Source organism: Vibrio bathopelagicus, from assembly GCF_014879975.1.
Lineage (GTDB): Bacteria > Pseudomonadota > Gammaproteobacteria > Enterobacterales > Vibrionaceae > Vibrio > Vibrio bathopelagicus.
The window spans coordinates 3,516,870-3,632,212 of sequence record NZ_CP062500.1; the positions used below are offsets into that span (position 1 = coordinate 3,516,870).

104 protein-coding genes, 8 tRNA genes, 9 rRNA genes and 1 riboswitch (1 of these 122 only partly in view) are annotated in these 115,343 nt (G+C 45.9%); of the genes, 43 read left to right on the forward strand and 78 right to left on the reverse strand.

Features of this window, described 5'->3' with window-relative positions:
• Positions 1–240: 240 nt before the first annotated feature.
• The 4 genes from hemC to IHV80_RS15795 are packed head-to-tail and all read left to right on the forward strand — an operon-like array spanning position 241 to position 4,337.
• A complete protein-coding gene (gene hemC / locus IHV80_RS15780; protein WP_192853980.1) occupies positions 241–1,179 on the forward strand; it encodes a hydroxymethylbilane synthase in 939 nt (312 codons plus the stop codon).
• A 2-nt stretch (positions 1,180–1,181) separates the two neighbouring features.
• Positions 1,182–1,910 carry a uroporphyrinogen-III synthase gene (locus tag IHV80_RS15785; RefSeq protein WP_192889600.1) on the forward strand — a complete coding sequence of 243 codons (729 nt, stop codon included), beginning with the start codon at positions 1,182–1,184 and terminating at the stop codon, positions 1,908–1,910.
• Between the two features lie 19 nt (positions 1,911–1,929).
• Entirely contained in the window at positions 1,930–3,156 is a 1,227-nt protein-coding gene (locus tag IHV80_RS15790) for a uroporphyrinogen-III C-methyltransferase (RefSeq protein WP_192889601.1), read from the forward strand.
• Complete coding sequence (locus tag IHV80_RS15795) at positions 3,156–4,337, forward strand: heme biosynthesis protein HemY (RefSeq protein WP_192889602.1); 1,182 nt, start codon at positions 3,156–3,158, stop codon at positions 4,335–4,337. Before IHV80_RS15790 ends, IHV80_RS15795 begins: the two co-directional genes overlap by 1 nt.
• On the opposite strand, the gene IHV80_RS15800 is transcribed toward IHV80_RS15795, so the two are convergent.
• The 16 genes from IHV80_RS15800 to trxA all read right to left on the reverse strand — a co-directional run bounded on the left by IHV80_RS15800 (position 4,334) and on the right by trxA (position 22,574).
• Entirely contained in the window at positions 4,334–4,504 is a 171-nt protein-coding gene (locus IHV80_RS15800; protein ID WP_192889603.1) for a hypothetical protein, read from the reverse strand. The two genes, IHV80_RS15795 and IHV80_RS15800, sit on opposite strands and share 4 nt — an antisense overlap.
• A 909-nt stretch (positions 4,505–5,413) precedes the next feature.
• Positions 5,414–5,490: transfer RNA gene (locus IHV80_RS15805), tRNA-Asp, on the reverse strand.
• A gap of 67 nt (positions 5,491–5,557) precedes the next feature.
• Positions 5,558–5,673: ribosomal RNA gene (gene rrf / locus IHV80_RS15810) — 5S ribosomal RNA — on the reverse strand.
• 92 nt (positions 5,674–5,765) lie between these two features.
• Positions 5,766–8,659: ribosomal RNA gene (locus IHV80_RS15815) — 23S ribosomal RNA — on the reverse strand.
• A 299-nt stretch (positions 8,660–8,958) separates the two neighbouring features.
• Positions 8,959–9,034, reverse strand: a tRNA-Ala gene (locus IHV80_RS15820).
• A gap of 21 nt (positions 9,035–9,055) precedes the next feature.
• Positions 9,056–9,132 (reverse strand) — tRNA-Ile (locus IHV80_RS15825).
• A gap of 67 nt (positions 9,133–9,199) precedes the next feature.
• Positions 9,200–10,754: ribosomal RNA gene (locus IHV80_RS15830) — 16S ribosomal RNA — on the reverse strand.
• Positions 10,755–11,127: 373 nt separating this feature from the next.
• Positions 11,128–11,243 (reverse strand): 5S ribosomal RNA (gene rrf, locus IHV80_RS15835).
• 94 nt (positions 11,244–11,337) lie between these two features.
• Positions 11,338–14,231 (reverse strand): 23S ribosomal RNA (locus IHV80_RS15840).
• Positions 14,232–14,586: 355 nt separating this feature from the next.
• Positions 14,587–16,141: ribosomal RNA gene (locus tag IHV80_RS15845) — 16S ribosomal RNA — on the reverse strand.
• The 16S, 23S and 5S rRNA genes sit together here with 3 tRNA genes alongside, the layout of an rRNA operon.
• A gap of 600 nt (positions 16,142–16,741) precedes the next feature.
• Positions 16,742–17,455 carry an NAD(P)H-flavin reductase gene (gene fre / locus IHV80_RS15850; protein WP_192889604.1) on the reverse strand — a complete coding sequence of 238 codons (714 nt, stop codon included), beginning with the start codon at positions 17,453–17,455 and terminating at the stop codon, positions 16,742–16,744.
• A 20-nt stretch (positions 17,456–17,475) separates the two neighbouring features.
• Positions 17,476–17,745, reverse strand: a complete 270-nt coding sequence (locus IHV80_RS15855) for a 2Fe-2S iron-sulfur cluster-binding protein (RefSeq protein ID WP_102308324.1) — start codon at positions 17,743–17,745, stop codon at positions 17,476–17,478.
• Positions 17,742–19,583, reverse strand: coding sequence for a 4-hydroxy-3-polyprenylbenzoate decarboxylase (ubiD, locus tag IHV80_RS15860; protein ID WP_192889605.1), 1,842 nt, complete (start codon positions 19,581–19,583; stop codon positions 17,742–17,744). The genes IHV80_RS15855 and ubiD overlap by 4 nt, the downstream gene beginning before the upstream one ends.
• Before the next feature lie 98 nt (positions 19,584–19,681).
• On the reverse strand, positions 19,682–20,677 hold the full coding sequence (locus tag IHV80_RS15865) for a hypothetical protein (protein ID WP_192889606.1): 996 nt from the start codon (positions 20,675–20,677) through the stop codon (positions 19,682–19,684).
• 110 nt (positions 20,678–20,787) lie between these two features.
• The gene (rho, locus tag IHV80_RS15870) at positions 20,788–22,047 is read right to left on the reverse strand and encodes a transcription termination factor Rho (RefSeq protein ID WP_010440702.1); all 1,260 of its coding nucleotides are present in this window, start codon (positions 22,045–22,047) and stop codon (positions 20,788–20,790) included.
• A 200-nt stretch (positions 22,048–22,247) separates the two neighbouring features.
• On the reverse strand, positions 22,248–22,574 hold the full coding sequence (gene trxA / locus IHV80_RS15875; protein WP_004736635.1) for a thioredoxin TrxA: 327 nt from the start codon (positions 22,572–22,574) through the stop codon (positions 22,248–22,250).
• 111 nt (positions 22,575–22,685) lie between these two features.
• Between trxA and rhlB the strand changes: the two genes are divergently transcribed.
• The 3 genes from rhlB to IHV80_RS15890 all read left to right on the forward strand — a co-directional run bounded on the left by rhlB (position 22,686) and on the right by IHV80_RS15890 (position 27,228).
• On the forward strand, positions 22,686–23,996 hold the full coding sequence (rhlB, locus tag IHV80_RS15880; RefSeq protein ID WP_009848195.1) for an ATP-dependent RNA helicase RhlB: 1,311 nt from the start codon (positions 22,686–22,688) through the stop codon (positions 23,994–23,996).
• A gap of 6 nt (positions 23,997–24,002) precedes the next feature.
• Complete coding sequence (gppA, locus tag IHV80_RS15885; RefSeq protein ID WP_192889607.1) at positions 24,003–25,496, forward strand: guanosine-5'-triphosphate,3'-diphosphate diphosphatase; 1,494 nt, start codon at positions 24,003–24,005, stop codon at positions 25,494–25,496.
• A 250-nt stretch (positions 25,497–25,746) separates the two neighbouring features.
• Positions 25,747–27,228 (forward strand): winged helix-turn-helix domain-containing protein, encoded by a 1,482-nt coding sequence (locus IHV80_RS15890; protein WP_192889608.1) that lies wholly within the window; start codon positions 25,747–25,749, stop codon positions 27,226–27,228.
• A gap of 6 nt (positions 27,229–27,234) precedes the next feature.
• Here the strand turns inward: IHV80_RS15890 and IHV80_RS15895 are convergent, their stop codons facing one another.
• Positions 27,235–28,002, reverse strand: a complete 768-nt coding sequence (locus IHV80_RS15895) for a TerC family protein (protein ID WP_192889609.1) — start codon at positions 28,000–28,002, stop codon at positions 27,235–27,237.
• 485 nt (positions 28,003–28,487) lie between these two features.
• On the opposite strand from IHV80_RS15895, the gene IHV80_RS15900 reads away from it, so the two are divergent.
• Positions 28,488–29,093: a mechanosensitive ion channel domain-containing protein gene (locus IHV80_RS15900; protein ID WP_192889610.1), complete on the forward strand. Its 606-nt coding sequence runs from the start codon at positions 28,488–28,490 to the stop codon at positions 29,091–29,093.
• An 88-nt stretch (positions 29,094–29,181) separates the two neighbouring features.
• Here the strand turns inward: IHV80_RS15900 and IHV80_RS15905 are convergent, their stop codons facing one another.
• The 3 genes from IHV80_RS15905 to recQ form a co-directional block, all read right to left on the reverse strand.
• Positions 29,182–29,853: a 7-cyano-7-deazaguanine/7-aminomethyl-7-deazaguanine transporter gene (locus tag IHV80_RS15905; protein ID WP_102560944.1), complete on the reverse strand. Its 672-nt coding sequence runs from the start codon at positions 29,851–29,853 to the stop codon at positions 29,182–29,184.
• Between the two features lie 243 nt (positions 29,854–30,096).
• Positions 30,097–30,408: a DUF3630 family protein gene (locus tag IHV80_RS15910; protein ID WP_102448200.1), complete on the reverse strand. Its 312-nt coding sequence runs from the start codon at positions 30,406–30,408 to the stop codon at positions 30,097–30,099.
• A gap of 75 nt (positions 30,409–30,483) precedes the next feature.
• Positions 30,484–32,322 carry an ATP-dependent DNA helicase RecQ gene (gene recQ / locus IHV80_RS15915; protein ID WP_192889611.1) on the reverse strand — a complete coding sequence of 613 codons (1,839 nt, stop codon included), beginning with the start codon at positions 32,320–32,322 and terminating at the stop codon, positions 30,484–30,486.
• Between the two features lie 179 nt (positions 32,323–32,501).
• Between recQ and rarD the strand changes: the two genes are divergently transcribed.
• From rarD to tpx, 5 genes are all read left to right on the forward strand, one after another.
• A complete protein-coding gene (gene rarD / locus IHV80_RS15920) occupies positions 32,502–33,410 on the forward strand; it encodes an EamA family transporter RarD (RefSeq protein ID WP_192889612.1) in 909 nt (302 codons plus the stop codon).
• An 86-nt stretch (positions 33,411–33,496) separates the two neighbouring features.
• Positions 33,497–34,291: a helix-turn-helix transcriptional regulator gene (locus IHV80_RS15925; RefSeq protein WP_192889613.1), complete on the forward strand. Its 795-nt coding sequence runs from the start codon at positions 33,497–33,499 to the stop codon at positions 34,289–34,291.
• A 92-nt stretch (positions 34,292–34,383) separates the two neighbouring features.
• On the forward strand, positions 34,384–35,046 hold the full coding sequence (locus tag IHV80_RS15930; protein ID WP_017107389.1) for a LysE family translocator: 663 nt from the start codon (positions 34,384–34,386) through the stop codon (positions 35,044–35,046).
• Positions 35,047–35,137: 91 nt separating this feature from the next.
• Entirely contained in the window at positions 35,138–36,895 is a 1,758-nt protein-coding gene (gene ggt, locus IHV80_RS15935) for a gamma-glutamyltransferase (RefSeq protein WP_192889614.1), read from the forward strand.
• Between the two features lie 783 nt (positions 36,896–37,678).
• Entirely contained in the window at positions 37,679–38,176 is a 498-nt protein-coding gene (tpx, locus tag IHV80_RS15940) for a thiol peroxidase (protein WP_192889615.1), read from the forward strand.
• Positions 38,177–38,312: 136 nt separating this feature from the next.
• On the opposite strand, the gene uvrD is transcribed toward tpx, so the two are convergent.
• On the reverse strand, positions 38,313–40,487 hold the full coding sequence (gene uvrD, locus IHV80_RS15945) for a DNA helicase II (RefSeq protein ID WP_192889616.1): 2,175 nt from the start codon (positions 40,485–40,487) through the stop codon (positions 38,313–38,315).
• 264 nt (positions 40,488–40,751) lie between these two features.
• Here uvrD and IHV80_RS15950 point away from each other — a divergent pair, with 264 nt between their 5' ends.
• The 4 genes from IHV80_RS15950 to IHV80_RS15965 all read left to right on the forward strand — a co-directional run bounded on the left by IHV80_RS15950 (position 40,752) and on the right by IHV80_RS15965 (position 43,161).
• Positions 40,752–41,012 carry a BufA1 family periplasmic bufferin-type metallophore gene (locus IHV80_RS15950; RefSeq protein ID WP_004736650.1) on the forward strand — a complete coding sequence of 87 codons (261 nt, stop codon included), beginning with the start codon at positions 40,752–40,754 and terminating at the stop codon, positions 41,010–41,012.
• A 64-nt stretch (positions 41,013–41,076) separates the two neighbouring features.
• Positions 41,077–41,937 (forward strand): MNIO family bufferin maturase, encoded by an 861-nt coding sequence (bufB, locus tag IHV80_RS15955; protein WP_192889617.1) that lies wholly within the window; start codon positions 41,077–41,079, stop codon positions 41,935–41,937.
• Complete coding sequence (locus IHV80_RS15960) at positions 41,934–42,701, forward strand: HvfC/BufC N-terminal domain-containing protein (protein WP_192889618.1); 768 nt, start codon at positions 41,934–41,936, stop codon at positions 42,699–42,701. Before bufB ends, IHV80_RS15960 begins: the two co-directional genes overlap by 4 nt.
• Position 42,702: 1 nt before the next feature.
• Positions 42,703–43,161 (forward strand): DoxX family protein, encoded by a 459-nt coding sequence (locus tag IHV80_RS15965; protein WP_102421329.1) that lies wholly within the window; start codon positions 42,703–42,705, stop codon positions 43,159–43,161.
• A gap of 87 nt (positions 43,162–43,248) precedes the next feature.
• Here the strand turns inward: IHV80_RS15965 and tsrA are convergent, their stop codons facing one another.
• Positions 43,249–43,530: an H-NS-like global regulator TsrA gene (gene tsrA, locus IHV80_RS15970; RefSeq protein ID WP_016787602.1), complete on the reverse strand. Its 282-nt coding sequence runs from the start codon at positions 43,528–43,530 to the stop codon at positions 43,249–43,251.
• A gap of 102 nt (positions 43,531–43,632) precedes the next feature.
• The gene (locus IHV80_RS15975; RefSeq protein WP_029222012.1) at positions 43,633–44,832 is read right to left on the reverse strand and encodes a multidrug effflux MFS transporter; all 1,200 of its coding nucleotides are present in this window, start codon (positions 44,830–44,832) and stop codon (positions 43,633–43,635) included.
• A gap of 101 nt (positions 44,833–44,933) precedes the next feature.
• On the opposite strand from IHV80_RS15975, the gene IHV80_RS15980 reads away from it, so the two are divergent.
• Positions 44,934–45,875 (forward strand): LysR family transcriptional regulator, encoded by a 942-nt coding sequence (locus tag IHV80_RS15980; RefSeq protein ID WP_086715421.1) that lies wholly within the window; start codon positions 44,934–44,936, stop codon positions 45,873–45,875.
• A 122-nt stretch (positions 45,876–45,997) separates the two neighbouring features.
• A complete protein-coding gene (locus IHV80_RS15985; RefSeq protein ID WP_192889619.1) occupies positions 45,998–47,788 on the forward strand; it encodes an aminopeptidase P family protein in 1,791 nt (596 codons plus the stop codon).
• A 131-nt stretch (positions 47,789–47,919) separates the two neighbouring features.
• Here IHV80_RS15985 and thiH read toward each other — a convergent pair whose 3' ends face one another.
• The 16 genes from thiH to IHV80_RS16065 form a co-directional block, all read right to left on the reverse strand.
• On the reverse strand, positions 47,920–49,047 hold the full coding sequence (thiH, locus tag IHV80_RS15990; RefSeq protein WP_192889620.1) for a 2-iminoacetate synthase ThiH: 1,128 nt from the start codon (positions 49,045–49,047) through the stop codon (positions 47,920–47,922).
• Positions 49,048–49,054: 7 nt separating this feature from the next.
• Positions 49,055–49,819, reverse strand: coding sequence for a thiazole synthase (locus tag IHV80_RS15995; RefSeq protein ID WP_192889621.1), 765 nt, complete (start codon positions 49,817–49,819; stop codon positions 49,055–49,057).
• Positions 49,820–49,821: 2 nt separating this feature from the next.
• Complete coding sequence (gene thiS, locus IHV80_RS16000; RefSeq protein ID WP_192889622.1) at positions 49,822–50,031, reverse strand: sulfur carrier protein ThiS; 210 nt, start codon at positions 50,029–50,031, stop codon at positions 49,822–49,824.
• Positions 50,028–50,810 carry a HesA/MoeB/ThiF family protein gene (locus tag IHV80_RS16005; protein ID WP_192889623.1) on the reverse strand — a complete coding sequence of 261 codons (783 nt, stop codon included), beginning with the start codon at positions 50,808–50,810 and terminating at the stop codon, positions 50,028–50,030. The genes thiS and IHV80_RS16005 overlap by 4 nt, the downstream gene beginning before the upstream one ends.
• Positions 50,800–52,092: a thiamine phosphate synthase gene (locus IHV80_RS16010; RefSeq protein ID WP_192889624.1), complete on the reverse strand. Its 1,293-nt coding sequence runs from the start codon at positions 52,090–52,092 to the stop codon at positions 50,800–50,802. The genes IHV80_RS16005 and IHV80_RS16010 overlap by 11 nt, the downstream gene beginning before the upstream one ends.
• Complete coding sequence (thiC, locus tag IHV80_RS16015; protein ID WP_192889625.1) at positions 52,092–54,041, reverse strand: phosphomethylpyrimidine synthase ThiC; 1,950 nt, start codon at positions 54,039–54,041, stop codon at positions 52,092–52,094. The genes IHV80_RS16010 and thiC overlap by 1 nt, the downstream gene beginning before the upstream one ends.
• A gap of 129 nt (positions 54,042–54,170) precedes the next feature.
• A riboswitch (TPP riboswitch) is annotated at positions 54,171–54,269 on the reverse strand.
• 62 nt (positions 54,270–54,331) lie between these two features.
• A complete protein-coding gene (gene crcB / locus IHV80_RS16020) occupies positions 54,332–54,715 on the reverse strand; it encodes a fluoride efflux transporter CrcB (RefSeq protein WP_029405270.1) in 384 nt (127 codons plus the stop codon).
• Between the two features lie 100 nt (positions 54,716–54,815).
• Complete coding sequence (locus IHV80_RS16025) at positions 54,816–56,216, reverse strand: multicopper oxidase family protein (protein ID WP_192890782.1); 1,401 nt, start codon at positions 56,214–56,216, stop codon at positions 54,816–54,818.
• Positions 56,217–56,550: 334 nt separating this feature from the next.
• Positions 56,551–56,626 (reverse strand) — tRNA-Trp (locus IHV80_RS16030).
• A gap of 58 nt (positions 56,627–56,684) precedes the next feature.
• Positions 56,685–56,761: transfer RNA gene (locus IHV80_RS16035), tRNA-Asp, on the reverse strand.
• Positions 56,762–56,828: 67 nt separating this feature from the next.
• Positions 56,829–56,944: ribosomal RNA gene (rrf, locus tag IHV80_RS16040) — 5S ribosomal RNA — on the reverse strand.
• Positions 56,945–57,036: 92 nt separating this feature from the next.
• Positions 57,037–59,912, reverse strand: a 23S ribosomal RNA gene (locus tag IHV80_RS16045).
• A gap of 366 nt (positions 59,913–60,278) precedes the next feature.
• A tRNA-Val gene (locus IHV80_RS16050) sits at positions 60,279–60,353 on the reverse strand.
• Between the two features lie 32 nt (positions 60,354–60,385).
• A tRNA-Lys gene (locus IHV80_RS16055) sits at positions 60,386–60,461 on the reverse strand.
• A gap of 2 nt (positions 60,462–60,463) precedes the next feature.
• Positions 60,464–60,538: transfer RNA gene (locus IHV80_RS16060), tRNA-Glu, on the reverse strand.
• Between the two features lie 91 nt (positions 60,539–60,629).
• Positions 60,630–62,175, reverse strand: a 16S ribosomal RNA gene (locus tag IHV80_RS16065).
• Between the two features lie 554 nt (positions 62,176–62,729).
• Here IHV80_RS16065 and IHV80_RS16070 point away from each other — a divergent pair.
• Positions 62,730–63,275, forward strand: coding sequence for a gamma carbonic anhydrase family protein (locus IHV80_RS16070; RefSeq protein ID WP_192889626.1), 546 nt, complete (start codon positions 62,730–62,732; stop codon positions 63,273–63,275).
• On the opposite strand, the gene IHV80_RS16075 is transcribed toward IHV80_RS16070, so the two are convergent.
• From IHV80_RS16075 to IHV80_RS16090, 4 genes are all read right to left on the reverse strand, one after another.
• The gene (locus IHV80_RS16075) at positions 63,272–63,541 is read right to left on the reverse strand and encodes a DUF1488 family protein (RefSeq protein ID WP_192889627.1); all 270 of its coding nucleotides are present in this window, start codon (positions 63,539–63,541) and stop codon (positions 63,272–63,274) included. The two genes, IHV80_RS16070 and IHV80_RS16075, sit on opposite strands and share 4 nt — an antisense overlap.
• A 17-nt stretch (positions 63,542–63,558) precedes the next feature.
• The gene (gene aroE, locus IHV80_RS16080) at positions 63,559–64,389 is read right to left on the reverse strand and encodes a shikimate dehydrogenase (protein ID WP_192889628.1); all 831 of its coding nucleotides are present in this window, start codon (positions 64,387–64,389) and stop codon (positions 63,559–63,561) included.
• 75 nt (positions 64,390–64,464) lie between these two features.
• Positions 64,465–65,382: an oxygen-dependent coproporphyrinogen oxidase gene (hemF, locus tag IHV80_RS16085; RefSeq protein ID WP_192889629.1), complete on the reverse strand. Its 918-nt coding sequence runs from the start codon at positions 65,380–65,382 to the stop codon at positions 64,465–64,467.
• A 19-nt stretch (positions 65,383–65,401) separates the two neighbouring features.
• The gene (locus IHV80_RS16090) at positions 65,402–65,959 is read right to left on the reverse strand and encodes an L-threonylcarbamoyladenylate synthase (RefSeq protein ID WP_192889630.1); all 558 of its coding nucleotides are present in this window, start codon (positions 65,957–65,959) and stop codon (positions 65,402–65,404) included.
• A gap of 195 nt (positions 65,960–66,154) precedes the next feature.
• On the opposite strand from IHV80_RS16090, the gene purE reads away from it, so the two are divergent.
• Complete coding sequence (gene purE / locus IHV80_RS16095) at positions 66,155–66,640, forward strand: 5-(carboxyamino)imidazole ribonucleotide mutase (protein ID WP_192889631.1); 486 nt, start codon at positions 66,155–66,157, stop codon at positions 66,638–66,640.
• A gap of 5 nt (positions 66,641–66,645) precedes the next feature.
• Complete coding sequence (locus IHV80_RS16100) at positions 66,646–67,776, forward strand: 5-(carboxyamino)imidazole ribonucleotide synthase (RefSeq protein WP_192889632.1); 1,131 nt, start codon at positions 66,646–66,648, stop codon at positions 67,774–67,776.
• A gap of 104 nt (positions 67,777–67,880) precedes the next feature.
• Here the strand turns inward: IHV80_RS16100 and IHV80_RS16105 are convergent, their stop codons facing one another.
• Genes IHV80_RS16105 through IHV80_RS16120 form a run of 4 tightly spaced genes read right to left on the reverse strand, consistent with a single transcriptional unit; the run spans position 67,881 to position 71,143 of the window.
• The gene (locus tag IHV80_RS16105) at positions 67,881–68,450 is read right to left on the reverse strand and encodes a DNA topoisomerase family protein (protein ID WP_004735775.1); all 570 of its coding nucleotides are present in this window, start codon (positions 68,448–68,450) and stop codon (positions 67,881–67,883) included.
• 12 nt (positions 68,451–68,462) lie between these two features.
• Entirely contained in the window at positions 68,463–68,939 is a 477-nt protein-coding gene (locus IHV80_RS16110; RefSeq protein ID WP_009848094.1) for a DUF494 family protein, read from the reverse strand.
• Positions 68,940–68,942: 3 nt separating this feature from the next.
• Positions 68,943–70,055, reverse strand: a complete 1,113-nt coding sequence (gene dprA, locus IHV80_RS16115; protein ID WP_192889633.1) for a DNA-processing protein DprA — start codon at positions 70,053–70,055, stop codon at positions 68,943–68,945.
• A complete protein-coding gene (locus IHV80_RS16120; RefSeq protein ID WP_192889634.1) occupies positions 70,052–71,143 on the reverse strand; it encodes a LysM peptidoglycan-binding domain-containing protein in 1,092 nt (363 codons plus the stop codon). The genes dprA and IHV80_RS16120 overlap by 4 nt, the downstream gene beginning before the upstream one ends.
• Before the next feature lie 140 nt (positions 71,144–71,283).
• Here IHV80_RS16120 and def point away from each other — a divergent pair, with 140 nt between their 5' ends.
• The 6 genes from def (at position 71,284) to IHV80_RS16150 (ending at position 77,779) form a co-directional block, all read left to right on the forward strand.
• On the forward strand, positions 71,284–71,796 hold the full coding sequence (gene def, locus IHV80_RS16125; protein WP_004735769.1) for a peptide deformylase: 513 nt from the start codon (positions 71,284–71,286) through the stop codon (positions 71,794–71,796).
• A gap of 38 nt (positions 71,797–71,834) precedes the next feature.
• A complete protein-coding gene (gene fmt, locus IHV80_RS16130) occupies positions 71,835–72,800 on the forward strand; it encodes a methionyl-tRNA formyltransferase (RefSeq protein ID WP_192889635.1) in 966 nt (321 codons plus the stop codon).
• Between the two features lie 119 nt (positions 72,801–72,919).
• Entirely contained in the window at positions 72,920–74,200 is a 1,281-nt protein-coding gene (gene rsmB / locus IHV80_RS16135; protein ID WP_017099685.1) for a 16S rRNA (cytosine(967)-C(5))-methyltransferase RsmB, read from the forward strand.
• Positions 74,201–74,310: 110 nt separating this feature from the next.
• Positions 74,311–75,687 (forward strand): Trk system potassium transporter TrkA, encoded by a 1,377-nt coding sequence (trkA, locus tag IHV80_RS16140; RefSeq protein WP_004735766.1) that lies wholly within the window; start codon positions 74,311–74,313, stop codon positions 75,685–75,687.
• An 80-nt stretch (positions 75,688–75,767) separates the two neighbouring features.
• Complete coding sequence (locus tag IHV80_RS16145) at positions 75,768–77,213, forward strand: TrkH family potassium uptake protein (RefSeq protein ID WP_192889636.1); 1,446 nt, start codon at positions 75,768–75,770, stop codon at positions 77,211–77,213.
• A 26-nt stretch (positions 77,214–77,239) separates the two neighbouring features.
• Complete coding sequence (locus IHV80_RS16150; RefSeq protein ID WP_192889637.1) at positions 77,240–77,779, forward strand: DUF3157 family protein; 540 nt, start codon at positions 77,240–77,242, stop codon at positions 77,777–77,779.
• Between the two features lie 21 nt (positions 77,780–77,800).
• On the opposite strand, the gene trhA is transcribed toward IHV80_RS16150, so the two are convergent.
• Together trhA and IHV80_RS16160 are read right to left on the reverse strand one after the other, a co-directional pair.
• On the reverse strand, positions 77,801–78,454 hold the full coding sequence (trhA, locus tag IHV80_RS16155; RefSeq protein WP_192889638.1) for a PAQR family membrane homeostasis protein TrhA: 654 nt from the start codon (positions 78,452–78,454) through the stop codon (positions 77,801–77,803).
• Between the two features lie 144 nt (positions 78,455–78,598).
• The gene (locus tag IHV80_RS16160) at positions 78,599–79,390 is read right to left on the reverse strand and encodes a sporulation protein (protein WP_192889639.1); all 792 of its coding nucleotides are present in this window, start codon (positions 79,388–79,390) and stop codon (positions 78,599–78,601) included.
• Positions 79,391–79,673: 283 nt separating this feature from the next.
• Between IHV80_RS16160 and IHV80_RS16165 the strand changes: the two genes are divergently transcribed.
• The 3 genes from IHV80_RS16165 (at position 79,674) to ccoG (ending at position 81,955) form a co-directional block, all read left to right on the forward strand.
• Entirely contained in the window at positions 79,674–79,841 is a 168-nt protein-coding gene (locus IHV80_RS16165; RefSeq protein WP_004735761.1) for a hypothetical protein, read from the forward strand.
• 131 nt (positions 79,842–79,972) lie between these two features.
• Positions 79,973–80,236 (forward strand): YihD family protein, encoded by a 264-nt coding sequence (locus tag IHV80_RS16170; RefSeq protein ID WP_017109664.1) that lies wholly within the window; start codon positions 79,973–79,975, stop codon positions 80,234–80,236.
• 300 nt (positions 80,237–80,536) lie between these two features.
• The gene (gene ccoG, locus IHV80_RS16175) at positions 80,537–81,955 is read left to right on the forward strand and encodes a cytochrome c oxidase accessory protein CcoG (RefSeq protein ID WP_192889640.1); all 1,419 of its coding nucleotides are present in this window, start codon (positions 80,537–80,539) and stop codon (positions 81,953–81,955) included.
• A gap of 150 nt (positions 81,956–82,105) precedes the next feature.
• Here the strand turns inward: ccoG and IHV80_RS16180 are convergent, their stop codons facing one another.
• The 22 genes from IHV80_RS16180 to IHV80_RS16280 form a co-directional block, all read right to left on the reverse strand.
• Positions 82,106–82,807 (reverse strand): hypothetical protein, encoded by a 702-nt coding sequence (locus IHV80_RS16180; protein ID WP_192889641.1) that lies wholly within the window; start codon positions 82,805–82,807, stop codon positions 82,106–82,108.
• A 199-nt stretch (positions 82,808–83,006) separates the two neighbouring features.
• Positions 83,007–83,426: a hypothetical protein gene (locus tag IHV80_RS16185; protein ID WP_192889642.1), complete on the reverse strand. Its 420-nt coding sequence runs from the start codon at positions 83,424–83,426 to the stop codon at positions 83,007–83,009.
• 94 nt (positions 83,427–83,520) lie between these two features.
• Positions 83,521–83,937, reverse strand: a complete 417-nt coding sequence (locus IHV80_RS16190) for a M15 family metallopeptidase (RefSeq protein WP_102983409.1) — start codon at positions 83,935–83,937, stop codon at positions 83,521–83,523.
• A gap of 20 nt (positions 83,938–83,957) precedes the next feature.
• On the reverse strand, positions 83,958–84,209 hold the full coding sequence (locus IHV80_RS16195) for a phage tail assembly chaperone (protein WP_192889643.1): 252 nt from the start codon (positions 84,207–84,209) through the stop codon (positions 83,958–83,960).
• A gap of 2 nt (positions 84,210–84,211) precedes the next feature.
• Positions 84,212–85,036 carry a hypothetical protein gene (locus tag IHV80_RS16200; protein WP_192890788.1) on the reverse strand — a complete coding sequence of 275 codons (825 nt, stop codon included), beginning with the start codon at positions 85,034–85,036 and terminating at the stop codon, positions 84,212–84,214.
• Positions 85,029–85,301: a hypothetical protein gene (locus IHV80_RS16205; protein WP_192889644.1), complete on the reverse strand. Its 273-nt coding sequence runs from the start codon at positions 85,299–85,301 to the stop codon at positions 85,029–85,031. The genes IHV80_RS16200 and IHV80_RS16205 overlap by 8 nt, the downstream gene beginning before the upstream one ends.
• Positions 85,298–85,903, reverse strand: coding sequence for a hypothetical protein (locus tag IHV80_RS16210; RefSeq protein ID WP_192889645.1), 606 nt, complete (start codon positions 85,901–85,903; stop codon positions 85,298–85,300). Before IHV80_RS16210 ends, IHV80_RS16205 begins: the two co-directional genes overlap by 4 nt.
• On the reverse strand, positions 85,900–86,508 hold the full coding sequence (locus tag IHV80_RS16215; RefSeq protein ID WP_192889646.1) for a hypothetical protein: 609 nt from the start codon (positions 86,506–86,508) through the stop codon (positions 85,900–85,902). The genes IHV80_RS16210 and IHV80_RS16215 overlap by 4 nt, the downstream gene beginning before the upstream one ends.
• Entirely contained in the window at positions 86,508–86,909 is a 402-nt protein-coding gene (locus tag IHV80_RS16220; RefSeq protein ID WP_192889647.1) for a hypothetical protein, read from the reverse strand. Before IHV80_RS16220 ends, IHV80_RS16215 begins: the two co-directional genes overlap by 1 nt.
• Before the next feature lie 5 nt (positions 86,910–86,914).
• Positions 86,915–87,136 carry a hypothetical protein gene (locus IHV80_RS16225; protein WP_008221301.1) on the reverse strand — a complete coding sequence of 74 codons (222 nt, stop codon included), beginning with the start codon at positions 87,134–87,136 and terminating at the stop codon, positions 86,915–86,917.
• Entirely contained in the window at positions 87,133–87,285 is a 153-nt protein-coding gene (locus IHV80_RS16230; protein ID WP_008221303.1) for a hypothetical protein, read from the reverse strand. The genes IHV80_RS16225 and IHV80_RS16230 overlap by 4 nt, the downstream gene beginning before the upstream one ends.
• 9 nt (positions 87,286–87,294) lie before the next feature.
• Positions 87,295–87,570: a hypothetical protein gene (locus IHV80_RS16235; RefSeq protein ID WP_008221305.1), complete on the reverse strand. Its 276-nt coding sequence runs from the start codon at positions 87,568–87,570 to the stop codon at positions 87,295–87,297.
• Positions 87,571–87,580: 10 nt separating this feature from the next.
• Positions 87,581–88,384 carry a major capsid protein P2 gene (locus IHV80_RS16240; RefSeq protein ID WP_008221307.1) on the reverse strand — a complete coding sequence of 268 codons (804 nt, stop codon included), beginning with the start codon at positions 88,382–88,384 and terminating at the stop codon, positions 87,581–87,583.
• A 252-nt stretch (positions 88,385–88,636) separates the two neighbouring features.
• Positions 88,637–89,296: an ATP-binding protein gene (locus IHV80_RS16245; RefSeq protein WP_008221310.1), complete on the reverse strand. Its 660-nt coding sequence runs from the start codon at positions 89,294–89,296 to the stop codon at positions 88,637–88,639.
• A complete protein-coding gene (locus IHV80_RS16250; RefSeq protein ID WP_192889648.1) occupies positions 89,297–89,767 on the reverse strand; it encodes a hypothetical protein in 471 nt (156 codons plus the stop codon).
• A complete protein-coding gene (locus IHV80_RS16255; protein WP_019820832.1) occupies positions 89,768–90,163 on the reverse strand; it encodes a hypothetical protein in 396 nt (131 codons plus the stop codon). It abuts the gene before it with no gap.
• Entirely contained in the window at positions 90,163–90,342 is a 180-nt protein-coding gene (locus IHV80_RS16260) for a hypothetical protein (protein WP_008221318.1), read from the reverse strand. Before IHV80_RS16260 ends, IHV80_RS16255 begins: the two co-directional genes overlap by 1 nt.
• Entirely contained in the window at positions 90,339–92,267 is a 1,929-nt protein-coding gene (locus IHV80_RS16265; protein ID WP_192889649.1) for a rolling circle replication-associated protein, read from the reverse strand. The genes IHV80_RS16260 and IHV80_RS16265 overlap by 4 nt, the downstream gene beginning before the upstream one ends.
• 18 nt (positions 92,268–92,285) lie before the next feature.
• On the reverse strand, positions 92,286–92,477 hold the full coding sequence (locus IHV80_RS16270) for a hypothetical protein (RefSeq protein ID WP_081324739.1): 192 nt from the start codon (positions 92,475–92,477) through the stop codon (positions 92,286–92,288).
• Positions 92,474–92,608: a hypothetical protein gene (locus tag IHV80_RS25350; RefSeq protein ID WP_264158389.1), complete on the reverse strand. Its 135-nt coding sequence runs from the start codon at positions 92,606–92,608 to the stop codon at positions 92,474–92,476. The genes IHV80_RS16270 and IHV80_RS25350 overlap by 4 nt, the downstream gene beginning before the upstream one ends.
• A complete protein-coding gene (locus IHV80_RS16275) occupies positions 92,608–92,784 on the reverse strand; it encodes a hypothetical protein (RefSeq protein WP_019825512.1) in 177 nt (58 codons plus the stop codon). Before IHV80_RS16275 ends, IHV80_RS25350 begins: the two co-directional genes overlap by 1 nt.
• Before the next feature lie 9 nt (positions 92,785–92,793).
• Positions 92,794–93,048, reverse strand: a complete 255-nt coding sequence (locus tag IHV80_RS16280; protein ID WP_019825514.1) for a hypothetical protein — start codon at positions 93,046–93,048, stop codon at positions 92,794–92,796.
• 108 nt (positions 93,049–93,156) lie between these two features.
• On the opposite strand from IHV80_RS16280, the gene IHV80_RS16285 reads away from it, so the two are divergent.
• The 6 genes from IHV80_RS16285 to IHV80_RS16310 all read left to right on the forward strand — a co-directional run bounded on the left by IHV80_RS16285 (position 93,157) and on the right by IHV80_RS16310 (position 99,159).
• On the forward strand, positions 93,157–93,867 hold the full coding sequence (locus IHV80_RS16285) for a phage repressor protein (RefSeq protein WP_029405664.1): 711 nt from the start codon (positions 93,157–93,159) through the stop codon (positions 93,865–93,867).
• A complete protein-coding gene (locus tag IHV80_RS16290; protein ID WP_192889650.1) occupies positions 93,864–94,892 on the forward strand; it encodes a phage integrase in 1,029 nt (342 codons plus the stop codon). Before IHV80_RS16285 ends, IHV80_RS16290 begins: the two co-directional genes overlap by 4 nt.
• A 96-nt stretch (positions 94,893–94,988) precedes the next feature.
• Positions 94,989–95,975, forward strand: a complete 987-nt coding sequence (locus IHV80_RS16295; protein WP_192890783.1) for a serine/threonine protein kinase — start codon at positions 94,989–94,991, stop codon at positions 95,973–95,975.
• Between the two features lie 55 nt (positions 95,976–96,030).
• Positions 96,031–96,630, forward strand: a complete 600-nt coding sequence (locus tag IHV80_RS16300) for a thiol:disulfide interchange protein DsbA/DsbL (protein WP_192889651.1) — start codon at positions 96,031–96,033, stop codon at positions 96,628–96,630.
• 238 nt (positions 96,631–96,868) lie between these two features.
• A complete protein-coding gene (locus IHV80_RS16305) occupies positions 96,869–97,822 on the forward strand; it encodes a DUF2860 domain-containing protein (protein ID WP_192889652.1) in 954 nt (317 codons plus the stop codon).
• Positions 97,823–97,954: 132 nt separating this feature from the next.
• Positions 97,955–99,159, forward strand: a protein-coding gene (locus IHV80_RS16310) for an IS3 family transposase (protein ID WP_192889004.1) whose coding sequence is annotated in 2 segments (ribosomal slippage) — positions 97,955–98,342 and positions 98,342–99,159 — 1,206 coding nt in all. Because the reading frame shifts where the segments join, the coding sequence is not laid out codon by codon here.
• A gap of 85 nt (positions 99,160–99,244) precedes the next feature.
• On the opposite strand, the gene IHV80_RS16315 is transcribed toward IHV80_RS16310, so the two are convergent.
• Positions 99,245–100,768, reverse strand: coding sequence for a YifB family Mg chelatase-like AAA ATPase (locus IHV80_RS16315; protein ID WP_192889653.1), 1,524 nt, complete (start codon positions 100,766–100,768; stop codon positions 99,245–99,247).
• 471 nt (positions 100,769–101,239) lie between these two features.
• Between IHV80_RS16315 and ilvG the strand changes: the two genes are divergently transcribed.
• Genes ilvG through ilvA form a run of 5 tightly spaced genes read left to right on the forward strand, consistent with a single transcriptional unit; the run spans position 101,240 to position 107,576 of the window.
• The gene (gene ilvG, locus IHV80_RS16320; protein ID WP_192889654.1) at positions 101,240–102,886 is read left to right on the forward strand and encodes an acetolactate synthase 2 catalytic subunit; all 1,647 of its coding nucleotides are present in this window, start codon (positions 101,240–101,242) and stop codon (positions 102,884–102,886) included.
• 1 nt (position 102,887) lies between these two features.
• Complete coding sequence (gene ilvM, locus IHV80_RS16325) at positions 102,888–103,172, forward strand: acetolactate synthase 2 small subunit (RefSeq protein WP_017111739.1); 285 nt, start codon at positions 102,888–102,890, stop codon at positions 103,170–103,172.
• Positions 103,173–103,184: 12 nt separating this feature from the next.
• Entirely contained in the window at positions 103,185–104,153 is a 969-nt protein-coding gene (locus IHV80_RS16330; protein ID WP_192889655.1) for a branched-chain amino acid transaminase, read from the forward strand.
• 33 nt (positions 104,154–104,186) lie between these two features.
• Complete coding sequence (gene ilvD / locus IHV80_RS16335; RefSeq protein ID WP_192889656.1) at positions 104,187–106,028, forward strand: dihydroxy-acid dehydratase; 1,842 nt, start codon at positions 104,187–104,189, stop codon at positions 106,026–106,028.
• A 3-nt stretch (positions 106,029–106,031) separates the two neighbouring features.
• Positions 106,032–107,576, forward strand: a complete 1,545-nt coding sequence (gene ilvA / locus IHV80_RS16340; protein ID WP_192889657.1) for a threonine ammonia-lyase, biosynthetic — start codon at positions 106,032–106,034, stop codon at positions 107,574–107,576.
• 99 nt (positions 107,577–107,675) lie between these two features.
• On the opposite strand, the gene punR is transcribed toward ilvA, so the two are convergent.
• Positions 107,676–108,590: a DNA-binding transcriptional activator PunR gene (gene punR, locus IHV80_RS16345; RefSeq protein WP_192889658.1), complete on the reverse strand. Its 915-nt coding sequence runs from the start codon at positions 108,588–108,590 to the stop codon at positions 107,676–107,678.
• A 163-nt stretch (positions 108,591–108,753) separates the two neighbouring features.
• On the opposite strand from punR, the gene punC reads away from it, so the two are divergent.
• The gene (gene punC / locus IHV80_RS16350) at positions 108,754–109,965 is read left to right on the forward strand and encodes a purine nucleoside transporter PunC (RefSeq protein ID WP_076669272.1); all 1,212 of its coding nucleotides are present in this window, start codon (positions 108,754–108,756) and stop codon (positions 109,963–109,965) included.
• A gap of 85 nt (positions 109,966–110,050) precedes the next feature.
• On the opposite strand, the gene IHV80_RS16355 is transcribed toward punC, so the two are convergent.
• The 5 genes from IHV80_RS16355 to atpG all read right to left on the reverse strand — a co-directional run.
• Positions 110,051–111,655, reverse strand: coding sequence for a diguanylate cyclase (locus tag IHV80_RS16355; protein WP_192890784.1), 1,605 nt, complete (start codon positions 111,653–111,655; stop codon positions 110,051–110,053).
• Between the two features lie 220 nt (positions 111,656–111,875).
• The gene (gene glmU, locus IHV80_RS16360; protein ID WP_192889659.1) at positions 111,876–113,234 is read right to left on the reverse strand and encodes a bifunctional UDP-N-acetylglucosamine diphosphorylase/glucosamine-1-phosphate N-acetyltransferase GlmU; all 1,359 of its coding nucleotides are present in this window, start codon (positions 113,232–113,234) and stop codon (positions 111,876–111,878) included.
• A gap of 184 nt (positions 113,235–113,418) precedes the next feature.
• Positions 113,419–113,841 (reverse strand): F0F1 ATP synthase subunit epsilon, encoded by a 423-nt coding sequence (locus IHV80_RS16365; protein ID WP_017107532.1) that lies wholly within the window; start codon positions 113,839–113,841, stop codon positions 113,419–113,421.
• An 18-nt stretch (positions 113,842–113,859) separates the two neighbouring features.
• A complete protein-coding gene (gene atpD / locus IHV80_RS16370) occupies positions 113,860–115,263 on the reverse strand; it encodes a F0F1 ATP synthase subunit beta (RefSeq protein ID WP_017107531.1) in 1,404 nt (467 codons plus the stop codon).
• A gap of 34 nt (positions 115,264–115,297) precedes the next feature.
• On the reverse strand, positions 115,298–115,343 hold the 3' end of the coding sequence (gene atpG, locus IHV80_RS16375; RefSeq protein ID WP_017107530.1) for a F0F1 ATP synthase subunit gamma. It continues 821 nt past the right edge of the window; the window shows 46 of its 867 coding nt (coding positions 822–867); its start codon lies off the right edge, out of view; its stop codon occupies positions 115,298–115,300.

Below are 115,343 nucleotides of genomic sequence, written 5' to 3' on the forward strand. Positions count from 1 at the left end.
AAGGAAGCCGTCATACTGGCCAATTCATTAATGACAAAAAGTTAAACTCACTGCGCCGTAGTGTCCTCTTTATTGACTATTTCTAATAATAGCCCATGTTTCAAATGAGATACCAATCACACTATTTTGGTGAACTCATGAAAATCTCTCAGCTATCAAAGCATGGAATGATCAAACAGTAAGAATTTCCGCCTCACAATGGTAGGATTAGGCTATTACAGAACCTATATCGGAAACACCATGACAAATTCAACACCAATCCGTATCGCTACCAGAAAAAGCCCTCTTGCCCTTTGGCAGGCATACTTTGTAAGGGATGCACTGCAAGCTGCTCACCCTGGTTTAGAGGTTGAGTTGGTAACTATGGTGACCAAAGGTGACATCATCCTAGACACACCACTTGCTAAAGTTGGTGGTAAAGGACTGTTCGTTAAAGAGCTCGAAGTGGCGATGCTAGAAGGTCGTGCTGACCTTGCGGTTCACTCAATGAAAGATGTACCTGTCGACTTCCCTGAAGGTCTAGGTTTGGTAACAATCTGCGAACGTGAAGATCCTCGTGATGCTTTTGTATCAAACACTTACAACAATATTGATGAGCTACCTCAAGGTGCTGTCGTGGGAACATGTAGCCTACGTCGTCAATGTCAGCTATTGGAATATCGCCCTGATTTAATCATCAAGGAACTACGAGGCAACGTTGGTACTCGTCTAGGTAAACTCGATGACGGCCAATACGATGCTATCGTCCTAGCGGCAGCTGGCCTTAAGCGTCTAGAACTTGAAGAGCGTATCCGTAGCTTTATCGAACCAGAACAGTCTCTACCAGCTGTAGGCCAAGGCGCTGTTGGTATTGAATGTCGTCTTGATGATGAGCGTCTGATTAAGCTTCTTGAACCATTGAACCATAAAGATACAGCTGATCGCGTGCTATGCGAACGTGCAATGAACCTAACTCTGGAAGGTGGCTGTCAGGTTCCTATCGGTAGCTACTCACTATTAGACGGCGACAACATCTGGTTGCGTGCTCTTGTCGGTGAACCAGACGGTTCTAAAATGGTTCGCGGCGAGATCTCTGGCTCTCGTAAAGATGCTGAAGCGCTTGGCGTTACTCTGGCGAATCAACTGTTGGATGACGGTGCGAGAGAAATCTTGACCAAGCTCTACGCTGACCAGGAATAATCATGACAGTGTTGGTGACTCGTCCCGGTTCAGAGGGACAATCGCTTTGCCAACAACTAGCGGATGAAGGGATTCAAGCAATCCATCATCCGCTGATTCGTATCGTTGATAATCCAGACTCAGTGGATTTAAGCACCCAGCTTAATAACAGCGATATCATTATTGCAGTCAGTCACCATGCTGTGACCGCAGCCCAAAACATCCTTTCGAAAACCTCATCTATTTGGCCTACTTCGCCGCTTTATCTTGGCGTTGGTCAAAAAACTGCGCACGTTTTAAGCAAAGTCTGTAAACAAAAAGTAAACTACCCTCAAGTTAGTGATAGTGAACACCTTCTTAAACTTACTGAACTTAATGGCGTAGATAATAAATCCATTTTGATACTGCGTGGCAATGGTGGGCGTGAGCTCATTCGAGATTCTTTACTCAATCAAGGTGCACAAGTCTCTTATTGTGAGACCTATCGTAGAGAATATATTCCCATTAGCGACCACAATACCTATCAAACATGGATAAACAAAAACACGTCCAAAGTTGTCATCACTAGTCAGGAGCAATTGGAGTATCTCTGCTCAATTACCCCTGATGAGTATTTGGCTTGGCTTTCAACAAGACAACTATTTGTCCCAAGCCAACGCATAGCAGAACGAGCACAACAACTTGGCTTCTCTAACGTGACCAATACTCAAAGTGCTACGAACCAAATATTACTGGCTGCTCTCCGGCCTTAGCTAGAAACAGGAAATAAGCATGACAAGCAAAAAAAATAATGAGCATATTGAACCTGAACAGAAACAAGACACTCAGCCAGTAGTTGTTGAAAACGAAAAAGCTGAATCTACAGAGACAAAACAGCCTGAACAAAAACTTGATGCCTCTGCGTCAAATACCGCTCAAAATGAACAGCCTCAAGCTGAACATAAAGAGCAAATAGAGAAAGCAGAAAAGCAAGGTAAGCGCGGAGTCAAACTAGGCGCTATTGCGATCGCTATCTCTATTATTTTCAGCGGCGGCATCGCATTTCAAATGCAGCAAAAGAGCGCCGAGTACTCAGCTCAGATCGCAGCTCTTCAAGCACAACTGCAAAATACTCAATCTGCAGTAAATAAAGACCTACAAACCATCAAGCAAGAGACCATCCAAGAAGCGTCACACGCGGTGGAGAAAACTCAGGTCGTACAATCCCAGCAACAGAAGAGCATTCAAAGCCTTCAGTTAGCCGTTGCTGACGTTAAAGGTCGCCGCCCGAATGACTGGTTACTTGCTGAAGCCGATTACCTTGTGAAACTTGCTGGTCGTAAACTGTTCCTCGAGCATGATGCCGTTAGTGCAACCAAACTAATGGAAAGCGCCGATCAACGTATCGCCGCACTGAATGACCCAAGCTTAGTGTCTCTACGCCAATCCATGACCAATGATATAACTAAGCTTCGCACTATCCCTCTGATCGACCGTGATGGCTTAGTTCTGCGTATCACAAGCCTACAACAACAAGTCGATACTCTGCCGCTTGCCAATGCGATTCTCCCAGAGGCTGCAGTTGTAGAGAAAAAAGCCGTATCGCAAGACATCAATGATTGGCAGAACAACCTGATGACCTCGATGAAAGACTTCTCAGAAAACTTCATCACCTTCCGCAGTCGTGATGGTGAAGTCATTCCTCTACTATCACCAGAGCAGCACTTCTACCTGCGTGAAAATATCAAAGGCAAACTAGAGACAGCCATTCGCGCAGTCTACAAAGAGCAAGGCGATATCTACAGTGCAGCACTGCAAACAGCTAACGAGTGGTCGAAGTCGTACCTAAACCAAGATAACAACTCAGTGATTGAGTTTGAGAAGGCAATTAAGCAGCTGAGTGAGCAAAATATTTCTGTGAAATATCCTGTGAAACTTGAGTCTCAAAATGAGTTGTCTGACGTGATTCGTGAACGCCTACGTCGTGAAGTAACCGTTATGACCACGGAGGAAAAATAATGATTCGTTGGATTTTTCTTTTTCTCGTTCTAGGTGCTGGACTCGTTGTTGGTACCCAGTTCTCAGGTCAGCAAGGTTATGTCCTAATCTCAATTGCGAACAAAACGATTGAGATGAGTGTGACAACTCTAGTTATTTTTGTGATTGCGGTTCTAGCGGCTTTGTTCGGCTTAGAATACCTCTTTAAGAAGCTTATTTACGCAAGTTCAACCACTTGGAACTGGTTCAGTGTTCGTAAACTGAAACGCTCTCGTCGTTATACTAATGAAGGCATCATCAAACTTCTTGAAGGTGACTGGAAAGGCGCAGAGAAGAAGGTAACTCGTTGGGCTGCCCACCACGACATGCCGCTACTTTGTTATTTAGTCGCTTCTCAAGCGGCACACGAACAAGGTAATACAGGTGAGCGTGACAAATACATCGAGCTCGCTAGCAAGCAAGACAACTCATTACTTGCCGTTGAGCTAACCAAAGCTAAACAACAGATCAGTGAATCGAACTACGAGGCTGCTTTCGATACACTTTCAACATTGAAAGGTTCGTACCCGAATAACACCGCTGTACTTGGCCTGCTAAAAGCCACTTACATGCAGCTTAAGCTGTGGCAGCCATTGTTAGAGCTAACGCCTAAGCTGGCTAAGAACAAGCTTCTTACAGCTGAAGAGCAAGTTGAGTTGGAACAGAAAGCACAGTGTGGCTTACTTCACGACGTGGCACAGCAGCAAGGTAGTGAAGGTTTAATCAGCCATTGGAACAAGCTTTCAAGAAAGCAGAAACAAAGCTCTCACCTTGTTTCCTGTTTTGTGAAGCAACTGATCGCTCGTAAAGCTGATTCAGAAGCCTTTACAGTAATTAAAGAGAACATTGCGAAGAGTGGTTCAAATGAGCTCTACATGTTGCTTCCTGAGCTAAACCTAGCCGATCACCACCCAGTAGTTGTGATGCTAGAGCGTGCTATCAGTAAAGATGGTAGTAATGCCGAAGCACATAGCGCATTGGCTCAGTTCTACCTAAGAGAACAGAAATGGGCAGAAGCACAAAGTCATTTTGAAAAAGCACTAGCACTTCGCTCTAATGTTTCAGATTACGGATACCTATCTGATGCACTAGAGAAGCAGAATCTAACCAAGGCAGCTCACGAAGTATCTCGTAAAGCACTCGCTTTAGTTCAGCCAGCTTAATCTAATACATCTAAAATGAAGCCGATGTTAAGCATCGGCTTTTTTATGTCTGCAGTTTGCCCTAGATAACTTCCTAAGAACTGATAAGCCAACACTAGAGGATGAGAACAAGAATCTTCCATCCCCCTTATAAACGTCCAACTTAATAGTGACCAAAACTTACGCATAAACAGTCCATTCTTTATTAAACCTACCTAGCTCTTAACCACCTACAACGAACACATATTACTCATTGGCTTTCACATATTCTGAATGCTCTATAAGTACTTATTTTAAGTCGCAGAGTTAAATCACCATGAAATCACTCACAAGGCATCACAAAAACACCGAAAGGTACTTCAGGTCAATCTGTATACAAGTGTTTAGTCAATTGTGAACAAGCACTGTATAAGCCGTTTGAGTGGGCTGAAACCTATGCATAGGCTCTAAGGAATAAGGAACAGATAACTTAGAAGGATTGTAGCTAAAGAAAAAGAAAAGCGTTTCGCGGTAGTTGTCGCTTGATCGAAGTGGGGTCGATATTACAGTGGACTTAACTATTGTAGTCCACACCCCAGCAATACACCTCAAAGCGATAGATCTTGTACCCCTGCTCAACCTTCGTAGTTAAGCTATTGATTCAAGCCTAAAGAAAGGAGTGTATTGCAGCAGACTTCAAACTCTAGATCAAACCGGTGTTGAGATACAACAAAACCCCGCAGTTTAAAGCGAAGCTTAATCATTACGCAGAGTACGATTAACGTAGGGTTTATTTGGAATAGTCACAATGAGTCTTCAACCTGTAAACACATTTAAGGGCGGGACTACCTAGAAACACAAAAAGTCCTGCTATTCTAAATTCAAGAGCTAGTGGCCATGAATAGCCTTTGTGCGGAAGTCGTCGCCAAGAGTTAAAACTCACACCCCAGAAACGACGAAAGCCTAGTTGTAAGACTAGGCTTTCTAATAAGAGGCAGAATAGTTGAAGTTTATGACTTCAGGTAAACCCTCACGGGACTCGTTCGGCCAAAGAGAGGAATTACTATTATTTAGATGTAAAAAAGCCCTGCTATTTCTAGCAGGGCTTTTTTAATAAGTGGCGGAGTGGACGGGACTCGAACCCGCGACCCCCGGCGTGACAGGCCGGTATTCTAACCAACTGAACTACCACTCCGCAGTGGTCAACTCACTAAGTGAGCGTCCATATCTCCAGGTCGGTCAACCTAAAGATTTAATTTAAAGCCTGGCGATGTCCTACTCTCACATGGGGAAACCCCACACTACCATCGGCGCTATTGTGTTTCACTTCTGAGTTCGGCATGGAATCAGGTGGGTCCACAATGCTATGGTCGCCAAGCAAATTTTAAAATTCGGAAAGCTAATCTAAAAGTGTCTCTTCAAACTCATTCAAGGTCTGTCTTTGAGTCCACAAAACCCCTTGGGTGTTGTATGGTTAAGCCTCACGGGCAATTAGTACAGGTTAGCTCAATGCCTCGCAGCACTTACACACCCTGCCTATCAACGTCGTAGTCTACGACAACCCTTTAGGACGCTTATAGCGTCAGGGAAAACTCATCTCAAGGCTCGCTTCCCGCTTAGATGCTTTCAGCGGTTATCGATTCCGAACTTAGCTACCGGGCAATGCCATTGGCATGACAACCCGAACACCAGAGGTTCGTCCACTCCGGTCCTCTCGTACTAGGAGCAGCCCCTTTCAATTTTCCAACGCCCACGGCAGATAGGGACCGAACTGTCTCACGACGTTCTAAACCCAGCTCGCGTACCACTTTAAATGGCGAACAGCCATACCCTTGGGACCGACTTCAGCCCCAGGATGTGATGAGCCGACATCGAGGTGCCAAACACCGCCGTCGATATGAACTCTTGGGCGGTATCAGCCTGTTATCCCCGGAGTACCTTTTATCCGTTGAGCGATGGCCCTTCCATTCAGAACCACCGGATCACTATGACCTGCTTTCGCACCTGCTCGAATTGTCATTCTCGCAGTCAAGCGGGCTTATGCCATTGCACTAACCACACGATGTCCAACCGTGTTTAGCCCACCTTCGTGCTCCTCCGTTACTCTTTGGGAGGAGACCGCCCCAGTCAAACTACCCACCAGGCACTGTCCGTAACCCCGATTCAGGGGCCAACGTTAGAACATCAAAACTACAAGGGTGGTATTTCAAGGACGACTCCACCACATCTAGCGACGCGGTTTCATAGTCTCCCACCTATCCTACACATGTAGGTTCAATGTTCAGTGCCAAGCTGTAGTAAAGGTTCACGGGGTCTTTCCGTCTAGCCGCGGGTACACTGCATCTTCACAGCGATTTCAATTTCACTGAGTCTCGGGTGGAGACAGCGTGGCCATCATTACGCCATTCGTGCAGGTCGGAACTTACCCGACAAGGAATTTCGCTACCTTAGGACCGTTATAGTTACGGCCGCCGTTTACCGGGGCTTCGATCAAGAGCTTCGACCGAAGTCTAACCCCATCAATTAACCTTCCGGCACCGGGCAGGCGTCACACCGTATACGTCATCTTACGATTTTGCACAGTGCTGTGTTTTTAATAAACAGTTGCAGCCACCTGGTATCTGCGACTCTCGTCTGCTCCATCCGCAAGGGACTTCACTGATAAGAGCGTACCTTCTCCCGAAGTTACGGTACCATTTTGCCTAGTTCCTTCACCCGAGTTCTCTCAAGCGCCTTGGTATTCTCTACCCGACCACCTGTGTCGGTTTGGGGTACGATTCCTTACAATCTGAAGCTTAGAGGCTTTTCCTGGAAGCATGGCATCAATGACTTCACTACCGTAGTAGCTCGACATCGTATCTCAGCGTTAAAGAAAGTCCGGATTTACCTAAACTTTCCGCCTACATACTTGAACCTGGACAACCGTCGCCAGGCCCACCTAGCCTTCTCCGTCCCCCCATCGCAATTGTAAGAAGTACGGGAATATTAACCCGTTTCCCATCGACTACGCCTTTCGGCCTCGCCTTAGGAGTCGACTTACCCTGCCCCGATTAACGTTGGACAGGAACCCTTGGTCTTCCGGCGAGGGAGTTTTTCACTCCCTTTATCGTTACTCATGTCAGCATTCGCACTTCTGATACCTCCAGCAGCCCTTACAGACCACCTTCAACGGCTTACAGAACGCTCCCCTACCCCACATACCCTAAGGTACGTAGCCGCAGCTTCGGTGTATAGCTTAGCCCCGTTACATCTTCCGCGCAGGCCGACTCGACCAGTGAGCTATTACGCTTTCTTTAAATGATGGCTGCTTCTAAGCCAACATCCTGGCTGTCTGAGCCTTCCCACATCGTTTCCCACTTAGCTATACTTTGGGACCTTAGCTGGCGGTCTGGGTTGTTTCCCTCTCCACGACGGACGTTAGCACCCGCCGTGTGTCTCCCGGATAGTACTTACTGGTATTCGGAGTTTGCAAAGGGTTGGTAAGTCGGGATGACCCCCTAGCCTTAACAGTGCTCTACCCCCAGTAGTATTCGTCCGAGGCGCTACCTAAATAGCTTTCGGGGAGAACCAGCTATCTCCAGGTTTGATTGGCCTTTCACCCCTAGCCACAAGTCATCCGCTAATTTTTCAACATTAGTCGGTTCGGTCCTCCAGTTGATGTTACTCAACCTTCAACCTGCCCATGGCTAGATCACCTGGTTTCGGGTCTAATCCTAGCAACTGTACGCCCAGTTAAGACTCGGTTTCCCTACGGCTCCCCTAAACGGTTAACCTTGCTACTAAAATTAAGTCGCTGACCCATTATACAAAAGGTACGCAGTCACACCACGAAGGTGCTCCTACTGCTTGTACGTACACGGTTTCAGGTTCTATTTCACTCCCCTCACAGGGGTTCTTTTCGCCTTTCCCTCACGGTACTGGTTCACTATCGGTCAGTCAGTAGTATTTAGCCTTGGAGGATGGTCCCCCCATATTCAGACAGGATATCACGTGTCCCGCCCTACTCGATTTCACTGATTATGATGTGTCGGTTACGGGGCTATCACCCTTTATTGCGAGACTTTCCAGACTCTTCACCTGCATCATTAAAAGCTTAAGGGCTAATCCAATTTCGCTCGCCGCTACTTTCGGAATCTCGGTTGATTTCTCTTCCTCGGGGTACTTAGATGTTTCAGTTCCCCCGGTTTGCCTCCTGTTGCTATGTATTCACAACAGGATACGTGCTTATGCACGTGGGTTTCCCCATTCAGAAATCCCAGACTCAAAAGGTTATTACTACCTAATCTGGGCTTATCGCAAGTTATTACGTCTTTCATCGCCTCTGACTGCCAAGGCATCCACCGTGTACGCTTAGTCACTTAACCATACAACCCGAAAGGGTCTTAGTGTATGGCAACTAACCAAGGTTTTTGGTTGTCATCAAGAAGGGTTAATTCTTGATAACTGTTTGCCGGACTCAATTGTGAATCAAATAAATTTGATTCGAATACAAGACACTTGAATGTGTTTGTTGTGTTTATCTAATGAAAGATAAACATTGAGAACTTTTAAATTTGATTTGAATTACTCGTAAGTAATCAAATCAGTCAGCTTTCCAAATTGTTAAAGAGCTTGATTCATAAAGAACCATTTTTAAATATTTTCAGATAAAAACACTTAAAGATGGTGGAGCTATGCGGGATCGAACCGCAGACCTCCTGCGTGCAAGGCAGGCGCTCTCCCAGCTGAGCTATAGCCCCATCTTTGTTTCTAGTCGATATTGGTGGGTCTGAGTGGACTCGAACCACCGACCTCCCGCTTATCAGGCGAGCGCTCTAACCAGCTGAGCTACAGACCCAATATCGTCTCTTTTACTTTCTAAACCTAATCAATCTGTGTGGACACTCATCGTAAATATCTTCGTATAAGGAGGTGATCCAGCCCCAGGTTCCCCTAGGGCTACCTTGTTACGACTTCACCCCAGTCATGAACCACAAAGTGGTGAGCGTCCTCCCCGAAAGGTTAAACTACCCACTTCTTTTGCAGCCCACTCCCATGGTGTGACGGGCGGTGTGTACAAGGCCCGGGAACGTATTCACCGTGACATTCTGATTCACGATTACTAGCGATTCCGACTTCATGGAGTCGAGTTGCAGACTCCAATCCGGACTACGACGCACTTTTTGGGATTCGCTCACTATCGCTAGCTTGCTGCCCTCTGTATGCGCCATTGTAGCACGTGTGTAGCCCTACTCGTAAGGGCCATGATGACTTGACGTCGTCCCCACCTTCCTCCGGTTTATCACCGGCAGTCTCCCTGGAGTTCCCGACATTACTCGCTGGCAAACAAGGATAAGGGTTGCGCTCGTTGCGGGACTTAACCCAACATTTCACAACACGAGCTGACGACAGCCATGCAGCACCTGTCTCAGAGCTCCCGAAGGCACACCTGCGTCTCCGCTGGCTTCTCTGGATGTCAAGAGTAGGTAAGGTTCTTCGCGTTGCATCGAATTAAACCACATGCTCCACCGCTTGTGCGGGCCCCCGTCAATTCATTTGAGTTTTAATCTTGCGACCGTACTCCCCAGGCGGTCTACTTAACGCGTTAGCTCCGAAAGCCACGGCTCAAGGCCACAACCTCCAAGTAGACATCGTTTACGGCGTGGACTACCAGGGTATCTAATCCTGTTTGCTCCCCACGCTTTCGCATCTGAGTGTCAGTGTCTGTCCAGGGGGCCGCCTTCGCCACTGGTATTCCTTCAGATCTCTACGCATTTCACCGCTACACCTGAAATTCTACCCCCCTCTACAGCACTCTAGTTCACCAGTTTCAAATGCAGTTCCGAGGTTGAGCCCCGGGCTTTCACATCTGACTTAATGAACCACCTGCATGCGCTTTACGCCCAGTAATTCCGATTAACGCTCGCACCCTCCGTATTACCGCGGCTGCTGGCACGGAGTTAGCCGGTGCTTCTTCTGTTGCTAACGTCAAGAGATAGCGCTATTAACACTACCCCCTTCCTCACAACTGAAAGTACTTTACAACCCGAAGGCCTTCTTCATACACGCGGCATGGCTGCATCAGGCTTTCGCCCATTGTGCAATATTCCCCACTGCTGCCTCCCGTAGGAGTCTGGACCGTGTCTCAGTTCCAGTGTGGCTGATCATCCTCTCAGACCAGCTAGGGATCGTCGCCTTGGTGAGCCATTACCTCACCAACTAGCTAATCCCACCTAGGCATATCTTGACGCGAGAGGTCCGAAGATCCCCCTCTTTGGCCCGTAGGCATTATGCGGTATTAGCCATCGTTTCCAATGGTTATCCCCCACATCAAGGCAATTTCCTAGGCATTACTCACCCGTCCGCCGCTCGACGCCCAACAAATCCTCCGAAGATTCAATGTTGTCGTTTCCGCTCGACTTGCATGTGTTAGGCCTGCCGCCAGCGTTCAATCTGAGCCATGATCAAACTCTTCAATTTAAGATTTTGTGACTCAACGAATACTGACTTCAAAACTACTATGTAATTTTAAAGCTATTACCATTCCAACAGAATGGTAATGAATTGACTGTGCCAAATAACCGAAGTTATTCGTATTGGTCACTCAGTTCATTGAAATCAATTTTGATTCCGAAGAATCTGTTTTATCTAACGATAAAACGTTTTGATATTCATCAACGAGTGCCCACACAGATTGATAGGTTTAAATTGTTAAAGAGCTTTGCTTTCAGTGCCTTAGCACGTAAGCAGGACGCGTATAATACGCTTTCCACTTTGAAAGTCAACATAAAACTCTAAGAAACTTAGAACTCTATGGTGACTTGTCTAGAAACTAGACAAAGTCGAAATTAAAGCCTGGCGATGTCCTACTCTCACATGGGGAAACCCCACACTACCATCGGCGCTATTGTGTTTCACTTCTGAGTTCGGCATGGAATCAGGTGGGTCCACAATGCTATGGTCGCCAAGCAAATTTTAAAATTCGGAAAGCTATAATCTAAAAGTGTCTCTTCAAACTCATTCAAGGTCTGTCTTTGAGTCCACAAAACCCCTTGGGTGTTGTATGGTTAAGCCTCACGGGCAATTAGTACAGGTTAGCTCAATGCCTCGCAGCACTTACACACCCTGCCTATCAACGTCGTAGTCTACGACAACCCTTTAGGACGCTTATAGCGTCAGGGAAAACTCATCTCAAGGCTCGCTTCCCGCTTAGATGCTTTCAGCGGTTATCGATTCCGAACTTAGCTACCGGGCAATGCCATTGGCATGACAACCCGAACACCAGAGGTTCGTCCACTCCGGTCCTCTCGTACTAGGAGCAGCCCCTTTCAATTTTCCAACGCCCACGGCAGATAGGGACCGAACTGTCTCACGACGTTCTAAACCCAGCTCGCGTACCACTTTAAATGGCGAACAGCCATACCCTTGGGACCGACTTCAGCCCCAGGATGTGATGAGCCGACATCGAGGTGCCAAACACCGCCGTCGATATGAACTCTTGGGCGGTATCAGCCTGTTATCCCCGGAGTACCTTTTATCCGTTGAGCGATGGCCCTTCCATTCAGAACCACCGGATCACTATGACCTGCTTTCGCACCTGCTCGAATTGTCATTCTCGCAGTCAAGCGGGCTTATGCCATTGCACTAACCACACGATGTCCAACCGTGTTTAGCCCACCTTCGTGCTCCTCCGTTACTCTTTGGGAGGAGACCGCCCCAGTCAAACTACCCACCAGGCACTGTCCGTAACCCCGATTCAGGGGCCAACGTTAGAACATCAAAACTACAAGGGTGGTATTTCAAGGACGACTCCACCACATCTAGCGACGCGGTTTCATAGTCTCCCACCTATCCTACACATGTAGGTTCAATGTTCAGTGCCAAGCTGTAGTAAAGGTTCACGGGGTCTTTCCGTCTAGCCGCGGGTACACTGCATCTTCACAGCGATTTCAATTTCACTGAGTCTCGGGTGGAGACAGCGTGGCCATCATTACGCCATTCGTGCAGGTCGGAACTTACCCGACAAGGAATTTCGCTACCTTAGGACCGTTATAGTTACGGCCGCCGTTTACCGGGGCTTCGATCAAGAGCTTCGACCGAAGTCTAACCCCATCAATTAACCTTCCGGCACCGGGCAGGCGTCACACCGTATACGTCATCTTACGATTTTGCACAGTGCTGTGTTTTTAATAAACAGTTGCAGCCACCTGGTATCTGCGACTCTCGTCTGCTCCATCCGCAAGGGACTTCACTGATAAGAGCGTACCTTCTCCCGAAGTTACGGTACCATTTTGCCTAGTTCCTTCACCCGAGTTCTCTCAAGCGCCTTGGTATTCTCTACCCGACCACCTGTGTCGGTTTGGGGTACGATTCCTTACAATCTGAAGCTTAGAGGCTTTTCCTGGAAGCATGGCATCAATGACTTCACTACCGTAGTAGCTCGACATCGTATCTCAGCGTTAAAGAAAGTCCGGATTTACCTAAACTTTCCGCCTACATACTTGAACCTGGACAACCGTCGCCAGGCCCACCTAGCCTTCTCCGTCCCCCCATCGCAATTGTAAGAAGTACGGGAATATTAACCCGTTTCCCATCGACTACGCCTTTCGGCCTCGCCTTAGGAGTCGACTTACCCTGCCCCGATTAACGTTGGACAGGAACCCTTGGTCTTCCGGCGAGGGAGTTTTTCACTCCCTTTATCGTTACTCATGTCAGCATTCGCACTTCTGATACCTCCAGCAGCCCTTACAGACCACCTTCAACGGCTTACAGAACGCTCCCCTACCCCACATACCCTAAGGTACGTAGCCGCAGCTTCGGTGTATAGCTTAGCCCCGTTACATCTTCCGCGCAGGCCGACTCGACCAGTGAGCTATTACGCTTTCTTTAAATGATGGCTGCTTCTAAGCCAACATCCTGGCTGTCTGAGCCTTCCCACATCGTTTCCCACTTAGCTATACTTTGGGACCTTAGCTGGCGGTCTGGGTTGTTTCCCTCTCCACGACGGACGTTAGCACCCGCCGTGTGTCTCCCGGATAGTACTTACTGGTATTCGGAGTTTGCAAAGGGTTGGTAAGTCGGGATGACCCCCTAGCCTTAACAGTGCTCTACCCCCAGTAGTATTCGTCCGAGGCGCTACCTAAATAGCTTTCGGGGAGAACCAGCTATCTCCAGGTTTGATTGGCCTTTCACCCCTAGCCACAAGTCATCCGCTAATTTTTCAACATTAGTCGGTTCGGTCCTCCAGTTGATGTTACTCAACCTTCAACCTGCCCATGGCTAGATCACCTGGTTTCGGGTCTAATCCTAGCAACTGTACGCCCAGTTAAGACTCGGTTTCCCTACGGCTCCCCTAAACGGTTAACCTTGCTACTAAAATTAAGTCGCTGACCCATTATACAAAAGGTACGCAGTCACACCACGAAGGTGCTCCTACTGCTTGTACGTACACGGTTTCAGGTTCTATTTCACTCCCCTCACAGGGGTTCTTTTCGCCTTTCCCTCACGGTACTGGTTCACTATCGGTCAGTCAGTAGTATTTAGCCTTGGAGGATGGTCCCCCCATATTCAGACAGGATATCACGTGTCCCGCCCTACTCGATTTCACTGATTATGATGTGTCGGTTACGGGGCTATCACCCTTTATTGCGAGACTTTCCAGACTCTTCACCTGCATCATTAAAAGCTTAAGGGCTAATCCAATTTCGCTCGCCGCTACTTTCGGAATCTCGGTTGATTTCTCTTCCTCGGGGTACTTAGATGTTTCAGTTCCCCCGGTTTGCCTCCTGTTGCTATGTATTCACAACAGGATACGTGCTTATGCACGTGGGTTTCCCCATTCAGAAATCCCAGACTCAAAAGGTTATTACTACCTAATCTGGGCTTATCGCAAGTTATTACGTCTTTCATCGCCTCTGACTGCCAAGGCATCCACCGTGTACGCTTAGTCACTTAACCATACAACCCGAAAGGGTCTTAGTGTATGGCAACTAACCAAGGTTTTTGGTTGTCATCAAGAAGGGTTAATTCTTGATAACTGTTTGCCGGACTCAATTGTGAATCAAATAAATTTGATTCGAATACAAGACACTTGAATGTGTTTGTTGTGTTTATCTAATGAAAGATAAACATTGAGAACTTTTAAATTTGATTTGAATTACTCGTAAGTAATCAAATCAGTCAGCTTTCCAAATTGTTAAAGAGCATAAAGCAAAAAGCTTTAATCAATAACTTACGTTATTAATTAAAGCTCTGGCTTTAACTAAATCTAAACCATCAATCTGTGTGGACACTCATCGTAAGTATCTTCGTATAAGGAGGTGATCCAGCCCCAGGTTCCCCTAGGGCTACCTTGTTACGACTTCACCCCAGTCATGAACCACAAAGTGGTGAGCGTCCTCCCCGAAAGGTTAAACTACCCACTTCTTTTGCAGCCCACTCCCATGGTGTGACGGGCGGTGTGTACAAGGCCCGGGAACGTATTCACCGTGACATTCTGATTCACGATTACTAGCGATTCCGACTTCATGGAGTCGAGTTGCAGACTCCAATCCGGACTACGACGCACTTTTTGGGATTCGCTCACTATCGCTAGCTTGCTGCCCTCTGTATGCGCCATTGTAGCACGTGTGTAGCCCTACTCGTAAGGGCCATGATGACTTGACGTCGTCCCCACCTTCCTCCGGTTTATCACCGGCAGTCTCCCTGGAGTTCCCGACATTACTCGCTGGCAAACAAGGATAAGGGTTGCGCTCGTTGCGGGACTTAACCCAACATTTCACAACACGAGCTGACGACAGCCATGCAGCACCTGTCTCAGAGCTCCCGAAGGCACACCTGCGTCTCCGCTGGCTTCTCTGGATGTCAAGAGTAGGTAAGGTTCTTCGCGTTGCATCGAATTAAACCACATGCTCCACCGCTTGTGCGGGCCCCCGTCAATTCATTTGAGTTTTAATCTTGCGACCGTACTCCCCAGGCGGTCTACTTAACGCGTTAGCTCCGAAAGCCACGGCTCAAGGCCACAACCTCCAAGTAGACATCGTTTACGGCGTGGACTACCAGGGTATCTAATCCTGTTTGCTCCCCACGCTTTCGCATCTGAGTGTCAGTGTCTGTCCAGGGGGCCGCCTTCGCCACTGGTATTCCTTCAGATCTCTACGCATTTCACCGCTACACCTGAAATTCTACCCCCCTCTACAGCACTCTAGTTCACCAGTTTCAAATGCAGTTCCGAGGTTGAGCCCCGGGCTTTCACATCTGACTTAATGAACCACCTGCATGCGCTTTACGCCCAGTAATTCCGATTAACGCTCGCACCCTCCGTATTACCGCGGCTGCTGGCACGGAGTTAGCCGGTGCTTCTTCTGTTGCTAACGTCAAGAGATAGCGCTATTAACACTACCCCCTTCCTCACAACTGAAAGTACTTTACAACCCGAAGGCCTTCTTCATACACGCGGCATGGCTGCATCAGGCTTTCGCCCATTGTGCAATATTCCCCACTGCTGCCTCCCGTAGGAGTCTGGACCGTGTCTCAGTTCCAGTGTGGCTGATCATCCTCTCAGACCAGCTAGGGATCGTCGCCTTGGTGAGCCATTACCTCACCAACTAGCTAATCCCACCTAGGCATATCTTGACGCGAGAGGTCCGAAGATCCCCCTCTTTGGCCCGTAGGCATTATGCGGTATTAGCCATCGTTTCCAATGGTTATCCCCCACATCAAGGCAATTTCCTAGGCATTACTCACCCGTCCGCCGCTCGACGCCCAACAAATCCTCCGAAGATTCAATGTTGTCGTTTCCGCTCGACTTGCATGTGTTAGGCCTGCCGCCAGCGTTCAATCTGAGCCATGATCAAACTCTTCAATTTAAAGTTTTGATTACCTAAATTAATAGGTGTGACTCAACGAATACTGACTTCAAAACTAATATTTACCGCTCTTTCAAAAAAGAACAGAAACATGTAATTCTAAAGCTATTACCATTCCAACAGAATGGTAATGAATTGACTGTGCCGATTAACTACAAGTAGTTAAACGTATTGGTCACTCAGTTCATTGAAATCATTTTGTTACCGAAGTAACTGCTATTACCTAAGTAATAACGTTTTGATATTCATCAACGAGTGCCCACACAGATTGATAGGTTTAAATTGTTAAAGAGCTTCACTTGTTGAGCGTTCCTTTTAAGTAAGGAGCCTCTCGAAGTGGACGGCCATTCTAGCGAATTAACATTCAGTGTCAAACACTTTTTGAAAATTAATTTCTTGTCGCTTTCCGTCTAACTGATTCTTGCTGAAGCCTTATGGCGTCTGCCGTCTCAGTGGTGTCGCATTATAGGGAACCCTCTCAGCTTAGCAACTACTTTTTCATAAAAAATGAATAAATAGAGCTTAAGTGTTTAATAGTTCACCTAAACGGAAAAAAGAGAGCATTTCTGCTCTCTTTTTGCTCTAAATCTAAAAGTATTCTTAGATAAATGCGTAAGCATCTGCGTACATATGGTCACGCTTTGCTTCTTTATTCTGAGTAAATAGGTCTCTTGCAGCACCTGCCATTTCGAAACGACCCGCTATGTAGATATCGAAATCAGCTAATGATTCGAAACTTTGTGTGATTGCTTCAAGTACATTACCTGTTTGACCGTGCCAAACTTCAGGTGCTTTTTCTACTACTGGTACAAAATGTACATTGCTGTGTTTTGCTGCAATGTCGACAAGCTCTTCTTTCGCATATAGCTGGCACTCATCTTTTGCGCCCCAGTATAGATGAATCTCTTTTTTACTGTTCTGCGCGATGCAGTGATCGAGAATAGAGCGCACGTAGCTAAAGCCAGTACCACCAGCAATTAGTAACAGAGGACGATCGCTTTCTTCTTTAACCCACGCGTCACCGTGCGGAGCATCAATAGCTATATCGCCATCTTCAGCTTGCGCTTTCTTCATTGCCTCAACGACTTCTGAAGCGTAAGCATTGTGCTCAGCTGCACCAATATGTAACTCAAGCTCGCCTTCATGGCGACAAGGGCTGCTTGCAATCGAAAATGGACGCTTATCTTTTTCACCCATTTCAACCATCAGGTATTGGCCCGCTTTAAAAGCTACCGGTGTTTCTGGGTGAAGTAGGATTTGGTAAGTGTTACAAGCCAATGGCTCGATAGACTTCACTTTACATTTAATAGTCATGTTCTTCCTCTCACTAACCCTTAATCGGCAAAGGTTAGAACTAAATTACTTTCTGCAAATGCTTGGCAAGCAAAAATCCAACCTTGTAGCTGCTCTTTCTCTGTGAGCATGGGTTCAAGGTGGTAACTCACTTGGCCTTCTAATTTTTTGCACATACACATAGCGCATGCACCAACTTGGCAGCGGTTTGGAAAATTGATATTGCTGTTGAGCGCAGCATCCAAAACCGTTTGCCCTTTTTCTACGGTAAAACTAATATTTTCTGGGTATAAGACTACTTGGAAGCTCATGAGATTCCTAGCTGTTCCCAGATGCTATCAATTTTTTTAACGACGTCTGGGTTCTTAGTGATTGGAACACCCCACTCACGTAGGCATTCACCTTCAAACTTGTTCGTCGCATCTAGACCCATTTTTGAGTGTCCAGTTTGGTTTTTCAGGAAGAACGTATCTCTTGCCGGATCCATTCTTGTAGTCACCGCCCAGATAATGTCATTCCAGTCACTAACGTAAACGTCACTATCACACACGATGACAAACTTGTTCTCATCGAACTGAGACCAAACCGCTTCAATGATTTTCTTACCATTGCCTGCCGCTTGTTTATCGATAGACACAACGACCATGCACGCATTGTCATTCTGTAAGTGAATATCAATAATTTCAGGGAAGGTTTCGGTTAACTCAGCTAGGCAACCTTCAATATGCTGACTATCTACAGGTAAAGATTTAGCATCAGATGATAGTGCCAGCTCCGCATCCCACTTCTTAGTAATGTCTAAACCCATTTTTGAGCCTAAACCTACCACTGGCGATGCAAAGTCTAGTGAATCGATAGGTGTGTTCTCTATCATCAGGCTATCACGAGACGGATCCATATGTTCACACATGGCAGCGGTCACTTGAGACCAATCTCGAGCGTTAACATCCTCATCGCATACCAAGACAAATTTGGTGTACATGAATTGGCGTAGGAAAGACCATACACCCATCATCACTCGCTTAGCGTGACCTGGGTATTGCTTCTTCATGGTCACTACCGCCATTCGGTACGAACAACCTTCAGGTGGTAAGTAGAAGTCTTCTATCTCTGGGAATTGCTTTTGAAGAATAGGAACAAACACTTCATTTAACGCAACACCTAGTACCGCAGGCTCATCAGGTGGACGGCCAGTATAGGTACTGTGATAGATCGGATTTTCGCGCATGGTTACATGAGTAATAGTAAACACATGATGCTTTTCTTTCTCGTTGTAGTAACCAGTATGGTCTCCGTATGGCCCTTCGTCTGCGAACTCATTCGGGTCGATGTAACCTTCCATTACGATTTCAGCACTCGCTGGCACTTCTAGGTTGTTGCTGATTGATTTAACGACCTCAGTTTTACTACCACGCAATAAGCCGGCAAACGCGTATTCCGATAAGGTATCTGGAACTGGTGTAACGGCACCAAGAATCGTGGCAGGATCTGCACCAAACGCTACCGATACAGGGAATGGCTTGCCTGGGTTGGTTTCCATCCAATCACGTAGATCAAGCGCTCCACCACGGTGGGCTAACCAACGCATGATAATCTTATTCTTACCGATCTTTTGTTGGCGATAGATACCTAAGTTTTGGCGTTTCTTATTCGGCCCGCGAGTAACGGTCAAACCCCATGTTAACAATGGTGCGACATCATCAGCCCAGCAACTCATCACCGGAATTTTATCAAGATCGACGTCATCACCCTGCCATACGATTTGCTGACAGGCAGCCTTACGAAGACGCTTAGCTGGCATGTTTAAGACTTGTTTAAACACAGGCAGCTTATCGATAGCGTCTTTAAAACCTTTCGGTGGCTCAGGTTCTTTTAAGTAAGCAAGCAACTTACCCACTTCGCGTAACTCTTTGACCTCTTGACGCCCCATACCAATGGCTACGCGATCAGGAGTACCGAATAGATTGGTCAAAACGGGCATGTCATAGCCTACGGGATTTTCAAATAAAAGAGCCGGGCCACCAGCACGTAGAGTACGGTCGCTAATCTCGGTCATTTCATAGTCTGGGTCGACGGGGTAAGAAATGCGTTTCAACTGACCAATGCTTTCAAGATGGTCGACAAAATCACGTAAATCTTTAAAACTCATAGGGCTTCTACATGCTGATTATTCTGCGCTCAGTATATCAAAAAGGGCGACACTGAGATCCCCCTTTTTAGTAAGGTTATTGAGAGCCAAAATCCACTTTAAGGTAATGCTTGCTCGATCAAAGAACTCTTAACCTGAGGGTTATCATTCACAAGATCTTGCAGCCAGCGAGTGTGACCTTGTTTTGCCAGTTCACGAGCTACCAGTGATGCTTCATCGGCTATCGCCATCCGAGAGACAAGAAACTGTTTCACCTCTTCTGAGAGCGGGTTCACCTTGGTCAATAACATAATGGCTTCATCTTTCAAGCGCGGATTCTTGGTCGCAGCCATAACCTGTTCAAGCGCGAACGCTTGTTTGGTTTCAGCAAGACGTACCAATTCTGCTTGGCTATGGTAGTCGGCCTTCATACGCCATAAAATCTTGTAGACTTCAGGGTCTTCACTGACCTGTGCCAGTCGAACCACCACTTCTGTTGAGGGTAACCAGCTTACAATAGAAGAGTTAGTCAGTTGCTTAGTCAGATAATCAACGGCTTCTGGAGACAAACTATCAAGTTCTCTGATTAACAGTGCTTCTCGAGTTTGAACTTGATGCTCAGGGCCAGATAACCACTCTTTTAAATCGAGTTGTTGCTTCTCAGCATCTAACACAAAGACCAGTGTCTTTTGGTCTTGGCGCCATTGTTTGATTAATCGGTTAGCAATCGAAGGATAATTAAAGGCAGGTACCGTAAACTCATAACCATCGCCACGCTCCAATACTTGGTAAGTTGGCGTAATAGCAAGTTGCTGTTCAATGAAGATAGACATCTTAGGCGTGAGTACGACTTTTTGCTGTTCGAGCTTTTTCAAGAGTTGGTAACGAGCCACCTCTTGTTGAGGAAATGTCAGACGTTCGAGCGCGAAGCGCAGCGAATTGACTTCGTCACGTACGACAAATTCGAGTAATTCAGCAGTTTTCAGTTTTACTTGATCATTCTCAAGCCAAGACTCTACTGTAGTTGGAGACATCTCGGTGGCGTAGCTCATACCGACCGGGGAAAGTAACAGTGAAGTAGACAGGAGTAATGATGACAACAGTCCATGTTGCATTTTAACTTCCTTGTAACACTTTTGGTCATTCTGCAAGCTGTCGCTACAAAATGCAAATAAAAAGCGCCACCCGAAGGCAGCGCTTTTTAATAACTATCAGCTAATCAAGACTACTGACGACGCATTGCATCAAAGAACTCATCGTTCGTTTTAGTCATTGCTAGCTTATCGATAAGGAATTCCATTGCGTCGATTTCGCCCATTGGATGAACAATCTTACGCAGGATCCACATCTTCTGTAGTTCATCGTTCTTGGTAAGAAGCTCTTCACGACGAGTACCAGAGCGGTTGAAGTCAATCGCTGGGAATACACGCTTTTCAGCAATCTTACGGTTAAGGTGCAGTTCCATGTTACCTGTACCTTTGAATTCTTCGTAGATAACTTCATCCATCTTAGAACCAGTATCAACCAGTGCTGTTGCGATGATAGTTAAGCTACCGCCTTCTTCTACGTTACGTGCCGCACCGAAGAAACGCTTTGGACGATGTAGAGCATTCGCATCAACACCACCAGTAAGAACTTTACCTGATGAAGGAATCACAGTGTTGTAAGCACGAGCTAGACGAGTGATTGAGTCCAGTAGGATTACCACGTCTTTCTTGTGTTCAACAAGACGCTTCGCCTTCTCAATTACCATTTCTGCTACTTGTACGTGGCGAGATGCTGGCTCATCGAAAGTCGATGCGATTACTTCACCTTTAACTAGGCGCTGCATTTCTGTTACTTCTTCTGGACGCTCATCGATAAGTAGAACCATTAGTTCACACTCAGGATGGTTGCGTGCAATGCTTTGTGCAATATTTTGCAGAAGCATTGTTTTACCTGCTTTAGGCGGAGCAACAATCAGACCACGCTGACCTTTACCAATTGGTGAAGCAAGGTCAAGAATTCGAGCGGTGATATCTTCAGTCGCGCCGTTACCCGCTTCCATTACCATACGTTCGTTGGCATGAAGAGGAGTCAGGTTTTCAAAAAGGATTTTGTTACGAGCGTTGTCTGGCTTGTCGTAGTTAACCGTGTTTACTTTAAGCAGTGCAAAGTAACGTTCGCCATCTTTAGGTGGACGGATTTTACCGCCAATCGAGTCACCTGTGCGAAGGTTAAAACGACGAATCTGGCTTGGTGATACGTAAATATCATCAGGTCCAGCAAGGTAAGAGCTGTCGCCGCTACGCAGGAAACCAAAACCGTCTTGAAGAATTTCTAGAACACCATCACCAAAGATGTCTTCACCACTTTTTGCATGCGCTTTAAGGATGGAGAAGATAATGTCTTGTTTTCTTAGACGAGCTTGATTTTCAAGACCTAGGCTTTCGCTAAGTTTAACAAGTTCAGACACAGGTCTGTTCTTCAGTTCAGTAAGATTCATAGTGGTGGAAGTTTGTTTAGTCAAAATAGGATCTGTTTTCTTAAGTTAAGAAGGAGTTGGTCACAGGATCGACCAAGAAGAGAAATTCGTTCAATTAACGTGCGATAAATTAGCACTAAAACTAAGACTAGTCCATAGCTTAGAAAAAACAAAACCGCGCATTTGTTAACTGCGCGGTTTCTTTTCAAAGGCTCACCTAATTAAAGGTTAGCGTCTAGGAACTCTTTAAGTTGAGTTTTAGACAATGCACCAACTTTAGTTGCTGCTACGCCACCGTCTTTGAAAAGAAGTAGCGTTGGAATGCCACGAATGCCAAATTTTGGTGGAGTTCCAGCATTCTGGTCAATATTTAATTTACCGATAGTGAGTTTGCCTTCGTACTCGTTTGCGATTTCATCAAGAATCGGCGCAATCATTTTACATGGACCACACCATTCTGCCCAAAAATCAACAAGAACAGGGCCTGCAGCGTTGATTACATCGTTATCAAAACCGTCATCAGTTAGCTGCAAAATCTTATCACTCATCTTCCACTCCAATGTATTTTTTAGAACTGGTTGGATGATAACCAGTAAATAGATGCCCTATTGGAATGTATTTACTTTCGTATTGCAAGCTTAAGCTGATATTCTATAGCAATGAAAAAGACGCATATCACAGAGCAAAAGTTCGCCGACTTGGATTTACTTCCGCAAGTCATTGAAGGATTGGAGAAAAAAGGGTTCGATTATTGCACCCCTATCCAAGCCTTGGCGCTCCCGGTACTGCTCACCGGCCAAGACATTGCAGGCCAGGCCCAAACGGGTACTGGTAAAACGCTTGCGTTTCTAACTGCTACTTTTAACCACCTGCTAAAAACACCTGAGCATGAAGGGCGTAAGCCTAACCAGCCACGTGCGATTATTATGGCACCAACGCGTGAACTCGCGATTCAGATCTACAACGATGCTGACTCTCTGGTTGCAAGTACGGGTATCAAAGCAGCATTAGCTTACGGTGGCGAGAGCTACGACAAGCAGCTAGGTAAGATCGAAGAAGGCGCAGATATCTTAATTGGTACGACTGGCCGCATCATCGATTTCTACAAGCAAAAGGTATTTAACCTTAACCACATTCAAGCTGTTGTTCTTGACGAAGCTGATCGCATGTTCGATCTTGGTTTCATCAAAGACATCCGCTTCTTGTTCCGTCGTATGCCAGAGCCTAAAGATCGCCTGAACATGTTGTTCTCTGCGACGCTGTCTTACCGTGTACAAGAACTTGCATTCGAACACATGCACAACCCAGAGCACGTGGTTGTTGAGCCTGAGCGTAAGACTGGTCACCGTATTCAAGAAGAGCTGTTCTACCCTTCTAACGAACACAAAATGGCTCTTCTACAAACGTTAATCGAAGAAGAGTGGCCAGATCGCGCAATCATCTTCGCTAACACTAAGCACAAATGTGAATCAGTTTGGGGCCACTTGGCTGCCGATGGTCACCGTGTTGGTTTGCTAACGGGTGATGTTCCTCAGAAGAAACGTGAAAAGATTCTTGAGCAATTCACTAAAGGCGATGTTGACCTGCTTGTCGCGACAGATGTTGCAGCACGTGGCCTACACATCCCTCAAGTAACACACGTATTCAACTTTGACCTACCTGACGATTGCGAAGATTACGTTCACCGTATCGGCCGTACCGGTCGCGCTGGTGAAAGCGGTCACTCGATCAGTTTTGCTTGTGAAGATTACGCAATCAACTTGCCACCAATCGAAGAATACATTGAGCACGCTATCCCAATGTCTGACTATGATGCTTCTGCACTACTAGAAGATCTGCCAGCACCGATGCGCTTACGTACACGTAACCCGCAACAACGTCGCTCAAACAACAATGGTCCACGCAACGGTAACCGTAAACCAAACCAGAACCGTCGCCCACGCCAACCGCGTCATAACAAGGAAGCTTAGTCGCTTATGAGTCAAACAGTGTCACCCCCGCTTTACGCTGCAATCGACCTCGGGTCGAACAGTTTTCATATGCTCGTTGTGCGTCATATCGATGGCAGCGTTCAAACCATGGCTAAGATTAAGCGCAAAGTGCGTTTAGCAGCAGGCTTAAATGAAAATAATGCGCTTAGTACAGAAGCTATGCAGCGCGGCTGGGACTGTTTGAGTCTCTTTGCAGAGCGACTTCAAGATATTCCAAAAGAAAATATCCGCATTGTCGGTACCGCGACCCTGCGTACCGCGACTAATGTGGATATCTTTCTAGAGAAAGCGAACCAGATACTCGGTTACGACATCAATGTTATCTCTGGTGAAGAAGAAGCTGCGACTATCTATAAAGGCGTAGCACACACTTCTGGTGGCAGCGGCCGCCGACTAGTGGTTGATATTGGTGGCGCAAGTACCGAGATGATCATCGGTGAAGGTTTCTCTGCCAAAGCCTTAACCAGCCTAAAGATGGGCTGTGTTACTTGGCTTGAGCGCCACTTTAAAGATCGCCAATTAACCGCAACCAACTTTGACAACGCCATTGAAGCGGCTAAGTCTACGTTGGCCCCGATCCTTGATAGCTACACTGATATCGGATGGGATGTGTGTGTGGGTGCAAGTGGTACCGTTCAAGCACTGCAAGAAATAATGTTGGCGCAAGGCATGGATGAGGTAATTACTCATGCCAAACTTAAGCGTCTACAGAAACAAGCGATGATTACAGAGCGCTTAGAAGAGCTAGAGATTGAAGGCTTAACCCTTGAGCGTGCACTAGTGTTCCCAAGTGGTCTTTCTATTCTTATTGCTATTTTTGAGTTGCTTGAAATAGATTCAATGACACTCGCTGGCGGCGCACTGCGTGAAGGTCTCGCCTACGAGATGGTTGACGAACTACGCCAAGAAGATATCCGAGCACGTACCGTGACGAGCGTTCAATCGCGCTACCAAATGGACGTGAACTACGGTGAACAAGTCGCTGTACTAGCACAAACGTTGTTTGAACAAGCAGGAGCCGAAACTTGGGTTTCAGAGCCTCAAGCTAGTATATTGTTGCAAACTGCCGCGAAGCTTCATGAAATCGGTTTAACCATTGATTTCAAAAAAGGCGGTGAGCACAGCGCTTACTTGCTACAGAACTTAGACTTGCCAGGCTTTACCCGAGCTCAAAAACACTACTTGGGTGAGTTAGCACGTCGCTACCGTGAGCAATTAACCTCACTACCAGAGCAACATGCAGTTTCTGGTACGAGCAGTAAACGTATTTTACGTATTCTGCGTTTAGCTATTTTGCTTACCCATCGTCGTACTCCTGAACTAGAACCTAAAGTTCAACTGACGACAGAAGGCGACAACCTGACACTTACGATCTCTAAACAATGGCTGCAAGACAACCCTCTCACAGCCGCAGAGCTAGAAATCGAATCCAACAGACAAACTGATATTGGTTGGCCGCTCATTATCGCGGATCAATAACGCTTCGCTACATAATTAGTCCATAAGATAAGTAGCCCACAAGCATTCAAATCTAAAAAGCTCTCAACTTTGAGAGCTTTTTTACGTCAATAACAAACCAGTGCGACTTCATTTACCGTTTCAAATATTAAACCTGTCACGTACATCTCAAAATCCACTAGATAATTACAACAAATTCATCACATTATGTAATAGAGTTAATAACGTGAATATAGAACGTAAGGATGCTGTTTGAATACAGGAGAAAGGGATGCTTGAGAAGAATTCATGTTTTAGTATTGATGAATGGCTATTCGTTCCAAATGAAGGGCAAATCCTCTTCGCCGAAAGAACGGTCACCATAGATAAGCGGTTAACTAAGCTACTTGAATTTTTGTGCCTCAATCCTGGACAAACTCATACCCGAGACGAACTCATCAATAACGTCTGGAACGGTATGATTCTCAGCGACCAAGTGGTCACACAAGCGGTGTTTGAGTTACGTAAGGTTCTGAAGCAAAACTCTCAACAGCACAACAACTACATCATTACTGTCCCAAAGCGTGGCTATAAGTTTGAAGCGGATGTGATACAAAGCAAAATCGAGACAGACCAAGTTTCTGAACCGGAACCATCAATAGCCCTAGCCTCTACTCCAGATCCGTCACCACCAGCGGATAAACTAGCCCAAACTAATACCAGTAAACAGGCTAAACCCAATAAAAGAAACCTGATAATTGGTTTATTGCTTGGCGCTATCGTTGTTATGGAGTCAGGCTATATCCTCTATTCAGCAACAAGCAACACGGCAGATAAAAAGGCCGTTCCTGTAACGCAACTCAGACATTATGAATTTCGTTATGTCATGTTGGATATCAGCGATGATGTCAAACACGACCCTGTTTTATACGGCACCATCACAAAGTTCATTGAGTACCTGAGCACTTACAGTGGAATACGTATAGTCCACAGTGAGCCATTACAAAAGATTGCTGCGATCAAACTCACCTTTGGTATTAGCCCAAGCCGAGACGGCAAGCGCACTCGCCTCACCATGAGTTATCACAATAACATCTCTGACATATCGCACCTCAACCGTCGCTACCCGACAGAGTTGCCAGAGCTGCACCACACACTCTATCGCATGGTCGATGACATACTAGATGCCCTTTATATCAAGGTGCCGAAAGAAGAACTCACCGAAAGTATTTCCCAACTGCCAATAACGCCCGACGCATTAAAATACACACTCAGCGGCCTCGGTGTGCTGTACAACGAAGCAGAATTACCAATGGTGATGGATTACTTCGCAAAAGCCCAAAAGGCTGACCCTAGTAATGATCTTGTCTTTATCGCCAACTACATAGGCAAAGTGATGAACACCTTCTACGCATCTTCAGGCAGCAAAAAACAAGCTATTGCGCAATTAAACCAAGAAGCTAAGCCAAGGCTAGAGCGCTTACTTGCGGAAGGGAAACTGGCGCGAGCCTATGACGCAAACGCAATCATCGCTCTTTCTGAGGATGACCCAGAAAAAGCGATGAAGATTTTGTTATCAATGCCACCGCGAAACCAATCGATATTGACCTACCTACTGCTCGCCAAAGCGGAGGAGTCTCGAGGTAATGCTGGTGCTGCAAAAGAGCTGTACATCAAAGCAACGCAAGGCAACTCTTCCCTCAAAGCTATACAGATGGCCTCACCACTGTTTTTCGACAGTAACCTAGAGCCTCTGCTTAAGGAGTTAGAGTAATGGCCTTTATAGGACCTCGCTATTTTGTAAGGCTTGCTCTTCTGCTAGGTTATTGTCTAAGTTAGAAGTCCTTTGCGCCTTGTTAAGCTGTCTATCCAATAAGATATGGCAAATTTCGAGCGTCAATCCAAACGCCAAAGCAACGTACAAATAGCTTTTGTCCACATGTAACCCATACCCTTCTACAACCAGTAAGCCACCCAATAGAATCAGGAATAAAAGAGCAAGTAGCTTCAGGCCAGGATAAGCGGTAATGGTTATTTGAATCTTTTCAGCAACGGCCAGCATAATGATCGCGGAAATCACAATCGCGGCAATGATGATCTCTACGTTGTGAACCAAAGCCACAGCAGTGATGACCGAATCAAATGAGAACACTACGTCAATAGCAATAATCTGCAACACAATCATAGTGACACTGGTTTCGAGGGCGTTCTTCTCTTTTTTCCCTTTTACCAGCAACCAATTCAATAGCTCTTTAAAACTCTTCAGTAAAAGAAATCCACCGCCAACAATCAAGATAAGATCTTTACCAGAAAGATCGCGCTCAAAAACACTAACAAAGGGTTCGGTTAGCGACATCAACCAAGTAACAGAGAACACCAAACCAATCCGCGTAACAACCGCTAAGCCAATACCAAGATTACGAATACGGCTTCTTAGCCTCACGGGTAACTTCTCAACCAAGATCGAGATGAAGATAATGTTGTCGACCCCCAGAATCACTTCCAATAGTAAAAGCATGCTAAATGACGCGAGATAATCAACGTACATAGGCACCTCTTACTTTGATGGCATTCAACCTAGCCGCTAAGAAAAGTGGCTCAACCATCAGCCACAGTAGGATCAATTGAGTAATAAATAGAGTCAGCATGGCTATGATGGCTCCACGTTATTACGTGTACAAACATTGTTACGCGCTCCAAAGTAGCCTTGCTTTTTTAGCTTTATAAAGCAAAACACCGTCAGTTTTATGGTAATCAGTATCATCGGTAATCGTACCAAGTTGTGAATGGCCGACCATTCTACGAGTTAGCAAAATGGCTTCATCACCAAAGCGTCACCGATAGATAAAATGGATATAACAGAAATATAAAGGAATACATATAAATAACTTAACCTTAAATATGAGTCGGTAATTGATGATTACATTGATTGAACAAGGCTGAACTAGAAAGGAAAATAAAACCGTAATGGTTTGATGATGCATTGAAAGTGATCGGCCACAATAATGCAGCCTCAACTATTTAGAGGTTACTATGCTTAGCTACATCGACACCATTTTTGCGACATTAAAACAGTACGACTTGTTACTCGCTTTACTATTTATTCTTATCTATTGGGTTCTCAAACACTCTACAGAAAAAGCCATTCGGGCACTCGCGGAAACAAAAACCGTCGACGCCACACGCACCGCTTTTATCAACCGCTGCTTTAGTATCATTTACTTCGGTTTCTTATTCGCAACCTATTTGATTGTCAGTGGCATCGGTTACGGTAACTTTTCGATTTTTATCTCTTCGGTGTTCACCGTCATAGGCGTAGGTTTTATTGCTCAGTGGTCAATTTTAAGCAACATCACCGCCAGTTTTCTTATCTTCTTTGTGTTTCCCTACCGTATTGGTGACTCAATCATCGTAGCGGATGGAGACGGCATTGAAGGCAAGATATTAGACATAAAGATGTTTCATACCCTGATTCGACACCCAGAAGGAAACATCATTACTTACCCAAACTCTCTACTACTGCAGAAAAGCGTGACTAAGGTGACTAGTAAGAATTTGAAATATGCGACATCGACGCACAAGAGAGCGATAAAAGACAAAGGGATGGATATAGAGAGTGTGATTGAAGATAAAGTGTGAAGTGCAAGCGAGAAGGCAGGAGATGAAAGGCAGTTGAAACGCGGTTATCCCTAACAGAAAAGAGAATAACCGCGCATTTCTATAAGAACTAAGCGTTAACGCCCGTTGCTTTGAAGTCAGGGTTCACAGCGGTTAGCTTCTTAACCACGTAATTTAGAAGCACACCGTACATCGGAACAAATAGACCTAAGCTGATGATAAGTTTGAATCCGTAATCAACTAACGCAATTTCAGTCCAGTGTTCAGCCATGAATGGATCTGGGCTTTGGTAGAAAGCAATCGCAAAGAAAGCGATGGTATCAATGGCATTACCGAATAGCGTTGAACATGTTGGGGCTACCCACCACTGTTTCAGCTGACGCAGACGGTTGAAAACATGCACATCTAAGATCTGACCAAGCAGATAAGCCATGAAGCTTGCGGCAGCGATACGTGCAACAAACAAGTTGAACTCACCTAACTGGCTAAAGCCTTGGAATGAACCTTCAAAGAACACCACAGACAATAAATAAGAAACGGCCAATGCAGGCAACATCACTAAGAAAATGATTTTACGGGCAAGCTGCGCGCCAAAAATACGAACTGTCAGGTCGGTCGCTAGGAAGATAAACGGGAAAGTGAAAGCACCCCAAGTGGTGTGCATACCGAAGACGGTAAAAGGGAGCTGAACCAGATAGTTGCTTGACGCAATAATGACCAAATGGAACAAAACTAATAGTGCTAAGGCTTTGCGCTGTTGCGCAGGGGTAAAGTTACTCATGCTGTACCTTTTTAGTTTGGTTTGGGGGTGAGGGAACCCAAATCGAGTCATTTCTTCGAATAAACTAAGAAAGCTCTTACCAATAATGTGAATTAAAAATGTATCTACAAATTGCTCTATTGAGCGGCGGGCGATTATACATTAATCAATATTAGCTGCAACGATGAGAACAGACGCAAACGTTTATTCTCACTTTTTTGGTGAATGACGTCAGAAGCTATGTTTTAGACACCATGCTAAAAGTTAGAAGCCGCGCTTGAAAAGCGTCGCTAGATAATCAAACTCTTCTCGGCTTTCTTCTGCGTTTAACGACTCAAACCAGATTGATTCGCTGTAATGTTCAGACTTTAAAAACATCCGACAATCTTCAAAATCAATCAACCACGAATGCATATCGGCGTCCCACTGCTTTTCAACAATAGAAGCTGATAGTAACGCCACCAGCTTTTCACCTAACACTTCGTAAGAATCAAAATCAAAACTTGGAGACGTAATCAATAAACGCCCTTCTTCAGCCAAATACTCTCTTAAGCCAAACTCTGTTGGTGTTGTCATGTCCCTATCAACCTTATTCTTTTTTATGAGCTATAACTAAACGCTTCTGAAAACGAGCTACTAGCAATCAGCCAATTAGCCGTGTGTGGTGATGTGTTCTTGAATCAAATCCAAGAATGGGTCTGCGTACTTATCGAGTTTACGCTGACCAACACCATTGACTGCCAGCATCTCGCCATAAGATGTGGGTAGGATTTCGGCCATATCAATCAGAGTCGCATCACTGAATACCACATAAGGTGGCAAACCATCTTCATCAGCGATCGACTTACGCAGCTTACGTAGTTTAGCAAACAGCTTCTTATCGTAGTTCTTGCTACTTAGCTTATCGGACTTAGCATTACGAACTGCGGTATCTAAACGAGGCACAGCCAGCTCCAAAGATATCTCACCGCGCAGTAACGGACGTGCTTCTTCGGTTAGCTGTAATGTTGAATTACGAGTGATGTTTTGGAACAACAAGCCTTTATGAATCAACTGACGGAAGATACTGATCCAATAATCATGACTATGATCACGTCCAATACCGTAAGTAGAAAGCTTGTCGTGACCATTATCGCGCACACGGATGTTCTGCATACCACGCATCACTTCAACCACATAGCCCATACCAAACGACTGATTCACACGGTACACACAAGACAATGCCTTCTGCGCCTCTTGGGTCGCATCAAAATGCTTAGGTGGATCTAGGCAGATATCGCAGTTACCACATTGCTTCTCGCGATACTCACCAAAGTAGTTGAGCAGTACCTGACGACGACAGGTTTGCGCTTCGGCAAAGGCACTCATCGCGTTCAGTTTATGCATCTCAACTTGTTTTTGCGGGCCTTCTTCTTTCTCATCCAGCATACGACGTAGCCAACCCATATCAGCGGGGTCAAACAGCATCATCGCTTCAGCAGGCAAGCCATCACGACCCGCACGGCCAGTCTCTTGATAATAAGATTCGATATTTCGTGGAATATCAAAGTGCACCACAAAGCGTACATTGGGTTTATTGATGCCCATACCAAACGCCACTGTCGCCACCACGATCTGAATATCATCACGCTGGAAAGCTTCTTGAACATAAGCCCGTTCGTCGGTGTCCATTCCTGCATGATAACCCGCAGCACGAATACCGTTATTGCACAGCTTCTCGGTCACCATTTCCACTTTCTTACGGCTACCACAATAGATGATGCCGCAATTGCCTTTCTGTGTTTCTAAGTAGCGAACCACCTGAGACACGGGCTTGTGCTTCTCAACTAAGTTGTAGCGAATATTAGGGCGATCAAAGCTGCCTAAGTAAGTATGCGGATCGACAAACTGCAAACGAGAGATAATATCTTTACGAGTCGCATCGTCGGCAGTCGCCGTCAGCGCCATATAAGGCACATTCGGGAAATATTGTTTAAGCTGGCCTAACGAGGCATATTCCGGACGGAAATCGTGTCCCCACTGAGAGATACAGTGCGCCTCATCCACCGCAATCATAGAAAGCGGCAAGCCTTGTAAGCGCTCGATGAAGTCACGCATCAACACACGCTCTGGTGAAGCATAAACCATCTTCAATTGGCCTGAGTTCATACGGTTGAACACGCTCAACAGTTGATCGCGAGGCATCGATGAATTTATACACTCAGCCGCCACACCATTGGCTTTCAGTTGGTCAACTTGGTCTTTCATCAGTGAAATAAGTGGTGAGATAACCAAAGTCAGCCCATCACGCACTAAAGCCGGGATCTGGTAACACAGAGATTTACCACCACCGGTTGGCATAATCACCAAGCTATCTTTGCCTTCAACGGCTAGATCTATGACTTCTTGCTGACCATCACGAAAGCTTTGATAACCAAAGACATCTTGTAAGATATCTTGCGCATCATTCGCGGGAGTTGGTGTTTGCTCAGCAATCAGAGTGGCGGTCATTGTGGTTCCTAATCAAGGTATAAAGTCAGCGTGCAGCATTGGCAAGCAAGGCGCACATTGTAGAGGGGAACGCTGGCGAATTAAACCGCAAATTGTTAGGTGAAAAGGGTTAACGCTCCTATACTGACCAACTCTCTTATAAATCTTATTAATAAGCACTCTGTGCTAGAGAAAGTTACATGACACAAGACGAACAACAACGTACGCGACAGGGAATTTTGCTTGCCGTTGCCGCTTACACCATGTGGGGAATCGCTCCCATATATTTCAAATCTTTAAGTGAAGTATCCCCATTTGAGATTCTTAGCCACCGTGTAGTATGGTCTTTTTTCCTACTCGCTTTTCTACTGCACATGAGTCGTGGCTGGCGTAAGGTTCGAGACACCCTCACCTCCAAGCCAAAAATGCTTTATTTAGTCGCCACTTCGATTTTAGTGGGCGCCAACTGGCTTATTTTCATTTGGGCGGTGAATTCCAATCACATGCTCGATGCCAGCTTAGGCTATTACATCAACCCGCTGATTAACGTCTTGCTCGGGATGTTCTTCCTTGGCGAACGCTTACGCAAGCTTCAATGGTTTGCCGTTAGTCTTGCTGCGATTGGCGTGATAATTCAATTGATCGCGTTTGGCTCTGTGCCGATCGTTGCCATTGCCCTAGCCTTCAGCTTTGGTTTCTATGGCTTGTTACGTAAAAAGGTTAGCTTGGAAGCTCAAACCGGCTTATTCATTGAGACGTTGGTGATGCTGCCTATCGCCGCAACCTACTTGTTGTTTATCGCAGACAGCGCAACCTCAGATTTCTCGATGAACCCGATGCAGCTCAATCTATTACTGGTTGCAGCAGGTGTGATCACCACGGTTCCATTGCTTTGTTTTACTGGCGCAGCAACCCGCTTGAAGCTATCTACACTCGGCTTTTTCCAGTACATCGGCCCAAGCTTGATGTTCTTGCTCGCGGTTCTTATCTACGGCGAAGCGTTTACCAGCGACAAAGCGATTACCTTTGCCTTTATTTGGGGCGCATTGGTGATATTTAGCTTTGACGGTCTGCGTAACAACAAAAAGAACAAACGAGCGAAACAGTAGCACTGATCGTTTTTTACAAGACAATTTCTAGATACGAATATAAGCTTGGTTGAATTGATGATAATTTAACCAAGCTTTTTTATGCCATGGATAAAGTCCACTACTACTCAACACCCAGCCAAGATATCAGCCTGATCCAAGCTCAATACCAAGAGTTTGCCTTTCAGCGCCACTATCATTTGGACTTCCACATCGGTTTAATCACTCAAGGTCAGCAAAAGTTTGTCTATAAAGGGACGAGCTACCACGCTGGCGCAGGACAAGTGGTGATGATGCCACCTGATGAATTGCATGATGGTCACTCAAAGCTAGAATCTGGTTATCAAGTCAGTGTCTTTGCTGTCTCCCCACAATGGCTGGGCGATCTTGCCGATCACGGCAAAAATGGTCACGCTTTAAGCTTTTCTGAGTTGATCCTCTCCGATCAGGCAACTTTTTTACAATTGCGTAACCTGCACGGGCTACTTATCAATCCAGACATCAGTCAACTCGCTCAGGATTGCCTGCCATTCGAAGGTTTTTCGACGATTGTTGATCGTTACGCGCAATTTGGATCGAAAACAGATGTGCAGCTTGGTACCCAGTCTATGTACACGCTCAAAGACTATTTGATGGCAAACCTTGATCAACCCGTACGACTCGAACAATTATCTGAGCTCTGCGATCTCACCACCACTCAATTTCAACGCCACTTTAAGAACAAGATGGGCATTACGCCTTATGCTTGGTTGAGTCGTTTACGAATGGAGCAAGGTATGCGACTGATTAAGTCAGGCGTTGGCGGAACAGAGGTAGCTCATCAAGTTGGGTTTTACGATCAAGCCCATTTCTCGAAGGCATTTAAGACCGCATTTGGCGTTTCTCCCTCGAAAATTAACTAGATGTTGATAATTTACAATTGGCTGATTTGAAATCGCGGTAAGCTGCGCTCAACAACACAATCAAACAGAACAACCGAGTTACTGGAAAAGATATGAATGAAGTCACCATCTTAGTCACCCTTGCCTCTATCCACTTTATCGCCTTGATGAGCCCAGGCCCTGACTTTGCGCTCGTCGTACAAAATGCAACACGTCACGGACGCCAGACCGGCTTGTACATTGCTCTCGGTTTATCTTGCGGGATCTTGTTGCACTCACTGCTCAGCTTGACGGGCATCAGTTACCTCGTCCACCAGCAACCGACTCTATTTGCGATCATGCAGTTGGCAGGCGGCAGCTACTTGTTGTACCTCGGTTTTGGTGCATTAAAAGCCACGTGGCAGATCATCCAACATCATGACGATGACTCAGAGGTCGTTAACTCAAAGGATCTGATTCTCACCAACAAACGTGATGCATTTTCTAAAGGGTTTATGACCAATATTCTCAACCCTAAGGCTTTGGTGTTCTTTGTTAGTTTAATGTCGAGCTTAGTCCCTGCTGATATGTCGCTGTCAGGTAAAGGCTTTGCGCTGATCATTCTATTTGGCCTGTCACTGTTCTGGTTCTCACTGTTGGCGTGGATGCTCTCAACCAAAGCACTGCAGAAAAAACTGCATGAAGCGACCGTGTACATCGATGCTTTGTGTGGCGCGGTATTCACCATTATCGGCTTAAGTATTCTTTGGCAGTCGCTGTCTGGTTTAATCGCTTAAATTCGAATCAAGATTACAATTCGTTAACAACGCACTGGCTATCTTATCTTTCCACTGCCAATCTAGCTCTGCATATTAAAAGGAGAAGATCATGCAGTGGAAAACAAAACTAACAACCCTCGCCACTTCTACCCTACTTTTTGCCTCTCACGTCAGTTGGGCAAATCAAGCTGCCGATTCCGTCGCACCCGAACAAAGTAGTGGTTTAGAAACCAAACAACTCGCTAAAGCCAATGACTGGATGGTCACCGCAGCCAACCCGTTAGCAACACAGGCTGGTGCTGATGTGCTTGCTCGTGGTGGTAACGCAATTGATGCCATGGTTGCCGTGCAGCTTATGCTTGGCTTAGTTGAGCCTCAGTCATCAGGTATTGGTGGTGGTGCGTTCCTTGTTTATTTTGATGGCAAGGACAAGCAACTCAAAACCTACGATGGTCGTGAAACTGCACCACTTGATGCCACACCACGTCTATTCCAGGACGAAAACGGCCAACCGCTTAAGTTTTATGATGCCGTTGTTGGCGGTCGCTCAGTTGCGACACCAGGTACGGTGCAATTACTGTGGGATACTCACCAGAAATACGGCAAGTTAGAGTGGGCATCACTGATCAAGCCAATTGCTCAACTAGCCGAAGAAGGTTTTACCATCAGCCCACGTTTAGCCACCTTGATCGAAAATGACCAAGAACGTCTAAGCCGCTTTGCCTCTACCAAAGCCTACTTCTTCAATGCCGATGGCAGCCCGAAAACCGCTGGTACGCTACTTAAGAACCCAGAATACGCGGCAACGTTAAACGCTATCTCAAAGGACGGCGCTAAAGCTTTCTATCAAGGCGATATTTCTGCTGACATTATCAACACAGTGCAAACTGCCAAAGGTAACCCTGGCGTATTGACGCAGAAAGACTTCGACGCTTATTCAATTAAGCAACGTGAGCCAGTTTGTTCTGCTTATGAGAGCTATCAAGTATGTGGAATGGGGCCACCAAGTTCAGGTGCATTGACGGTTGGACAAATTCTCGCGATGACCGAGCAGTTTGATCTTAAATCATGGGGGCCAAACGACGCAAAATCTTGGCAAGTGTTAGCAGACGCTTCTCGCCTAGCCTTTGCTGACCGTGGCATGTACATGGCAGACCAAGATTACGTGCCAATGCCAACCCAAGGGTTAGTCAATACTGACTACTTGCAGGAACGTGCTCAGTTAATTACCGCAGGTAAGGCATTAGAAAGCGCACCATCGGGCACCCCACCGTGGGATCACGCTATGCTGCGCAGCCAAGATGTTTCAATTGAACTGCCGTCCACCAGCCACTTCAATATTGTCGATAGCGACGGCAATGTCGTCTCTATGACCACCACCATTGAGAACGCATTCGGCTCACGCTTAATGGTGAGAGGATTCCTACTCAACAACGAGCTAACCGACTTCTCATTCAAGACCCACAACAATGGCAAACCTATCGCCAACCGACTTGAACCGGGCAAGCGTCCACGTTCTTCGATGGCACCGACCATCATCATGCAAGACGATAAGCCTTACATGGCGATTGGTTCTCCGGGCGGCAGCCGTATCATAGGTTATGTAGCACAAGCAATCATTGCGCATACCCAATGGGACATGGATATCCAGCAAGCGATCAACCAACCGCACTTCCTAAACCGCTTCGGTACTTTAGATTTGGAAAAGGGAACATCGGCGGAAAACTTTAAACCTGAGCTCGAAAAGATGGGATTTGAAGTCAACATTCGCGATCTTAACTCGGGTTTACACACCATTCGTATCACAAAAGACGGCCTAGAAGGCGCTGCAGACCCTCGTCGTGAAGGTGCCGCTATCGGGCAATAAGGGAAAATAGTCCCTTTTTACTCACTGTCTTGTGCGAGATCTCTCACAAGACAGTGAGTAAATATCGATATTTAACTGCGAAATTAGGCACCAAGATATCGTAAGTAATTGAAAATAAACAACACGTACATTTACCATTCAAATAATTATATAGAAACTCGCTTATGCACCATTGCTGATAAGTAAGGAATCGGTAATATAAATGGTGTCGGAAGGATGCTGACACGGAACAGGAAACGCCAAGGATTTGGTTATCTTCAGGATGAAGATTCGATTACTCAGGATGAATAATCGGCATGGATAGCGAAATGGACATTGAATGGACGCAATAGTAACTAGGATGGTTGCTACTAAGGAAAGACAATGGACACCTCTGGACGAGGAAAGGACTGAACATCAGGATGATGTAAAGGACACCGCTCAAGGAACAAGTGACGCGCGCTAACGAGGATTGTTGGCAGATCAGGATAAGATCAAGGACACCGCTAGGAAGGCGACGAAAGGAATACGCTGAAGGATAACAGCACACTATCATGGATTTGATGCATGGAGCACACTTAGTAGCCGGATTGCTGCGAGTAAGACTATAGACCCCGATGAGCGCAAGCTCTCGGGGTTTTTCTTTATCTGCCGTTTCATTTATTCCCCTCTCAAGCAAACAAACCAAAGACCTTTGATTACAATTCTGACATTTAAAGCATTCACTTCTTAACCACTTCAGAGTAACGTAAGTCGAACTAGGCTCAACTAGTTTCATAACCATAATTAAACTAAGGACAATCCATGTCACACGTTACCTTCAAAGGCGCTGCTGTACCTCTAACGGGCACATTCCCACAAACAGGTGAAAAGTCACCAGGTTTTGCACTGACTGCAGGCGATCTTTCTGAACTGACTCTTGCTTCTCTTGAAGGCAAGAAAGTAGTTCTAAACATCTTCCCAAGCATCGACACAGCAACTTGTGCGACGAGCGTACGTACGTTCAACGCAAAAGCCGCAGAGCTGGAGAACACGGTTGTTGTTTGTATTTCTGCTGACCTACCGTTTGCTGCTGGTCGCTTCTGCGAACTAGAAGGCATTGAAGGCGTTCAACACGCTTCAACGTTCCGTTCTCCTGCGTTCGCATCAGACTACGGCGTAGCGATCGCTGAAGGCCCACTATCTGGCCTAACAACACGTGCAGTTGTCGTTGTTGATGAAAAAGGTGTAGTAACGCACAGCGAGTTGGTTGCAGAGATCACTGAAGAACCAAACTACGAAGCGGCACTTGCAGCACTGTAAGTCTCACTTTGAGGCAGAGATGTCTTCAGCTTGTATTAACCTAAATTAGGTCAGTACAGAGCAATAAAAAAGAGCAGCCATTGGCTGCTCTTTGTTTTTTTAATCATGAATAGTTGTTAGGTTCTAAAGTAGCAGATTAAAGCTGTTCTAAACGAGCGTAAGCCGTTACTAACCACTTGATGCCTTCACCGTTAAACGCAACTTGAACTCGGCTTTGTGGGCCACTTCCCTCGAAGTTGATGATGGTACCTTCACCAAACTTAGGGTGCTTAACGCGAGAACCCAAGCTAAAGCCCGTTTCGTTGAAATTCTCTTTCACGGCGGTTTGGCTAAAGCGGCCACTGCTTGCAGGACGACTCACTTGCGCTTTCATACGAACTTCATCCAGACATGTCTCTGGTAGTTCACGAATAAAGCGTGATGGTTTGTGGTACTTGTCCTGACCGTACAAGCGACGCATCTCAGCGTAAGTGATGTAAAGCTTCTCCATCGCACGGGTCATGCCTACATAGCACAAACGACGTTCTTCTTCTAAACGCCCCGCTTCTTCTGCAGACATCTGGCTTGGGAACATGCCTTCTTCAACGCCAACCATAAATACCATTGGGAACTCTAGGCCTTTGGCACTGTGCAGGGTCATTAACTGAACCGCATCATCAAACTCATCAGCCTGACCTTCACCCGCTTCCAAAGCCGCATGAGTTAAGAACGCCGTTAGCATGCTCATTTCATCTGCTTCTTCTGGTTTTTCAAACTGACGCGTTGCCGTTACCAATTCTTCCAAGTTCTCAATACGTGCCTTCGACTTCTCGCCTTTCTCTTGCTCGTACATCGCAAACAAGCCAGACGATTTAATCACGTGGTCGGTTTGCTCATGAAGTCTCAGCTCTATGGTGTCATCTTCAAGTGCATTGATAAGCTCGATAAAGCGGCTCAATGCACCCGCAGCACGACCGGGTAGCACTTGCTCTTCTATCAAAGCAACACTGGCTTCCCACATGGTTGCCCCACGATCACGCGCCGCAAGACGAATCGTTTCTAAGGTTTTATCCCCTAATCCACGAGTGGGTGTATTGACGACACGTTCAAATGCCGCATCATTGCTGCGGTTACTCATTAAGCGCAGGTAGCTCAAAGCATCTCTGATTTCCTGACGCTCGAAGAATCGCATGCCCCCGTAGATGCGGTAAGGCAGACCACCTTGGATAAGCGCTTCTTCCAGAACACGTGATTGGGCGTTATTGCGATAAAGCATCGCGGTATCTTCTAGCGCACCGCCTTTCTCTTGCCACTCTTTGATTTTGCTGACCGTGAAACGCGCTTCATCTAACTCGTTATAAGCCGAGTAAACAGAGATTGGCTCGCCATCGTTGCCATCGGTCCACAATTCTTTACCCATACGCTCGGTGTTGTTCGAGATAAGCTCGTTCGACGCCTGCAGAATGGTTTTGGTTGAACGGTAATTTTGTTCGAGTCGAACCGTTGACGCTCCTGGGAATTCGTCCAAGAACTTCTGAATATTTTCAATTTTCGCACCACGCCAGCCATAAATAGATTGGTCATCATCACCCACGATCATCACCCGACAATCTGGGCCTGCCATCATACGTAGCCAAGCATATTGGATGTTGTTGGTATCTTGAAATTCGTCGACAAGAATATGCTTAAAGCGAGCTTGGTAATGCTCACGAATGTGTTTCTTATCGCGCAGCAGTTCATGTGATCTTAATAAGATTTCGGCAAAATCGACCAAGCCAGCACGGTCACATGCCTCTTGATAAGCAGAGTAGATCTTTAACCACGTTTGAGTTATTGGATCACGGTAGGCGTCAATGTGACTTGGGCGTAGTCCCTCGTCTTTCTTGCCATTTATCCACCAAGAAGCTTGCTTGGCAGGCCACTGTTTTTCATCAAGGTTTTGCGCCTTGATTAAGCGGCGTAGCAAACGAACCTGATCATCTGAATCAATGATCTGGAAGTCTTCTGGCAGTTTTGCATCTAGGTAGTGAGCACGAAGGATACGGTGACAGATACCGTGGAAGGTACCATTCCACATGCCTGACGAACTGCCCATCATCAACTCTTCAATACGACCACGCATCTCTGCTGCCGCTTTGTTGGTGAAGGTAACCGACATAATAGAGAACGGTGATGCTTGCTCTACACTTTGCAACCAAGCGATACGATGCACCAACACTCGCGTTTTACCACTGCCTGCACCTGCCAGAATAAGTAGGTTTTCTAAAGGTGCCGCGACCGCCTCACGTTGTCTATCGTTTAGGCCATCGAGTAAAAGCGAAGGATCTATCATTGGATATGCTCACTACTGGGTATTTATACATAAAAGTTGATTATAACCTAAACACTAGGCTGCGTTTAGGATAATAAGAAGAAAAAACAATCAAAAAATAACATCATAAATTCAACAAGTTAAACAATAAAACATCATTAATATTAATATTTTTTATAATGCCGTGAAATTATTTCCCGGTTATTCCTATCCTTTTTAGTAAGCAAGTTAACAACTTATTAACCTGCGATATAAAAATACTATTAAGTCCTAGAGGGAATGACTATGAAAAATTCTAATCTTGCTGTTACAGCTGCAATCACAAGTGTACTAGCGTTCGGCGGTGCAGTTCTTACATCAGCACCTGCTGAAGCAGCAGCAAAAGAGAAATGCTACGGCGTTGCAAAAGCTGGCCAAAATGATTGCGCAACCAAAACAAGTTCATGTGCGGGTACAGCCAAAGAAGACAACCAATCCGATGCATTCGTGGTCGTTCCTAAAGGACTGTGTGGCAAATTATCAGGTGGTAACACTCAATCATCATAATTGAGCTACTTAGCATGGTGAGCTGACATTCAGCTCACCTCCACTTCCTATTAGGAGAATCGTTGTGACTCAAACTCTTCATCCCAACGCAGGGGTTGGCCTTAGAACACCGCACTTGGACTTCTTTAGCCAAAACCCAGCTTTAGTGAGTTGGTTAGAGGTGCACAGCGAGAACTACTTTTTAGCTCAATCACCGCAACGTCAACAACTGAGAGAGATTCGTAGCGCACACAACATCAGCTGTCACGGTGTTGGATTGTCGCTAGGTTCTGTTGATCGCATCAATCAACATCATCTCGTACAGTTAAAAGAACTCATTGATGATATCGAACCCTTCTTGGTTTCTGACCATCTCAGCTGGAGTCAGACCGGCGGTCATTACTTCAATGACTTGCTGCCGCTGCCTTATACCGAAGAGGCGTTAGAAGTCTTTTGCTGCAATGTCATCGAGGTGCAAGACATCCTGCAACGCCCTATGCTGATTGAGAACCCATCGAGCTACCTTGCCTTCAAGCATTCAACAATCCCAGAGTGGGAATTTTTGGCCGAGGTACAGAAGCGCACCGAGTGTCGACTATTACTCGATTTCAATAATATTTTTGTCTCATCTTTTAATCATGGCTTCAGCTGTGAAGAATACTTAAGCGGAATTCCTGCGGACAAGGTGGAAGAGATTCACTTGGCAGGTTTTACCAAAAAGAAGCTTGAACAAGGTGAGATCTGGATAGACACCCACAGCAAACCTGTCTGTGATGAAGTGTGGCAACTCTACACTGACTGGATAGCACAACATGGTTTGCGCCATACCTTGATTGAGTGGGATCTAGATATCCCAGAACCACAAGTCTTATTGGCTGAAGCAACCAAAGCCAGTGATGTCTTGTATCAACACGACAAGTTCAACCAAAGGAGTCGCGCATCATGAGCCACTCCCTAGCAGATGTTCAATCAGAGTTTGCGAACGCATTACGCTATCAAAACAATGGTGAGCATTGCGACATAGTGAGCGACCATTTTACTGATGAGCAGCGCATCCAGATTTACCGTAATAACTTTGTGATTAGCTTGAGCGAAGTACTGGCAGCAACCTATCCACTCACTGAAATGCTGGTTGGTGAAGAGTGCTTCCAACAGATGGCTCGTCAACATGTCTTAAGTTATCCATCAACCTCTGGTGATGTCAGCGGTTATGGGGAACATTTTGAACAGACTATCCGAGCCTTTCCTGCCGTTATTGAGGCTGCACCTTATCTCGCTGAAGTGACTTTGTATGAATGGCAAAAAGATAGCTTAGTAAGATGTGTTTCAGAATCACATGTCGACCAACGCTCCCTTTCTTGTTTGGCTGATGTGCCACAAGAACAACAAGGCGCTTTAGTCTTTCACCTCAAAGATTCAATAACGCTAGTCAATTCTAGCTATACAATGATTGCGCTTGAGCAAGCTATCTATCAGCAACAACTCGACGGGCTAGACATTAATCAAGCCGAGTTTGGGGTGTTAATCCGAGCTGAGAATTCACGGGTTGAGAGTCATTGTTTGACAGAAAAATGCCACCAACTATTAACCGAATTGCAATCGGGTCAAGCGCTCGCTGAAATTGACCCTTCACTACTACAACACCTGAATACTGTCATAGCGCTTAACGTCATCTCAGGTTTTTCAATCGATGCCGAATTGGAGACATAATATGGATAACAACACAGTCACGAACATGATGGCTCAATACGACAATTTGATTGAGAAATCACAGGCACTTTTTGTTCCTGTCCTACTTCTGTTTTGCCGCCTATGGGTGGCGTGGGTCTTCTTTAACTCTGGGCTCACCAAGATAGCAACTTGGGATAGCACCCTTTACTTGTTTGAATTGGAATACCAAGTCCCACTGTTACCTTGGGAGTTAGCGGCCTATATGGGTACTGCCGCTGAATTGATTCTACCGGTGTTCTTAGCGCTTGGTCTATTAACAAGACCTATGGCTGCTGTGCTGTTCGTTTTCAATATCATGGCCGTCGTGTCATACCCTGTATTGTGGGCGCAAGGCTTCTACGATCATCAGCTTTGGGGATTAATGATTCTTATCGTCGTTGTATGGGGCGCTGGACCATTTTCATTGGATAGAATCTTGAAAGCGCAGTTCAGAAGCTAAGCCTCTTTTCCACAGAGTCTAAATTTACATAATCCCAAAACGCAAAAAACCACTCAAATGAGTGGTTTCTTTTTAACTGGTAACAAACTACTTGCTTAGAAAAGCTTGTAATTCCTCAGCTGAAATACCTTGCTCTGCCAGCTCTTTTGCTAGTAGCTGAACTTGTTCACCTTTACGAGATTCAACCACGCGTTGAAATTGGTAAATGATATCTCGCAAAGTGTCGATTGGAACTTGTTTTGCCGCACTGCGAATACGCTCTTCACTTTGGTTTCCTAGCTCTTTAAGCAATTTACCAAACATGACCTTTTCAGGTGCATCTTCCATTTGTTCTAAGATGCGCGCCATTTCGTAGGTTGTTAATGACATTACAGTATTTTCCGTTGGGGACTAACGTTTCAATGAGTGACAAATATACCATGTTTTAAGGTTTCGAAAACCGCCATTTGTATATTTTGTCACCCTTGAGATTTACGCCTTGGCAAACGTCGTGTGCCACGACTTACCGGCTTTGCTCGCAAGCACTAACAATGCTGGAACAATCAGGAACATTTGCAGCGCAATCATCACTTGAGACGTTAAATCAAGACGTTGCATGGTACCAACGAGTAACCCTGAACCACTCATTTGGAACAAGCCAAGTAGTGCAGCAGCAGTACCCGCACGGTCACCGAAAGGTTCCAGAGCTTTACCCGCCGCAGCACCAAGAATCCAAGCGAAACCAACTGAAGATAAGAAGATCGGCAACATGAACGCGATAGCGCTTGCATGCTCAGCAAGCACCAGCATAACTACTCCCGCTAAGCCAAGCGTTGAAATACCGACAACCAGTGCTTTGTAAGTACCAAAACGGTCCATGAACTTCGGCGCAGTGAATGCAGCCGTAATGTTGATAACCGCGTTAATACCAAACCAGAAGGTAAATTCGTTCATCGTCAAACCTAGGTTTTCCATCAACACAACAGGTGCAGAGGTAACGTAAGCAAGGATTACTGCCATCGCCATCAAGCACAATGTCGCATGGAAAATGAATGATGGTGTTTTCAGTACAGACCAGTAACGCTCAAGTTTGAACACCGCGACCTTTTCTGTCGCTGGGTTAGACTCTTTCATCTGGAAAAACAAAATGGTGCCAACCACGACAGCAAACACAGCCATAAAGCTGAAGTTCGAGCGCCAGCCAAACTGTTGAGTCAACCAAGCACCAAGAATCGGTGCCAGTGCAGGAATAAAGCAAATAGCACCATTGAGGTAACTGATCATACGGCCACTCTTCTCAGGGCCAAATAGATCGCGAACCGTCGCAAAGGCTGCTACAGAAGTCGCACAAGCTCCTAAGCCTTGTAGCAGCCGAGCTATTAGCATCATATCAATCGATTGAGCTGCCCACGCCAAGCAAGCACTCAATGCATAGATACTAACACCTCCCAATGCAACGGTTCGACGTCCTAACTTATCAGCCAAAGGGCCTGCAAATAATTGCCCGACACCCATGGCGAATAAAAACCAAGTAATCGTATCTTGTGCTAGTGCATGTTCCACGTGAAACGCTGTTGAAATTTGTGGCAGAGCTGGAAGATAAATATCTATAGCCAGAGGGCTAAATAGAACCAGCATTGCCAATAAAGCAACCTGCAGTTTACTAGGGGTTGGAAGCGCGTTAGAAGGCACAAGATTCTCCGAATGAGTTAATTTAGGTGCATAATAACCAACTAAAGATATGAACAAAAATGGCATATACTCATTAGTATTATTCCAAATAGGAAACTCACATGAATATCGAGAAACTATCACGCCTCGACCTCAATCTATTGGTTTGCTTGCAGGTGCTGATGGAAGAGCTGAGTGTCACTCGCACCGCACACCGATTATGCTTGAGCCAATCGGCTGTGAGTAAGTCGCTAGCCAAGCTACGTGAGCAATTTAATGACCCCCTTTTTACGCGAAGTGCTCATGGCCTACGACCAACACCTAAGGCTTTATTTCTAAAGCCTCGATTAGAAACGCTGATCAATCAACTTGATGTGCTTACCCAACCAGAGACGTTCATTCCCAACAACAGCGACCACAGTTTTCATATTGCGGCTGTTGAGAGTGTTTACCCGCTGATTCTTCCCCACTTCTTACCGGCTATATTTCGACAAGCCCCTAAGGTGAATATCAATACCCATGCTTGGACGGAGCAAACCTTTAAGAAATTGCAGCTTGGTGAACTAGATATCGGACTCACGGGTAAAGATATCGACATCAACGATGCGCGCCTGACTATGCTGCCACCAGATGATATTTGCGAACAAGAGATCTATCGTGATGCACAGATGTGTGTGTTAAGACGCAACCACCCAGCTCTGAGCGGTAAATGGGATCTGGAAACCTACCTTGCACAACGTCATGTGCAAGTAAGGTGTGACGGTAACGACCGCTGGCTGCTCGACTACAAACTGGCTGATCTTGGTCATCAGCGCGATATCGCTATTTCTGTTCCAGACTTCAATAGCGCAGCAAGCTTGTGTACCTACACCGACTTTGTGTTTACCGCACCAAGTCATTTTACTTACCTCGTCGCCAAGCAACTCGACTTAGTGGTTGTCCCTTTACCGATGGAATTCCCACCGATGGCATACACTCTGTTTTGGCACCGCGACAGAGAAAATGACCCAGCCTTAACTTGGCTGCGAGATATCATCAAAGAAAAAACTCTGCACCTTAGATAAAAATGGCGTACAGCGTTTGCAGCAAACGAACAAAAGCGCTAGCTTATTGACCTAATAAGTCCCCTCACATGTATATCGACTGTGAGTGTTAACAAGGACCCTAACAATAAGGATAAACACAGATGCACAATATCACTGCTGAACGCGTTGCTGCGGTTCGAGCTTGGCTTGAAACAAACAACCTAGATGCCGTTATCATTCCACACGAAGACGAATACCTAGGTGAATACGTTCCAGCTCATAACGAGCGACTTCACTGGTTAACAGGTTTCACTGGTTCTGCCGGTGCCGCAGTTATCACTCGTGAAACTGCTGCTATTTTTGTTGATGGTCGCTACACCGTTCAGGTTCGTAAGCAAGTACCAGCAGAGTTATTTGAGTATCGCCACCTTATTGAAGAACCGGCTTTAGATTGGATCATCAATTCATTGCCACAAGGCAGTAAGGTTGCCTTCGACCCACGCATGCACACCGCAGCTTGGTTGAAAGGCGCACAAGCAAAACTGGCAGAGAAAGTTGAGCTAACAACACTCTCTTCTAATCCAATTGATGAGCTTTGGTCTAATCGCCCTGAGCCTGTGGTATCCGATGTTCGCCTAATGGCAACAGACGCCGTTGGTCAATCAAGCGAGAGTAAGCGCGCCGAGATTGCTGGCTTACTAAAAGCAAAAGGTGCGGACGCCGCTATCCTTACCGAGCTTGACTCAATATGTTGGTTGCTTAACATTCGTGGTTTGGACGTATCCCGCCTACCTGTTGTGTTATCCAACGCGATCATTCACGCCGATGAAAGTGTCGATTTCTTCCTAGACCCAGCACGCATCCCAACAGGCTTTGAAGCACACGTTGGTAATGGTATTCGAGTTTCTCACCCATCAGAGCTTGAAGCGCGCCTTCAATCTTTAGAAAGCAAAAATGTATCTGTCGATTCAGGCACAAGCAATGCTTGGTACACGCTTGTTCTACAAAACGCTGGCGCACATATCATTGAAGCAGCAGACCCATGCTTAATGCCAAAAGCTGCTAAGAACGCAACTGAAATTGCTGGCATGAAAGCGTGTCACATTCGTGATGGTGTTGCGATGGCGAAGTTCTTATCTTGGATTGACGCCGAAGTCGCGCAAGGTAACCTGCACAACGAAGCGGTGTTGGCTGACAAAGTACAGTCGTTCCGCGAACAAGACCCAACACTGATGGATCTAAGTTTCGACACAATTTCAGCGGCAGGCGGAAACGCAGCCATGTGTCACTACAACCATGAGAACCAACCAGAGCCAGGTCAGCTAGAAATGAATACGCTATACCTAGTCGATTCTGGCGGTCAGTACCTAGATGGCACAACAGACATCACACGTACTATCGCAATTGGCCAGCCAAGCGAAGAAATGATTCAACAGTTCACTCTTGCACTTAAGGGTCACATCGGTATTGCACGCGCTCGTTTCCCACAAGGCACTCGCGGTTTCCAACTTGATATCCTAGCGCGTCAGCACTTATGGGCAGAAGGCTTCGATTACGACCACGGTACTGGTCACGGTGTTGGTCACTTCCTAAGTGTTCATGAAGGTCCGCAAAGCATCTCTAAGAAGCTGATCGACGTACCTCTTGTTGAAGGCATGGTGTTGTCAAACGAGCCGGGTTACTACCGTGCCGATGAGTTTGGTATCCGTATCGAGAACCTAGAACTGGTTGTTGAACTTCCAACTCAAGGTGACTTCTCGGTATTGACGTTTGAATCGCTGACACGTTGCCCTATCGATAAGCGCAACATCAACGTCGATCTACTAACACGACCTGAACTGGCGTGGCTGAACGACTACCATCAGAAAGTTTGGAACGACGTTAGTCCATTAGTTGAAGGTGATACGCTGGAATGGCTACGCCAATCAACAACACCACTTGCTCACGCTTAATGCCTTGCTAGGCAGATAACTGAACCAAAATTAGTTAGCTCAGTTAGATATTAAAACGGCTACCCAAAGGTAGCCGTTTTTATTTGCCTGTATCATTACGATGTTTCACGTGGAACATCAACCAACATTGACTAACCAGAATAGGCACTGTGCCAATCACGCCACACTGGGTCAAAACCACGCTGACGAATCATCGACTCAACATCAGCTGCACTTCTCTCATCACTGATCTCAAACTGCTCAAGCTCTTCTTCACCGGAAGCATAACCGCCAGGTTGGGTTTTAGAAGCCGCCGACATACTCGTGATACCCAAAGGCAGCACGTTATCGCGGAAAGTTGCTGACTCTCGAGTAGATAGAGATAACTCGACCTCAGGATTCAAGAGTCGATACGCGCAGATAAGCTGAACCAACTGTTTATCGCTCATTACCGACTTAGGCTGTAAGCCTCCACTAGACTCTCCGCCTTCACACGGGCGAAGACGCGGGAACGAAATTGAGTAGCGAGTCTGCCAATAATAACGTTCTAGGTAATCTAAGTGAGCAGCTACAAAGAAGCAGTCGGTTCGCCAATCTTCCAAACCAATCAAGGCACCAATACCTATCTTATCGATCCCCGCCTTTGCCAAGCGATCGGGGGTTTCAAGACGATATTCAAAGTCCATTTTATTACCACGTAGGTGATGCTCAGCGTAGGTCCTAGGCTGATAGGTCTCTTGATAAACCATCACCGCATCTAAACCGAGAGTTTTAAGTTCTGCGTAATCTTGTTGATCAAGTGGCTGCACTTCCATCGCAAGGTAGTTAAATTGCTTTTTGATATTCGGCAACACCTGTCGAAAGTAATTCATCCCAACCTTGGTTTCATGTTCACCGGTGACCAACAAAACGCTATCGAACTTCATCTTTTTGATCGCCGCACTTTCAGCATCAATTTCATCCAAAGTAAGCGTTCGGCGCTTGATACGGTTCTCCATTGAGAAACCACAATACGTGCACGCGTTAGCGCACAGGTTAGATAGGTACAAAGGAATATAAAGCGACACCGTATTGCCAAATCGCTTGCGAGTTAGCGCCAACGATTGTTGTGCCATCTGCTCTAAGTAAGGTTCTGCTGCCGGAGAAATTAAAGCCTTAAAATCTTCTAAGTCACGTTTAGGTTTACTCAGAGCGCGTTCAACATCCGCCGCCGTTTTACTAAAGATGGACATACCGATGTCATCCCAGTTGAGCTGTTTAAATCGATCAACAAACGTCATGGCAATACTACTCGTCTAGGAATGAGGTTAACGGGCTTGAAGCAACCGCGTGAGATACCTGACCAGCTAGCCCTGCAAGGTAAGCCATACGACCCGCTTCAACTGCCAACTTAAAAGCAATCGCCATTTCAACAGGCTGTTGAGAAGCTGCAATCGCAGTATTCACTAACACTGCGTCTGCACCCATTTCCATTGCTCGCGCAGCATGAGAAGGAGCACCTATGCCAGCATCCACAATCACAGGAACATTAGCTTGGTCGATAATGATCTCCAGGAAGTCGGCTGACGCGATTCCCTTATTAGAACCAATCGGTGCACCGAGTGGCATCACAGCAGCACAACCAACCTCTTCTAAGCGCTTACACAATACAGGGTCGGCGTGGCAATAAGGCAACACAACAAAGCCATCTTTCACTAGTTGCTCAGCAGCGTTAAGTGTCTCGATTGGGTCTGGCATCAAGTACTTTGGATCTGGGTGAATCTCAAGTTTTAGCCAGTTTGTGCCCAACGCTTCACGAGCCAAATGCGCAGCAAAGATTGCGTCTTTTGCATTCTTAGCACCTGATGTATTCGGTAGTAAGTTCACGCCAGCATCCATGATGGGTTGTAGGATATCGTCTTGCTCGGAGCGAATATCGACTCTCTTCAGCGCCATGGTCGCCAGTTGCGAGCCTGAAGCCTCGATAGCGCTAGCCATCAAATGCTTGTTTGCGAACTTGCCGGTTCCAGTGAACAGACGCGATTGAAACGTTTTATCTGCGATGGTTAACATGGTTAGCCCCCTGCAATAGCTTGGAAAAGAGAAATAGCATCGCCTTCATTGACGACCGTTTGTTGCCACTGACTACGTGGGACAACCGCATTATTGATAGCAAACACACAACCTAGATCAGGTAATGATAGAACTTGGATAATGTCGGCTAGAGACGACGAGTGCGCTACCTGTTCTGGTTGTTCGTTTATTGAGATCGTTATATGACTCATTGGGTTTCTTCTTCTAAATGTTTAACTACAGACGCACTGCACACGGGACATTCACTATCTTGAGTGACCATTAGGTTTTGCCAATTCATCGTTTGGCCATCGAACAGTTTGAGCTGATGTGTTGCGACCTGAAACTCACCACGAGTTAAACGTTGAATAGCAGCCAAAGCTTGAAGGTTACCTATGGTGCCAACAACCGGGCCGATGATGCCGCTATCGCTACAACGAGTCGTTTGTGGATGATGATTGAATGGGAACAAGCAGTGATAACATCCATTCTGGTTCTGATAATCAAAAACGACAAACTGACCTTTCCAGCCAATTGCAGAACCGGAAATCAAAGGGGTCTTAGTGCTGAAACATGCTTGGTTAACCTTTTGGCGTGACTCGAAGTTGTCAGTACAATCCAACACTAAATCAGCCAACATCACTTCAAGTTCAAGCTGGCTTTCACTCATTCGTTGATTGATGGTTCTTACTTGGCTGCGACCATTGAGCTCACTCAGTTGTTGCTTCAGAGCTTCAACCTTAGACGAACCTAACTGACTTTCCCTGAACGCGACCTGTCGTTGCAGGTTAGACGAATCTACACAATCATCATCGACCAGCACGAGCTTTCCAACACCAGAAGCCGCGAGGTAAAGAGCCGCAGCATTACCTAAGCCGCCACAACCAATCAACAGCACATGACTATTTAGTAGGTTGCGTTGTCCTTGCTCACCCACTTCAGGTAACGCAATTTGTCGTTGATAACGAATAAATTCAAAGTCACTCAACATAGCTAGGCTCCTGCATAACCTCTTCTTTGGTAGCTGGATATTTCGGCGTCATCAGTTTTTCGAAAAATTCGATCACTTTTTGTGGGTCTTCTGCCAATGTAATCGCACGTACCACTGCCAAACTCGACACCCCACATTCCCACACCTGCTCAGCTGTCGATTGGTCAATACCGCCAATAGCAACCGTCGGATAACCGATGAGTTGTTCTGTGTACGGGATAGTATCAATCAGCTGTTGATACAAAGATAAACGAACTAAACCCTGAGGCTTCGATGGCATCTGTTTAGTTGTTGTTGGGAAGATGTGCCCCAGCGCGATATAGCTTGGGTTAATTTGAACAATGCGCAGCAACTCGTAATAGCCATGAGTCGAAAGACCAATCTTAATGCCCGCTTGGCTCAACTGAGATAGGTTGGATTCTTCAATATCCTCTTGCCCCAAATGAACACCAAAAGCGTTATGCTTGAGCGCAAGCTGCCAATAATCATTAATAAAGACCTGAGCGTTATGGTCTCGACCAAGCTCGATTGCTCGTGCGACTTGTTGTTCCAAATCCGCTTGCTTAGGGTTCTTAATACGCAGCTGGACGGTGTTAATCCCGAGCTTAAGCAGCCTTTCGATCCACTCAACATCATCAACCACTGGGTATAATCCGAGACTATTCTTACTCAGCTCAGGAAAAGAAAGTACTGTCCCTTGGTTAGCCCAACCAACGCTTATATCCAATCGTTGATCTTCAAGAGCTGGAATTGGAAAGTTTTGGTAATGTGCTGGCCATGTTCCACGTGAAACATTAGACGCTGCGCGAGCTAAAACCAATGCGTCTTCTAATGGGAATTCCAGCGCCAACAAAGTAAGTAACCAAGCGAAGTGGCCGCGCTTATCTAACTCCTGATGAGCTGTAGTTTCACTCTTGATAGCACGATTAGCATTTAGGTGTGACCAGATATCCAGTACAGCTGAATCATCGGATATTCCGATATAGATGGTGTTCGAAGCTTGAGTAAAGGCATCACAAACGTCAGTTAACGCGACTGAATGACTGTAATCAACGACGTGGTTCAGTTCCGCTAACTTACACTCCGCTAATGAATCAACATCATGAGCGAAGCCAATAGATAATACGTGTTGAGCATCAACGACAGAGAAGTAATGAGTTGGGCTTACACCCAACTCAACTGCATCAGTTGCTAAACCTTGTCGCTTAGCAACCAATAGACAGTTTTGAACCTCCCCCGTTAACTCGATGTCTTGAGATGGGATGAGAATCTTCACTGTCATTATTCCTCTAATTGAGCTTCTTTTGCGCCTACTGCAGGGTGGTAAAGTTCAGAGCCAGTATCACGGAACTCTTGTGATTTTTGACGCATTCCCTCCAACGGGTTATCCAGCATCTTAATCTCGATAGCCTGATCAGCGGCTACTTGTTCTGTGTCTTTCGCATACTCTCGAACTTCTTGAGAAATTTTCATCGAGCAGAACTTAGGACCACACATAGAGCAGAAGTGAGCAACCTTGCCCGACTCTTGTGGCAGGGTTTCATCGTGGAAAGAACGTGCTGTTTCCGGATCTAAAGCTAGATTAAATTGGTCTTCCCAACGGAATTCAAAACGCGCTTTAGATAATGCATTATCTCGGATTTGTGCGCCCGGGTGCCCTTTTGCCAAGTCTGCAGCATGTGCTGCCAGCTTGTAAGTAATCAAGCCAGTCTTCACATCTTCTTTGTTTGGCAAGCCTAAATGCTCTTTAGGAGTTACATAACAAAGCATCGCACAGCCGTACCAACCGATCATGGCAGCACCAATACCAGAGGTAATATGGTCATAACCCGGCGCAATATCTGTAGTCAGTGGACCTAAAGTATAGAAAGGCGCTTCATGGCAGTGCTCTAACTGCTCGTCCATGTTCTCTTTAATAAGATGCATAGGTACATGTCCAGGGCCTTCAATGATCACCTGAACGTCATATTCCCAAGCCACTTTAGTCAACTCACCGAGAGTGCGTAACTCAGAGAATTGAGCCTCATCATTGGCATCTGCAATCGAGCCAGGACGTAGGCCGTCACCTAATGACAGAGCAACATCGTACTTCGCACAGATCTCGCAGATCTCGCGGAAGTGTGTGTATAGGAAGCTTTCCTGATGATGTGCAAGACACCATTTCGCGATAATAGATCCACCACGAGAGACAATGCCAGTCACACGTTTAGCCGTCATAGGTACGTAACGAAGCAGCAAACCTGCGTGGATAGTAAAGTAATCAACGCCCTGCTCTGCTTGTTCAATCAAGGTATCGCGCATCACTTCCCAATTGAGGTCTTCAGCAACGCCATTCACTTTTTCAAGCGCTTGATACATAGGAACCGTACCAATCGGCACAGGACTGTTACGCAGGATCCATTCACGAGTCTCGTGGATATTACGTCCAGTAGAAAGGTCCATTACGGTGTCGCCACCCCAGCGGGTTGACCATACTAACTTCTCAACTTCTTCTTCAATTGAAGAGCTTACTGAAGAGTTACCGATATTGGCGTTCACTTTCACTAAGAAGTTTCGGCCAATAATCATAGGTTCTGATTCTGGGTGGTTGATGTTTGAAGGGATAATAGCTCGACCTTCAGCAACCTCTTTACGTACGAACTCAGGGGTGATTTCTTTCGGTAGGTTTGCGCCAAAATTATGGCCAGGATGTTGGTGGTTAAGTTGCTCGTCAGCGAACTTCTGACGTCCCATGTTCTCACGTATCGCTATGTACTCCATCTCAGGAGTGATAATACCCTGACGAGCATAATGCAGTTGGGTAACACATTGATTGTCTGTCGCGCGACGAATTCTAGGTAGGTTTCCGTAACGAAGGTCGTCTAGGGATTCATCTTCTAAACGTTCTTTAGTGTAAACAGAGCTTACATCGTCTAACAGTTCCGTATCACCACGCTCTTCAATCCATTGCTCTCGCAACTTAGGAAGACCGCTATACAGGTCTATTTCGTGTGTAGGGTCTGTGTAAACACCTGAGGTATCGTAAACTTGAATGGGTGCATTAGGTTCGAATACAGGCTCTTTTTTGGTGCCACCAACTAGGCTGTCAGCAAGTGATATTTCTCGTACAGGGACTTGAATGTCCTCTCGAGATCCTTGGATGTAAGCCTTTTTTGAATTTGGGTAAGGTTGTACGGATAAAGAATCAATGAAATTCTTCGCTTCCAGTCTTGCTTGTTTACGACTCGACATAGCATTTTTCCTTGGCTTTTAGCCATTATTTATAGGGATAAAAATGCTTGACGGATTAGATGCTACAAGAGGGATCACGGTAAGAAATACAGTTGTGATCTGGAGATAGATCTCTAGAAGGATTCTAGTTAGATATCTACTCTTGTTCCCTTCGCAGGTATTAGCCTGATCAGGTTCAACGGATCCCGAGTTAACGGTCTCAGCCATATGGCACTCCGACAAGTTCGATCGAGTATATAAAAACGGCTTGGATAAACCAAGCCGAGTTGTTAACAAATCGTAAGAAAGTTTTAAGACTTTATCAAAAGTTGGAAGCCGATCCATGCTGCTGATATGCTGAGAACCACGTTGAGTAGCACATTGAGTCCCATCTTAAAGAAAGCGCCCTGCTGCATAAGAAGCACGTTATCCATCGAAAATGTAGAAAATGTAGTCAGTGCTCCAAGGAAACCAAGACCGATGATCTGTCTCCATGGTTCTGTCGCAACCATCTCATTCTCGAATGCGGCGATGAGCAAGCCCATAATGAAAGAGCCAATCACGTTAACGGTTAGCGTACCATAAGGAAAACCACGCCCGAGCATCACCACACATAACTCTGAAATCAAATAGCGCGAACAAGCACCAAATGCGCCACCAATGGCAATAAAACCTAAAATAGATAACTGACCCATGAATCCTCCCAAATAACAGTCCCTATATTCTAGCTTTACCGCCGATAAAAGCGAGGGTAGAAACTTAGAATTCATGCGCAAAAATCAAACGTTACAGGTGTCACTTAACTTCAATATATCCCATTAGTCCCGTTTTCATGTGCTCAATTACATGACAGTGGTACATCCAACGTCCTGGGTTGTCTGCAACAAATGCAGCTTTAGCTCGGCCGTTTTTTCCAAGTAACACTGTATCGGTATGGAAAGGTTCTTCAATTTTTTTACCATCAAGTTCCAATACAGTAAATGTATGACCATGAATATGAATCGGGTGATGATATTGAGTGACGTTCTTAAGATCGAATATGTAAGTCTTACCTAACTCTAAAGTCGCCAATGGCTCTGGAATATTGTCTTTGCTCATTCCCTCCCATGCACGCTTATTAGTGAGCCAAAACTTAGGCATGAACTTCCCATCTTTAGATACCGGTGATACCGCACCTTCCCACTCAAACACAAAATCGATCTCTTCTGCGTTGACGAGATCTAAGTTAGGCACAGGATTAAGAGGTAATAACGGAAGTGCTTGGCCTTCTATAAGCGTTGAGCCTACGACCTCAAATTCACACAAGGAAAAAGGAAAACGTCCCTTCATTTGAAGGACATTCACTCGCCCACCCACCTTGGGAGCAATAAGCCCAAGATCGACACGCATACCCGGGCCAATTTTATGTTGAGTCAGCTTATAAGGTGTCTTTACAGGGTTACCATCAATGGCAATGACCCATGCTTCTGCCCCTTCAATAGCAATCGGATAGGTAATCGTGTTATCAACATTCGCGATACGCAGCCTAGTCGTTGCGTGCTGCTTCAATTGATAGATAGGTTCATGTATTCCATTGACGCTACTCCACTCTCCTTGCGTGCCCATACGAGCGCTGAGGCGAGGGATCATCAAGTCTTTCCACTGACCTTGTTTGTCGATATGCCAATGTTTAAGCATCAGAGCATGCTCTTCATCGAACTGAACTGGCGTACTCTCTTCGACAATAATGAGCCCGACCAAGCCCATGCCAAGTTGTTTAACGCTGTTCATGTGTGGGTGATACCAAAATGTGCCAGCATCTGGCGGTGTAAACTCATAAATGAATGTTTCGTCTGGCATGATCGGTGGCTGACTTAAGAAGGGAACTCCATCCATTTCGATAGGAATTCTTAAGCCATGCCAATGAATAGTCGTAGGTTCTGATAGCTTATTGGTAAAACGAATTGTGACCTTTTCACCCTGTCGACACCGAATCGTCGGAGCAGGAATCTGTCCATTAAAGGCTAAAACATTAGTACTAAATCCCTTCACCAACTCAGCGGTTGAAGGTTCAGCAGTTAAGTCATAAACATACTTACCTTGCCCATTAACAGACTGCTTCATAGAACAAGCGGGCAAAACAGTTAGTGCAGATATAGCGAGAGATGATTGAATAAACTTACGACGGAAATATCCATATTTGTTGCCTTTAGTAATAACGACCAAAATGTAACAAAATATTGAGAATAATTCTCATAAAGAAGTGGGGTTGTGCTGTCGATTGTTTATAAAAGAAGTAGAAATAAGTAAGTACTTACATTTTTAAGATTGAGCTTTATTAAAGATAGGAATTATCGGCTAAAAATCGAACAAACAGAAAGCAAAAGGCTCCGCATTTCTGCCGGGACGCGTAGTCTGGAGCCTTAAATTTGGCTGAGTGAGCTGAGACTGTACTCAAAATACTCGACTGGGCTGGCGACATAGATCCCAACATCACTTTCAAAAAGTAACAGGTATAAAAGCCCCAGCATTTCTGCTGAGGCTTTAAATATGGCAGGGGTGGAGAGATTCGAACTCCCAACACGCGGATTTGGAATCCGCTGCTCTGCCAATTGGAGCTACACCCTAAAACTTTATCTTACTTCAGATTCGAAAACCTCGCACTAGGCGAGGTTATCGAATAAGTGGCGGAGTGGACGGGACTCGAACCCGCGACCCCCGGCGTGACAGGCCGGTATTCTAACCAACTGAACTACCACTCCGCAGTGGTCAACTCACTAAGTGAGCGTCCATATCTCCAGGTCGGTCAACCTAAAGATTTAATTTAAAGCCTGGCGATGTCCTACTCTCACATGGGGAAACCCCACACTACCATCGGCGCTATTGTGTTTCACTTCTGAGTTCGGCATGGAATCAGGTGGGTCCACAATGCTATGGTCGCCAAGCAAATTTTAAAATTCGGAAAGCTAATCTAAAAGTGTCTCTTCAAACTCATTCAAGGTCTGTCTTTGAGTCCACAAAACCCCTTGGGTGTTGTATGGTTAAGCCTCACGGGCAATTAGTACAGGTTAGCTCAATGCCTCGCAGCACTTACACACCCTGCCTATCAACGTCGTAGTCTACGACAACCCTTTAGGACGCTTATAGCGCCAGGGAAAACTCATCTCAAGGCTCGCTTCCCGCTTAGATGCTTTCAGCGGTTATCGATTCCGAACTTAGCTACCGGGCAATGCCATTGGCATGACAACCCGAACACCAGAGGTTCGTCCACTCCGGTCCTCTCGTACTAGGAGCAGCCCTTTCAATTTTCCAACGCCCACGGCAGATAGGGACCGAACTGTCTCACGACGTTCTAAACCCAGCTCGCGTACCACTTTAAATGGCGAACAGCCATACCCTTGGGACCGACTTCAGCCCCAGGATGTGATGAGCCGACATCGAGGTGCCAAACACCGCCGTCGATATGAACTCTTGGGCGGTATCAGCCTGTTATCCCCGGAGTACCTTTTATCCGTTGAGCGATGGCCCTTCCATTCAGAACCACCGGATCACTATGACCTGCTTTCGCACCTGCTCGAATTGTCATTCTCGCAGTCAAGCGGGCTTATGCCATTGCACTAACCACACGATGTCCAACCGTGTTTAGCCCACCTTCGTGCTCCTCCGTTACTCTTTGGGAGGAGACCGCCCCAGTCAAACTACCCACCAGGCACTGTCCGTAACCCCGATTCAGGGGCCAACGTTAGAACATCAAAACTACAAGGGTGGTATTTCAAGGACGACTCCACCACATCTAGCGACGCGGTTTCATAGTCTCCCACCTATCCTACACATGTAGGTTCAATGTTCAGTGCCAAGCTGTAGTAAAGGTTCACGGGGTCTTTCCGTCTAGCCGCGGGTACACTGCATCTTCACAGCGATTTCAATTTCACTGAGTCTCGGGTGGAGACAGCGTGGCCATCATTACGCCATTCGTGCAGGTCGGAACTTACCCGACAAGGAATTTCGCTACCTTAGGACCGTTATAGTTACGGCCGCCGTTTACCGGGGCTTCGATCAAGAGCTTCGACCGAAGTCTAACCCCATCAATTAACCTTCCGGCACCGGGCAGGCGTCACACCGTATACGTCATCTTACGATTTTGCACAGTGCTGTGTTTTTAATAAACAGTTGCAGCCACCTGGTATCTGCGACTCTCGTCTGCTCCATCCGCAAGGGACTTCACTGATAAGAGCGTACCTTCTCCCGAAGTTACGGTACCATTTTGCCTAGTTCCTTCACCCGAGTTCTCTCAAGCGCCTTGGTATTCTCTACCCGACCACCTGTGTCGGTTTGGGGTACGATTCCTTACAATCTGAAGCTTAGAGGCTTTTCCTGGAAGCATGGCATCAATGACTTCACTACCGTAGTAGCTCGACATCGTATCTCAGCGTTAAAGAAAGTCCGGATTTACCTAAACTTTCCGCCTACATACTTGAACCTGACAACCGTCGCCAGGCCCACCTAGCCTTCTCCGTCCCCCATCGCAATTGTAAGAAGTACGGGAATATTAACCCGTTTCCCATCGACTACGCCTTTCGGCCTCGCCTTAGAGTCGACTTACCCTGCCCCGATTAACGTTGGACAGGAACCCTTGGTCTTCCGGCGAGGGAGTTTTTCACTCCCTTTATCGTTACTCATGTCAGCATTCGCACTTCTGATACCTCCAGCAGCCCTTACAGACCACCTTCAACGGCTTACAGAACGCTCCCTACCCCACATACCCTAAGGTACGTAGCCGCAGCTTCGGTGTATAGCTTAGCCCCGTTACATCTTCCGCGCAGGCCGACTCGACCAGTGAGCTATTACGCTTTCTTTAAATGATGGCTGCTTCTAAGCCAACATCCTGGCTGTCTGAGCCTTCCCACATCGTTTCCACTTAGCTATACTTTGGGACCTTAGCTGGCGGTCTGGGTTGTTTCTCTCCACGACGGACGTTAGCACCCGCCGTGTGTCTCCCGGATAGTACTTACTGGTATTCGGAGTTTGCAAAGGGTTGGTAAGTCGGGATGACCCCTAGCCTTAACAGTGCTCTACCCCAGTAGTATTCGTCCGAGGCGCTACCTAAATAGCTTTCGGGGAGAACCAGCTATCTCCAGGTTTGATTGGCCTTTCACCCCTAGCCACAAGTCATCCGCTAATTTTTCAACATTAGTCGGTTCGGTCCTCCAGTTGATGTTACTCAACCTTCAACCTGCCCATGGCTAGATCACCTGGTTTCGGGTCTAATCCTAGCAACTGTACGCCCAGTTAAGACTCGGTTTCCTACGGCTCCCCTAAACGGTTAACCTTGCTACTAAAATTAAGTCGCTGACCCATTATACAAAGGTACGCAGTCACACCACGAAGGTGCTCCTACTGCTTGTACGTACACGGTTTCAGGTTCTATTTCACTCCCTCACAGGGGTTCTTTTCGCCTTTCCCTCACGGTACTGGTTCACTATCGGTCAGTCAGTAGTATTTAGCCTTGGAGGATGGTCCCCATATTCAGACAGGATATCACGTGTCCCGCCCTACTCGATTTCACTGATTATGATGTGTCGGTTACGGGGCTATCACCCTTTATTGCGAGACTTTCCAGACTCTTCACCTGCATCATTAAAAGCTTAAGGGCTAATCCAATTTCGCTCGCCGCTACTTTCGGAATCTCGGTTGATTTCTCTTCCTCGGGGTACTTAGATGTTTCAGTTCCCGGTTTGCCTCCTGTTGCTATGTATTCACAACAGGATACGTGCTTATGCACGTGGGTTTCCCATTCAGAAATCCCAGACTCAAAAGGTTATTACTACCTAATCTGGGCTTATCGCAAGTTATTACGTCTTTCATCGCCTCTGACTGCCAAGGCATCCACCGTGTACGCTTAGTCACTTAACCATACAACCCGAAAGGGTCTTAGTGTATGGCAACCAACCGGTTTTTGGTTGTCATCAAGAAGGGTTAATTCTTGATAACTGTTTGCCGGACTCAATTGTGAATCAAATAAATTTGATTCGAATACAAGACACTTGAATGTGTTTGTTGTGTTTATCTAATGAAAGATAAACATTGAGAACTTTTAAATTTGATTTGAATTACTCGTAAGTAATCAAATCAGTCAGCTTCCAAATTGTTAAAGAGCATGAGACTTTAAGAACCAGTGTTCTAAAATTCACATTTTCTAAAGACTCTCAGGGTCAAACACACCAACCAACGACAAAAGAAGTGGTTTGGATATGACTATAACCAAGAATATTTAGAGAATGGTGGGCGATACCGGGCTCGAACCAGTGACCCCTGCTTGTAAGGCAGGTGCTCTCCCAACTGAGCTAATCGCCCACGATAGTTTTAATTCCTTCGCGGAGAAAGAATGGTGGGTCGTGCAGGATTCGAACCTGCGACCAATTGATTAAAAGTCAACTGCTCTACCAACTGAGCTAACGACCCAATGGTATCCCGTAGGGAGTCGAACCCCTGTTACCGCCGTGAAAGGGCGGTGTCCTAGGCCTCTAGACGAACGGGACACTGGATATTGAAGAACTTGGGAGTTCTTCGTCTCTTTTACTTTCTAAACCTAATCAATCTGTGTGGACACTCATCGTAAATATCTTCGTATAAGGAGGTGATCCAGCCCCAGGTTCCCCTAGGGCTACCTTGTTACGACTTCACCCCAGTCATGAACCACAAAGTGGTGAGCGTCCTCCCCGAAAGGTTAAACTACCCACTTCTTTTGCAGCCCACTCCCATGGTGTGACGGGCGGTGTGTACAAGGCCCGGGAACGTATTCACCGTGACATTCTGATTCACGATTACTAGCGATTCCGACTTCATGGAGTCGAGTTGCAGACTCCAATCCGGACTACGACGCACTTTTTGGGATTCGCTCACTATCGCTAGCTTGCTGCCCTCTGTATGCGCCATTGTAGCACGTGTGTAGCCCTACTCGTAAGGGCCATGATGACTTGACGTCGTCCCCACCTTCCTCCGGTTTATCACCGGCAGTCTCCCTGGAGTTCCCGACATTACTCGCTGGCAAACAAGGATAAGGGTTGCGCTCGTTGCGGGACTTAACCCAACATTTCACAACACGAGCTGACGACAGCCATGCAGCACCTGTCTCAGAGTTCCCGAAGGCACACCTGCGTCTCCGCTGGCTTCTCTGGATGTCAAGAGTAGGTAAGGTTCTTCGCGTTGCATCGAATTAAACCACATGCTCCACCGCTTGTGCGGGCCCCGTCAATTCATTTGAGTTTTAATCTTGCGACCGTACTCCCCAGGCGGTCTACTTAACGCGTTAGCTCCGAAAGCCACGGCTCAAGGCCACAACCTCCAAGTAGACATCGTTTACGGCGTGGACTACCAGGGTATCTAATCCTGTTTGCTCCCCACGCTTTCGCATCTGAGTGTCAGTGTCTGTCCAGGGGCCGCCTTCGCCACTGGTATTCCTTCAGATCTCTACGCATTTCACCGCTACACCTGAAATTCTACCCCTCTACAGCACTCTAGTTCACCAGTTTCAAATGCAGTTCCGAGGTTGAGCCCCGGGCTTTCACATCTGACTTAATGAACCACCTGCATGCGCTTTACGCCCAGTAATTCCGATTAACGCTCGCACCCTCCGTATTACCGCGGCTGCTGGCACGGAGTTAGCCGGTGCTTCTTCTGTTGCTAACGTCAAGAGATAGCGCTATTAACACTACCCCTTCCTCACAACTGAAAGTACTTTACAACCCGAAGGCCTTCTTCATACACGCGGCATGGCTGCATCAGGCTTTCGCCCATTGTGCAATATTCCCCACTGCTGCCTCCCGTAGGAGTCTGGACCGTGTCTCAGTTCCAGTGTGGCTGATCATCCTCTCAGACCAGCTAGGATCGTCGCCTTGGTGAGCCATTACCTCACCAACTAGCTAATCCCACCTAGGCATATCTTGACGCGAGAGGTCCGAAGATCCCTCTTTGGCCCGTAGGCATTATGCGGTATTAGCCATCGTTTCCAATGGTTATCCCCACATCAAGGCAATTTCCTAGGCATTACTCACCCGTCCGCCGCTCGACGCCCATTAACGCACCCGAAGGATTGTTAGTGTCGTTTCCGCTCGACTTGCATGTGTTAGGCCTGCCGCCAGCGTTCAATCTGAGCCATGATCAAACTCTTCAATTTAAGATTTTGTGACTCAACGAATACTGACTTCAAAACTACTATGTAATTTTAAAGCTATTACCATTCCAACAGAATGGTAATGAATTGACTGTGCCGATTAACTACAAGTAGTTAAACGTATTGGTCACTCAGTTCATTGAAATCAAGTTTGATTCCGAAGAATCTGTTTTATCTAACGATAAAACGTTTTGATATTCATCAACGAGTGCCCACACAGATTGATAGGTTTAAATTGTTAAAGAGCTTTTCCTTTTTGAGCTTCGCTCAAATCGGACGGCCATTTTAGCGATTTAAGTTTTAGTGTCAACCACTATTTTCAAAACTTTTTCAAGCGCTTAGCTTGGCTAATTTGACCTGCTGATTCGTTTTGGTTTCTTACGAAGCCTTCCTGTTTCAACGAGGTCGCATTATAGAGATTTCGATCACACTGGCAAGCCCTTTTTGAAGTTTTTCTTACTTTTTTGATTGTTCGAGCGTTTTTTGTTCAAAACACCCCATTTTCACTAGTATTCCCCTTAATTAAGGGCTTAAGGTGCCTATATAAAGGAGGACTTATGAGTTCAATACGCAGTTATAAAGGAATATCCCCTCAGATTGGACAAGGTGTCTATATAGATACAAGTTCGGTACTGGTTGGTGATATCAAAATCGGTAACGACTCTAGCGTGTGGCCTTTGGTTGCAGCTCGAGGGGATGTAAACCACATCCATATTGGAGAGAGAACTAATATTCAAGACGGAAGCGTTTTGCACGTCACCCACAAGAATGCAGAAAACCCTGAGGGTTATCCTCTACTAATAGGTAATGATGTCACTATCGGACATAAAGTAATGCTGCATGGTTGCACCATTGAAGATCGTGTACTTGTTGGTATGGGAGCTATCGTGCTTGATGGTGTGATTATTAAAGAAGAAGTGATGATTGGTGCTGGTAGCTTGGTGCCGCCTAATAAAGTACTGGAAAGCGGTTATCTCTATGTAGGAAGCCCAGTAAAACAAGCACGCCCATTAAATGATAAAGAGCGTGCCTTTTTACAGAAGTCAGCTGACAACTATGTTCAAAATAAAAACGACTATCTAGACTCTGTGCTTCCAGTCTAAAGCGCTTTGATCTGAATCCGATTAGAGGAGTCATACTCCTCTTCTTCTATTAACTCTTCCGCTAGCTCTTCAATATCGAAACGTAACTCAGAAAAGATAACTAGAGCTTGATCGCCCTCTTTTATCTCTTTACCTGCCAGTCGTGATAATTCTTTAATAGACATGACACATTCAATCAATGCACCCGACTGCTGTGCTGGGAAGATGATTGATTGATTCTCTTCATCCCAATCTTGGATATCCGGAAATAGGATTGATTGATTCATTTTTTATAAATACCTTGTTACATCTCTAGATTTTTACGCAATTCTCTTAAAATCTGTTTTGTTCCAGGACGAAGGCCCCGCCATAGCATGAAGCTCTCAGCAGCCTGCCCTACCAACATACCCAAACCATCATAAGCAGCGTGAACACCTTTATCTAACGCCCACTGATTAAATACCGTCGTTCCAGATCCGTAAACCATGTCATAAACGGAACTATTCGAATTGAAAATAACATCAGAAACTTCCGGAAGTTGTCCGCTTAGACCAGATGAGGTCGAGTTAATAATGACATCAAAGCCCTCATTAACATCACTCAGTCCCATTCCTTTGATGTTTCCATATGAAGAAAACATCTCAGCCAAAAGTTCAGCCTTTGAACTGGTTCGGTTAGCTATCACCAACTGTTGTGGCTTTTGGTCGAGAAGAGGTTGAATAACACCTCGAGCAGCACCACCAGCGCCAAGCAGAAGAACGCGAGCCCCTTCTAGCATAACTTGATGTTGAAGAAGGTCTTGAACTAAACCCTCACCATCGGTGTTATCACCAATGATCTCTCCATCATCGAGCTTCTTAAGTGTGTTTACAGCACCTGCTAGTTCAGCTCTCTCAGTCAGGCGATTGGCAAACTGATACGCATCTTCTTTAAAAGGTGCTGTGACGTTACATCCTCGACCACCTTCGCTAAAAAAAGCTTTGGCAGCAGTGATGAATTCGCCTTGTTCTGGCTGGAGTGCTGTATAGGTAAGTTGTTGGCTGGTTTGGCGAGCAAATAATGTATGAATGAATGGCGATTTGCTTTGCCCAATAGGGTTACCGAAAACGGCATAACGATCTACTTGCTGTGTCATATCCTTACCTAACAGAAATAAAAAAGGGTCATCTATATAGATGACCCTATCACTATCCCTATAAGGAAGGAAGAACTACCAAACTCGAGGTTTTAGGTAGTCGCTATAAAGCAGAGCTTCTGGTGAGCCCGCTTGTGGTTCGTAACGGTATTCCCAGCGAGCCAATGGCGGCATAGACATCAAGATAGACTCTGTGCGCCCGCCACTTTGCAGGCCAAATAGGGTGCCACGGTCATACACTAAGTTAAATTCAACATAGCGACCACGACGATAAAGTTGGAAGTCACGCTCGCGCTCACCGTAAGACGTCTCTTTGCGTCGTTCTACAATAGGTAGGTACGCCGCGGCATAACCTTCACCAACAGCCTGCATGTAAGCAAAGCTCTTTTCAAAGCCCCACTCGTTAAGATCATCAAAGAACAGGCCACCAACACCACGCGTTTCATCGCGATGAGGCAGATAGAAATACTTATCGCACCACTCTTTGTGTTCTTGATACACGTTATCACCAAATGGCGCACACAGATCTTTAGCTGTTTGATGCCAAGACTGGCAATCTTCATCGAAAGGATAGAATGGCGTTAAATCAAAACCACCACCGAACCACCAAATAGGGTCTTCCCCTTCTTTTTCCGCAATGAAGAATCGAACGTTCGCGTGTGAGGTTGGGATATAAGGGTTTTTAGGATGGATAACTAATGAGACACCCATCGCCTCAAACTTACGCCCGGCTAATTCAGGGCGATGAGCAGTGGCTGAGGCAGGCATTGCCTTACCCGCTACGTGAGAGAAGTTAACCCCACCTTGCTCAAATACCGCGCCGTTGGTCATAACACGAGTTCGACCACCGCCACCAAGACGCTCGCCAGGTTCACGCTGCCATGCATCTTCTTCAAACAGTGCAGTGCCATCAGCTTGCTCAAGCTGCTGGCAAATCGAATCTTGTAGTCTCAGTAAAAACTGTTTTACTGCTTCTTTATCAATTGCTGACATCTTTATTCCTTTGCAGGGTTTAACCCTGTCTTAATATTTTTGACGTTTTTGCATCTCTAATTTCACTTGGCTTCTCACGTCCACCCGTTTGACCTTCTAAAATCGCGACTAAGTGTTGGCCCAACTGTTGTTGGACTTCTTCAGTCGTCATACAAGGCGGCTCACCCGTTAGGTTAGCACTGGTAGAGGTTAACGGCTTACCAAATTCACTACACATTCTTTGAACCAAAGGGTGATCCGTCACTCGTACCGCGATGGAATCGAACTGGCCGCTGACCCAGTCTGTTACTTTGGCGCTGGTTGGCATGATCCAAGTAACCGGGCCCGGCCATGTTGCTTTCACTGTCGCTAACTGCGCTTCAGTCAGTTGGCTTTCGTCAATATAAGGCAACAACTGATCGTAACTTGCGGCTATTAGGATCAACCCTTTTTCCATCGGTCGTTGTTTTAAGTCGAGCAGTTTCTTGATGGCTTGTGGATTATCGGGATCACAACCGACCCCAAAAACGCCTTCGGTCGGGTAAGCAATGACTTCACCTTGCTGTAATGCCTGCAATGTATGTTGAAAGTTATCCACGGGGTGCCTCATTAATTCTGTTGTCGAATTCGCTAAGTGTACAAATTATCATTCACTGTGACTAAAGCTATTTGTTTATAAAATGTATCAATTAACAACTTAGACTGACGCAAACGTTTTCCTCAAGCAATTTTACCCGTATAATGCGCGCAAAATATCTAATCACTAATTAAATCGTACCTGAAGGAGTTTGAGATGACTGTCGGTATTATCATGGGTTCTAAATCTGATTGGCCAACAATGAAGCTAGCTGCAGAAATGTTGGATCAGTTTGGCGTGGCGTACGAAACAAAAGTGGTTTCTGCTCACCGCACACCTCAGTTGCTAGCAGACTACGCAACCAGTGCGAAAGAGCGCGGTATTAAAGTAATTATTGCTGGTGCTGGCGGTGCAGCTCACCTTCCGGGCATGGCGGCTGCTTTCACAAGCGTCCCAGTTCTTGGTGTTCCGGTTCAGTCTAAAGCACTGAAAGGCATGGACTCGCTACTTTCTATCGTACAGATGCCAAAAGGTATCGCGGTAGGTACTCTGGCTATCGGTGAAGCGGGTGCTGCTAACGCTGGTATCCTAGCCGCTCAAATCATTGGTACACACAATGAAGAAGTGATGGCGAGAGTAGAAGCGTTCCGCTCTGAGCAAACAGAAACGGTTCTTGCTAATCCAAACCCTGCTGAGGACTAATTCCCATGCATGTTCTTGTGTTAGGCGCGGGCCAACTTGCTCGCATGATGTCCCTAGCTGGGGCACCGCTGAATATTGAAATTTCTGCTTTTGATGTTGGCAGCAAAAATATTGTTCACCCATTAACGCAAGCGATTCTAGGCAACGGCTTAGAAAATGCGATTGAGCGTGCGGACGTCATTACTGCAGAGTTCGAACACATCCCTCACGATGTACTTGAGGTGTGTGAGCGCAGCGGTAAGTTCTTACCGACAACAGAAGCAATCAAAGCTGGCGGTGACCGTCGTCTTGAAAAAGCCCTGTTAGACAAAGCAAACGTGAAAAATGCTAAGTACTACGTGATTAACTCTCGCGAAGACTTTGACGCTGCAATTGCTCACGTAGGCTTACCAATGGTATTGAAGAGCACACTTGGCGGCTACGATGGCAAAGGTCAATGGCGGTTAAAGACATTAGACAATGTTGACACGACTTGGGCAGAAATGGCTGAGTGCATTGCCGCAACAGACAACCAAGCGATAGTGGCTGAAGAGTTCGTTCCGTTTGACCGTGAAGTATCACTTGTTGGTGCTCGTGGCGCTAATGGCGAAATCCAAGTGTACCCACTGGCTGAAAATGTTCACACCGACGGCGTGTTGAGCTTATCGACAGCGATTGATGACATTGAACTGCAAGAGCAAGCGAAAACCATGTTCACTGCCATTGCTGATCGCTTAGATTACGTTGGTGTGCTAGCACTTGAGTTCTTTGATGTTCAAGGTTCACTACTGGTTAATGAGATTGCACCACGTGTTCATAACTCAGGCCACTGGACGCAACAAGGCGCTGAGACTTGTCAGTTTGAGAATCATCTACGTGCCGTATGTGGCATGCCACTAGGCAGCACTAAACTGATTCGTCCAACCGCAATGATCAACATCCTTGGTGAAGATACCCTACCTGACGCAATTCTTGCTCAAGGCGGCTGTCATGTTCATTGGTATGGTAAAGAGAAACGTGCGGGTCGTAAGATGGGTCACATCAACGTGAGCGCTGACTACAACGCAGAACTGCAAAGAACGTTATGCTCATTGGCAGAGATTCTCGACAAACAAGCCTACCCTGCTGTGCATGAGTTTGCTGAGCAGATGAAGTAAGTCTATATTGCTTGATGAATATAGAACGTTTATTGGATATAGAAACGGCGCTCATTGAGCGCCGTTTTTTATTTCTGATCATTCACTTACTGTGATTAGTATGACTACTGAGATTGAATGTGATGACACTTGCGATCAGCACATTGCTTCTTGGTGCCACTGGCTGTTTTCTTCTCAAGTAATAAAGGGAACTGGCACTCTTCACAACGGCCTATAACAGGTGGCTGGTTAACGGCGAACTTACACTTAGGGTAGTTATCGCACGCATAAAAGGTTTTGCCATAGCGAGATTTACGCTCAACCAAATGGCCTCTGCCACACTCAGGGCAAGCAACAAGTGGTTGCTCTTCAGGTTGTTCTTTTGGTTGGTCCAAAGACTCGATGTGATTACACGTTGGGTAGCTGCTACAACCAATGAACATCCCAAAGCGGCCTTGCCTTAATACCAATTCGTTTTGGCATTTAGGACAAGGCACACCCAGCTCTTTCACCACGTGTCCATCGTTTTGATGCAACGGCTTGATGTAATCACAACTCGGATACTGCTTACAGCCTAAAAATGGACCGTGCTTACCATGGCGAAGCTGAAGCTCTCCACCACACTGTGGACATGGTTCATGCTCTAATGCATGTTCATGTGCTGAAAAAAGCTGATTATCAATCTTACTACTCATGACAAGCCTGTGTTAATGCAAGATACCTTGCTCTTTGGTGTACAACAGCTCTTCCATTTGCGTGTAAGCACTTTCATTACCCGGCACATTAAATAGCACCATTAAGATAATCCATTTCAGATCATCTAATTCAAATTCGTTGGTCTCAAGCCCCATCACACGATCAATCACCATTTCACGAATCTCTGTCGTGAGTACGTTGATCTGCTCAAGAAACAGTAAGAAACCTCGACACTCCATATTAATACGTGAAATCTCTCGACTGGTATAAATACGCATCGAGGTATTGGAACACACACTAATCGCCGCTTGGTTCTCGGTATCTTGCAATGCCGCAAGATCTTCTAACCAATGGAGGGCCTTATAAATATCATCTTGGTGAAACCCTGCTCGAAGAAGCTCATCTTCCAGCTCATCTTGATCCACCTGCAATTCAGAATCGCTATGGATGTAGGTTTCAAACAAGTACATCAGTATGTCCATCATCATAGCTTAGCCTCTCCCCTTTCGAATATAGCCACCGGAAACTGCAACAACATGCCCTGAGAGCTCAAGCTCTAAAAGCTGCATCATGACCTCATGCACAGGTATATGGGTTCTCTGTGCCAAAATATCAACGGGTGTCGCCTCTAATCCTACGTTAGCTAACAGCTGTGGAAATGGCAATTGCTCATTTTCACCCTTATTCGGCGTAGGCTCGAACAAACTGGGCTGCTGATCTATAGACCAGTCTAACAGACTCTTTATTTCAATCAGAACATCTTGAGCATTTTGCACCAAACATGCACCAGATTTAATTAAGCTGTTACCTCCGCGACTGGTTGGACTATGAATTGAGCCAGGAAGTGCAAACACCTCTCGGCCTTGCTCCATGGCATAGCGAGCCGTAATCAAAGAGCCACTCTTCTCAGCCGCTTCAACCACTAAGGTTCCTAGCGACAAGCCACTAATAATACGATTACGTCGGGGGAAATGTTCAGGTCTTGGTTTAGCACTTGGTCGAAACTCTGAAATTAGCGCACCATTCTCACAAATTCTATCGGCTAAGTTTCTATGCCGCGCAGGGTAAATGGAATCTAAGCCAGAGCCCAACACTGCGAAGGTCTCCCCTCCTTTATCCAAAGCACCATCATGAGCATAGCCATCAATGCCTAACGCTAAACCACTCGTGACGATCAAGCCATTTTGTACAAACTCTTTAGCGAAGGACTTCGCTGTCTGTAGTCCTTCGAGACTGGCATTACGACTGCCAACCATAGCGATTTGAGGCTCAATCAGTTTTTCAACATGACCTTTAACGAAAAGAGCACTTGGCGCAGAAGCTGTCTCGTTCAGCAGTTTGGGATAATGTGGGCAGTTAGGGGTAATGATGTGATGGTTGGGCTGCCTTGCTTGCCACGCTAAGCAAGCCTCCACTTCTCTTGGGGCTTGCTCTCTTAGATAGGAAATTTGCTTGGCAGACAAACCAAGTGCTTGTAGCTGCTGACTTGAGTAGCCAACAATATTAGAAGGAGGATCAATACTCAGCAAACGAGAAAGGCGCTTGCTACCCAATTGCGGAACAAAACTTAGAGTTAGCCAGGCGCTCAGTTGCTGCTCATTCACTCGGCGTCCTTAACCTCTTCCGTCAAAGCAAGGTCCAAAGGTGATACCGCAAGAATGTCATTACTAACCGGCTTAGAGCTCTGAGTGATCAACGCGAGGCTAAAATGCTCATAAGGGCGAATGACCATCAAACTACCGAATGAGGTACTTGGCAACTGCACCTTATCGCTCGCCGCTGACTCTTTATAGCTATATTCACCCTGCTTACCAAACACCACCGCGCCGCTTTCGCTGAGGGTAAACATAGAGCCTTGGCGAAGATTATCCTGTGAGCCTTTGTTAATAACCACGACCTGATTCTTTACGCTGTATTGGCTCCCATCTAATGAACCCAAGATATTAGCAAACTGACCTACAGCACTAGGCGCTGGATAAAATGTGGTTGATAGGTTTACCTGATCAACGCCAAGTTCCGGCAACACTAGATCGTTAAGTAACACCTCTTGCAGTTGAGTCTCTATCTGCAAGCTACTGAACTCAGCATCCACCTCTTTGAGGTGTGCCGTAGCGACCAAACGCAAAGAGGTCATACTCGCTTGAGGTTGCTGTCGTTGGTAAGTTTCGACAGAACGGTAAATACCCCATTTTTGATGTTGTTGGTTGCCCGAGATAAATAGTCGGTCTTCACCCGATAAGAAGCGTTTGCCATCACTGGTTCCTAATACCCGTTGCGCCGACTCGATATCTTGCTGCTCTACCAAGCGATCAGATTGTAAATACGGCAGAACTAGCCCTTCATTCACGGTAGGTACTGCTTTCTTTTCTGATACACGAATCTTAGGGCTTAGCTTGATGACGGGTTTAAGGCTCAATACAGGCTCGCCATTAATCCAAACCAGAGACAATTTATCTCCGGGGTAAATAAGATGAGGGTTTTCTATCTCAGGGTTTACCTGCCACAACCTTGGCCACAACCACGGGCTATCGAGATACATCGCGGAGATATCCCACAAGGTATCGCCCTTAACCACCACATACGCCTCGGGTGCACCCTGTTTAATGGTTAAAGGTTGAGCACTATTTTCAGCCGTAGCGGCAAACGAAATCGAGGCACAAATAAGAGATAAAGCGGGGAAAAAATGACGCATGACCTAGGTTCCTTGGTCTGAATATATGACATCTGATTAGAGAATTACCTTCAGGATGCTGTCATTTGACCTCTAAAATGTCTAGAATTGAGCCAACAAGGTTTAAGCTGTTTCGGCACAGTTCAATATTTCGAGTGTATATGTCTGTATTACAAGTATTAACATTACCAGATGATCGTCTACGTACCGTGGCGAAACCGGTAAAAGAAGTTACCCCAGAGATTCAAAAGTTCGTTGATGACATGATTGAAACCATGTACGACGAAGAAGGTATCGGCCTTGCGGCAACGCAAGTAGATTTCCACCAGCGCATCGTTGTTATCGATATTTCAGAAACACGTGACGAGCCTATGGTTCTGATCAACCCTGAAATTACTGACAAACGTGGCGAAGATGGTATCGAAGAAGGCTGTCTATCTGTACCAGGCGCTCGAGCTCTAGTACCTCGCGCTGCAGAAGTAACGGTTAAAGCATTAGACCGTGAAGGCAACGAATTCACATTCGACGCTGACGACCTTCTGGCTATCTGTGTTCAGCACGAACTTGACCATCTAGAAGGCAAGTTGTTTGTTGATTACCTATCGCCACTAAAGCGCAAACGTATTCAAGATAAGCTAGCGAAGATTAAACGTTTCAACGAGAAACAAGGTTAATAACCGCTGCTATTACTAAATTAAGAAGGAAGTCTACCTTGAGTCAATCTTTGAGAATTGTCTTCGCAGGTACTCCGGATTTCGCCGCCCGTCATTTGGCGGCGTTGTTGTCTTCGGAGCATGAAGTTATTGCTGTTTACACACAGCCAGATCGTCCAGCAGGCCGCGGTAAAAAACTGACTGCGAGCCCAGTAAAAAACATCGCACTTGAAAACAATATTCCGGTTTACCAACCAGAAAATTTCAAGTCAGATGAAGCTAAGCAAGAGCTAGCAGATTTGAATGCTGACATCATGGTTGTTGTCGCTTACGGCTTGCTTCTTCCACAAGCGGTATTAGATACGCCTCGCTTGGGTTGTATTAACGTGCATGGTTCTATCCTACCGCGCTGGCGTGGTGCTGCTCCGATCCAACGCTCTATCTGGGCGGGCGATAAAGAGACTGGCGTGACGATCATGCAGATGGATATCGGCCTAGATACTGGTGATATGCTCAGCATCACAACGCTACCAATCGAAGCAACAGACACCAGCGCGTCAATGTACGAGAAGTTAGCTGGCCTTGGTCCTAATGCTCTTGTTGAGTGTTTAGCTGACATCGCTTCTGATAAAGCCGTTGCTGAGAAGCAAGACGACGAACTTGCCAACTACGCGAAGAAGCTAAGCAAAGAAGAAGCGAAAATTGATTGGAATGACAGTGCAGAACACATAGAACGTTGTGTGCGCGCTTTCAACCCATGGCCAATGAGTCACTTTGCAGTTGTTGATAGCAGCTCTAATGATGAAAAAAGCATTAAAGTTTGGCAGACACGTGTTGATGAAGAATCAGCATCTGCGCCAGCTGGCTCAATCATCAAAGCAGATAAGACTGGTATTTATGTTGCGACTGGCGACAAAGTACTAGTATTGGAACAGCTACAAGTTCCAGGTAAAAAAGCCATGTCAGTTCAGGACATCTTGAACTCACGTGCAAGCTGGTTTGAAGTTGGTACTCAACTCTCTTAACCGCTTTAAAGCTACTCAATATGTACTTCAAAATGTGTAGCTTATAAAAACACAGTTTAGAAAACCTTTACGAGGGCAGAGATGCCCTCATGTATTCAAATAAATATTCGGTACCCCTCATGAATGTTCGCGCTGCTGCTGCAAATGTCCTATTCCAAGTTGTCGACAAAGGCCACTCTCTTTCACACGCTCTCCCTGCGGCTCAAAAAACGATCCGTCCGCGAGACCATGCTCTACTGCAAGAGATTTGCTACGGCGCACTTCGTTACCTGCCTCGCTTAGAGTCAATCGCTAACGAACTGATGGAAAACTCGCTTAAAGGTAAAAAGCGCGTCTTCCACCATCTGATCTTAGTAGGCATTTACCAGTTGAGCTTTATGCGCATTCCTTCGCATGCTGCTGTTGCTGAAACTGTTGAAGCAACCAAAACACTGCGCGGCCCAAGCCTCAGTGGTTTGATCAATGCAGTGCTTCGCAGCTATCTGCGCGATCAAGAAGAGCTAGATGAGAAAGCAGTTAGCCACAATGCGGGCAAATACAGTCATCCAAGCTGGATCCTAAAAATGCTTCAAGAAAGCTACCCAGATCAATGGGAGCAATTGGTTGAAGCAAACAACAGCAAGGCACCAATGTGGCTGCGTGTAAACCGCCAACACCACACTCGTGACGAGTATGTTGAACTGCTTAAAAACGAAAACATTGAATACACACTGCACCCTGAAGCGGCTGATGCCATAAAATTAGCGTCACCTTGTGATGTTACTTTGCTTCCTGGTTTCGACCGAGGCTGGGTATCAGTACAAGACGCTGCAGCTCAACTTTCTGTTGATTACCTAACACCAAAAGATGGTGAGCTAATCCTTGATTGCTGTGCTGCTCCTGGCGGTAAAACTGCGCACATTCTTGAACATACTCAAGACACTGAAGTGGTTGCGATTGACAGTGATATTAAACGCCTAGACCGTGTTTACGATAACCTTGAACGCCTACAACTACGTGCCGACGTAATCTGTGGTGATGCTCGCTACCCTGAAGAGTGGTGGACGGGCAGTCAGTTCGACCGCATCCTACTTGATGCTCCGTGTTCAGCGACTGGTGTAATTCGCCGTCACCCTGACATTAAGTGGCTACGCCGTGCATCTGATATCGATGCACTAGCAGAGCTACAAAGCGAGATCTTGGATGCAATGTGGCGCCAGCTAAAAGAAGGTGGCACCATGGTTTATGCGACATGCTCTATCACACCACAAGAAAACGTGCTGCAAGTGAAAGCATTCCTAGAGCGTACCGAGAACGCAACGCTGGTTGGGTCTGATATCGAGAAACCGGGTCGTCAAATACTGCCTGGTGAAGAAGATATGGATGGCTTCTACTACGCAGTTCTAGTAAAACAGGCATAACAACTAACAGCGGCTAAGAATTTATTTCTTAGCCGCTGTTTCTTTCTAGTGCTTTATCAAAGCGAAATGAGATCACTAGAATTACAACGGCAAAAAATAAGAGAAAGGCTATGAAGATCATTATTCTAGGTGCTGGACAAGTTGGCGGTACCCTTGCTGAAAACCTAGTAGGTGAAAACAATGACATCACGATCGTCGACCGTAATGCCGACAGACTGCGTGAACTTCAAGACAAATATGACCTTAGGGTTGTAAACGGTTATGCCAGCCACCCGAACACACTACGTGAAGCGGGCGCGCAAGATGCCGATATGTTGGTTGCCGTAACCAACATGGATGAAACCAACATGGCCGCATGTCAGGTTGCCTTCTCTCTGTTTAACACACCGAACCGTATTGCCCGAATCCGCTCTCCACAGTATTTAGAAGAGAAAGAAGCACTCTTCAAATCAGGTGCGATTCCGGTCGATCATTTAATTGCGCCAGAAGAACTCGTCACTAGCTACATCGAACGTTTGATCCAATACCCAGGCGCATTGCAGGTTGTTAGCTTTGCAGAGCAGAAAGTAAGCCTAGTTGCAGTAAAAGCCTACTACGGTGGCCCACTGGTTGGTAACGCACTATCTGCTTTGCGTGAACACATGCCTCACATCGATACACGTGTTGCTGCTATTTTCCGTCAAGGTCGCCCTATTCGCCCACAAGGCACTACCATCATTGAAGCCGATGATGAAGTTTTCTTCGTCGCAGCAAGTAACCACATCCGCTCAGTAATGAGTGAGCTGCAACGCCTAGAGAAACCGTACCGCCGCATCATGATTGTCGGTGGTGGTAACATTGGTGCAAGCTTGGCAAAACGCCTAGAGCAGAGTTATAGCATCAAGCTTATTGAGCGCAGCTACACTCGCGCCGAGAAGCTATCTGAAGAATTAGAAAACACCATCGTATTCTGTGGTGATGCAGCCGACCAAGAACTACTAACCGAAGAGAACATCGATCAGGTGGATGTGTTTATTGCACTAACCAATGAAGATGAAACCAACATCATGTCAGCGATGCTGGCTAAGCGAATGGGTGCCAAGAAAGTAATGGTACTGATTCAGCGTGGTGCTTACGTCGATCTTGTTCAGGGTGGTGTGATTGATATTGCGATATCTCCACAGCAAGCGACCATTTCTGCGCTACTTACTCACGTTCGTCGTGCTGATATTGTTAACGTATCATCTCTACGTCGCGGTGCTGCAGAGGCGATTGAAGCCATTGCTCACGGTGACGAAACCACCTCTAAGGTTGTTGGCCGAGCAATTGGCGACATAAAACTGCCACCGGGTACCACCATTGGTGCGATTGTTCGCGGAGAAGAAGTACTTATCGCACACGATAGAACCGTAATCGAACAGGACGATCACGTAGTGATGTTCCTAGTGGACAAGAAATACGTACCTGATGTTGAGTCTCTATTCCAACCGAGCCCCTTCTTCTTATAGCCTTGTTCTCGTAAGTTTCTTCTCACAACCTTCTTCTTGTGAAAACGACGCTTCGGCACAAAGCGGTGGTCTATTAAGCTATGGTCAACTTTCGTCCGATATTATTAGTGATTGGGTTAGTGTTATCAAAACTCGCCCTTTTCATGTACATCCCCACATTGGTTGCCTTCTTTACTGGCACCGGTGGCTTTCTCGAGTTTGGTCAATCGGTAGTGATCACGCACATTGTGGCGTTTATCTGCTTGAGCTTAGGCCGCTCCGCTAAGTTTCGATTAGGGGTGCGGGATATGTTCCTTATCACCTCTTTGGTTTGGACAATTGCCAGCGCCTTTGCCGCACTGCCGTTTGTGTTCATTAACCACATCAGCTTTACAGACGCCTACTTCGAAACCATGTCGGGCATCACCACGACGGGTTCAACGGTATTAAGTGGCTTAGACAGCATGGCACCAAGCATTCTACTATGGCGATCCATATTGCAGTGGCTAGGTGGCATCGGCTTTATCGTAATGGCGGTAGCAGTACTGCCAATGCTCAACGTCGGTGGTATGCGCCTGTTCCAAACTGAGTCTTCCGATTGGTCAGATAAAAGCAGCCCACGAGCGAAAACAGTCGCAAAAAACATTGTGGCGGTTTATTTAGTACTGACAGGCTTGTGCTTGGTGAGTTATCTATTTGCGGGAATGAGCGTCTTTGATGCCATCAATCACGCATTCACAACGCTCTCAACTGGCGGTTACTCGACCTCAGACAGCTCAATGAATCACTTCTCTAACAGCGCCCACTGGGTCGGAACTGCGTTCATGTTCCTTGGTGGCCTGCCATTCTTACTGTTTGTCAGTGCACTTCGCGGCCGAAAGCTCTCATTACTCTATAAAGACGCGCAAGTCAGAGGCTTCACTTACCTATTCTTAGTCACCAGTGCTGTGATCTCCACATGGTTGGTAATGAGAGATGGTTATAGTGTGATGGATGCTCTGCGTGTCTCGATGTTCAATATCGTATCAGTCGTCACCACAACCGGTTTTGGCTTAGAAGACTTCACCGCATGGGGCGCACTACCAACCACACTGTTTGCCTTTCTAATGATGGCAGGAGCCTGTTCAGGTTCGACTTCCGGTGGTATTAAAATCTTCCGCTTCCAGATCGCGATGACCATGCTCCACAAGCAAATGATGAAGCTAATTCATCCATCAGGTGTGTTTGTTCAACGATACAACCAACGCCCTGTCAGTGACGACATCGTTCGCTCATTAGTCGCATTTGGTTTGATGTTCTTTATTACCATTATCTTCATCGCTGGTTGCTTGAGTGCGATGGGATTAGACCCGATAACAAGCATCTCGGGTGCGATTACAGCTGTAGCCAACGTTGGCCCAGGCATGGGTAGCGTGATCGGCCCAACGGGTAACTTTGCACCACTACCAGACGCTGCTAAATGGTTATTAAGCTTAGGTATGTTGATGGGCCGACTTGAGATACTGACGCTAATTGTTCTATTTTTCCCAGCCTTTTGGCGACGCTAATTACGCGAATTTTTAAGGAAACACAGATGAAATCATACCTACTTATCGCAAGTGCACTGCTTAGTAGCTCTGCATTCGCCGACCAAATGGTGACTCTACCTGATGGTAAAGAGATCTTACTGAAAGACGATTTCACATGGCAATATCATAACAAGGCTTCGTCGAACGGAGAGCCTGTACTAAAAAGTATCCCAATAGCCAAAAATACGCGCGGTACTACAATCATAATTGGAGATACAAAGCCAAGCTTACAGGTTTCTAAATCAGGTGTGGATGTTTTGATTGGGGCTGGACTCTACGAAAATGAACAGCTGATTCTGCCAATTTCAATTACTAACCAAAGTACACAAGCGGTAGTGTTAGTTACCTTAGAAGTTACGGTCTACTCACCAACGGGTGAGCTACTTCATCAAGAAAGCATTAATACATGGCAATCTATCAAACGTATGGCGGACACTTATCTTCGCCCACAAACCTCTGCCGAAGGTAAATACCTCGCGATTGATGTGGCTAAATACCCAGAGTATAAAATCGATGTCGAGATTACTGACGTTTCAACACGCTAATTTGACCTAGTGTTGTGACGGCTAAACTGGCGTCACATACAGATAAATAGCGAAGAAATGGCAAGCGCAGCCCGCCAATACAAACAAGTGCCAGATGGCATGGTTATAAGGGATGCGTTTTGCCACATAGAAAATCACACCCAGCGAGTAAATCACCCCGCCAACCGCCAACAACACCAGGCCACCTATATCGATGTTCATCGCCAATTGATAAACCACAACCAAAGATAGCCAACCCATCGCTAAATAAATGAACAGCGATAGACGCTTAAATCGGTACACGAATGCTATCTTCATGATAATACCGACCAACGCAATTCCCCAGATAACCGCCATCAAACCCATTGCGAGTGGGGTTCTTAAACCGACCAATAAAAAGGGCGTGTAGCTGCCTGCGATCAGTAAGTAAATCGCACAATGGTCGAGAGTTTTCAGTAAGCGCTTGGTTTTTTCTGTGGTGATCGAGTGGTAAAGCGTAGAAGCAAGAAACAGAAGGATAATGCTGCTGCCATAGACCGTCATGCTGGTAATAGTCAGCATGTCAGCTTGATAGTCAAACGCACGAATCAGTAGCAGGATTAAACCAACCACACCAAGCACTACGCCTAAGCCATGAGTTATCGCATTAGCGCGTTCTTCGATGTCACTGTATTCGCTCGCCGATGATGCAGACATGATTATCCTACTAGAGTAAATGTTCGATTAGACTAGTATTACACATTAAGCTTACACGTGTAAGCTTAAATTTTTATGACAAAATGACTTCTAAAATGTGCGACAAAGCTGACCGTTGTGACTAGGTAAATATATGCGATTCAGCTAAGACGCGCTTTCTAAATACTCGACCACCATCTTACCGGCATCTTCTGGTGAGGTATCAAGCGGGACGCTCAATTGGCGTTGTAGCTGACCAATACCAAGCAAGCTCGCTAACATGCCTTTGGCACCATCACGATTTCTATCGATCTCAAACCACAGCTTGAGCTCTGTTTCATCGTGATGTGCAACCACCTCCAATTCACGCCACCGGCCATGATAAGGGCCAGTCGTCGGAACAAATTCGAACTCTTGCACAAACGGTAACTCAAAACCTTCCACCGCTTCACACTCGACTTGGCGAATGCGTAGCCCTTGAGCTTCTAGTTCGTTAAAGATGCCATCGAGCAATGGATCAGGACGAACCGTTAAAACGTCCTTATCAGACGGATCGATTGCCATCGCAATATCGAGTCCTGTCTCCAGCCACACCTTTGAATCACCAATCGTAACCGGTGTATTCAGCGGCACATCAAACTCACATTCAAAATCTCGAGTTTCTCCCGGCTGAATAACAAAGGCATACGGTAGGCTCCATTTGGCCAACGAGTATGTTTGGTGCATTCGACGTTTATGACCGCCCTCTTGCCTTTGCGAGTTCATGGTGACCTCTTTGACGTAACGACAGCACAAGTTGAGATCGATGTTGTCGATCTCTTGCGGCTGAGCGCCACCATAGACATGCACAATAATGCTCGCCTTCTTACCTGGGTAAAGCACTTCCTGTTGCAATACAGAATCCACCTTGGCAGATCCAATTCCAAAACTTGCTAACGTTTTCTTTAAGAACGACATATGCACCTCCTTTAAAGCATCATCTTAAGCCTGAAAGAGGTTCAAACTCAAATATACTGCTCACACTATTTTAGCTCTAATATCGTTTAATTATCACTCAGGCGTCGATCGATAACTGAGATAATGATAATCTAAGCCTTGATATGCATGCATATCATTATCCTGATTTATTTTTCGGATTGGCGAAAGCCAGACGAGTGACTCTTCAAGTAATTGAAGCGAAGCTCATGATAAGTCAGGCCATTAGATTGGCAATGGATATGCCTGACCGTTAGGTAAATTAATGCGCCCAACAGCTGTCAGGTTCTCGCACACCAACCGTAGTGCGATGCGTCGTCGTAGTGGCTTTGTTGCTGCTCCAACGGCTAAGAAATTGGCTCCTACAATGACTCTCGTTCAGAAGACTGCTTTATTAGCACCGACTGCAACAAAAGTAATTAAAGCCGCTTAACGAAAAGCGCAGTTTTTACTGCGCTTTTTTCTTGCCCCGTCCCGTCTTGCAATGTCTTTACACATTGGTATTCCCTACCCGATTTGATACCTTAGCCACAAATCATTATAAAATTTGTGGAGAAGTAAAGTATGAAGTGTCACCGCATTGAGGAACTACTTGAACTGATGGAGCCTGAGTGGCAGAAAGATCAAGAGCTTAACCTATTAGAGTTCATCATTAAGCTATCAAAAGAAGCGGGCTACCAAGGTAAGCTTGAAGACCTGACTGATGATGTTCTTATCTATCATCTAAAAATGCGTAATAGCGAAAAAGATGAAATGATCCCAGGTCTGAAAAAAGACCAAGAAGATGACTTCAAAACAGCGATTCTTAAAGCGCGCGGTATCATCTAACCGGCTCAAAACAATCAAACAGACTTTCAATAAGCGACCACTCGGTCGCTTATTTTGTTTCTGTTCGCTATTTTTTCGTCACAACTGTTACCACTTTTGTTGTTAAAGGTTGATTGCGTTAAAGAAATGACAACAAGATTGCCGTTATAATCGCCACCCATAAGAATCTTCTAAAATAATAAGAGTCAGTGCTAAGTCAGCCCATGCACCAAACTCGAAGCTTAGGTTCTCTAACACCATATTTTAAAGCAATGTCGTCAATACTCTCGCAGAAGGGTATAGCCACCAAAAGGATAGTCCATGAGTCAGGATAAAATCGATATCAAAGATGTGACTCCTAAAACCTTTAATCCCAAGACACATAAAGGTAATGGAGATCGATTTAACCCAAGTAACCGCATCTATGTGCGAGAAAGCAAAGGTAAATTCCAACAGCTACGCCGCTATGGCGGTTGGTTCTTACTTTTACTTTTTGCGCTTATCCCATGGATTCCATTTGGTGAACGACAAGCGATCTTGCTCGATATCGGCAGCCAACAGTTCAACTTCTTTGGTACAACTCTGTACCCACAAGATCTGACGCTACTCGCCATCCTATTCATGATTGCGGCGTTTGGCTTATTCTTCATAACCACCTTCTTAGGACGAGTCTGGTGTGGCTATTTGTGCCCTCAAACCGTCTGGACCTTCATGTACATTTGGTTCGAAGAGAAACTGGAAGGCGCGGCTAACAAACGTAAGAAGCAAGATTCAAACAAACTCACCGCCAATTTGGCGATCAGGAAAACACTCAAACACATCGCATGGTGGGCTATTGCTATCGCAACCGGCCTCACCTTCGTTGGCTACTTCATTCCAATCAAAGAGTTGGTGGTTGGCTTCTTTACCTTTAATTCCACTTTTTGGCCTGTGTTTTGGGTACTGTTCTTCGCGGGTTGTACTTATGCTAACGCGGGTTGGATGCGCTCGATAGTTTGTCTGCACATGTGTCCGTATGCGCGTTTCCAATCGGCTATGTTCGACAAAGATACCTTCATTGTTGGCTATAACACCGAGCGTGGTGAAAGCCGTGGTCCTCGTTCACGTAAAGTGGATCACAAACAACTCGGCTTAGGCGACTGTATTGACTGTAATTTATGTGTGCAAGTTTGCCCTACCGGAATTGATATTCGTGACGGTCTACAATACGAGTGTATTAACTGTGGCGCGTGTATCGATGCCTGCGACAACACGATGGAACGCATGGGTTATGAGAAAGGCCTGATCAACTACACCACCGAGCATAGGCTTGAGGGGCACTCAACCAAGGTAATGCGTCCTAAGCTGCTAGGCTATGGAGCCATTTTGATTCTTATGCTTGGTTTGTTCTTTGTCCAAATAGCGAGTGTAGATCCTGCTGGGTTAAGCGTACTGCGTGATAGAAACCAGCTGTTCAGAATCAATAGCCAAGGACTTGTTGAAAACACCTACACCCTAAAAGTGATCAACAAAACTCAGCAAGAGCAAGAATATAAGCTTGATGTGAGTGGGCTTCCAGAATCGATCTGGTACGGTAAGCAAACCATTACCGTAGAACCAGGCGAGGTTCTGAATCTACCTATCAGTTTGGGAGCCGATCCAGAAAAACTGAGCTCACCAGTTTCGACAATTCAGTTTATACTCTCGGATAATGAAGAGTTTACGATGGAAGTCGAAAGCCGCTTTATCAAGAAGCTCTGATACCAGTAACCTTAATGGTTGGTATAACACCCCAATAAATGGAAAAAGGCTCAGTAATGAGCCTTTCAATGAAGATTAAGTCATTGTTTTTAAATTAAAATAAAAACAGAAAAACCACAAAATGACCACTAGCAATAGTGGGCTTTCTTTTTAACTCTTTGGAGCACTCCCCCAAAGCAACGAAGTATCATTTCCTAATAAGCCAGCCACATAATCTATACCGCCATGCTTAACGGTAAGAAACACACCGCTATACGTACCATTCATTGAAACTTGAGCACATGACACAGCGTTTGCGTTGTTTACATTGAAATACGCGCCGTTACGCACAAGGGTTCCTGTGATTGTACAAATACCATTTACAGCAAAAGAGCTATCAGCATTGATTGTCCATGTACTACCATCGTTAAGATTTGTATGAGTACCTACAATCTCAGATAGTTGCAAAGAATCAGACGTTTTATCCATTGAGTACGCTAGATTGCTTCCATTAAAAACCGCAGTCAGTGACACAGAATTACCCGTAAAATTAGCAGTCATTTCCTGACTACTACTTTTAAGGAAACTTGATGTATCAGCGTACGTTACGCCCTTAGTTTTCATCTGCTTTTCTGTCGTGGTTGCACTATCAGTAAAGTAAACACCATTATTTGCAAAGTCACCCACCACCAAATTATTAGCAGAACGCGAAGAGTCGATTACCATCACAGCTAAATCCGCAGTGTTGACATAAATCCCACTGCCCGAAAATGAACTAGAACTACTAGGGGTAGAGCTTCCCCCGCCCCCACCACCACAACCGACCAGTGATACAGACGCTATTAAACCAACGATTAAGCCTTTATTTTTCATTTGTTCATTATCCCTATTTGCATATGCGCACAAAATAGTATCAAACAAAAATAATAAAGCCCACTTAGGTTAGTGGGCTTTATAAAACTAAAAGACTTTAGTTTCCAATCGGATAAGTCGGTTGTTATGTCGCCAGAATATAGCAACGATGATTAACATTGAGGGAGGCAAGCCCATTGACGTGAGATACTGGAATAGCTCAACCATTTACACCCCCTAAACGTTTTTGCAGCCAATGCTCAAAGGCAACCCGCACCATTCGACGAAAACCGAACGTATCAACGTAAATCATCCCTAGCGCATACCAGTAATATTCTGGTACACCACCCAATGCAGCAAAACCCGCATCAACGATATGCGCCCAATCAGGGATAAACGATAGCCCTAGCGGTAAGGTGGTCAGAATCAATAGATATTCATCTTTCCAGCCTCTCTGCTTAATGCTCAGTTCATCCAATTTCGCCGCTGATTCATCACCGGATTGCAGTCGCTTGATTTGAGCGTCTAACTTAGCTTGCTCTAGCTTGTCGTCACGCTCTTGCGCCTTGTGCTTTGCTTCCTGCTTTTGCTTAAAGTACCCGACCCCCTCAGTGAAAAGGGAGGTAATTAATCCAATCATAGCCAACCTTGCTTCTTTAAGAATTTGATTGTGTAAGCCGCTACCACCGCACCAACAACGGTGACGGCGATTCGTTTCGCGTCACCTTTGTTCATCATCGGTAAACAGCCTTATCCAGTTCGATGTGTGGACCATCTTTAAAAGACTTCCAATCACCACCCCACTTGATAGGCACACCCAATTCACGAGCGGCCTGTTTAAACGCCCAACTTACTTGCTCGTAATAGCTAAAGCCCCAAGTCACTTTCCCGTTTTCGTCATAAACAACAAAATCGATGGCATGGCCTGTTTGGTGTCGACTCTTACGAGAATAACCGTCCAGTTGGCTTGCACCTTTTTTGAATAGAACGTTTTGTTCTTCCGCTGTACGTTTGCCAGAGGTGATACCAAAATCAAACGGTGAAAGCTGAATAGCGCGATGAACCACGGCTTTTAAATCTCGGTGAACCCCACCCATTCGAGCTTCACTACGTGCTGATAGCACCCATTTAGAAACGGTTTCTTTTTTCATAAGTAATAGCCCTCCAACGGCTAAACAGACGCTTGCGGCAATGATGGTTTTTGAGGCCATACCACATCTTCCGGATTGCTGTAGGTTTGAGGGATATCGCGTAGAGCTTGGCGATACTGTCGGAATGGCGCTTCACTGAAACCTGCATCAATAGCAGCTTCTAAAAGTGTGTCTGCAACTTTTAGCTTACCTTCTCGTATTGCGCGAATTTCAGTCCAACGCGAAGCTAAAACTAAGTCATTGTCTGCTATATCGTGAGTAATAATTTCCATGGTTATTTGCTCCAGTTTACAGGGCTATCATTGAACACATTTACAGGTGGGCGGGCGCAACTCGCGTCATACTCTGCGTCGACTCGAAATACTCGGGTCGAGCCAGCTTGGTGTCGCGTATCTGCTTTAACTGTCAGTCGAGCGATTCCTGAATCTCTTCCTTGCCCAATATCTCGTAGGCTAATCGGAATAATCTGCCCTTCCATATCCTTGGTAATTAGAACTTCACGGTCACCGCTTGGCTGAGAAATGAATAAACAAATACCTTCGCGCCCAGTTGTCTTCTTTACTTCAAGAACACCGGAGACGGAGTCATAAGCACACGTTCCTGTGAAAACGAAATGGTCTAAGTAGCTGCTAGAAGCCATACCTCGGTGCGTCTGATAAAACTCGATTCGAAAAGAGTTGCCATATTTACCAAACCCGCCGTTTGCAACAAATTCAATCAAATTAAAGTAAGATGTAGGTATGGTTGGGTCAGCTACATTAGGGTGACTAGGGTCTAAGTTCGCTCCTTTTTTATAACCACCATTCGCAACGGTATGCCTCAGTGAATAGACCTTTTTTCCGCCAACGTTATAAACGTTAACCCCATTAATCACTTCCATAACAGCTTTGGTAACTGCGTTCATCTGACCTTGATAGCCAGAAAGCTTACTGTTGAATGAATTTGTAAAGCCTGCGACTTTTCCATCAAACACATTTACGAAGCTTGTAATTTTGCTATCAAACTGCGTTTGCATGGTTCGAATAGCACCGCCCTTGATGCTATCTAGTAGGTTTCGGGCTTCGGTCACCAGTTGCCCGATTGCCGTAAAATCACTCATTGAGTTCTTTCTCCATTTCTTCCGCTACGTTCTGCAGACGCGGCAACGTATTCGCTGCAACACTGTCGGCCAGTTCGTGAACGTCATTATCTGAATTGAAAGCGTGGCGTTGTAATGAGACTACCGCCGAGCTTAGTGATACCTGATTGCTGTATACGCCGCGCATCATTTCCAACGCGTCTACCTGTTCAGGTTGTAGGTTCTTTAAGTGTTCAGTGAGCGGGTCGTATTTAACGACCGCTCGACGTGGCATGAGGTGACTCATCGGTGCACCTCCATCATTGCCAGTTTTAAAGGTTGATTTGAGTTGTTGTACGCCCAAAGCTCACCACCACCCGTAATCGTAATTCCTGCGGGGGCTTGTCTGTCCCCCATAACCGGAAGCCCGACCACGGCAGAAACATTGCTATCACCAATCATCGCTTCTACTTCCGTATCGCTAATGTTTTGGATAATCGCCTCTAGTCGTGTAACTGAGGCATTGAACAAACGTTTCTTTTCATTAGGGTTAATAAGCAAATGGTCACGACTGATAAAGCGTTGCGCCGTTTCTTGTCGAGTGGTCACGATTGAACGAATCTCACTGACTGCCAACGATTGAGCAAACTTCACCTGTGCAGGTGGGGTGGTTTTTAGATCACGTTTAGTGAGTTGGTACACCACTCGAATTGACACTGCATGAGGGTTAGAAATTTCAAGCTCTTTAAAGCTTTCAATATCTAACGTATCTCCCGCATCAACACGAATTTGTTCGCCGTTATCACTGCGAACATAGAGGTACTCTTGAGATTCACGGACAATCAGCCACTTATCAGAACCCACACCAAAACGTTTAACTTCATTAGCCTGTAAGGTTAGCTGTTTCATTTAGCCCCCTTAAAGGCCGTTGCGACCATTCCCACACCTGCTGCCACTGCAACTGCAATCGCAACTTTTGACATTTCTCCAGCACTGCCTGTTTGACTGCGAGAGGCGGTATTTTCTGCCATAAGCAAAGCGGCGCGGGCGTTCTCTCCCGATTGCGCCGCCATAGACTTAATGGCGGACGTTGTGTCTGCGCTGTTCATGCGCATACTGTCCAATGCCTTTTCTGTCACTTTGCGGTTGCTCTCTAGCGAGCTATCACCAAAGGCGAGTGCTTTTGATAGTGATTCCTGCCCGTTATCCAGCGCAGCTTTGGTCACATTCTCATTGCTGCTCAGTGCGGCCTTGCTGACGTTCTCATTGGATTGAATCGCATCAGAGCCAAGGCTTACCGCCTCCTTAATGGCGGCGGTATTGCTGTCTAGTGCGCTCTTGGTGATTTCGGTTGCCTTTTCCATTGCGGCATGGTCGGTCATGGTGATATCACCAATGTTCCCATTTACGCCCGAAATAACAACACCAAGGTTATCCCCACTAATGGCACTGGTGCCGCTAGTGTTGGTTGTGTTTGTAACGTTCTTACTTGAACTACTGCCACCGCCACCCATTAGCACCCCTCCCATGCGAGTGATAAAACCGATTCATGCTCTGTCTTATCTGCAACAACGAAACCAAACGCTTTAAGGATGCGTTCCATCCCACGACGCACCGTGTGATATTTAATTGAGCGATAACCTTGAGACTTCACCGCTTCAATAATGCAAGGAGCCGCTTTCACTAACCCCTTACCTGTCATAGCCAAAATCAAATACTCGTTATCACTGGTAACCAAACCAACAAAACGAACAGAGACACCCGCACCTTTTAAGTGGTAAAAGCTCGCCTGTTTATTACTGACTGCTTCACAACAAAATTGATATTCAGCCTTGGCACAATGCACCCCGTTAAATGCGGATTTAATCAGGGCAAATTGTGCTTTGATGTCAGCGCGAGTAGGTTTAATTAACATGAAATTCATTTCTTAAACGCCACCCACGCAATACCAAGAGCCAACAAGACAAACGGCAGGTTTTGAGCAAGGCTTTGCCCCGCACTCCCACCAAAATTGATAGCACCATTACGAATGCCACCAATCGAGTTAGTCCCTGTTGCCTCACTAGGGCCAGCCGAACCACCTCCAGCACTGATAGGCATAGAACCGCCCGCGCTTAAACCGCCGCCGATACCCGGTATCATTTGCCCCCCTTAATGACTCGATAAGCCACATAACAGCCGCCACTTACCGCCGCGACTTTTAATAATTTCGTTGCACCTGAACCAGACCAAAAGCCCGCCCCAAATCCAACGCCGCCCGCAACCAGAGGAAGAAGCACAATCAATGGCATGCTTCCCCCTTACTTTTTCACTGCAATAACCAACACCGTAAGCAATAACGCGACACCCAAACCGCCACCGACATACAACAATGTTTTGTCAGTCGTTTGGGGCAGCGGTGAACCTGTCACCGCGTTGCCATGATTATCTTTTACAGGCTGTTGGGGTTGCTGAGTCGTACCTGCGTTTTTCGATGAGTCGTCTTTGGTAGCGGTATCAATCAAGTTACCCATACCTTCACCTACATCATCCAGAAGCCCAGACCCAAAATCGGTTAAATCATCCCAAAAAGCCAAAAGTCACCCCCTACACTAAATCAGGGCGAACAACTTCCACTGACTCAACAATAATTGGAATAGAGCCGACAGGCTGATTGGTTTTCACTGTGAACTTAAGCTCCGAGCTATGTGCCGTTGGAAACAGTTCATCAATGTAAAAACCGCGCATGATTGGGTCGAAATGGAAGCAGCCCGCTTGCCAAAAACGGCGATTGCGTTTTGCTCGCATATCTTCCAAAGCTCGTGAAGAGTCAAAGACCTTCACAAAATCACGGTAGATTTGCAGTGTATGAATTTCATCACTTAAAAAGTGCATGCGGCGAACCAATTGAAGTGGGCCCGAAACAAGATCAAGAAACTCATTTTCTGTAGAGCTTGCTTGCATGGTTTGCTTTTTGATTTTTGGCACAACCACACGTGCAGGTTGACGCGCTGAAACGGTCGCCCATGCTTGCAATTGAACCTTGGGTGCATTCGCTTGAGAGGTAGAAGCAATTTCCACTTCTAGCGTAATGTTATCGCCCATTTCCGTTACCAGACCTGTGTAACGAACGCCGTTTTTCGTTTTTGCTGTGATATCAGACAGTGGAATTGTGAAGAAACCATCTACCTGAGTCAGGCCTTTGTACGCTTCTAACTTCTTGATGAACTCACCATCTAAAACAATGATTTCATCTGCATTAAGTGTCAGCGTGATACGGCGCAATTGTGCAGCCGCAAGGTTGGTCTCAAGAAAGATTTCTTCATAAGTAGGACCAATCGGAATAGTCAGCGTTGCTTTCTCGCCGTAATCCGCACCCGTGAAGGAATTGAGTTTAGTTGGAGCAGACATTGATAATTACTCCCTTAACCGATGGTATCTTCAACAGCGTCAACGTTGTTTGAAGCCCAAACCACGCCAGCCGCCACAACGGATGCTACAAGAGCAATAACCGCGAGTTTCTTCGGTGTAAAACCTGCCATTTCTTTACCTATAAAAAAAACCGCCCAACATTAGGCGGCTTTTACTTAAACAGGCTATTGGGAATCGATTCCTAATAGTTATTGGGAATCGATTCGGAATAAATGGGCTTTGCATCACAATTTACCACTTAATCACCCCTTTTTTGAACGCTTTACCGTCTTGTAATAGGTACTCAAGTGGATCAAGTTTTTCGATATCACTTGCAGGGATTCCGGTCATTTTTTCCAAATACACAGCACTAGCCTTGGTCTTTTGCATCATCACACAGGCATGCTGACAGTTATCGATAATGGTCTTTGAAACTTCCTGACCACGTTGAAACAGGTTAATAGTATGCAGGTTAAACTTACGGCCTAAGCGCAATATTTTGCCATGATAGCCCGTTGCTTTACCTGCATTTTCGCTATGTTCCGCAACCTCTTCGCAGATGATTTTAAGCGGTTTTTTGTGCTTACCATTCCCCATAGCCCAAACCACTTGGCAAAACTTATCAAAGTCTTTGGTTGTGGTTTCATGAGTCGGTTGATAGGCAATCTTAAAGCCTTGTTTTGTCTTACGACCTGCAATCAGTGCGGCGGCAAACTCTTTAATATTGGAATACCCGCGCACCACACGCCCTGCAAGCTTTCCACTGTAATCGCCCATTGGGTCAAACATAGCCACTTGGTCAGTATCTTTGATAAAGAGTTTTTTGGCAGCGGATGTTTTCCCGCTGCCACTCATACCAACCGCAAACACATGACCATTTTTAAGGGCATTATTTGGGTTAATTGGCTGCATTTATTGTGCTTCCTCCGCGGAATCTGTTGCCTCTTCCGATTGAGTGATTTCTTTCGCCGCATCGGATGCCTTAAGCATTTTGATTTGTTGGAATGACGTAAAGCCTAATGAACCCGCCGCGACCAGAAATGCAAACTCTTCTTTGTAGGCTGCTAACCATGGGGGCATTTCACCGCCATATTTCACAAACAAAGGTGCTGCCGTACTTGCCACGCTTTCTGCCTGTGATGGGTCAATAGCAAAGTCTTTATGTCCAAACTGTTTTAGCAATTGCTCAGACACACCAAGAATTGCCATTACAGACGCTGAGCCTTGCGCTAGAGCTTGCGCATTATCCGCTTGTTTAATATCAGCGGTACTAGGGTCAAAATCTTGCTCATCACCTAACTGTTGAAGCAGTGCCGCTTCATCTTCCGTTGTGTGCACATCTTCATTCACTTCAATTTCATTTACTTCTAATTCGTTTTCCATTTACGCCACCACTTTGATTGTTTTAACTAGACCACCAAACACCAACCCCATAAGAGCACCAATACCCACACACGCCGCCGTTCCGATTGGCTTTGATTCCGTATCTGTATTGGGTTTCGGTGTTGGCTCTGGATTGGGTTTAAATTCCCCTTGATTGACAATCGGTTTAGCCTCTGGCTTTGGAGCTTTGAGCTTTTCGATATCTGATTGCACTTCTTCAAGTGATTTAAAGGCATTCATTTCTGCTTGCATTGCCTTGCCTGTACGAGTATCAGGGCCACACTCACAACGACCATGAACATAAGCCGAACGTTTCCCTTTACCTTGCTTGATTGCCTTTGGTGTTAAGCAAGTCGAGCACACTACATACCCTAAGATTTCGTTTTCATTTTCCATTAGCTATTTTCCTTTTCTAATGCGTTTAGACGTTGGTTAAAGGCTTTAAAAAGCCAAATGGTTTTCACTAGCCAAGGCTTAATGAAACCGAAGCCCATCGGGGGCTTATACGCTTGCGACTCCGAATCCATTTCATTCAGTAAACGAGTGGTTTCGCTTTGTATTGTTTTTTCCGTCATTGGATTACCTGTTGTCGATAGTATTGCTCTACTTCGTTCATGGCCTGACCGAGTAGCTCTTGTTGAATTTCATAAGTTGGTATTGGCGGCAAGTCCTGATTGAGCAGACTTAACCAGTTAGCTTGATTGACTTGCCAACGCTTAAACTCTTGTTGGTAACGGTCTTTTGCTTCAAGGCGTATATCATCTAGATACGCATCCTCTGTCGTCATACTCCAACCTCTAGCCCCTGCCGCCCACTCTAAGAATTGATTAGCTTTTTGTTCGCAGTCCTCGCCCTCAAAGCTAATCGAAAATTGATTATCTGAACTGGCAAACACGCCGCGACTGCTTAAACGTTCCTTTTGTGCTCGAATTTCGCTATCTATCTGCTTTATGAGTCTATTTAGCTTGACGACTGCCCCGACCTTTGTAGCTTTTTTATTGATAGCAATGGCTTTTTGGGCCTCTTCTTTTTTGGCTTTCTTGCGAGCAATTTCGCGCTTAGTTGGAGCTTTCCATTGCTCTAAACGATACCCACACTCTTTGATAATTCCCGTCATATTGGAAACGTCAAAGCTTGCCAACGCCTCCCACTCAGGGGCTCGACTGCAACGAGCAATGTTATAGCGATTACCTTTAATCAACCCTTGGTCAGCATTACCACCTTTAGCGGCATAACCAATTGCTTTGATGAGATAACCCGCCGCCGCTTCTTTGTGCTGAATACGTTGGAGATTAGCCATACCACGCCCCCAAAGGCGCTCAACACGTTTCGCCCACCCTTGAAAATGCTCTTTAGGCACGTGGTAATTCAATAGAATATGAACGTGTGGATTTGGCTCACCGTTTTCATTCGCAGGACATTCAGCAACCCAAACATAATGAAAGTCGAAAGGCTTTTTCGTTGCTCCGTGTAATTCTTGGGTATGTGTTCGAACCTGCTTGTTTTCGTCTTTCGCTTTCCAGATAGCTTTAAGTGGTCGCCCTTGGTTCCCCTGAACAACTATCTTATTGGTTAGAGAAAGTTCACCAACCTCAGACGGTTGATATTCAAAACCGCGCTGATACATTTTTTTAAGACCATCAAGAAAACGAGATACCTCTTTGCCTATGGTGGTTTGAATAGGGCAATACGCTAAACCCTCATCGGTCAACGCTTCACCGCCGAACAAATGCTTTCGCTGTTCTTCGGTAAAAGTTAAGGTCAGGAACGTAGTAAAACCGCCATGACAAGTAGCTACATATGCACCCGCCTCAAAGATTTTCTTAACTGCGTTTGAACTTAACTTTTCAGTGAAACGCTCACCTGTTGGTGATTGCGGCGCATCGCTTGGGCTTGGGTGGTAAGTGACTTGCAATTTCACTTGTTGAGCCCACTCTCTTTTGAGCAAATAGGCGCGACTCTGTCCTTTAGGGATATAATCAAGGCGATTGCGTTCTTTATCTCGCACCCATCCGACTTGTGGCGCGTTTTGTTCAGTTCCGTAGTGCTGTGACTCCACATGAACACTTTGTGTTTTTGAGCGCGGTTTTAGACGGCGTGAGCGGGTGATAAAGCGGTCTAAATGGCGTCTTTTTTCGTGTCGGACTTTGCCGCCCTTTGACAAGCCTAGTGTCTCCACGGCTCCGCCGTGCGCTCCGCGCCGAGAATTGGTGAAATATTCAGGAGTGATTAACGTAAGTTTTTTATCCTGAACTAATTGCCAAATTTCCGCTGATTCCTTGGTGTTGTGAAAGTGGACTTGCTCCATTGCATGTAACTTACCTTGCTCACTTTCCATCCAATCAGAATTTTGAGCACTAAAAAAACCGCTCTCGATAGCGGCTATATTTTTTTCAGTTGTCGCAACGTCTTGCGCTAAGGCAGTGACATAGCCCACATCATGCGGACTCAAAATATTAGTGATTTCTCGCTCACCTTGCGGTTCATACAAATAATTCATATTGTCACCAGTGACGGGTTATAAATGCTCTAAAGAAACGTACCTACCTGACTTGGTATCGCGCAGGGTGTTAAAGGTTAAATGACGAAATTCACAACATGCTTTTGCCAACATGTGAAACTCGCTTTCTCTATCCTCTGGAACCCACAAAGTGACCTTTTTTAGTCCTTGCGCTTTCTTAGCCGCTTCGTATCTTGCATTGCGACTCATGCAAACACCCCCGCACGAGCAAAGCCTATTGCTACCACTGCAACAAAGGCAGAGCGGGCAACGACTTCAAACTTAGATTGAGAGCTGCAAGAAAATACCAATGAAGCAAATACAAAAATTGATGCATCCATTACAAAATCGCCTCTCTATGTTTAAGCACCTGTAGCCTTGCAGCGCGTTTATATTCCATCTGACCTTTACGGCTAAAACGGTAGTCCTTACCGCTTTTCGATTTTGAGCTATAACCATTAGGAAAATGTTTAGCCTTTAGGTTATCTAGAATTTCGAGCCCTTTTGCAGTTGGCATAAATCCCCCTTAAATAGCTGCACGCCAGTCTTGGTATTTAGACGCCTGTTCTTCTGCTAACTGGTCAATAGCTCGCATATTGATTAACACTCGACGTGCATCACTTGAGCTTTCACGCTTCAAAAGTGGAAGCTGACCGCGCTTAACCTGCATTCGGACAGCATTTAAAGACAATCCTGTTAGGTCTGCATACTTTTCAGGCGTCACAAAAGACCCATAAAAACCGTTAACTTCATTCATTTCTGTTTGTTTATGACCTACCATGACTTAAACACTCCAATAGTTAGCTAAAGAACCAATCAAATGGTTCGTTAAGGTTCTATTGGATTTAAACATATTTGTTCTGGTTTTCAAAGGTTCTTAAGGGTAATTATGAAAGAGTGGATAATGAGTGATTTGTTAATTGAGCTAGAGGGGATGCCAAACTCAATTACGGGGATAGGACAAAAGGCAAGAAGAAACAAATGGTTAAAAAGAAAAGCCATTGGTCACGCCCGTGCTGTTGAGTACCACATTTCAAATTTTCATCCCGACATACAAAAGCAAATAATTGAGAAGTTAGTCACAAACCCTCTTGAACGTGAAAAGCTATTAAAAAAAGACTGGACGATACCACCAAGCAATGCCCATGGCTTAAGGCCACTCGATGATTTTGAAGATTGGGCGAAGCTGCCTGTTTATGATGTACACGCAGCAGCAGGAGCAGGAGCCTTGATTGAATCAGAATATCAAATCGGGGTTTTCAGCTTACCCGTTGAGTTACTGCACGAATACGGTCTTAAGCCTTGCTATAGCTCTATTATTTTTGTCGATGGTGATTCAATGGAGCCAACGTTAAGCCACAAAGACAGGTTACTTGTTGATATTCGAGAGCAACAACATCCTGTAGCAACTGGCGTTTATGTGATTCGCATAGATGAGGCTGTTTACGTGAAGCGTTTACAGTGGGATATAGAAAACGGCCTCTACAAAGTAATCTCTGACAACCTGAGATACCCTGCTTTTAGTATCAACCATCAGAATGGGCGAAATTTCAAAATAATAGGTAAAGCGGTTGCCCCTGTTATGAAGAAAATCATATGAGCGTTAAGAAAGACGGCGAAAAATGGCTTGTTGATTTAAGGCCATCCGAAAGAAGCGGCAAGCGTTTTAGACGTAAGTTTGATAAAAAGTCAGAGGCTTTAGCCTATGAGAAACACATACTTTCGACACATCACAATAAAGAGTGGTTAGGTCTACCCGACGACAAACGGCTACTCTCTGAGTTAGTCGAAATATGGTGGATTAAGTCAGGCCAACTTAAACGAACGGCAAGCAACTATAGAAAAAAGTTAGACCTGGTATGTCGTGAGCTTGGTAATCCACCCGTCAATAAAATCAATAATGCGATGGTTAGCAATTGGCAACTGAATAGAATGTCTAAAGGGCAAAGCGCAAATACAGTCCGCCGATTAACATCGTGTCTAAGTAATGTTTTTACTGTACTGATTGAAACGGGTGACTTCAACGCACCTCACCCGTTAAAAGACCTCAAACAACCCGCCCCTAATCGGTCTGAAATGACTTATTTAACAACCTACCAAATAGATGCGTTGTTATCAGCGGTACAATCGCACCCTGAACTATCCAAGATAGTAGACATTTGTTTGTCTACTGGTTCACGGTGGAGAGAAACCGTAACTCTAAAGCCAATGAACCTAAGCCCCTATAGGATTAGATTCACCAACACAAAAACAGGCAAGCCTCGAACTGTTCCTATTAGTGAAGAGTTATATAAAAAGTTGCAAACCAATGTAAGTGGAAACTTGTTTTCATATGACCCGCAAAAAGAGCTATACGAGATTATGGATTCATTAGAGTTCAATTTACCGAAAGGGCAAAAGGTTCACGTATTACGGCACACTTTCGCGAGTCACTTTATTATGAACGGCGGTAACATTCTTACGCTAAAAGAAATCCTAGGCCATGCTAGTATTACCCAAACAATGGCTTATGCTCATTTAGCACCAGACCACCTAATTGACGCGGTAAAACTTAACCCACTAAGCAGGTTAAGAGATCCACAAAATGACCACACTCACGACCCAAAGCGACCTATTACCACATAAGACGGATTGTTAAGTGATTGTATTTAATGGCTATGAACCATTACCACCCATACTAAACAACTTGGGAAACGCTCAGTAATGAGCCTTTTTTATTATATGACGATGCAAGCCTTTAACTTTGATAACCTGACCCCTGACTTCATGTGGTACGCACTGGAGAGCATTGGGGTTCGCGCTGAATCCGGGCTTCTCGCTCTCAACAGTTACGAAAATCGGGTCTACCAATTCACCGATGAAGACCGCAAACGCTACGTTGTTAAGTTTTATCGCCCACAGCGTTGGAACAAAGCACAGATCCAAGAAGAACACGACTTCGCATTAGAGCTGATCGAACAAGAGATGCCAATCGCTCCGCCAATGCGCATCAATGGTGCGACCTTACACGAATACCAAGGCTACCTGTTTGCACTGTTTGAAAGTGTCGGTGGTCGACAGTATGAAGTGGATAACTTAAACCAATTGGAAGGTGTAGGTCGTTTCCTTGGTCGAATTCATAAAGCCAGTGCAGGCAAAACATTCCAACATCGTCCAACCATTAGCCTAGATGAGTATTTGTACCAGCCACGTAAGATATTAGAAAACTCTCAGTTTATCCCGACGCATCTAGAAAACGCGTTCTTCAATGACGTCGACCTGCTGATTAAAGAGTTAGAGAGCCAGTGGCCGAGCAATACTGAAAATATCCGCCTGCATGGCGATTGCCACCCGGGTAATATTCTATGGCGCGACGGGCCAATGTTCGTCGATCTCGATGACGCGCGTAATGGCCCTGCGGTTCAAGATCTGTGGATGCTGCTTAACGGTGAGCGCCAAGATAAGCTGATGCAACTCGATATTATGTTAGAGAGTTATCAAGAGTTTTGTGATTTTAATCCTTCGCAACTGAAACTAATCGAACCACTACGCGGTCTACGTATGGTGCATTACATGGCATGGTTGGCGAAGCGATGGCACGATCCGGCGTTTCCTCTAGCCTTCCCATGGTTTAATGACCCGAAATATTGGGAGCAACAAGTACTTGCTTGTAAAGAGCAAATTGCTACCCTGCAAGAGCCACCACTTTCGTTAATGCCTCAGTGGTAAACGCAATCGCAACATACAACTAGATAAAAATTCAAACATAATGGAGATTGGATAAATGAAAAAGCTATTCGCATTTTTCTCATTGATCATGTTGAGCCTTTCAGCTCACGCTGCGAAATTTAACGAAGGTGAACACTACAAAGTTCTCGATCTAGAAGCATCAAAAAAACCAGTGGTGACAGAGTTCTTCTCTTTCTACTGCCCACACTGTAATAGCTTTGAGCCTATCATCCAGCAGCTAAAACAACAGCTACCTGCTGACGCTAAGCTACAAAAGAACCATGTTTCATTCATGGGCGGCAACATGGGTCTGCCAATGAGCAAAGCTTACGCAACTATGATTGCACTGAAAGTTGAAGATAAAATGGTACCAGTGATGTTTAACCGCATCCACACCATGAACAAGCCACCACGCGATGAAGCAGAACTGCGTCAAATCTTCCTAGATGAAGGCGTTGATGCTAAGAAATTTGACGCGGCTTACAATGGCTTTGCTGTAGATTCAATGGTTCGTCGTTTTGACAAAGCATTCAAAGACAGCGGCCTTTCAGGCGTACCAGCTGTTGTGGTAAACAACCGTTACTTGATTGATGCTCAAGGTATTAGCTCTCTAGATGAATACTTCGAGCTGGTTAACTTCCTACTGAAGAAGTAAAAAATAATCAAAAAACTATAATAAGGGAGCTTCGGCTTCCTTTTTTGTGTCTGGTGCTTTTTAATAATTTTTCAGCAAACAACATAATTTTTAGCGATCGATACGGTTCTACTTCCCATTTATCTAATAAACATTTATAAGGTGCGCGATAAAGTGAACCTTTAGATTTCGTTGTTTTCTATAACTTTTTATTAACAACTATTTGTTGCTACCACTCAATGGGGCAAGGAGCCTCTGAATGAAAATTAAATATACGTTATTAGCACTGAGCGTTGCCGCAGCACCTGCTTTTGCCAAGCTTGCTGATGAAGCTGGTTTCAGTGGTGAAATCTCTATCAACACCGGTTTTACTTCTTCAACCTCAAATTTTAATACCGATGCTGACAGCAACCTTTCATCGAACCAACAAAAAGCTTCATCTGAAAGTTCTTTTCTAGTCGCTCCTTTAGGAAGTATTGCTTACACCTTTGGTGAAAAATTGAACCAACAGGTATACACAGGTACCGCACGTGATGACGTAGCAACAGGTACTGTTGTACTAGAAGTGGGCTACAAGTATCAACTCGAGTCAGGCATGGTGATCGATGCTTCGATTCTGCCAACCATTATGTCTGGTGAAACCTGGGCCGACCCATACAACACCACATCAGCACGAAGCAAAACAGACGAAACGGGTAATGCCTTCCGTCTAAAACTTGAGAGCATCGCAGGCTCTCCGTTTTCACTGGATATGGCCTTCGCCACCAAAGATGTAGAAAACGACTTAGTTGAAGACGCATTAAAACGAGATGCGGACACCTTCTACCTGAAAGGTCAGTACCGTCAGCCTATTAGCCGCACCATGATGCTGGTTCCGTCATTGATTTATCAATCAACAGATGCAGAAGGCGATGCAGCATCATTCGAGCAGCTAGGTGGTGAGGTAAGTTTATTTGGTGGCATAGGTCGTCATAAATACGCACTAACGGCGGGTTACAACCAACGCTCTTACGATGCAAGCAGTCTGACTTACCAAAAGAAACGCAGCGACGACAGCATCAACCTGTTTGCCGCGTATGAATATGATCAATTCATGGACTGGGAAAACTGGTCATTTGTATCGCTAGCGGGTTACGGTACCAGCGAGTCAAACATTACCTTCTACGATGAATCACAATACATCGTCTCCGTTGGCTTGAACTACAAGTTCTAGTTAGGCTTCACAGCTCGCTAATAACCATTAGTTCATAACAACGAAAGCCTGCGTAAAAAGCAGGCTTTTTTGTTTGTATTGTACCGTCCTAAATATGGTTGACACATTTCCAACATGAAATTGGAGAGTGTCATGAAAACAACAAGTAGACGTACTCAACGAGATTATTCTCTTGCCTTTAAATTGGCAGTCGTAAGCCAAGTTGAAAAAGGCGAAATGACTTATAAGCAAGCTCAAGAACGTTATGGGATCCAAGGTCGCTCTACCGTTTTAGTTTGGCTTCGCAAACATGGTCAACTAGATTGGTCTAAAGGAATAGAACAATCGAGAGCGTTAGGAGCGACTATGTCAAACTCTTCCTCAACTCAAACCCCAGAGCAACGAATCAAAGAACTCGAGCAGCAATTAGAAGAAACTCAGCTCAAAGCTCAGTTCTTTGAAGCGGTTGTAAAAGTCATGGATCGAGATTTCGGAGTCCGAATTTCAAAGAAGCGCAAGGCCGAGTTATTAAGGAAAAAACGGTCAGAAAGTTGACCGTCACTAAAGCTTGTCACTTCATAGGTATTACACGACAAGCTTTCTACAAGCGCTGTGTTGCAGAAATTCATCAGACAAAGAAAGATGAATCCGTACTCGGTTTTGTGAAGGAGCAAAGGATGATGCACCCTCGTATAGGGACTCGTAAGATCAAGTATTTACTTGCTCAAAACGATATTGAAATCGGGCGAGACCGCTTATTCTCTCTGCTGAGAATGAATCGATTATTAGTACAGAATCGAAGGGCTTACCATCGAACCACAAACAGTAATCATCGCTTTTACTGCCATCCAAATCGAATCAAAGAAGGCTTAATACCGGAAGGACCAGAGCAATTATGGGTTGCCGATGTTACTTATCTAACAACGCGGCGTGGTAGTACTTATCTCAGTTTAGTGACGGACGCTTACTCAAGAAAAATCGTGGGCTATCACATAAGTGATGATATGAAAGCTCGCACGGTCAAGCAGGCCTTTTTAAACGCGTTGAAAGAGCGGAAGAATACAGGTGAGCTTGTCCATCACTCAGATCGAGGTGTTCAGTACTGCTCTGTTGAATACCAAGAGTTGCATCGACAGTATGATGTATCTTGCTCAATGACTGATGGCTATGACTGTTATCAGAATGCGTTGGCAGAGAGGATCAACGGAATACTGAAGATGGAGTATCTGTTGAATAAGCCTAATGATTTAGATGAAGCAAAGAAAATGGTCGCTGAATCAGTAAAAATCTATAATGAATATAGGCCTCACACAGCTCTAAAATACAAAACGCCCGATGAAGTACATCGAGCGTTTTAGTCAATCAAGTGTCAACCCATATCAGGACGGGTCATATACTAATCACAGTAAATAAATGACCCGTTGTTGACTACGATTGGTATTACTACACAGCCTGAGCCGAGAGTTGTTTCAAGAGTCGATCCATCGCTCGATAGCCAAGCGCCTCCGATAAATGCTTCTTTTCAATCTGCTCGTTACCCTCTAAGTCCGCAATAGTTCGCGCTACCTTGATGATTCGATGATAAGCACGAATCGATAAACCCAATCGATGCAGCGCCGTTTCTAAAAACTCCGCATCCTCGCGTCGCAACGGACAATATTTTTCGATTTCTCGGCTACCTAACAACGCATTCGATTTATGATTCCTAGACAGCATCAACTGACGCGCTTGCTTGACCCTTAGTTTGACCACTTGAGTCGTTTCGCCACGGTCGCCACCTTCAGCCAACATCCCTTTGGGCAGTAGTGGGATCTCTAATGACATATCGAATCTATCCAGTAATGGCCCCGATAATCGATTGAGATAGCGCAATATGATCTGCGGATTCGCTCGCGCTTGATTGCCTTCGTAATAACCTGTTGGGCTAGGGTTCAACGCACCCACCAATTGAAAGCGAGCCGGGAAACGAGTCTTACCTGCCACGCGTGAAATAATGATCTCGCCCGACTCTAGCGGCTCTCGTAATGAATCGAGTACCTTGCGTTCAAACTCGGGCATTTCATCAAGAAACAGTAAGCCATTATGCGCCAAAGAGATCTCTCCGGGGCGAGGTACAGAACCACCACCTACCAACGCGGCCATCGAACTGGAATGATGAGGAGACCGAAAAGGTCTTTGCTTCCAATTGTATTGATTGATCTCTTGTTGCGTTAACGAGGCCACCGAAGCGGTTTCCATCGCCTCGACATCACTCATTTCAGGCAGCAGGTCGCGCAATCGAGAAGCGAGCATAGTCTTGCCTGTACCCGGTGGACCAAGGAATAATAAGTTGTGATTGCCTGCCGCTGCTATCTCTAATGCACGCTTGCCTTGCTGTTGACCAATGATGTCCTGCAAATCACGATGTTCGACTGTATCGACCTGATGTTGCTCTGTGCGATACAACCCAAGCTGAGCCTGACCACACATATCCGCACAAACCTCCAACAACGTTTGCGCTGATTTATGTGCGCCCTTACCGACTAACGCTGCCTGATCACCATTGTGATGTGGTACCACCAAACATCGCTCAACACTGTCGGCCGCTAATGTGGCTGGCAGCACTCCTTTGACTGAACGCAGTTCTCCCGACAGTGCCAATTCACCAATAAACTCATGTTGGGCTATTTTTGATGTCGGTAGCTGATCCGACGCCACCAAAATACCCAGAGCAATCGGTAAGTCAAAACGCCCTCCCTCTTTGGGTAAATCCGCAGGAGCAAGGTTGACGGTGATTCTTTTCGATGGGAATTCAAAGCGAGAATTGATGATGGCACTCCTCACTCGGTCTTTCGATTCCTTAACCGTCGTCTCAGGTAAACCCACCAGCGTAAAACCGGGCATTCCGTTGCTTATATGCACCTCCACGGTTACTTCTGGTGCCTCTACACCCACACTAGCTCGGCTATGAATTATCGCGAGTCCCATAACTTTCCTTTGTCTTTGATTTAAAAGTATTCGCTCTGGATATTCGTTGCTCACCAAAGCTATAAGGTTGTTATATAGCTTGGTGGAATGGTGTTTTAATGTGAAAAAAGAATGACATTTTCCTTGTCATGCGGCAGATTTGTGTGATAACACTAGAGATGTAGACAATTACTTAAGACAATAAACGAGAAAACTCGAATTTTATGATGTTTAACGCTCGCATTTACGCACTGATTAACCTGATTATCGTAGTCATTATTAAGACTACGCGGGGGCGAGTGGGAAAAAAGTAACCACGAATTAGAAAAAACCCCCGCACTGAAAAGTTCGGGGGTTTTTTCTAATTTAACGATTCGATTTTTATATTTGAAACATTTTCGGCTTTGCCGATTTACAGGAAGAATGGGAGCACAAGATGTGCATAGACAATGGAAACAGTTACCAAAATATAGGTAATACGGGGAAATTCCGATGAAAGGCGCAGAACTAGTTGTATCCGCACTAAAACAGCAGGGTATTAAAACCGTATTTGGTTACCCAGGTGGTGCCATCATGCCAATCTACGATGCACTTTATGACGGCGGAGTTGAGCATATCCTGTGTCGTCATGAGCAAGGTGCTGCAATGGCCGCTATCGGTATGGCACGTGCAACACAAGACGTCGCTGTTTGTATGGCAACCTCAGGCCCTGGCGCAACTAACCTGGTAACAGGTCTTGCTGATGCATTTATGGACTCTATCCCACTGGTTGCCATCACAGGCCAGGTTGCTAGCTCCCACATCGGCACCGACGCTTTCCAAGAAATGGATGTGATTGGCATGTCTCTGTCATGTACTAAACACAGCTATCTCGTTACCGATATTGAAGAACTTGCTCCAACATTGGCTGAAGCATTTATCGTTGCAAAAGCAGGGCGTCCCGGTCCGGTTATTGTCGATATCGCGAAAGATGTTCAACTAGCAGAATCCCCTGTAAAAATTCTTCCTAAATTTACACCACCAGCAATTCCTGTTGTGACAACGGATGCTATTGAACAAGCTCAGTACTTCTTGTCTCAAGCGACTCGCCCTGTGTTATACGTGGGTGGTGGTGTTCAACTAGCGAAAGCAACCGAATCAGTTCGCGAATTTTTACGTCTAAACCCAATGCCTGCAGTGAGCACACTGAAAGGCCTTGGCACCATTGAACGTGATGACCCACACTACTTAGGCATGCTTGGTATGCACGGCACCAAAGCCGCTAACCTAGTGGTTCAAGAAAGTGACCTGTTAATTGTTGTTGGCGCTCGTTTTGATGACCGAGTAACTGGCAAACTCGATACCTTTGCACCGCACGCTAAAGTTATCCATATCGATATCGATGCGGCAGAGTTCAGTAAACTGCGTCTGGCCGATGCGCCTATTCGTGGTGACATCAACAAGATCATGCCTCAACTGGAATTAAGCCAAGACATATCTTCTTGGGTTCACCACTCTGAAGGGCTACGCAGCTCATTCAAATGGCGCTACGACCACCCAGGCGACCTTATCTTCGCACCTTTGTTGTTGAAGCAATTGTCAGACATGATGCCTGCGAGTTCTATGGTTTCGACCGATGTTGGCCAACACCAGATGTGGGCAGCTCAACATATTCAGCCACGTGATCCACAAAACTTCATCACTTCAGCTGGCTTAGGCACGATGGGCTTTGGCCTACCTGCAGCCATGGGTGCATCGGTTGGTCGTCCTGATGACCAATCCATTCTTATCTCTGGTGATGGCTCATTCATGATGAACGTGCAAGAACTTGGTACGCTGAAGCGTCGCCAAATCCCAGTAAAAATGGTGCTGCTAAACAACTCTCGTTTAGGCATGGTTCGCCAATGGCAATCTCTGTTCTTTGATGGCCGACATAGTGAAACTATCTTGGATGACAACCCAGATTTCGTGATGCTAGCAAAAGCGTTCGACATCCCAGGCAAAACCATCACGCGTAAAGAAGAAGTAGAGCCAGCATTGAAAGAGATGCTTGAGAGCAAAACCGCTTACCTACTTCATGTCCTTATCGATGAAGAAGAAAACGTATGGCCACTAGTACCGCCAGGTGCTTCAAACAGCGAAATGTTGGAGAACACATAACATGAAAAGATACTTATTAGACATCAAAGCCGATGATAAACCAGTACTGTTAGAACGTGTTCTTCGTGTTATTCGTCACCGTGGCTTCATCGTTAAGCAAGTGGCTGGCACCCAAAACCACGAAAGCAAAGTCGCGAGCGTTGAGATCATTGTCGACAGTGACCGTCCGATTTCTTTCTTAGTTAATCAGATCGAAAAGCTGTGGGATGTACGTACCGTAGACGTTATCTCTATTAGTCGTAATGAATTGCCAAACAATAACTTACAACAAAAAATAAGTGCATAAGGAACCGCAAACATGACAGCTAAAACAGCAGACTATATCTGGTTTAACGGTGAAATGGTTCCTTGGGCAGAGGCGAACGTTCATGTCCTAACTCACGCAATGCACTACGGTACTTCTGTATTTGAAGGCGTTCGTTGCTACAACACGCCAAAGGGTCCGGTTATCTTCCGTCACCCAGAGCATGCAAGACGCCTAAAAGACTCAGCGAAAATCTACCGCTTCCCAATTCCTTTCACTGAGGAAGAAATTATGGAAGCGACTCGCGAAACGCTACGCCAAAATAAGCTAGAGTCAGCGTACATCCGCCCTCTAGGCTTTGTGGGTAACGTTGGTTTAGGTGTTTGTCCTCCTGAAAACACAGAAATGGATCTGATCATCGCCGCTTTCCCATGGGGTTCTTACCTAGGCGAAGAAGCGCTAGAAAATGGCGTAGATGCGATGATCTCAAGCTGGAACCGTGCAGCGCCAAATACTATCCCAACCTCAGCAAAGGCCGGTGGTAACTACCTATCTTCACTGCTCGTTGGTGGTGAAGCTCGTCGTCATGGTTACGATGAAGGTATTGCTCTAAGTGTTGATGGTTATCTTTCAGAGGGCGCGGGCGAGAACATTTTTGTTATTCGTAACGGCATTCTCTCTACACCACCAGCAACCAGCGCTATTCTGCCAGGTATCACTCGTGACTCGATCATGACGCTAGCAAAAGACATGGGGTATGAAATCCGTGAAGAGAACATTGCTCGTGAAGCACTGTACCTTGCTGACGAAGTCTTCATGACAGGCACAGCTGCAGAAATCGTTCCGGTTCGTAGCGTAGACAAAATTACAGTAGGTGAAGGCAAACGCGGTCCTATCACTGAAAAAGTTCAAGCAGCTTACTTTGGTTTATTCAATGGCACTACTGAAGATAAGTGGGGCTGGTTAGATTACGTTTACCCAGCAGACCGCACGTCAGAAAACCAAACACAAACAACTAAGTAAGCAACAGCCAAATATTTTATAAGGATTTAAGCAATGCCAATCTATCGTTCAGCAACGACTACCCACGGACGCAATATGGCTGGTGCGCGCGCTTTATGGCGTGCAACTGGCGTTAAAGATGATGACTTCGGTAAGCCAATCATCGCAGTTGTAAACTCTTTCACTCAATTTGTACCAGGTCACGTTCACCTTAAAGATATGGGTCAATTGGTTGCGGGTGAAATCGAGAAAGCGGGCGGTATCGCTAAAGAATTCAACACCATCGCAGTTGATGATGGTATCGCAATGGGCCACGGCGGCATGCTGTACTCACTGCCATCACGTGAGCTTATTGCAGACTCAGTAGAATACATGGTCAATGCACACTGTGCGGATGCAATGGTGTGTATCTCTAACTGTGACAAAATCACTCCGGGAATGATGATGGCTGCAATGCGCCTCAATATCCCCGTGATCTTTGTATCAGGCGGCCCAATGGAAGCAGGTAAGACCAAGCTTTCAGATCAGATCATCAAGCTCGACCTTGTTGATGCAATGATCCAAGGTGCCGATCCAACAATTTCAGATGAGCAAAGCGAACAAGTAGAGCGTTCTGCATGTCCAACCTGTGGTTCATGTTCAGGTATGTTCACAGCCAACTCAATGAACTGTCTAACAGAAGCACTTGGCCTATCTCAGCCTGGTAACGGCTCTATGCTGGCGACGCACGCAGACCGTGAAGAACTGTTCATCAATGCCGGTAAGCGCATCGTTGATCTAACCAAGCGTTACTACGAGCAAGACGACGAATCAGCACTGCCACGCAACATTGCAAACCGCGCTGCTTTTGATAATGCAATGGCGCTTGATATCGCGATGGGTGGTTCTAGTAACACCGTTCTTCACCTTTTAGCAGCCGCTCAAGAAGGGGAGATTGATTTCGATATGGATGATATCGATGCGATGTCTCGCCGTGTTCCACACCTATGTAAAGTGGCACCTTCAACTCCCAAATACCACATGGAAGACGTTCACCGCGCTGGTGGTGTGATGGCTATCCTTGGTGAACTTGACCGTGCAGGTCTACTGAACAACCAAACTCGCACCGTGCTTGGTCTAAGCATGCAAGAGCAACTTGCACAGTACGACATCATGCAGACAGAAGATGAAGCTGTGCTTAAGTTCTTCCGTGCTGGCCCTGCGGGCATCCGTACAACTAAAGCTTTCTCACAAGATTGCCGTTGGGATCGTCTTGATGACGATCGCAAAGAAGGTTGTATTCGTACTAAAGAGAACGCATTCAGCCAAGAAGGTGGCCTAGCGGTACTTTCAGGTAACATCGCGGTTGATGGTTGTATCGTTAAGACTGCGGGTGTTGATGAAGAAAACCTTAAATTCCAAGGCCCAGCAATCGTATTTGAAAGCCAAGATACAGCAGTAGAAGGTATCTTAGCGGGTAAAGTAAAAGCAGGCGAAGTCGTGGTTATTCGCTACGAAGGCCCTAAAGGTGGTCCAGGTATGCAAGAAATGCTGTACCCAACCACTTACCTAAAATCGATGGGGCTAGGCAAGTCTTGTGCTCTATTAACAGATGGCCGTTTCTCTGGTGGTACATCGGGTCTGTCTATCGGTCACGCGTCTCCAGAAGCAGCAAGTGGCGGTGTGATTGGTCTAGTTAACACTGGCGATATCATCACTATCGACATCCCTAGCCGTTCAATCACGCTTGATGTACCAGAAGCGGAACTAACAGCACGTCGTGAAAAACAAGATGCATTAGGCTGGAAACCAGAAAACCGTCAGCGTGAAGTGTCATTCGCACTGAAAGCTTATGCGAGCATGGCAACCAGTGCCGACAAAGGCGCAGTGCGTGATAAGTCTAAACTTGAGGGCTAATCTATGAGTGACTACACCTCCAGTCCCAAAAAACAAAGTGGCGCAGATTATCTGCGCCAGATCCTGAGAGCACCGGTTTACGAAGCAGCGATTGTGACACCTCTGCAAGATATGCCACGTCTAAGCGCTCGTATCGGTAATCAGGTTCAGCTAAAACGAGAAGACCGTCAGCCGGTACACTCGTTCAAGCTGCGCGGTGCCTACAACATGGTTTCAAGTCTTTCTGAACAACAGAAAGCCGCAGGTGTTATCGCAGCATCAGCAGGAAACCACGCTCAAGGTATGGCGCTATCTGGCTCTAAGCTGGGTATTCAAACCACGATCGTGATGCCAAAAACGACTCCGGATATCAAGGTCGATGCGGTACGCGGGTTTGGCGGCAAAGTGGTTCTGCACGGCAGTAACTTCGATGAAGCGAAAGCGGAAGCTGAACGCCTATCTGCTGAACACGGCTTCACCTTTGTGCCTCCTTTCGATCACCCACTCGTGATTGCAGGACAAGGCACTATGGGTATGGAAATGCTTCAGCAGAATGGTCACATGGATTATATCTTTGTGCCGGTTGGTGGCGGTGGGCTAGCCGCTGGTGTTGCTGTACTCGTTAAACAACTGATGCCAGAGATTAAGGTGATTGCGGTAGAGCCTGAAGACTCTTCTTGCTTGAAGGCAGCACTTGATGCGGGTGAACCCGTGGTACTGGATCAGGTCAGCATGTTTGCTGATGGCGTTGCGGTTAAACGTATTGGCGAAGAGACCTTCCGTCTTTGCCAGCAGTACATCGATGGTCATGTTGCGGTTTCTAGCGATGAGATCTGCTCTGCAGTGAAAGACATCTTCGAAGACACTCGTGCGATTGCTGAACCTTCGGGAGCACTTGCTCTGGCTGGCCTTAAGAAGTTTGCTGAACAAAACAAACTGCAAGATAAGCAATTGGCGACGGTACTGTCTGGTGCTAACACCAACTTCCACGGTCTACGTTATGTATCTGAGCGTTGTGAGTTAGGTGAGAAGCGAGAAGGCTTGCTTGCGGTTACGATTCCAGAGCGACAAGGGGCATTCTTAGAGTTCTGTAATATTATTGGTGGTCGTGCGGTGACTGAGTTTAATTACCGCCACAATGACGAAAGTCTAGCGAATATCTTCGTTGGTGTACGTCTACAAGGTGGCCAAGAAGAACTCGAACACATCATCAATGACCTACGTGAGGGTGGCTACCCGGTTGTTGATCTCTCTGATGATGAGATGGCAAAACTGCACATTCGTTACATGATTGGCGGAAAACCATCGAAACCTCTGAAAGAGCGCCTATACAGCTTTGAGTTTCCAGAGTATCCAGGTGCATTGATTAAATTCCTTGATACCTTAGGTACCCACTGGAATATCAGCCTGTTCAACTATCGTAACCACGGTGCCGACTACGGTCGTGTATTGTGTGGCTTCGAACTCGGTGATGATGATTTGGCTCAGTTCTCGACACACCTACGAGAGCTTGGCTATCAGTGTAAAGATGAAACCGATAACCCTTCCTACAAGTTCTTCTTGTCTTAAGAGTTAACGACCGAACCCAAAAGAGCGAGTATTTACTCGCTCTTTTTATTGATGCAGGTTCAGATCAAGCTTTAAAAGGATCTTCTTACAAAGAGATCATTAGATCGCCTTGCGATGATCCAACCAATCTTGGTGAAGCTGTTCACTCGATCCTAAATACTTAACCATCCACTCGATCAACTTATGGTTGTCATCTTTGCGCCACACTAAGCAGCAATGACTCTGAGGGCTTGGCTCGGGCAATATTTTTTCCACCAGCAAACCTTGTTCGATAATAGGTGCGGCAATATGCCTTGGCATGTAACCCACCCCAACACCATTTTTAAGACACTCTATGGCGCTATACCAGTTAGGTAACAATAGACGTCTTTGATTAGAGTAATGCCCTGTGTGACGCTTAGGCAGCACACTAGAGGTATCATCCAAACAGATCGCTGGATATTGACTGACAAAGGCTTCATTGAGGTTTTGCTCTCGCACACAAGGGTGACTGGGTGACATGACAAATGCCCAATCTAACCGCCCCATATCCTTTACTTCAAAGTCACCGCCAACCGGAATCGCCGAAGTGGCGCCAATCACGACATCCGCCCTACCCTGTGCAATGGCTTCCCAAGAACCATTGAACACTTCCATGTTGATCTGTAACTCAGCGAACTCAAAGGTTTGATAAAACTCTTCAATCATTGGTTTCATCTTGTCGAGCTTAACCACGTTATCAAGGGTTAGACGTAGGGTTTTCTTCCAACCACGCGCGGCTCGGCGAGTTTGCGCACTGAGTTCTTCCATTTGTCTCAGTAGTTGACGAGCCTCTTCAATAAACAACTCCCCAGCGGGCGTCAGCTCTACTTTTCTTGGTAAGCGTCTGAAAAGTAAAACATCAAGCTCTTGCTCCACCTGCCTAACCCCATAGCTGATCGCCGATGGCACTTTGTGCAATTGTTCAGCAGCCGCAGTAAAGCTGCCCAAGCGAGCAACGGTATCAAGCATTTCTAACGAGGATTTAGAGAACATAAGCCTTCAAATTTTTTGATTGATAACTACATATTTTAGCGTTTTATTTTATCAGCTCTGAAAAATAGAATGTCAGCACAAATAAATAGGGACTTTCACTCCTGATTACCTAACAATTTTTTTGATGATAAAAACATCACTACCTTTAGTTTAATGGCATCTTATGAATATTTCTAAATTTCAATTGGTCTACCTTGCAGTACTTTCAATGCTTGGTTTCATCGCGACTGATATGTACCTTCCAGCATTTAAAGCAATGGAAGTCGACTTTGCAACCGGTCCAGAGCAGATTGCCTTGTCTCTAACCGTATTCCTTGGCGGTATGGCACTGGGTCAGCTTCTTTGGGGGCTAGCAAGTGACAAATATGGTCACCGCAATACGCTGGCAGTCGGTCTAGTGATATTCACCGCCGCTTCATTTGGCTTAGCATTCAGTACCGAAGTTTGGCACCTACTGACACTGCGCTTCATTCAAGCGATCGGTGTATGTGCGCCTGCGGTAATTTGGCAAGCAATGGTTATCAAGCGTTACTCTCAGAGCAGTAGCCAGCAAATTTTTGCGACTATCATGCCTCTAGTTGCGCTATCTCCAGCATTAGCACCTCAACTGGGTGTATTGCTAGCAGACAGTTTTGGTTGGCACAGTATCTTTATTACATTGACGCTAATGGGCGCATTGTTGATCGCAACGACAATGGCTCAACCAAAAGAAGCGCCGGAAGTAAAACAAACATCGATCAAAACTGATATTAAGACGCTACTTAAGTCTAAGCCATACATGGGCAATGTGTTGATGTTTGCATCGGCGTCAGCAGCGTTCTTCGCTTACCTAACGGGTATGCCAGAGATCATGGCTCAACTAGGTTATGAAGCAAAAGACATTGGTCTGAGCTTCATTCCACAGACAATCGCATTTATGGCGGGTGGTTACTTCGGTAAGCAAGCAGTGAAAAAATACGGTGATGGCATCGTATTACGAAACCTGATTGGTTTGTTCAGTGTTGCTGCGTTACTGATTTTCATCGCATCACAATGGGAACTGACGTCAATTTGGCCTCTACTGGCACCGTTCTGTCTGATTGCAGTAGCAAACGGCGCACTTTACCCAATCGTAGTAAACCGTGCCCTATCAAGCGCAAAACAGAGCCCAGCAACGGCTGCTGGCCTACAGAACAGCCTTCAGATCAGTATTAGTAGCCTATCAAGCGCACTCGTTGCCGCAATGGCAAGCCAAGCACTGAGCGCTACGGGGATTGCTGTGGTGATTTGTTTAGGTACTTTGTGGATTGGTTACATCGTTTCGAACAAAGAACTGTCTGAGCACTTTGTTGCGCCAGATAACTCTCGCGTAGTAGCAGAAGACAAGCAAGACTAGCTTCTAGCTTCTAGCTTAAGAAAACAAAAAAGAGCGATATTACTCGCTCTTTTTTATATCTACAGTTACTTAGAGACCGCTTCTATTACACTTCAACGGCTTCCAATACTGGTGCTTTGTGGCGACTGTATTCGTCATAGTTAACCACTCGGCTGCGCCCCATATCTTTGGCCATGTAGAGTGCATTGTCTGCCATCTTAACCAAAGATTCAGTATCAGACGCTGGCTTAGGATAGGTGGCAACACCGATAGATACGCCCAACTGCCCTAATGAAAGTCCTTTGTGCTCAAGATGCATAGAGCGCACCGCATCACATAATGTCTGACCAAACTCCGTAGCTTGTCCCATCGAGTAATGCGGAAGCAGTATCGCTAACTCCTCACCACCCAATCGGCATGCGATCTCATCTTCACTCACACTCTGTTTGAGTAGTGCGCTGATCTCTTTCAATACGAAATCACCCGCATCATGGCCAAAGTTGTCATTGAAACGTTTAAAGTGATCCAAATCGAGCATCAGCAATGATAACGGCTGCTCGCTGGTGGCGGAGTTCATCGAATGTTCTTCCAGCTTTTGCTCGAAGAAACGACGGTTAAACAGGCCTGTTAACGGATCGCTTAATGCTTGTGAGCGAAGCTTCTCTTGTAAGCTCAAGTTAGCCAATGCTAAACCTAAGTGCTCTGAAACACTGAAAGCCAGTTGCTCGGTAATTGGGTCAATCTTGATATCGCCTACCCCGAAGTAAAGGTGCATAATACCGATGGTATTACCGTGTGCAGTCAGCGGAATACAAAGCGTTTGGTTGTTATCCATCTCGTGCATGTGTCCACAAGTCAACGAATGGAAATCATCATTCGATTGGTGCGCACGACCTTTACGTAATGACCAACATTCTTCTGGCGCAAAGCTTGCGCTACCCGGCCATGCTTCTCCCCAGTCGAGCTGAGTGATCAGTTGGTTACGCGATGCACGCATCAAAGAAACACTGCCGTTCACCTTACCAAGAATTCGCGGCAAGATATCTGAGACGATCTGCTGAGCTTCCACCATGTTGTTACATGCCGCAAGCATATTGGCCAAACGGTGCATCAACTCAATCTCATGGGTTCTTTGGCGAATGCGCTCATCCTGCTTCTTCTGCTCTTCTTCGACCTTGTGCACTATCTGACGGTTACTCACATACGAAGTGCCAATCAAAAAGCTCAAGCTCAATACAACCATCCCGATCAGAATACCCATTAGCTGGAAGTTCATCTGCTTAAGTTGATGCATCGGTGAAGAGATCACGATAACGAAACAGCTATCGTTGATAGATTCTTTGTAGGAGTAATAGATTCGGTCGACAGAGGTGACGGTACTAAAACGCACGTCACTACCAAGTCCGGTCTTCAGAGCTTGTTGAAATTCAGGGCGGTCACTGTGATTTTCAACGCTTGCCAGTGCATGATCAGACAGGTCAGTATCACCAATCACCACGCCATCAGGATTAATAATCTGAATTCTTAATCGTGTGCTGGCTTGCGTAAGGTTGCCAATATAGTCATCAGCATCGACACCATCCGTAAACAAACTGCTGTCTTCACGGATCTCATAAACGACATCAGACATCAACGACACTAAATGGTTGCGTTCGTTTTCTACCACTAACTTTTCCAAGGTGATGTAAAAGCCATATAGGCCCACCAGCATTGAAAAAGATAAAATAACGATTGGCAGGGTCTGCCATTTCTTATCGACGAGTCTCACAGTGTGTTCACTTCCATTTTACAGAACTACAGACCGAATACTAACAAGGCTACAACAAAATACAATTGGGAAATAGATTATTTTTTTGTCAGTAAAGGATGACAAAAAAGCCAGTAACAATCGTTACTGGCTTTTATCAGAATAAGACTTCAAACGTCTGAAGTTACTTCTTAGTTGGGCGTTTCCAATCAGCAATCTTGCGTTCTTTTGCTCGGCTAATAACGAGTTCGTTTTCAGAAACATCACGCGTTACCGTAGAACCAGCACCAACCGTAGCACCGTTACCGATCGTAACTGGAGCGATGAGTTGGCTATCTGAACCAACAAATACGTCATCGCCAATGATGGTCTTAAACTTGTTCGCACCATCGTAGTTACAAGTGATAGCACCGGCACCTACATTGACGCGCTGACCAATTTCTGCATCGCCAAGGTAAGTCAGGTGGTTGGCTTTAGAGCCCTCACCAAGACGGGTGTTCTTCACTTCAACGAAGTTACCTACATGCGAGTTGTTACGCATGTCTGCACCAGGACGTAAGCGAGTGAAAGGACCAACCGTGCAATCTTCACCAATTGTCGCACCTTCGATTACGCTGTATGGGCGAACGATAGTGTTGTCATCAATCTCACAGTCTTTCAACACACAACCAGTGCCGATAACCACGTTATCACCAATGCTTACACTGCCTTCAATGATTACATTGGTATCAATTTCAACATCCATACCACATTGAAGCTCACCACGTAGGTCAAAGCGGCTTGGGTCGCGCAGCATTACGCCTTGCTTTAATAACTTGTCTGCTTGCTCAGATTGGTAAGCGCGCTCTAGACGAGCCAGTTGAGAGCGATCGTTAACGCCTTCAACTTCAATTGGGTTTACAGGGTGAACCGCTTCAACGGCACGGCCTTCATCGTGAGCGGCTGCAATAACGTCAGTCAGGTAGTATTCACCTTGTGCATTGTCATTGCTTAGACCTGATAACCAACGCTTAAGATCACCACCTGTTGCGACCATAACGCCGGTGTTGATCTCTTTGATAAGCTTCTGCTCATCGGTTGCATCTTTCTGCTCAACGATTGCGACGACAGGACCGTTGCGACGAATGATACGACCGTAACCCATAGGGTTATCTAGAACGACAGTAAGTAGTGCGATACCACCATTTGGTTGAGCGTCTAATAGGTTTTCAATAGTTTCTGGTGAAATAAGCGGAACATCACCGTATAGCACAAGTACTTTTTCATCATCAGCGAAATGTGCTGAAGCCTGATCGACCGCGTGGCCAGTACCTAACTGTTCAGCTTGCAGTGCCCAGTTAACCGCCTCGCTCGCTAGCGTAGACTTCATCTGCTCACCACCATGGCCGTAGACCAAGTGAATGTTTTGAGCGCCTAACCCGTTACAGGTATCAATAACATGCTTCACCATCGGCTTACCCGCAAGAGTATGCAGAACCTTCGGTGTGTTTGAATACATGCGAGTGCCTTTGCCCGCTGCGAGAATTACCGCGCTAAACTTCATTGTAAACCTATCCAACATTATTTTTTATTAAGCCGATATTGTAACCGTTTTTGGTCAAAAAATTAAATCGCAATAACCATTTAACCGGTATTGATATGTAAAAGGAGCATTTTTAAGAATCCAAAAATGCAAAAAGGCGACCCTTAGGCCGCCTTTATCTCAGAGTCCATAATCTTATAAAAGATTAGCGACGCTGTTTTGTCAGTTCGATAACTCGTAACTGAGCAATGGCTTTAGCCAGTTCACCGGCCGCTTGTGCGAAGTCTATGTCGCCATGCTGATTTTGGATATTCTCCACAGCCTTGCGTTTAGCTTCTTCCGCCTTTGCTGCGTCTAGTTCTTCACCACGGATAGCCGTATCAGCCAGTACAGTCGCTGTACCAGGTTGAACTTCTACCATACCACCAGAAACATAAATGATTTCTTCGTGGCCGTGCTGCTTAACAATACGCACCATACCAGGCTTGATAGCGGTCAGCAGTGGAGTGTGACCATGGAAAATACCAAGCTCACCCTCACTACCGGTCACCTGAAACGTTTCAACAAGACCAGAGAAAAGTTGTTTCTCTGCACTTACAACGTCTAGGTGAAAGGTTATTGCTGCCATATCGCCTCCTAGTTAGCCTTATAGCTTCTTAGCATTCTCAATAGCTTCGTCAATTGCACCACAGTACATGAACGCTTGCTCTGGAATGTCATCGTATTCACCAGATAGAAGACCTTGGAAGCCACGTAGAGTCTCTTTAAGAGGTACGTAGACACCTGGGTCACCTGTAAATACTTCCGCTACGTGGTAAGGCTGAGTTAGGAACTTCTCAATCTTACGAGCACGAGATACGACTTGCTTATCTTCTTCAGATAGCTCATCCATACCTAGGATAGCAATGATATCTTTCAGCTCTTTATAGCGCTGAAGTGTAGACTGAACGCCACGAGCGATGTCGTAGTGTTCTTGTCCAACTACCAATGGATCCAGTTGACGTGAAGTAGAATCTAGCGGGTCGATCGCTGGGTATAGACCCATAGATGCGATATTACGGTTAAGTACTACCGTTGCATCTAAGTGAGCGAACGTTGTTGCTGGAGACGGGTCAGTCAAGTCATCCGCAGGTACGTATACCGCCTGTACAGACGTGATAGAACCAGCTTTAGTTGACGTGATACGCTCTTGTAGAACACCCATTTCTTCAGCTAGTGTAGGTTGGTAACCTACCGCAGAAGGCATACGACCTAGAAGTGCTGATACTTCAGTACCTGCTAGCGTGTAACGGTAGATGTTATCAACGAACAGTAGAACGTCACGACCTTCGTCACGGAAGCGTTCAGCCATTGTTAGACCAGTCAGTGCAACACGTAGACGGTTACCTGGTGGCTCGTTCATCTGACCGTAAACCATCGCTACTTTTGATTCTTCAGGTTTTTCGATGTTTACAACACCTGCTTCCTGCATCTCAAAGTAGAAATCGTTACCTTCACGAGTACGCTCACCTACACCTGCAAATACAGATAGGCCTGAGTGTTGAAGTGCGATGTTGTTGATAAGTTCCATCATGTTAACGGTCTTACCTACACCAGCACCACCGAATAGACCGATTTTACCACCCTTAGCGAATGGACAAATCAAGTCGATTACTTTAACACCAGTTTCTAGAAGAGAAGTCTCATTAGACTGCTCTTCGTAGCTTGGAGCTTCACGGTGAATTGCGTAATGCTCTTCAGCACCGATTTCACCACACTCATCAATTGCGTCACCTAGGACGTTCATGATACGACCAAGTGTCTTAGTACCTACTGGTACCGAGATTGGAGCGCCAGTATTTTCAACTGTCAAACCACGACGTAAACCATCAGAGCTACCCATTACGATTGCGCGTACTACGCCACCGCCAAGTTGTTGCTGAACTTCAAGAACTAGACGCTCTTTCACTTCATTAACATTCAGAGCATCGTATACACGAGGTACTTCGCCCTGTGGGAACTCTACGTCGACTACCGCACCAATGATCTGTACGATCTTACCTGTAGCCATCGTTAATCCTCTAACTATTTAGTTTTACCTAAGCTTAAACCGCAGCTGCGCCTGAAACGATCTCAGAAAGTTCTTGTGTA

What these genes read in the sequence shown, in the direction of transcription:
- rarD (WP_192889612.1), top strand. Translation starts at nt 32,502, where the DNA reads ATGACACAAGACGAACAACAACGTACGCGACAGGGAATTTTGCTTGCC.
- IHV80_RS15985 (WP_192889619.1), top strand. Translation starts at nt 45,998, where the DNA reads ATGCACAATATCACTGCTGAACGCGTTGCTGCGGTTCGAGCTTGGCTT.
- IHV80_RS16230 (WP_008221303.1), bottom strand. Translation starts at nt 87,285, where the DNA reads ATGCCATTGATTGTGCTTCTTCCTCTGGTTGCGGGCGGCGTTGGATTT.
- crcB (WP_029405270.1), bottom strand. Translation starts at nt 54,715, where the DNA reads ATGGGTCAGTTATCTATTTTAGGTTTTATTGCCATTGGTGGCGCATTT.
- gppA (WP_192889607.1), top strand. Translation starts at nt 24,003, where the DNA reads ATGAGTCAAACAGTGTCACCCCCGCTTTACGCTGCAATCGACCTCGGG.
- IHV80_RS16225 (WP_008221301.1), bottom strand. Translation starts at nt 87,136, where the DNA reads ATGATACCGGGTATCGGCGGCGGTTTAAGCGCGGGCGGTTCTATGCCT.
- IHV80_RS16315 (WP_192889653.1), bottom strand. Translation starts at nt 100,768, where the DNA reads ATGGGACTCGCGATAATTCATAGCCGAGCTAGTGTGGGTGTAGAGGCA.
- IHV80_RS16100 (WP_192889632.1), top strand. Translation starts at nt 66,646, where the DNA reads ATGCATGTTCTTGTGTTAGGCGCGGGCCAACTTGCTCGCATGATGTCC.
- IHV80_RS16210 (WP_192889645.1), bottom strand. Translation starts at nt 85,903, where the DNA reads ATGAAACAGCTAACCTTACAGGCTAATGAAGTTAAACGTTTTGGTGTG.
- trxA (WP_004736635.1), bottom strand. Translation starts at nt 22,574, where the DNA reads ATGAGTGATAAGATTTTGCAGCTAACTGATGACGGTTTTGATAACGAT.
- IHV80_RS15800 (WP_192889603.1), bottom strand. Translation starts at nt 4,504, where the DNA reads ATGCGTAAGTTTTGGTCACTATTAAGTTGGACGTTTATAAGGGGGATG.
- ilvM (WP_017111739.1), top strand. Translation starts at nt 102,888, where the DNA reads ATGAAAAGATACTTATTAGACATCAAAGCCGATGATAAACCAGTACTG.
- thiH (WP_192889620.1), bottom strand. Translation starts at nt 49,047, where the DNA reads ATGACGTTTGTTGATCGATTTAAACAGCTCAACTGGGATGACATCGGT.
- IHV80_RS15925 (WP_192889613.1), top strand. Translation starts at nt 33,497, where the DNA reads ATGGATAAAGTCCACTACTACTCAACACCCAGCCAAGATATCAGCCTG.
- IHV80_RS16250 (WP_192889648.1), bottom strand. Translation starts at nt 89,767, where the DNA reads ATGGAAAACGAATTAGAAGTAAATGAAATTGAAGTGAATGAAGATGTG.
- IHV80_RS16075 (WP_192889627.1), bottom strand. Translation starts at nt 63,541, where the DNA reads ATGAATCAATCAATCCTATTTCCGGATATCCAAGATTGGGATGAAGAG.
- IHV80_RS16195 (WP_192889643.1), bottom strand. Translation starts at nt 84,209, where the DNA reads ATGGAAATTATTACTCACGATATAGCAGACAATGACTTAGTTTTAGCT.
- IHV80_RS16010 (WP_192889624.1), bottom strand. Translation starts at nt 52,092, where the DNA reads ATGACAGTGAAGATTCTCATCCCATCTCAAGACATCGAGTTAACGGGG.
- IHV80_RS15960 (WP_192889618.1), top strand. Translation starts at nt 41,934, where the DNA reads ATGAGCCACTCCCTAGCAGATGTTCAATCAGAGTTTGCGAACGCATTA.
- tpx (WP_192889615.1), top strand. Translation starts at nt 37,679, where the DNA reads ATGTCACACGTTACCTTCAAAGGCGCTGCTGTACCTCTAACGGGCACA.
- punC (WP_076669272.1), top strand. Translation starts at nt 108,754, where the DNA reads ATGAATATTTCTAAATTTCAATTGGTCTACCTTGCAGTACTTTCAATG.
- IHV80_RS16265 (WP_192889649.1), bottom strand. Translation starts at nt 92,267, where the DNA reads ATGAATTATTTGTATGAACCGCAAGGTGAGCGAGAAATCACTAATATT.
- IHV80_RS16190 (WP_102983409.1), bottom strand. Translation starts at nt 83,937, where the DNA reads ATGAAAAAAGAAACCGTTTCTAAATGGGTGCTATCAGCACGTAGTGAA.
- IHV80_RS16205 (WP_192889644.1), bottom strand. Translation starts at nt 85,301, where the DNA reads ATGAGTCACCTCATGCCACGTCGAGCGGTCGTTAAATACGACCCGCTC.
- IHV80_RS16280 (WP_019825514.1), bottom strand. Translation starts at nt 93,048, where the DNA reads ATGGTAGGTCATAAACAAACAGAAATGAATGAAGTTAACGGTTTTTAT.
- IHV80_RS16355 (WP_192890784.1), bottom strand. Translation starts at nt 111,655, where the DNA reads ATGCTGGTGGGCCTATATGGCTTTTACATCACCTTGGAAAAGTTAGTG.
- hemC (WP_192853980.1), top strand. Translation starts at nt 241, where the DNA reads ATGACAAATTCAACACCAATCCGTATCGCTACCAGAAAAAGCCCTCTT.
- IHV80_RS15980 (WP_086715421.1), top strand. Translation starts at nt 44,934, where the DNA reads ATGAATATCGAGAAACTATCACGCCTCGACCTCAATCTATTGGTTTGC.
- IHV80_RS15865 (WP_192889606.1), bottom strand. Translation starts at nt 20,677, where the DNA reads ATGCAACATGGACTGTTGTCATCATTACTCCTGTCTACTTCACTGTTA.
- IHV80_RS16005 (WP_192889623.1), bottom strand. Translation starts at nt 50,810, where the DNA reads ATGTTGAGTGACTTTGAATTTATTCGTTATCAACGACAAATTGCGTTA.
- trhA (WP_192889638.1), bottom strand. Translation starts at nt 78,454, where the DNA reads ATGTCTGCATCATCGGCGAGCGAATACAGTGACATCGAAGAACGCGCT.
- IHV80_RS16145 (WP_192889636.1), top strand. Translation starts at nt 75,768, where the DNA reads ATGGTCAACTTTCGTCCGATATTATTAGTGATTGGGTTAGTGTTATCA.
- trkA (WP_004735766.1), top strand. Translation starts at nt 74,311, where the DNA reads ATGAAGATCATTATTCTAGGTGCTGGACAAGTTGGCGGTACCCTTGCT.
- IHV80_RS16260 (WP_008221318.1), bottom strand. Translation starts at nt 90,342, where the DNA reads ATGACGGAAAAAACAATACAAAGCGAAACCACTCGTTTACTGAATGAA.
- rsmB (WP_017099685.1), top strand. Translation starts at nt 72,920, where the DNA reads ATGAATGTTCGCGCTGCTGCTGCAAATGTCCTATTCCAAGTTGTCGAC.
- ubiD (WP_192889605.1), bottom strand. Translation starts at nt 19,583, where the DNA reads ATGAGTTTTAAAGATTTACGTGATTTTGTCGACCATCTTGAAAGCATT.
- IHV80_RS16070 (WP_192889626.1), top strand. Translation starts at nt 62,730, where the DNA reads ATGAGTTCAATACGCAGTTATAAAGGAATATCCCCTCAGATTGGACAA.
- IHV80_RS16220 (WP_192889647.1), bottom strand. Translation starts at nt 86,909, where the DNA reads ATGTTAATTAAACCTACTCGCGCTGACATCAAAGCACAATTTGCCCTG.
- ilvG (WP_192889654.1), top strand. Translation starts at nt 101,240, where the DNA reads ATGAAAGGCGCAGAACTAGTTGTATCCGCACTAAAACAGCAGGGTATT.
- IHV80_RS16275 (WP_019825512.1), bottom strand. Translation starts at nt 92,784, where the DNA reads ATGCCAACTGCAAAAGGGCTCGAAATTCTAGATAACCTAAAGGCTAAA.
- IHV80_RS16270 (WP_081324739.1), bottom strand. Translation starts at nt 92,477, where the DNA reads ATGAGTCGCAATGCAAGATACGAAGCGGCTAAGAAAGCGCAAGGACTA.
- IHV80_RS15930 (WP_017107389.1), top strand. Translation starts at nt 34,384, where the DNA reads ATGAATGAAGTCACCATCTTAGTCACCCTTGCCTCTATCCACTTTATC.
- IHV80_RS16180 (WP_192889641.1), bottom strand. Translation starts at nt 82,807, where the DNA reads ATGAAAAATAAAGGCTTAATCGTTGGTTTAATAGCGTCTGTATCACTG.
- IHV80_RS15890 (WP_192889608.1), top strand. Translation starts at nt 25,747, where the DNA reads ATGCTTGAGAAGAATTCATGTTTTAGTATTGATGAATGGCTATTCGTT.
- IHV80_RS16105 (WP_004735775.1), bottom strand. Translation starts at nt 68,450, where the DNA reads ATGAGTAGTAAGATTGATAATCAGCTTTTTTCAGCACATGAACATGCA.
- IHV80_RS16110 (WP_009848094.1), bottom strand. Translation starts at nt 68,939, where the DNA reads ATGATGATGGACATACTGATGTACTTGTTTGAAACCTACATCCATAGC.
- thiS (WP_192889622.1), bottom strand. Translation starts at nt 50,031, where the DNA reads ATGAGTCATATAACGATCTCAATAAACGAACAACCAGAACAGGTAGCG.
- IHV80_RS16160 (WP_192889639.1), bottom strand. Translation starts at nt 79,390, where the DNA reads ATGTCGTTCTTAAAGAAAACGTTAGCAAGTTTTGGAATTGGATCTGCC.
- IHV80_RS16245 (WP_008221310.1), bottom strand. Translation starts at nt 89,296, where the DNA reads ATGCAGCCAATTAACCCAAATAATGCCCTTAAAAATGGTCATGTGTTT.
- IHV80_RS16295 (WP_192890783.1), top strand. Translation starts at nt 94,989, where the DNA reads ATGACGATGCAAGCCTTTAACTTTGATAACCTGACCCCTGACTTCATG.
- recQ (WP_192889611.1), bottom strand. Translation starts at nt 32,322, where the DNA reads ATGACCGCCACTCTGATTGCTGAGCAAACACCAACTCCCGCGAATGAT.
- IHV80_RS16200 (WP_192890788.1), bottom strand. Translation starts at nt 85,036, where the DNA reads ATGAGTGATTTTACGGCAATCGGGCAACTGGTGACCGAAGCCCGAAAC.
- ccoG (WP_192889640.1), top strand. Translation starts at nt 80,537, where the DNA reads ATGAGTCAGGATAAAATCGATATCAAAGATGTGACTCCTAAAACCTTT.
- IHV80_RS16290 (WP_192889650.1), top strand. Translation starts at nt 93,864, where the DNA reads ATGAGCGTTAAGAAAGACGGCGAAAAATGGCTTGTTGATTTAAGGCCA.
- ilvA (WP_192889657.1), top strand. Translation starts at nt 106,032, where the DNA reads ATGAGTGACTACACCTCCAGTCCCAAAAAACAAAGTGGCGCAGATTAT.
- tsrA (WP_016787602.1), bottom strand. Translation starts at nt 43,530, where the DNA reads ATGTCATTAACAACCTACGAAATGGCGCGCATCTTAGAACAAATGGAA.
- IHV80_RS16185 (WP_192889642.1), bottom strand. Translation starts at nt 83,426, where the DNA reads ATGATTGGATTAATTACCTCCCTTTTCACTGAGGGGGTCGGGTACTTT.
- IHV80_RS15795 (WP_192889602.1), top strand. Translation starts at nt 3,156, where the DNA reads ATGATTCGTTGGATTTTTCTTTTTCTCGTTCTAGGTGCTGGACTCGTT.
- ggt (WP_192889614.1), top strand. Translation starts at nt 35,138, where the DNA reads ATGCAGTGGAAAACAAAACTAACAACCCTCGCCACTTCTACCCTACTT.
- IHV80_RS15900 (WP_192889610.1), top strand. Translation starts at nt 28,488, where the DNA reads ATGCTTAGCTACATCGACACCATTTTTGCGACATTAAAACAGTACGAC.
- IHV80_RS16120 (WP_192889634.1), bottom strand. Translation starts at nt 71,143, where the DNA reads ATGCGTCATTTTTTCCCCGCTTTATCTCTTATTTGTGCCTCGATTTCG.
- punR (WP_192889658.1), bottom strand. Translation starts at nt 108,590, where the DNA reads ATGTTCTCTAAATCCTCGTTAGAAATGCTTGATACCGTTGCTCGCTTG.
- IHV80_RS16305 (WP_192889652.1), top strand. Translation starts at nt 96,869, where the DNA reads ATGAAAATTAAATATACGTTATTAGCACTGAGCGTTGCCGCAGCACCT.
- ilvD (WP_192889656.1), top strand. Translation starts at nt 104,187, where the DNA reads ATGCCAATCTATCGTTCAGCAACGACTACCCACGGACGCAATATGGCT.
- IHV80_RS25350 (WP_264158389.1), bottom strand. Translation starts at nt 92,608, where the DNA reads ATGGATGCATCAATTTTTGTATTTGCTTCATTGGTATTTTCTTGCAGC.
- hemF (WP_192889629.1), bottom strand. Translation starts at nt 65,382, where the DNA reads ATGTCAGCAATTGATAAAGAAGCAGTAAAACAGTTTTTACTGAGACTA.
- IHV80_RS16365 (WP_017107532.1), bottom strand. Translation starts at nt 113,841, where the DNA reads ATGGCAGCAATAACCTTTCACCTAGACGTTGTAAGTGCAGAGAAACAA.
- uvrD (WP_192889616.1), bottom strand. Translation starts at nt 40,487, where the DNA reads ATGATAGATCCTTCGCTTTTACTCGATGGCCTAAACGATAGACAACGT.
- IHV80_RS16255 (WP_019820832.1), bottom strand. Translation starts at nt 90,163, where the DNA reads ATGGAAAATGAAAACGAAATCTTAGGGTATGTAGTGTGCTCGACTTGC.
- IHV80_RS16150 (WP_192889637.1), top strand. Translation starts at nt 77,240, where the DNA reads ATGAAATCATACCTACTTATCGCAAGTGCACTGCTTAGTAGCTCTGCA.
- IHV80_RS15895 (WP_192889609.1), bottom strand. Translation starts at nt 28,002, where the DNA reads ATGTACGTTGATTATCTCGCGTCATTTAGCATGCTTTTACTATTGGAA.
- IHV80_RS16240 (WP_008221307.1), bottom strand. Translation starts at nt 88,384, where the DNA reads ATGTCTGCTCCAACTAAACTCAATTCCTTCACGGGTGCGGATTACGGC.
- thiC (WP_192889625.1), bottom strand. Translation starts at nt 54,041, where the DNA reads ATGTCGAGTCGTAAACAAGCAAGACTGGAAGCGAAGAATTTCATTGAT.
- purE (WP_192889631.1), top strand. Translation starts at nt 66,155, where the DNA reads ATGACTGTCGGTATTATCATGGGTTCTAAATCTGATTGGCCAACAATG.
- fre (WP_192889604.1), bottom strand. Translation starts at nt 17,455, where the DNA reads ATGACTATTAAATGTAAAGTGAAGTCTATCGAGCCATTGGCTTGTAAC.
- IHV80_RS16170 (WP_017109664.1), top strand. Translation starts at nt 79,973, where the DNA reads ATGAAGTGTCACCGCATTGAGGAACTACTTGAACTGATGGAGCCTGAG.
- IHV80_RS15950 (WP_004736650.1), top strand. Translation starts at nt 40,752, where the DNA reads ATGAAAAATTCTAATCTTGCTGTTACAGCTGCAATCACAAGTGTACTA.
- def (WP_004735769.1), top strand. Translation starts at nt 71,284, where the DNA reads ATGTCTGTATTACAAGTATTAACATTACCAGATGATCGTCTACGTACC.
- IHV80_RS16300 (WP_192889651.1), top strand. Translation starts at nt 96,031, where the DNA reads ATGAAAAAGCTATTCGCATTTTTCTCATTGATCATGTTGAGCCTTTCA.
- IHV80_RS16165 (WP_004735761.1), top strand. Translation starts at nt 79,674, where the DNA reads ATGCGCCCAACAGCTGTCAGGTTCTCGCACACCAACCGTAGTGCGATG.
- IHV80_RS15905 (WP_102560944.1), bottom strand. Translation starts at nt 29,853, where the DNA reads ATGAGTAACTTTACCCCTGCGCAACAGCGCAAAGCCTTAGCACTATTA.
- atpD (WP_017107531.1), bottom strand. Translation starts at nt 115,263, where the DNA reads ATGGCTACAGGTAAGATCGTACAGATCATTGGTGCGGTAGTCGACGTA.
- rho (WP_010440702.1), bottom strand. Translation starts at nt 22,047, where the DNA reads ATGAATCTTACTGAACTGAAGAACAGACCTGTGTCTGAACTTGTTAAA.
- IHV80_RS16215 (WP_192889646.1), bottom strand. Translation starts at nt 86,508, where the DNA reads ATGGGTGGCGGTGGCAGTAGTTCAAGTAAGAACGTTACAAACACAACC.
- aroE (WP_192889628.1), bottom strand. Translation starts at nt 64,389, where the DNA reads ATGACACAGCAAGTAGATCGTTATGCCGTTTTCGGTAACCCTATTGGG.
- glmU (WP_192889659.1), bottom strand. Translation starts at nt 113,234, where the DNA reads ATGAAGTTTAGCGCGGTAATTCTCGCAGCGGGCAAAGGCACTCGCATG.
- IHV80_RS15965 (WP_102421329.1), top strand. Translation starts at nt 42,703, where the DNA reads ATGGATAACAACACAGTCACGAACATGATGGCTCAATACGACAATTTG.
- IHV80_RS16330 (WP_192889655.1), top strand. Translation starts at nt 103,185, where the DNA reads ATGACAGCTAAAACAGCAGACTATATCTGGTTTAACGGTGAAATGGTT.
- IHV80_RS15790 (WP_192889601.1), top strand. Translation starts at nt 1,930, where the DNA reads ATGACAAGCAAAAAAAATAATGAGCATATTGAACCTGAACAGAAACAA.
- IHV80_RS15995 (WP_192889621.1), bottom strand. Translation starts at nt 49,819, where the DNA reads ATGTTAACCATCGCAGATAAAACGTTTCAATCGCGTCTGTTCACTGGA.
- IHV80_RS15785 (WP_192889600.1), top strand. Translation starts at nt 1,182, where the DNA reads ATGACAGTGTTGGTGACTCGTCCCGGTTCAGAGGGACAATCGCTTTGC.
- IHV80_RS16285 (WP_029405664.1), top strand. Translation starts at nt 93,157, where the DNA reads ATGAAAGAGTGGATAATGAGTGATTTGTTAATTGAGCTAGAGGGGATG.
- rhlB (WP_009848195.1), top strand. Translation starts at nt 22,686, where the DNA reads ATGAAAAAGACGCATATCACAGAGCAAAAGTTCGCCGACTTGGATTTA.
- IHV80_RS15855 (WP_102308324.1), bottom strand. Translation starts at nt 17,745, where the DNA reads ATGAGCTTCCAAGTAGTCTTATACCCAGAAAATATTAGTTTTACCGTA.
- IHV80_RS15910 (WP_102448200.1), bottom strand. Translation starts at nt 30,408, where the DNA reads ATGACAACACCAACAGAGTTTGGCTTAAGAGAGTATTTGGCTGAAGAA.